This window comes from Bacillus thuringiensis, from assembly GCF_001182785.1.
In the GTDB taxonomy this organism is placed as follows: domain Bacteria; phylum Bacillota; class Bacilli; order Bacillales; family Bacillaceae_G; genus Bacillus_A; species Bacillus_A thuringiensis_S.
In genome coordinates, this window is sequence record NZ_CP012099.1 from 1,029,535 (window position 1) to 1,144,877 (window position 115,343).

A 115,343-nucleotide genomic window follows, 5' to 3' on the forward strand; every position below is an offset into this window, starting at 1 on the left:
GAATTTGATGACTTCAGGGAAGTGGCTTGTTATGTATTACGCCTTCTTATAGTGTCATTATTTCACACTATTTGCAATTGTACTTGCGATGTTTTGTAAATTTTCCATAGTGTATTCATTTTGGTGTGATTTCCAAACAGCACCGAAACCATCTTTTTCACCGTAGCGTGGAATTAAATGAAGGTGGAAGTGGAACACAGTTTGTCCAGCTTTTTCACCGTTATTGTTAAGTAGGTTAAAGCCAACTGGATTAAACTCTGCTTTAATCGCATTTGAGATTTTTGGAACGACAGAAAAAATGTGTGATGCGATTTCTGGCGTTAACGCAAAAATGTCTTGTTTGTGAACTTTCGGAATAACAAGAGTATGTCCTTTTGTTACTTGACTAATATCTAAAAATGCAAGCACATGTTCATCTTCGTATACTTTTGAGCAAGGGATTTGCCCGTCAATGATTTTACAAAAAATACAATTGTCTGCTGTATGATTCATTGATCTCATCCTTTCAAATATCCTTAGCCGTATTTTACCATAATTACATAAGAGAACAAACACGAAAAACAGGAAGCTGACTCAGCTTCCTGTTTTCTGAAGAGGGATTGAAAAAGCATTATCGTAATTTACGTTTCGCAGACACCTCATTTATTTAAGAAATGCACGGTAAATCGGCTAAAGTTTCTGCCGTAGACACCCCATTTTCAAGTGAAATGAATTGCAATCTTTTTTTAAAATGAAATTGTTTATTTTTTAAAACAGTATATGCTCTTTCGGAGACACCCCGTTTCGAAAATGAAACAAATAATCTGGTTATGTGTAAATTTCATTGTCCAACATGGACACCCCATTTCATGATGACTTCACTATGTTGTTGTACTCATCAATTGGTGGTTGCTTTTTCAATGTGTTCCTTCTTCAATAATTATGATGTCCGCTTTCGGGAAAATATATGCTAATAAATTTAAATTTTTTTTTTGAGTACATGGATACTATGTAGTACAGCATAATTTTTGGTAAGATGAATATAGAATGAATACTAATGAAGAAAGTGGTGTCGTATGAGCGAGTTATTGCGTGTAGAAAATGTTACAGGAGGATATACGAAACGACCTGTATTAAAAGATGTTTCGTTCTCTGTTAATAAAGGCGAACTTGTCGGCTTAATCGGTTTAAATGGAGCTGGTAAAAGTACGACGATTAAACATATTATCGGTTTAATGGAACCGAAAAAAGGAACTGTCACAATTAATGGGAAAACAATTCGTGATGATATGACAGCGTACCGTTCTAGCTTTTCATTCATTCCAGAAACGCCGGTATTATATGATGAATTAACGTTAGAAGAGCATTTGAAATTAACAGCGATGGCGTACGGCGTTGATGAAAAACAATATGAAGAACGTGTAGGACAACTATTACATGAATTTCGCATGAAAAATCGTTTAAAATGGTTTCCATCTCATTTCTCAAAAGGGATGAAACAAAAAGTAATGATTATGAGCGCGTTTTTAGTTGAGCCATCTCTTTACATAGTAGACGAACCTTTCGTTGGATTAGATCCGTTAGCAATTCAATCTCTTCTTCAAATGATGGATCAAATGAAAAAGAGTGGAGCCGGTATTTTAATGAGCACACATATTTTAGCGACGGCAGAGCGTTATTGTGATTCGTTCATTATTCTGCATCAAGGTGAAGTAAGAGCGAAGGGAACATTAGCTGAACTGCAATCACAGTTTAATATGCCAGGTGCAACGTTAGATGATATTTACATCGCGCTAACAAAGGAAGAAGATTATGAATAGCGCAGCGTTATGGAAAGAACGATTTCGTCACTTTCTAAACGAAGTTCGTACATATAGTAAATACGTATTTAATGATCATTTGAAATTTATTTTCGTGTTCATCATCGGTGCGGGAGCGTATTATTACCAGCAATGGTTACAAACGTTAACATCTTCCTTTCCAACTGCGCTCGTAATGGCAGTATTAATTGGACTCGTGTTAACAGCTGGATCCATTCAAACGTTATTAAAAGAAGCGGATCTCGTTTACTTACTGCCAGTTGAAGAAAAGTTAAAACCTTACTTCACCAAGGCATTTCTTTTTACATTTATGATTCAGTTATACATAATCGCAATCGTAGCAGCTGCGCTTGCTCCGTTATACTTCCAACAAATGAAGCAAACAGGTGCTGGATACATTTGGATCGTCCTCGCATTTGTCATTGTAAAAGCGTGGAATTTATTTGTAGCGTGGGAAAAGTCATTTTTAACAGATCAAAATATACAAAGGGCTGATTGGTTTATTCGTTTTATCTTAAACGGTTTATTTGTATATTTCCTTGTAGAACGTACTTCAGTTCTTTTCATTGGCGGAATCGTTCTGCTCATGGTGTTATATCTTGCTATCATGCATCAAATGGTAAAAGGAAAGCCGCTAAACTGGGAGTATTTAATTTCTGAAGAAGGTAAGAAAATGATGCTGCTGTACCGAATTGCGAATATGTTCGTTGATGTACCAGCATTAAAAGAAAGAGTATCTCGCCGAAAATGGCTGGATTTCATTCTGTCGATAATCGGCGAAAAGCGTACATATTTATACTTATATACGAGAACGTTTTTAAGATCAGGTAACTATTTTGGATTATATGTGCGTCTGCTCGCTCTTGGAGGAGTTATTCTTTACTTCATTCCATTTTTATATGGACGATTTATCGTAAGTTTTATCTTCCTATACTTAATCGGCTATCAGCTATTAACTTTATGGAAACATCACCGCATGAAAATTTGGCTTGATTTGTATCCAGTAAAGGTAGATGAAAAGAAGAAAGATTTTCTTACTTTATTAAATGCGATTCTAATCATCGGGAGCGTAATCTTTACAGTTATATTTGCACTAGCAACGAAAGATTTCATGATGACAGGAATTTTACTTGTCGTAAGCATATTATTTAGTATCGGTTTCGTTTACCAATACGGGGCGAAGCGCATTGAGCGTTTAAATTGAAAGGAATGAACCTATGATTACATACGAAGAGAAGGTTATAAAAGAATTGGAGCAGTGGAAAGCTACATTCATGAAAGATTCTTCTATGATGACACGGTTCTCCAAAAAAGTGCAGACGAAAGTGCAACAGCTCATTCCGGCGAAAGTACAAAAAGTGCTAACAGAGACGATCCGGATGATGGTACAAACAATTAGCGCCGGGTCAAACTTTATAAAGCCGAAGCTAAAAGAGACGACATGGTCACTGCAAAGACGTGACGATGAAGTTCGTAAAAAAATGGATGAGTACAAAAAAATAGCAGCGGCAGAAGGAGCAGGGACGGGAGCTGGTGGTATTCTCCTCGGTCTTGCTGACTTTCCGCTTTTACTCGGCATTAAAATTAAATTTTTATTCGATGCAGCAACATTGTACGGATTTGATACGAGCGACAAAGAAGAGCGCCTTTTTATCCTTCACGTTTTCCAGCTTGCCTTTTCAAGTGACGACCACCGAAAAGAAATATGGAAAGCAATCGAAACATGGGATACAGAAGAAGAAAATCATATGGACTGGGAAAAGTTCCAAACAGAGTACCGAGACTATATCGATTTAGCAAAAATGCTTCAGCTCGTACCCATAATCGGTGCCCCGGTCGGCGCGTATGCGAACTATCAATTATTGCAAAGACTTGGGGAAGTAACGATGAATTGTTATCGTATGCGGTTGCTGAATAGGGATTAAAAAGAAGGCGTCCTACATGTGTAATGTAGGACGCCTTTTCTTAGAAGCTAAGTCCGATATAGCTAACTCCAACTATAATCAATACGATAAAAAGTACAATGATTAATGAAAATCCGCTCTTGCCAGCTTGTCCCGCTTCACCGCCGCCATTACCACCAAGTCCCATATGATATCCTCCTTATTGTTATATGTTGTTTTTACTTTATAACTTTCTTTGTTTTCCAATAAATACCTTCTATAGTGCTAACTAAATTGAAAATCATTTCGTTTTGTTTTATAATTTACTTACCGACCGGTAAGTAAAAATAAGTGAGGTACAGTATGACGAAGAATTTACAAACATCGCAGAACATTGTAGAGGCATCATTTAAACTTATGGCAGAACACGGCATTGAGAAGATGAGTCTTTCCATGATTGCGAAAGAGGTAGGTATTTCAAAACCGGCTATTTACTATCATTTTTCTTCTAAAGAAGCGTTAGTTGATTTTTTATTTGAAGAAATTTTTTCTGGGTATCATTTCGTGAATTATTTCGATAAAGAGCAATATACGAAAGAAAACTTTGCAGAAAAGTTAATTTCAGATGGTTTACATATGCTCTCTGAGTATGAAGGGCAAGAAGGAATACTACGCGTTATCAATGAATTTATCGTAACTGCATCGCGAAATGAAAAGTACCAGAAACGTTTATTTGAAATACAAGAGGATTTCTTACATGGTTTCCACGATTTATTGAAGAAAGGCGCGAGACTGGGCGTTGTGTCACAACATGAAACGGAAGAAAATGCTCATACGCTAGCACTCGTGATCGATAATATGAGCAACTATATGCTCATGGGATTCCAGTTAAAGTATAAAGAAATTTGGATTCGAAATGTGAAAAACGTAATGAAGGAGGAGTAAAAATGAAAATGCAAAAAAACTGGTGGCTCGGTTTTCTTGGATTTATTGGGGTTTATAAAATACCAGGTATGATTGAAGCTTTTCAAGCGGATGGAAGTTGGATGAAGTTAATCGGTTTCATTTGGTTACTTTGGTTCGGATATTTTATTCCAGAGAAGAAAGAAGATTAAATTTCAATTTTCTGTAAAGTTATGTAAAATGTAGATTAAGAGTATTCATATATTAGATTACTAGATTTGGAGTGGTTACATGGATCCATTGAAAAATGAAATTCACCCTGACATGGTCAAGGTGTGGAAAGTTCGTGCTGTAATTGAAGAAGGGATCGGTATACTCGTCATTTTAGCTTACCTTTTCCTTATGATAAAGTTTGATTGGTGGGCGTGGATTTTGTATGTGATGATTGGGCTAACAGTTGTGTTCGCACCATTTTCGTACTTCTTATTCCCGAAACTACGTCAACGTTATTACAGCTACCAACTAAATGAGGAAGAGCTTGAAATTCAGCATGGTCTTTTTGTCGTAAAGCGCGTATTAGTACCGATGATTCGTGTACAGCACGTAACGATTGAACAAGGTCCGATTATGAGAAAATATGGCTTAGCAGAATTACACATTTCAACGGCAGCAACTTCTCACAGCATCCCAGGCTTAACGATGTATGAAGCAGAAATGTTGAAAACGAAAATCGCAGAATTAGCGAAAGTGAGTGATGAGGATGTATAAGAGGCAGCATCCAATCACGATGTTATTAGAATTAAAAATAACAGATTTTATACCACTCATTATTTTCATGTTCAGCTTAAACGGAAAATTTCCGTTTTGGTATTTAATTCCCGCAGGATTTGGTTTACTCACCGTTTTTTCAGCATTTGAAAAATGGTATTACACAACATATTGGGTTGAAAATAACGTATTACATGTGAAAAAAGGTCTCTTCGTGAAAAAGGAGAGCTACTTAAATAAAGAACGTGTTCAAACGATTAATACAAGTTCTAACGTGCTCTATCAAATGCTCGGTTTGAAAAAAATTCAGATTGAAACAGCTGGTGGGGGCGATGAAGCAGAAGTTAGCTTAGCTGGTATTACGGCAGAAGAAGCGGCGGAGCTTATTGCTTTGCTAAATGAGCCAACTCCAGAAGTGAAAGCAGAAGGAACGTTAGACGAAGCAACAGAAAATACAGTAGAAAAAGAAATTGTTACAGAAGAAAAACAAGCGACAGAGTATAAATTAACTTGGAAAGAGATTTTATTAGCATCTGTTACATCTGGTCAATTTGGACTATTATTCTCTTTAATCTTTTTCGTCTATCACCAAGTAGATGAGTACATTCCGAAATGGATAGAGAATGGCGTAAAGTCGTATGTAATGGAACATGATATATATGGCTGGATTTTCATGGTAGCTATTTTGCTCGTTCTTTCGTGGGTTATATCTACAATTGGCTACGCGTTAAAACATGGTAACTTCACAGTAAATCGAAAAAATGATGAAGTCCGTATTTCGCAAGGGTTACTGGAAAGAAAAGAACTCGTACTAAAATTGCACCGTATTCAAGGTATTACGATAAAAGAAAGCATTTTACGCCAACCATTCGGTTATTGTGCTGTGCAAGTAGAAGTAATTCAAAGTAAGGGAATGGATGACGAAAAAGAAAAAGTTACACTGCATCCAATTATTCGAAAAGATCGCGTGCAACAGTTACTCACACATTTACAGTTACCATATGAACTGAATACAAACATTATTTCATTACCAAAAGCAGCATTGCGCCGCTATCTCATTGATAGTTTCATTTTCTTCGCAATGCTAGCAATCCCGCTTACTGGAATAAGTATATACTCTGAAAAGCACTTCATCATGTGGGCATTAATTCCGCTCGCGATCCTCATCTTTACACTTGGATACGCAACATTTAAAACAAATGGTTACAGTGTTAACGGAGAACAAATTACACTTGTCTATCGTAGCGTCGGAAAATATACAGGACTTATTAGAAGAAGACATGTCCAATCAATGGAGAAGACACAATCATATTTCCAGCGCCGAGCGGATTTATGTACGTATAAGTTTTCTAGTGCATCATCTAGTTATAAAATAGAGCATACGAGAGTAGAAGACGCGGAGAGAATGCAGGATTGGTATAAGAAGAGAATGAGTGAGGAATAATTTGAGAAAGCTTGCCTAGTCTGAAGGGCAAGCTTTTTTGTTATAGGGAAAAGAGTCGTTTAATCCATATATTAGTACAACTACAGCAAACATGTATCAATACGCATGAAAAAAGGTAATATGCTTCTGTTTTGGGGAATATGTGGAATTTTTGATGTAAATGGTATACAAAAATACAAATAGTATTAGGAGGTTATATATGATAAGTCAGTTGAAAAGAGAAGCACTTGATGCATTAAAAGGAAGATGGGGATTAGCGGTAGGGGCAACTTTATTAATTGGAATCCTTATTGGAGCTGTTGAAATGCTAACAACAGGTATTTTCTCGATATTTTGGGGTTGGGAAGAGGCAAGTGATTCACTTACAGTAAGTATTATTGTAATGCTTGTTATTGGTCCATTAACAATAGGTGCCTATTATCTTGTTTTAAATGCAATTCGTGGGACTGATGCTCGCATTGGTCATATATTTAGATGGTTTAGCGATGGAAGTAAGTTGATGAAGTCGTTTTTAACATATTTACTAATGTATGTATACTTGACTCTATGGACATTACTTCTTATTATTCCAGGTATTATTAAATCATTTTCTTATTCTATGACATATTTTATTTTGAATGATCATCCAGAATATACAGCGAATCAAGCGATTACTGAGAGTCGTCATATGATGAATGGACATAAAATGGATTATTTTTTACTATGCTTAAGTTTCTTAGGCTGGTTCATATTAAGTATTCTTACTATAGGAATCGGTTTCTTATGGTTAGCACCTTATTTCTACGCGACATCAGCCGCATTTTATGAAGAGATTTCAAAAGAATATTATAAAAAAGAAGGCACTACTTTCTAATAAAACACATAAACCATCTGTTCCCTATATTCTTTAGGGGGTAGGTGGTTTTCTTTTTTGAGGACTTTGTCTAAAAAATAGGTAAGATTATTTTTAGGAAAAATAAAAGGAGCAACATAAATGAAATATACTTGTCCATGTTGCGTATATAAAGTGAAACTTTAATCAGTGGGGATTTTGTTCATTCCCCACTGATTATTAGTTCTCACCAATCGGGCATTTATGGGCAGCCCGCCTCCCGCCTAACTCCTTTGTTTTAGCTGAATTTTGAGGTGGGGGTCTTACTGTCCGGCAAATAGCGGGATAAAGTAATAAGAAGGACTAAATCGGTAAATTTTATTAATGGATATATTAGGAATGAATATGAAAGTATAGATGTATAGTCAATGTTGTGTATTTGATGTTATCATATTGAATGATATGGAAATTTTTAATAGAATAAGTAACTAAAAATTCAAAGGTAATGAAGCTTTTGTTGTATAAAGAAAATACTTAGTAGTAATCAACAATATTAAAAATAAGATTCGTATTTATATAAATTTAGTAGAAATGGGGTTTTAAAAAGGAATGAGTATCAGCATAACGCGGCAAAAGATTTTGGCGGCCGCTTCTCAAATTGTGCAATGTAAAGGGGTTGCTAAATTAACCTTAGAAGCAGTGGCAAAAGAGGCGGGTGTAAGTAAAGGTGGATTATTGTATCACTTTGCAAATAAAGAAGCTTTAATAGAAGGTATGATAGTCAGAGGGATAGAGGATTATGAGGGCGCTATTTACAATAAAGTAGCGGAAGACTCAGAGAGGAAAGGGAGATGGGTTCGCTCTTTTGTAGAGGAAAGATTAAGTAATGAGAGAAGAACAGAAGAGTTGTCTAGTAGTATGATGGCAGCATTCATGTTAAAACCTGAATTACTTGAGCCATTACAACAATCATTTCAGCAACTGCAAAAGAATATAGAAAACGATGAGATAGATTCAGTATGTGCAACAATTATTAGATTAGCAGCAGATGGATTATGGTATTCGGAATATTTAGGGGTTGGCAGACTAAGCCCCGAGTTAAGAGAAAAAGTGATTCAAGCTCTTATTGTTAATTCGTATAAATAGAATATACGAACTATATAATGTGAAAACAATTCACCATTACTTATTTAATGTAGTGGTGAATTGTTTTTTTTATTAGAAAAATAGAACAATTTTATAGAGTATTGAATTATAACCGTCTAGACGGTATAGTAATATTTGGTTTAAGAGGAAAATGAAACAAAAAAAGAATAAAAGATATTTTTAGCACACTATTCGAAAGGATAGGCCGCAAAGCTTAGAGTCTACGGTAATACATATTGGTTACTAAGATCGTCTGGTTGCACATTTTTGATGCAACCGGACGGTCTTTTTTTGTTATATAAATATAAAAAAATAGGAGGGAACTATGCAAATGAAAAGTACTAAAAGGCATATTTCAATGGTTTCATTAGTTTTTCTAGTATTATTTTCAGTGCTGAATGTGTGGGCTCCAGTTATTCAAGCTGCTGTGATGAAAAGTCCAGTGGACGAAATTAATATTTCTCGTACTGATGGCACGACATCTGAACCGTATCAAGCCTCAGATGGTATGAAAGTAGAAGTGAAGTGGTCAGCTAAAGAAAAAATAAAAAGTGGAGATCAATTCACAATTGATATGCCAAAAGAGTTTCGAAAAGACCTTATGAATATGAGTTTTCCTTTAAAAGATGCTGAAGGAAAAACAGTTGGTACATGTGAGATGAAAAAGGGTCTATTAACATGTACTATGGGTGATTACGTAGAAGGAAAGAATAACATTAAAGGTTCTTTATTCGTAGAATTCTACTTTGGTCTAGAAGCATATGATGGTGTTAAAGAAATTCCATTAGAATTTAACGTTGATGGTCAAATCGTCAATAAAGAAGTAAGTGTAAATAATACGACAGAGAGACCGAAGCCACAGCCCAATACGGAAAATTTATTGAAATGGGGTTCTTATAATCAAGAAAATCCTTCAATTGCTGATTGGCTTGTATATGTAAATGCAACCGGAACAGAAATGCAAGATCTTAAATTAACAGATACATTAGGACCTGGGCATGAGTTAATTACAGACAGCGTAGTATTAGAAGAGGCTGTATTTGAAGATGGTTATGCACCAACAAATATTAAGCCAGCAGATTTATCTAACATTAAAATTAATGCAACAAAGACTGGATTTACAATTGAATTTCCAGACAGTTCAAAAGGCTATATTTTAAGATATAAAACAAAGGTTACAAATCCTGCTGCAAAGCCTCATAAAAATACTGTGAAATTAGAAGGTAAAAATATTAAAACTGAAGAAAAAGTAGGACAAGTATTTGTAAGTGGTGGGGGAGGATCCGGTTCAGGTGACAATAATCCACCTAGCATTGAAAAAAATATAGTTGATGAGAATGGCAAGCTTGTAGAGAATGAGCAGTTAACACAAATGGATCAAGTTATTCAATACCAAGTTGGTACACATATACCGAACGATCCTCCTAAATACACATCTATGGTAATTAGTGATGATTTAGAAGATGTTTTAGAAGTATTAGAGGCAAAGGTGTATGATCAAAATGGCCAAGATATTACTTCTAAAGGAACGTTAAATATAGATAAACAAAGAAGTGAAGTAACATTTACATTTGGTGAGAGTTTTGACTATAAGTCATATGAAGACCAGATAATTAACCTTAGTATTAAGGCGAAAATTAAAAATAATGCAGACTTATCTTCTTACGTAGATAAGAAGATTCCTAATAAAGCAGAATTACATTTTGATGATAAAACATTAACATCAAAAGAAGTAACCATTACGCCGCCTGAAGCTCCAAAAGACGGTACAGTATCAATTCATAAAATAGATGCTGAGAATCCGAACAAAGGGCTAAAAGGTGCCGAATTTGAAGTTCGAAATAGTGCAAATGAAGTTGTTGCAAAACTGAAAACGGACGAAAAAGGTTTTTCAGTACCTCAAACTTTAGCTCCTGGGACGTATAAAGTTTATGAAACAGTAGCGCCAGAAGGATATCAAAAATTAACAAGCCCAGTAGAGGTTACACTTCAAGCTGGAGAAACAAAAACAATTGAAATTAAAAACACTATGCAAAAGGGTCAAATTGAAGTAAAGAAAATTGATTCGGAAAATGGTGAAAAACCATTAGCAAATGCAGAGTTTGATATAGTAAAAGACAGTGTAGTAGTCGAACATATTGTTACAGATAAAGATGGTAAGGCAATCTCTAAACCGTTAGCACCAGGAAAATATATTTTAAAAGAAACAAAAGCACCTGAAGGATACCAATTAAAAGAAACAGAGTTCGAAGTAAATGTAACAGGGGACGGCATATTCCCAATACAAGTGGAAAATGCGATGGTAGACAAAGGTAATGTAGAAATTACAAAAGTGGACAAAGAAAACGGGGCAGTATTAGCCGGTGTCGAATTTGAAGTCCAAGATGAGAAAGATGGCGTAGTAAGAAAAGTAGTAACAGATAAAGATGGAAAAGCAAACGTTTCAGATCTATCAGTAGGAAAGTACAAATTAGTAGAGACGAAAAGCTTACCAGGTTATAAAAAGCTAACAGAACCAGTACCATTTGAAATAAAAAAAGGTATGACAAAAGCTTTAGCAATAAAAGTAGAAAATGAGCAGTTAGACAAAGGTTCAGTAGAAATTACAAAAATAGATAAAGATAGTCAAAAAGTATTAGAGGGCGTAGTCTTCGAAGTGCAAGATGAGCAAGGAAAAGTAGTAACAGAAGTAAAAACAGATAAAGATGGTAAAGCAAAAATCTCTGATTTATCAGTAGGAAAGTACAAATTAGTAGAGACGAAAAGCTTACCTGGCTACAAAAAGCTAACAGATTCAGTATCATTCGAAATTACAAAAGGTATGACAACAGTCCTATCATTGAAAGTAGAAAATGAACAGTTAGATAAAGGTCCAGTAGAAATTACAAAAGTAGATAAAGATAACAAAAAAGCATTAAAAGGTGTAGTCTTTGAAGTGCAAGATGAAGCTGGAACAGTAGTAAAGGAAGTAAAGACAGATAAAGATGGTAAAGCAAAAATCTCAGATCTATCAGTAGGAAAGTACAAATTAGTAGAGAAAGAAAGTTTACCAGGCTATAAGAAACTAACAGATCCAGTATTATTTGAAATCAAAAAAGGCATGACTGAAGTTCTATCATTAAAAATAGAAAATGAAATGGTAGATACGGGAAATGTAGAGATAACAAAGATAGATAAAGATAATAAAGCACCGTTAGCGGGAGTAACATTCATCGTCCAAGATGAAAAGGGTAATGAAGTTACAAAAGTAACGACAGATAAAGATGGAAAAGCAAATGTTTCAGATTTACCTGTAGGAAAGTATGAATTAGTAGAGGTAGAAAGTTTACCTGGTTATAAAAAGCTAGAAAAACCAGTATCATTTGAAATCAAAAAAGGCATGACCGAGGTTCTATCATTAAAAGTAGAAAATGAAATGGTGGATACAGGGAATGTAGAGATAACAAAAATAGATAAAGATAGTAAAGCTCCATTAGAAAATGTTGTATTTGAAGTACGTGATTCAAAAGGAAAAGTAGTTGCGAAAGTAACGACGGATAAAGAAGGAAAAGCAAACGTTTCAGATTTACCTATTGGGAAGTATGAGTTGGTGGAAGTAGAAACACCGGCAGGATACAAACCACTAGAAAAGCCAATTTCATTCGAAATTGAAAAGGGTAGAGTAACAGCGCTAAAGCTAACAGTAGAAAATGAATTAGTGGATACAGGAAATGTAGAAATTACAAAAGTAGATAAAGAAAATAAAGATGCTTTAGCTGATGCAGTATTTGAGATTCAAGATGCAGCAGGACAAGTAGTCGCTAAAATAACGACAGATAAAAAAGGACAAGCACAAGTTACTAATTTATCAGTCGGCACATACAAGTTAGTAGAAGTAAAGGCACCAAAAGGGTATAAACAATTAGTAGATCCGATTACTTTCCAAATTGAAAAAGGCATGACAAAATCTCTTGCTTTAACAGTAGAAAACGAAATGTTAGACAAGGGAAATGTAGAAATCACAAAAGTAGATAAAGATAGTCAAAAAGTATTAGAAGGCGTAGTCTTCGAAGTACAAGACGACAAAGGCAAAGTAGTAACAGAAGTAACGACAGATAAAGAAGGAAAAGCAACAATTTCCGATTTATCAGTAGGAAAATACAAATTAGTAGAGAAAGAAAGCTTACCAGGTTACAAAAAGCTAACAGAACCAGTATCATTCGAAATCAAAAAAGGTATGACGAAAGTTTTATCATTGAAAGTAGAGAACGAACTGTTAGATAAAGGTTCAGTAGAAATTACAAAAGTGGACAAAGAAAGTGGCGCAGTATTAGCGGGCGTAACATTCGAAGTGCAAGATGAAAAAGATAAAGTAGTAACAAAAGTAAAAACAGATAAAGAAGGAAAAGCAACAATTTCAGATTTATCAGTAGGAAAATATAAGCTAGTAGAGGTAGAGAGCTTACCAGGATATAAAAAACTAGCGAAACCAGTATCGTTTGAAATTAAAAAAGGCATGACAGAAGTCTTATCACTAAAAGTAGAGAATGAACAGTTAGATAAAGGTTCAGTAGAAATTACAAAAGTGGACAAAGACAGCCAGAAGGCATTAGAAGGCGTAACATTCGAAGTGCAAGATGAAAAAGGAAAAGTAGTAACGAAAGTAAAAACAGATAAAGAAGGAAAAGCGAAAATTTCAGATCTATCTGTAGGAAATTACAAACTAGTAGAAGTAGAAAGCTTACCAGGCTACAAAAAGCTAACAGAGCCAGTATCATTCGAAATTAAAAAGGGTATGACAGAAGTCTTATCATTAAAAGTAGAGAATGAACTAGTAGATAAAGGTTCAGTAGAAATCACAAAAGTAGATAAAGATAGTCAAAAAGTATTAGAAGGTGTAGTCTTCGAAGTACAAGATGAGCAAGGCAAAGTAGTAACGGAAGTAAAAACAGATAAAAATGGTAAAGCAAAAATCTCAGACTTATCTGTAGGAAAGTACAAATTAGTAGAGAAAGAAAGCTTACCAGGTTACAAAAAATTAACGGAACCAGTATCGTTTGAAATCAAAAAAGGAATGACAGAAGTTCTATCATTAAAAATAGAAAATGAAATGGTAGATACGGGAAATGTAGAAATTACAAAAATAGATAAAGATAATAAGGCACCGTTAGCAGGTGTAGTCTTTGAAGTTCAAGACGACAAAGGCAAGGTAGTAACGAAAGTAACGACAGATAAAGCTGGAAAAGCAACAGTTTCAGATTTATCAGTAGGAAAGTACAAGCTAGTAGAAGTAGATAGTTTACCAGGCTACAAAAAATTAGAAAAGCCTGTACCATTTGAAATTAAAAAAGGTATGACAAAATCTTTAACGTTCACTGTAGAAAATGAAATGGTAGATACGGGGAATGTAGAAATCACAAAAATAGATAAAGACAGTAAAGCTCCATTAGAAAATGTTGTATTTGAAGTACGTGACTCAAAAGGAAAAGTAGTTGCGAAAGTAACAACGGATAAAGAAGGAAAAGCAAACGTTTCAAATTTATCTATTGGAAAGTATGAGTTAGTAGAAGTAGAAACACCGGCAGGATACAAGCCACTAGAAAAGCCAGTTTCATTCGGAATTGAAAAAGGTAGAGTTACAGCATTACAATTGACTGTAGAAAATGAATTAGTGGATGTAGGAAATATAGAAATTACAAAAGTAGATAAAGAAAATAAAGATGCTTTAGCTGATGCAGTCTTTGAAATTCAAGATGCAGCAGGACAAGTAGTCGCTAAAATAACGACAGATAAAAAAGGACAAGCACAAGTTACTAATTTATCAGTTGGCACATACAAGTTAGTAGAAGTAAAAGCACCAAAAGGATATAAGCAATTGGTAGATCCGATTACTTTCCAAATTGAAAAAGGCATGACAAAATCTCTTGCTTTAACAGTAGAAAATGAAATGTTAGACAAGGGAAATGTAGAAGTAACAAAAGTAGATAAAGATAGCCAAAAAGTATTAGAAGGCGTAGTCTTCGAAGTACAAGATGAGCAAGGCAAAGTAGTAACAGAAGTAACGACAGATAAAGAAGGAAAAGCAAACGTTTCAGATCTATCAGTAGGAAAATACAAATTAGTAGAGACGAAGAGCTTACCAGGTTACAAGAAGTTAACGGAACCAGTATCATTCGAAATTAAAAAAGGTATGACGAAAGTCTTATCATTGAAAGTAGAGAATGAACAGTTAGACAAAGGTTCAGTGGAGATTACAAAAATGGCTGCTGAAAGCAAGGAAGTCTTATCAGGAGCTGTGTTTGAAGTTCATGATGAAAAGGGAAAAGTAGTAGTGAAAGTAACAACAGATAAAGATGGGAAGGCAAAAATCGCAGATCTATCTGTAGGTAACTACACACTAGTAGAAGTAGAAGCACCAAAAGGATATGAAAAATTAACTAATCCAATTCCATTTGAAATTACAAATGGAATGATAAATGCAGTTCAATTAGAAGTATTAAACAAATTGAATCATTTAGCACCACCAGGTCCAGAAACACCAGATCCAGAAAAACCTGGAACACCAGATCCAGAAAAACCTGGAACACCGAATCCAGAAAAACCTGGAACACCAGATCCAGAAAAACCTGGAACACCGAATCCAGAGAAACCTGGAACACCAGATCCAGAAAAGCCTGGAACACCACATCCAGAAAAACCTGGAACACCGAATCCAGAGAAACCTGGAACACCAAATCCAGAAAAACCTGGAACACCAGATCCAGAAAAACCTGGAACACCAGATCCAGAAAAGCCTGGAACACCGAATTCAGAAAAACCGGAAAAAGAATTACCGAAGACAGGGCAGAAAATGCCTGTGGAACCATATATGGGAGCACTTCTTGTAATGATGAGTTTTGGATTATTCGTATTAGGTAGAAAACAGCAGAGATAATAAAAGTGAAAAGGTATCCTCAAAGTATTTGAGGATACCTTTTTTAGCATAAAAAAAGCATCTAGCAAAAGAACTAGATGCAAATAAAAACACATGGGAAGACAAAATTCTTCCCGTTTCCCGTATGTAATTATATCAAAAAAATTATAAAAAACTAGCTATATTTAAAATATAATTTTAAAAAAAGTTATATACATAAATAATTGCAATACTCGCAGTTTTATCTTCCTGAAAAAGTTATTTCTTTAGTTCCGAATATTAAGACTAATGTTGATAAATCTTCAGATAATTAGAAATAATGTCCAAAAGGATATATAATATTGCTTAAGAAATAGTTTTAATGGATTACATATATTTCATTTGGTGTATTAATTGAATATCATAATTTTTAATTTTATTAAGCAAGAATCTCGGTTACTTATTGCATTTCTAACATAGGGTGAGAAAGAAAAATACAATAGTGTGGAGGTTTTTATAATGACGTTTGTTCTTAGTAAAATGAGTGGCTTTAGCATAGAAGAAAAGGTACATGAATTTGAATCTAAAGGGTTTCTTGAAATCTCAAATGAAATCTTTTTACAAGAGGAAGAGAATCATAGTTTATTAACACAAGCACAGTTAGATTATTATAATTTGGAAGATGATGCGTACGGTGAATGCCGTGCTAGATCTTATTCAAGGTATATAAAGTATGTTGATTCACCAGATTATATTTTAGATAATAGTAATGATTACTTCCAATCTAAAGAATATAACTATGATGATGGCGGGAAAGTTAGACAGTTCAATAGCATAAATGATAGCTTTTTATGTAATCCTTTAATTCAAAATATCGTGCGTTTCGATACTGAGTTTGCATTTAAAACAAATATAATAGATAAAAGTAAAGATTTAATTATAGGCTTACATCAAGTAAGATATAAAGCTACTAAAGAAAGACCATCTTTTAGTTCACCTATTTGGTTACATAAAGATGATGAACCAGTAGTATTTTTACACCTTATGAATTTAAGTAATACAGCTATCGGCGGAGATAATTTAATAGCTAATTCTCCTCGGGAAATTAATCAGTTTATAAGTTTGAAGGAGCCTTTAGAAACTTTAGTATTTGGACAAAAGGTCTTCCATGCCGTAACGCCACTTGGAACAGAATGTAGTACGGAGGCTTTTCGTGATATTTTATTAGTAACATTTTCTTATAAGGAGACAAAATGAGAGAGAATAAAATAATTATGATTTCTGGAGCCAATAGCGGTATAGGTCATGCTTGTATAAAATACTTTTTAGAAAAATCATTTCATGTAATAGCTCTTGATATTAATAATAATAACTTAATAGATTATATGAAAACAGATATGCCTTTGAAAGTAGTGCAAATTGATTTAAGTAATAGCGAAGCGATTCATAATCTTTTTACTCAATTAGATTTAGAAAAGCTTTCTCCTGATATATTAATAAATGCAGCTGGTATTCGAGAGATAACACCTGTTTTACATTTATCCGATGATATGTTTAAAAAAGTAATTGATGTAAATTTAGTAGCACCATTTATCCTTTCTAGGGAAGTAGCTAAGCGATGGTGTGAATCGAAAATAAAAGGTTGTATTGTGAATATAGCATCGGTTTCTGGATTAATGGCTGAACCAGAGCGAGCTGCTTATGTGGCATCAAAGCATGCCTTAATCGGATTGACTAAACAGATGGCTATGGAATTTGGGAAGCAAAATATAAGAGTAAATAGCATTTCTCCCGGTGTTATTAGAACTGAACTTACAGAAGAATACTTTAGTAATAAAGCATTGATGTCTATGATAAAAAGTAATCAATCTTTAGATACTTGGGGGTTGCCGCAGGATATTGTTTCATGTATTGAGTACTTGATTTCTGATCAGGCCCGCTTTATTACTGGTTCTAATTTTGTAATTGATGGTGGTTGGACTGCTGGGAAAAACTTGTAGTTGAGTGTTTTTGAGGAAAAGCACCTGTCCTTTTTTAGGCTGGTGTTTTTCTCACTATAAACAGATTTTTTTATTGGAGGGGGATTAATTTGCTTCAAAAAAGTTTTAAGCAAGAGAAAACGGTACCGGCCTTAAAGATGATAGCATCAATGGTTATCTTTGGATCAGTTGGATTTTTTTCTGTTCAAACAAACTTACCTTCGTTTGAATTAGTGTTTGTAAGGTGTATTTTTGCGACAATATTTTTAAGTGTATGCTGGTTGCTTACAGGGCAATATAAACAAGATAAATGGGAACGAAAAGAAGTTATTCAAGTTTTAATATGTGGGTTTTTCTTAGTATTTAATTGGGTTTTCTTATTTAAAGCCTTTGAAAATATGTCAGTTACAATTGCTATCTCAGTTTATCATCTTGCACCAGTAATTGTACTGTTAATTGGAAGTATCGTCTTTAAAGAAAAATTAACATTAATATCTATCATTTCAATAGTTGTGTGTTTTGTGGGAGCTTTATTAATTGCTGGTATCGATGGAAGCTTCTCTTTCGGTTCATTAATGTCTTCAGGTATGATATGGGGATTTCTTGCAGCTCTCTTTTATGCATTTACAACTTTATTTGGTAAAGGGATTAACAAAATGAGTGCGTATGCAATGACATTTTTACAAACATTCTTGGGGATATTTCTTTTAATACCATTTATAGATTTAGATGCTTTTAGTGGCCTCACTCAAAGTAATTGGACATATATTATAGCTACTGGTTTTATTCACACAGGGATAGTGTATTATCTGTTTTTTGATAGTTTACGCCATTTGTCTACAAAAACAATCTCAATATTAGTTTTTTTAGATCCGGCAGTGGCAATATTATTAGATACTGTACTTACTGGATTCCGTCCAACTTTAATGCAAATAACAGGAATTCTATTTATTTTTATTGGCATGACTTTAACATTAAAAAAATCTAAAGATAAAAAACTGAGCCAAAAAGAAAAGCGAATTGAAAGCGATGCTAGTATATCTCAACAATAATGAAATATATTGTGTATAAAACGATAAACCTTGCATGAATCATGCAGGGTTTATTTGGTCTAATATAATTCATATTTATAATATATGTTTTTTAACATGCTTTTGATTCACTTATATTTATTTGAGTATAAATTTACAAAAATGTATATAAAACCTTATTTTTTGATAATATATAAGTAATAAATTCATAGAATTGGAGTGATGAGATGCAGCCGTTAGAAAGGGAGATTCATTCTAATATGCTGAAAGTGTGGAGGATTCACGCTTTAATTGGGGCGGCAGTTATACTAACAGTCGTAATTGCGTATTTCTTTTTTATGATTAACTTTAACTGGTGGGGCTGGTTGTTTGGACTATTAGTAACAGGAGCCATTATATTTATTCCACTTGATTATTTTGTATTTCCAAATTTACGTCAGCGCTATTATAGTTACAGATTAAATGAAGAAGAGATTGAGATTCAAAAGGGAATGTTCGTTGTAAAACGCGTACTTATTCCGATAATCCGTGTGCAGCACGTAACGATTGAGCAAGGGCCGATTATGAGAAAGTATAATTTAGCAGAATTACACATTTCAACAGCCGCAACTTCTCATAGTATCCCAGGTTTAACGAAAGAAGAAGCAGAACAGCTGAAAAGACAAATTGGAGAACTTGCGAAAGTGAGTGATGAGGATGTATAAGAGGCAACATCCGATCACGATATTGTTAGGTATTAGGGTTGCGAGTTTGTTGCCACTTATTATTCTTGTTTTATTTAAACCTGATGAACAAGTGGAACCTTGGTATTTATTTTATCTTTTCCTTCTGGTTGTTTTATTCATCATGGCTATTTTTTCAGCAATTAAATGGTATTTTAAAGTGTACTGGATTGAGAATAATATTTTACATATAAAGCACGGTGTTTTTGTAAAGAAGGAAAGCTATTTAAATAAAGAGCGTGTACAAAATATTAGTACATCTTCTAACGCCATTTATCAAATGCTCGGACTTATGAAGCTAAATATAGAAGTAGCAGGCGGCAGTAGTGAGCCAGAAGTGATGTTGGCTGGTATTAAAGAAGACGAGGCAAAACATTTAATCTCTTTATTACATAAGAAAGAAACTACTGTAAAAGAAGAAATAGAAGAGGAAGAAAGCAAGACGGTTTATCAGTTAACAACGAAAGAGGTTTTAGCCGCAGCGATTACATCTGGTCGGTTCGGACTAGTGTTCTCTGGACTAGTACTTCTTTACACAAAGTTTGATTTTGTTCTTCCTGAAGGATTCACAAGTAAAGTAGAAGCGTATGTGATGGGAAACGGTGTTTATAAACTAATTGTAATTGCATTAATTTTAATGGTAATTTCATGGATTATTTCCACGGCTGGATATGTGTTGAAATATGCAAACTTTAAAATTGAGCGAAAAGGGGAAGAGATTCGTATCGTTCAAGGATTATTTGAAAAGAAAGAGTTTGTCTTAAAATTGCACCGCATTCAAGCGATTACTGTAAAAGAAGGTATGCTTCGCCAGCCGTTTGGTTATTGTGCTGTTGAAGTGGAAGCAATTCAAAGTATTGGAGCAGCAAGTAACGAAGTAATGTTGCATCCATTTATGAAGAAAAAAGATGTACAGCACCTGCTCACATATTTAGAGTTACCTTATGAAATCGAAGCGGAGATCGTTCACTTACCAAAAACAGCGTTGCATCGTTATTTCATTATGGGCTGGTCAATAAGTATCATACTCACAGTTCTAATTGCCAGCGTGAGTATATATTTTAAACAATATATTGCGTTGTTTGTTATTTTACCGTTATTTATCGTGTTTTCGTTACTTGCGTATGCTAGATATAAAAGTGGCGGTTATGAATTAAGAGAAAATCAACTAACGGTTGTATATCGTAATTTTTCGAAATATACAGGAATAATGCGAAGAAGACATGTTCAAGTAGTAGGTTATGATCAATCGTATTTTCAAAGAAAAGATGAATTATGTACAACTCTTGTAGCGGTAGCCGGGCGCGGTTATGAAGTAAAGCATATGAGAAAAAAAGATTCACTTCGTATATATAATTGGTACAAAGAAAAAGGAAACACCGATGTGTAGTGGTGTTTCCTTTTTGTTATTAAATGGATATCTTTAGTCGAATCGTTGATATATTTCAAGATGTGATAGATATATTCGAAAAATCGTTGATATATTTCAAGATGTGATAGATATATTCGAAAAATCGTTAATATATTTCAAGATGTGATAGATATATTCGAAAAATCGTTGATATATTTCAAGATGTGATAGATATATTCGAAAAATCGTTGATATATTTCAAGATGTGATAGATATATTCGAAAAATCGTTGATATATTTCAAGATGTGATAGATATATTTGAAAAATCGTTGATATATTCAAAGATGTGATAGATATATTCGAAAAATCGTTAATATAATTTCACGTACTGATAGTGTTGTATTACTTTTTAATTAAACTAACACATCAAAAGTAGTCACGAACGAAGGACGAGAGAAAATACTCTTTTGCTGTTCAGCATGTGGATGCGCCTGTGCTTGTCCTTCTGCTTGTGCAGGGCGTTTTTTATGAGCGTTTTCGAATGAACGTGATTCTGTCCAGTCTTTAAAGTTTTGCTCTGTTTCCCACATTGTTAAGATGACATATGTATCGTTACTTAATGGGCGTAGAACACGGATCGCTTGGAATCCTGGTTCGTTTTCAATAAGACCTGCGCGGTTTTTAAAGCGGTTTTCAAATACTGGGCGACCTTCGTCTGTGACAGAAATGTTGTTACAGACGATATAGCCAGGTTGTCCTTTAAATTCACCGACAGCATCTAGTACGTCATACTGAAGTGAGCCTTCTACAGATTCTTCTGTATTTTCTTTATAAAACATATTTTTCTCATCATTTTTTGCAGTGAAATGTGATTGTTCTAGAGGTGTTTCGTATGAAATAATAGCCTTCATTTTAATGCCCCCTTAATAGTTTGTTTCTATTATATCAACTCTCTTAAAAAACTTCGAAGATTATATACATAAAGATACTTCTTTTTCAAATAATAAATGTACCATCATTTGGAAAGAAGGACGATGTATGAAGAAAGTAAAGTGGACTTTATTAGGCGGCGTCGCAACGTTTGTAGTAGCAATTGTACTCTATAAACTTATCGTGTTAGCTGGTGGCTATATGATGGATGAAAAGCAGCTCGTTTTCCACTCTTCATCACGTATTGTTGACCAGAAAGGAAAAGAAATTACGAAATTATACGTAGAAAACAGGGAACTCGTACCAGTCGAGCAAATTCCGAAGTATGTGCAGCAAGCGTTTGTTGCGGTGGAAGATTCTCGTTTTTATGAACATCAAGGAATTGATTATCCGTCTATATTCCGTGCTCTTTATAAAGATACGTTAGCTGGAGAAAAGATAGAGGGCGGTAGTACCATTACGCAGCAACTCGCTAAAAATGTCTTTTTAACTCGTGAAAAAACATTTACGCGCAAATTGAAGGAAGTCGCAATTTCTCTTCAATTAGAGCAAAAATATACGAAGCAACAAATTCTTGAAATGTATATGAATCATATTTATTTTGGTCATGGGGCTTACGGTATTCAAGCGGCAGCAAAGTTGTATTTTAATAAAAATGTTGAGGATTTAACAGTAGAGGAAGGGGCAATGCTTGCAGGTCTTCCGAAGTCACCAAACGGATATTCACCGTACTACTCTGCAGAGAAGAGTAAGGAACGCCGCGATCTCGTGTTGTCACTTATGCATAAACAAGGCTATTTGACTGCAGAAGAAAGTGTTCGTTATCAAGGGAAGACAATTGCTCTATATAAAAACTTAGATGAGAATGAGCTTGCATATATGCCGTATATTGATATGGTCATAGATGAAGCAGCGCGTTTATACGGGTTATCTCATCAAGAGGTACTCCGAGGGGGATATACGTTTGTCGTACCAATGGATGAAAAAATTCAAAAGGTAGCGTATAACCAGTTTCAAGATGCAAGGAATTTCCCTGGGAAAGAAGAGGGGGCGCAAGGTGCATTTTTATTAATGGATAATCGTACGGGAGGGATTAAAGCGGCGATTGGGGGAAGAAAGTACGTCCCGAGAGGATTTAATCGTGTTTTTGCCAAAAGGCAGCCTGGATCTGTTTTAAAACCACTTATCGTTTATGCACCAGCACTAGAAACGAGAAAGTATAATCCGTATTCTTTATTAACAAATGAAAGAAATTCTTTTGAAGGGTATGAACCTCGAAATTATAATCATGAGTATTCAAAAGAAATGACGATGTATGATGCGATTTTAGAGTCGGCAAACGTACCGGCAGTTTCTCTATTAAATGAGTTAGGGGTAGAAGAAGGAAAGCAATATTTAGAAAAAGGAAATGTCCATATTGCAGATGCTGGTTTAAGTACAGCGCTTGGGGGATTAAAAAATGGCGTTTCAACATTTGATCTTGTAAAAATGTATCGTTCATTTTTAGCAAATGGAAATATTATTGAGCCGCACGTTATTGATAAAGTATTAAATAGACACGGTGCAATCATTGGGGAATCGCCAAAAGTAGAGACGAAAATCTTCTCGAAGCAGACAGCATGGTATATGACGAAAATGTTAGAAGGAGTTGTGAAGGAAGGAACAGCGAGAGTTGGTGTATATAACGGTGCGTTAGCTGGGAAAACAGGTACAACTTCATTGCCAAATGACGATAAGGGAGCAAGAGATATGTGGTTCGTCGGCTATACACCGAACTTAGTAGGCGCTGTTTGGATTGGTTATGACCGTACGGATAAGGAGCATCAATTGCAAGGAGAAAGTGCATCTGCGACAAAATTATTTAAGAAAATTTTAACGAAGGCTAATGTAGAGCATAAAGAGAAGTTTATGAAACCTGAAGGTGTGGAAACAATCGGTTCTCCAATTCGGCTACGAAGAATTGAAGATGTAAAAATGAAACTATCATTTAGTCCTTTCGGTTTATTTAAAACAAAATTAAGCTGGACGCCACTTCCAGATAACAGAATTATGTACCGAATCTATAGAGTGGAGAACGGAATTCATACGCATGTTAGCACTGTAAACGGTGCTGGAGAATATGAGGAAAAGTTCGTTAACATATTTTCAAAACCGAGCTTTTACGTTGTACCATATAATACACAAACGAATCGCGAAGGAGAAAAGTCAAAAGTAGCTAAACCATAGTTTTTCTCTGTGTTATAATAAGAATGTTGTGAAAATAGTAAGCGTTTTTACGAATGTTTGTGTCAATTTAATGAACAACGTACATAATATTATGCATTTTGTTTTTACAAGCTGTATAGTAAAAAAAGATAAATATCGAACGTATTCGAAGCATTGGTAAGGAAGGGAGCAAGGGTCTTGGTAAGAACTATAAATGAGACATTTTTAAAAGCATGTAGGGGGGAACGTACCGATTATGTACCAGCATGGTATATGCGTCAAGCAGGTCGTTCACAGCCGGAATATAGAAAGATTAAAGAAAAGTATTCTTTATTTGAAATTACACACAATCCAGAGTTATGTGCTTACGTTACAAAATTGCCGGTTGATCAATATAACGTAGATGCAGCAATTCTTTATAAAGATATTATGTCACCACTACCTGCAATTGGTGTGGATGTAGAAATTAAATCAGGTATTGGCCCAGTTATTGATAATCCAATCCGTTCTTTACAAGACGTAGAAAAACTAGGGGAAATCAATCCAGAAGATGACGTACCGTACATACTAGATACAATTCGTTTATTAACGACAGAAATGTTAGACGTACCGTTAATCGGTTTTTCAGGAGCTCCATTTACATTAGCGAGCTATATGATTGAAGGCGGTCCATCTCGTAACTACCATAATACGAAAGCGTTCATGTATGCAGAGCCAAAAGCTTGGTTCGCTTTAATGGATAAACTAGCAGATATGGTTATTACATATTTAAAGGCGCAAATTAATGCAGGAGCAAAAGCAGTTCAAATTTTCGATTCTTGGGTTGGAACAGTAAATGTAGCAGATTATCGCGTATTTATTAAACCAGCAATGGAGCGTATTTTTGCAGAAGTTCGTAAGATGGGTGTACCGATGATTATGCACGGCGTAGGAGCTGCACACTTAGTGAATGAGTGGCACGACTTACCGCTTGATGTAGTCGGCTTAGACTGGCGCTTACCGATTGAGGAAGCACGTGCACGTGGCGTTCATAAGGCGGTCCAAGGTAATATGGACCCTTCATTCTTACTTGCGCCATGGTCTGTTATTGAAGAACATGTAAAAGGTATTTTAGATCAAGGGATGAAACAGCCGGGTTATATCTTTAACTTAGGTCACGGTGTATTCCCAGAAGTAAATCCAGATACATTAAAACGTTTAACTACATTTATTCATGAATACTCTAAAGGGCAGTTAGCGAAGTAAAGGAGAATTGCTGTATGAAAAAGAAAATTGGTTTGCTTGTAATGGCATACGGAACGCCATATAAAGAAGAAGATATTGAACGTTACTATACACATATTCGTAGAGGAAGAAAGCCAAGTCCTGAAATGCTGGAAGATTTAACAGAGCGTTACCGTGCAATTGGTGGTATTTCTCCTTTAGCTACTATTACATTAGAGCAAGCTAAGAAGTTAGAGAAGCGTTTAAATGAAGTGCAAGATGAAGTAGAGTACCATATGTATCTTGGCTTAAAACATATCGAACCGTTTATTGAAGATGCGGTGAAAGATATGCATAACGACGGAATACAAGATGCAATCGCACTTGTTCTTGCACCTCACTATTCTACGTTTAGCGTGAAATCATACGTTGGACGAGCACAAGAAGAAGCTGAGAAACTTGGAAACTTAACAATTCACGGCATTGATAGCTGGTATAAAGAGCCGAAATTCATCCAGTACTGGGTTGATGCAGTGAAAGGTATATATAACGGCATGTCAGACGCAGAGCGTGAAAAAGCAGTACTAATCGTATCTGCACACAGCCTACCAGAGAAAATTATTGCAATGGGCGATCCATATCCAGATCAATTAAATGAAACAGCTGATTACATCGCGCGTGGCGCTGAAGTAGCAAACTATGCGGTAGGCTGGCAAAGTGCAGGAAACACACCAGATCCTTGGATTGGTCCAGATGTACAAGATTTAACGAGAGAACTAAATGAAAAGCACGGTTATACTTCATTCGTATATGCACCAGTTGGATTTGTTGCGGAACATTTAGAAGTTTTATATGACAATGACTTTGAGTGTAAAGTTGTAACAGATGAAATTGGCGCGAAATATTATCGTCCAGAAATGCCAAATGCATCGGACGCATTTATTGATTGCTTAACAGATGTTGTATTAAAGAAAAAAGAATCTGTACTGTAAGAAGAAAGGGGGAGCCTGCTTGAGGAAAAAAGTTGTGATCGTCGGCGGAGGCATCACTGGATTAACAGCAATGTATAACTTACAAAAAAATATTCATGAAAAAAACTTGCCGATTGATACATTACTTATAGAAGCATCGGGTAAACTTGGCGGAAAAATTCAAACCGTTCGAAAAGATGGATTTACAATTGAACGCGGACCGGATTCTTTCTTAGCACGAAAAGAAAGTGCAGCTAGATTAGCGCGAGAATTAGGTCTTGGCGATGAACTTGTAAATAATCAAGCCGGTCAATCATTTATCCTCGTAAACAATCGGTTACATAAAATGCCGAGTGGATCAATGATGGGAATTCCAACGCAAATTACGCCGTTTCTATTTTCCGGGCTGTTCTCCCCAATTGGTAAATTAAGAGCTGGTTTTGATTTATTAATGCCGAGGTCAAAGCCAGTATCTGACCAATCACTCGGACAATTTTTCAGACATCGCCTCGGAAACGAAGTGGTTGAAAACTTAATAGAACCGTTACTATCGGGTATTTATGCAGGGGATATTGATGAAATGAGCTTAATGTCAACATTCCCGCAAATGTACCAGCTTGAGCAGAAACATCGCAGTATTTCACTCGGTATGCGTACGCTCGCTCCGAAAGAAGAGAAAGCTGAACCGAAAAAAGGAATCTTCCAAACAGTGAAAACAGGTTTAGAATCTATCGTAGAATCTCTCGAAGCAAAGATGCATGAAGGTACGATAATAAAGGGAACTCGCATTGAAAAAGTTGCAAAACAGGGTGATGGTTATACGATTACTCTTAGTAACGGAAAAGAAATAGAAGCGGACGCCATCGTAGTGGCAACTTCGCATAAAGTATTGCCGTCCATGTTTGCTCAGTACAAGCAGTTTCGTTTCTTCCGTAACATTCCAGCCACATCCGTTGCCAATGTCGCACTTGCTTTCCCAAAGTCCGCAATCCAGCGCGATATTAATGGTACAGGATTTGTCGTATCACGAAATAGTGATTACACGATTACAGCATGTACGTGGACGCATAAAAAATGGCCACATACAACGCCAGAAGGAAAGACACTCCTTCGTTGCTACGTCGGGCGTGCTGGTGATGAAGCGGTTGTAGAACAAACTGAAGAAGAACTCGTTCAGCTCGTACTAGAAGATTTACGAAAGACGATGGATATTACAGAGGATCCAGAGTTTACAATCGTAAGTCGATGGAAAGAAGCGATGCCTCAATATACTGTAGGCCATAACGAGCGAATGAAAAAGCTCACAACATTTATGGGGAAAGAGTTGCCAGGGGTATACTTAGCAGGTAGTTCCTATGCTGGTGCTGGACTTCCAGATTGTATTAATCAAGGTGAGTTGGCAGCGAAACGTGTGCTGGCACATATTGAAAAAATAGTAGAATGTGAACGAGAAGCTTTAAATGTATAAAAAACTCCTACTTCATTAATGAAGTGGGAGTTTTTTATTGGAAAATAGGTGTTTTGTACTGTCCATATTCCACCTGTTTTTAACGTAAGTAATTTTTTGGTTTAAACTTATAGCTGAGATTAATTTTTTGTAAAATTTGTCGAAATATAGTTCTATATAACGAATCATTTGTTATGATAGAAATGCTGAGAAAATATGAAATAGGGAGAGGAAAATGGCTGTGAAGAAATTGTTAAGCGTCTTTTTATCATTTTTGCTATTGCTTTCATTTACTGGAACTTTAGCGCAAGCAGAAGAAAATGCTTCTATGTCAGTAGAAAAAGCAATTCAAGTATTTAAGCAGCAAGGGAAAACGAAGGGGATTGTGGAAGGATATATTGTTGGATATACGCAAAGTTCTTCTAAATATACGAAGGATCCAGCTAAGTTTGATGATACAAACGTAGCAATTGCAGATTCGCCAAACGAAACGAATCCAGACAAAATCATGCCCGTTCAGTTGCCAAAAGGTGATGTGAGAACGGCAGTGAATGTAAAAGATCATCCTGAAAATATCGGGAAGAAAGTTAGTTTGACTGGGACTCTTGAATTATATTTTAGTAACCCAGGTCTAAAATCAGTAACAGCTTATAAGTTTCAAGGTGAAGGACAAAATCGTGTTAGCGATGTAGTAGCTTCGCCGAACGGCGGAGAAGTTGCTAAAGGAACAGCGGTAACATTAACGACGAATACAGAAGGCGCAACAATCTACTATACGTTAGATGGCTCTAATCCTACTAATAAAAGTGTTCGTTATAATGGACAAATTATAGTGAGTGACAATAGTGTAGTGAAAGCAATCGCGGAAAAAGAAGGGCTTACTTCTTCAGCAATTTCGACATTTTCATTTATTATCGTAAATAATGAACAGGTTCGTATTCATGACATTCAAGGAAAATCACATATGTCTCCTTACAACGGGAAGAAAGTAAACAATGTGGAAGGCGTTGTCACAGCGCTTGATAAAAACGGCTTTTATATAGAAGATAATCAGCCGGATAATGATCCAGCTACTTCAGAAGGTATTTACGTATATAAAAAAGATGCGAATGTAGCAGTAGGAGATCTAATTCAAGTTGATGGAGTAGTAGAAGAATATGTTGGACCAGGATATGCAGAGCGATTTGAAACAGACTTAACGACGACAGAAATTAAGGCGAGTCGCGTTGCTGTAATCGCAAAAGATCAATCTTTGCCGGCATCGATTGTACTTGGGGAAAACGGTGTGAAAATCCCGGACCAGATTATTGATAATGATGCATTTGGTTTATTTGATCCAAATGAAGATGCAATCGACTTCTATGAAAGTATAGAAGGTATGCGTGTTACGATGCCAACACCAAAAATTATTACACCTCAGAAAAACGGAAATTTATATGTAACAGTAAAAAATGGTGGAGATAAAATAGTAACACAATATGGCACACCTCTATTAGATGAAAATCAATTAAACCCAGAGCGTCTTTCTGTAAAAGTACCTCGCGATTATGTAGCAAAAGTAGGAGATACTTTCACTGGAGATATAACAGGGGTAGTAGGATATGATTACGGTTCTTTCCGTATTTCGCCAATAACAGAATTGCCAGCTGTAGTGGATGGTGGATTTAAGCAAGTAGGGGCAAATATTCAGCCACGTCTTGATAAGTTAACGGTTGCTACATATAACATTGAAAACTTCTCAGCGAATAAAAAAGAAACAACAGATGAAAAGGTAAAAGCGTTAGCGTATTCTATTAAATACAACTTAAAAATGCCAGATATTATCGGTGTAGAGGAAATGCAAGATAATAACGGATCAATTAATGACGGTACAACAGATGCGTCATTAAGCGCAAAACGTATCATTGATGCAGTTCTAGAAATTCGTGGACCAAAGTATGAGTATGTAGAAATCGCTCCAAACAATAATCAAGATGGAGGAGCACCAGGAGCGAATATTCGCGTCGGCTTCTTCTATAATCCATCACGCGTGAAATTAGCGACGGTACCGAAGTTACTTGATAAAAATGTTGTTCGTATTGGGGACGAAAATCCATTATTTGAAAGTACACGTAAACCGTTAGCGGCAGAATTTACGTTCCAAGGACAAAACATTGTTGTCGTTGCAAATCACTTAAACTCAAAACTAGGAGATGCAACGCCATTTGGAAAAGTGCAGCCGCTCGTATTAAAAAGTGAAGATAAACGAATTCAGTTAGCACAAGAAGTAAATCATTTCGTGCAAGGAATTCAGAAAAAGAATACGAATGCACCAGTTGTTGTGTTAGGTGATATGAACGATTTCGAATTCTCTAAACCACTAAAAACACTAGAGGGAACAATCTTAAAAGATATGTTAAACACAGTGCCGAAAGAGAATCGTTACACTTACATTCACGAAGGAAATGCACAAGTGTTAGATCATATTTTAGTAACAAACAACATCGCACCGCACACAATTGTAGATCCAGTGCACTTAAACTCAAACATAATGAAAGAGCACGGACGTGTAAGCGACCATGACCCAGTACTTGCTCAAATTGATTTGAAGAAAGCTTCTTAAAGAAAGGAACGCTTAGGTGACTAAGCGTTCCTTTTTTGCATCGTTATAGAATAGTATAAAGAGATGATTCCTTTTTTTGTAATCTAATGATAAAATTGATTGAAAATTTAGTTTTTTGAAAGGGGGACATCAATGCAGTTACAAATAAATGGAAAGTTAATGAATCAGCTTGCAATTTTTTTTAGTACGATCGTCATGCTTCAGTTTGTAGCTGATGTAACAGGACTTACAAGCAATCTAGATATTACGTATAACTTAATTAATATAACAGCTTCTTATATAACATTTAGTTTGGCGGTTATTTTTACTTTAATAGGTGCAAGAAGAGAATTAAGTAAATATGCAATTATTTTATTATGTTCAGTGGTAGGTATTAAAGCAATTTATTTTGTGGTGTTCGTTATCTTATGGGGATTGGCAGGTACACCGTAAAGGGGAGGATGATTATATGAGTAATGATAATAAGAGCGTAATTCTCTATGTTAACTTAGGGGATTACGCTCTTATTATCATTTAGTCTGAAATTGTTTGAAACGCTTTTCTACACCGCTCTCTTCTTTGCAGTCTTCTTTTATATTTTTTTCTATCCCGCTTTACTCCTTGTATATACATAAGTAAGCTAACGAAAAGGAAGAAAGCACATTGCGTCATTAAAATATATGGTGACATGCCTTGCAATGGCTGTTTCGGATCATATAAATGAAAAGGTGCTCCGCCTATTGAAGGAAGTATTGTATTTAGCAGGACGTAAGGAATGGAGGCGGCTGCAAATGGAAAGAGAATTGCCATATAGTCTTTTTGTGACCATACAGATGCAGCAAGTCCTAAAAGGGCCATTAAACCTGCAAATAAAAAATTAATTCCGATATATACAGCAATGTAAGTGAGAGGCGCATCAAAATATAGGTTTGCAAACATTCCATCAGCATTTATGATGCCTGAACCAACCGTAGGTGTTCCGTCTGGAATGGTTAATTTGCAAAATAATAACGATAAGATGAATGGAAGTGTATAAAGAAATCCTCCGCAAAAAAACGTAACGATATATTTCGCTACTGAATAAGGAAATATAGAAATCCCCTTACTCACAAACGGTTTAAAACCATCGGACTTATCCGAATTGTAACTTGTACTAAAGGGGAAACTCGCAATAACTGGCATTAATAATAAATAAACATCCATTTCATTGTCGCGAAATCCAATCCATTTTAAATCTGTTGATATAGGACCATTTGCTGCGTTTCCTAAATAACGAATTACATAATAATAGTGATAAATGCAAATAAGAACGAATCCACTAAGCATCATAATGAAAGAAATACGACTACAAAAAGCTTGCTTTATATTTAAACGAAGTGCACGCATCATGACTGAAAAAGCCTCCACTGTTTTGATAAACTTGTCTATTTTCTATATTACTATTAATTGTAAAGATTTTCTTGTTTTTTTATTTGATTATTTGAAAAAGAGGAATTTTGTTGTTGTGAAGTAAGGTTTAGCTGAAATTAATTTTTCTAAAATATGGTTGACAATTAAGTATTACATTTGTAATCTTAAGTATAGATTACAAATGTAATACTTAGGAGTGAAACATACGATGACAAATCAATTACCTAAAATATCTGAAGCGGAATTAGAAATTATGAAAGTACTTTGGTCGAGTTCTCCACAAACAGCGAATGAAATTATAGAAGAACTGGAAGATGCAATGGACTGGAAACCGAAAACAATCCGCACATTAATTAATCGATTAGTACAAAAGGAAGCCGTTTCTTACCATCAAGATAAAGGGCGAATGTATGCTTATTATCCGTTAGTATCACAAGATAATTATTTGCAAGTGGAAACGAAATCTTTACTAAAGCGTTTTTGCGGTGCAGCGTTTAAACCATTACTTGTTAATTTCTTAAAAGAGGAGAGATTATCTTCAGAAGATATTAATGAATTAAAACGCATTTTAGATGAGAAGACAGAGGAGAATAAGAGGAAGGATCGATAAAAATGATAAACACGCTTATAAATGTATACCTTCCTCATTTTTTTGATTGGCTTATAGAAACTTCACTTATGGCTAGCATATTAGTTGGATTTATTTTATGCATAAAAGTTCTATTTAGAAATAAATTAACACCCCGGTGGCAATATATGTTGTGGATCGTATTAATGATAAGACTCCTTTTACCATGGTCGCCAGATAGCTCTTATAGCATTTACTCATTACTTTCCTATAGTTCTAGTGTATCGGAAGTTATTCCAAAAAATATGCCGGCTACTGAGAATATAGTGAACATAGAAAGCGACCGTAAAGTGGAATTGGAATCAAATCCTAAAATGGTGACAAAAACTAGCGAACCGGAAGTAGAAGTCAGTTCGGAAAAACAGACTACATTTTCTTTATACAAACTTGCTTTGTATGTGTGGCTAGCTGGGGTAATCATATTAGCAGCTATCACGTTTCTTACAAATAGACGGTTATATTCGTACATAAAGAAACAACCGGATATTACGGATGAACAGGTCATTACAGTGTTTGATCGCTGTAAGCAGTCTATGAAAGTGAAGAAGGCAGTTTCCTTACGTTTAGCAGGAAAAATTGCAAGTCCAACTGTGTTTAGTTTCTTCCGCCCAAAAGTATTACTATCAAAAAAACATATGAAAGTATTAAATGAGCAACAATTACAATATGTCTTTTACCATGAGTTAGCTCATATTAAGAGAAACGACGTAGCTGTAAATTGGATTATGTACAGTTTAATCCTATTAAATTGGTTCAATCCAATTCTTTGGTACGCCTATTTTTGTATGCGAGAAGATCAAGAATTAGCCTGTGATGCATATGCACTTACTTTTATAGATAAAGAGGAACAAATTGCATACGGTCATACAATTATTACCCTTCTAGAACACTATTCCTATCAAGTGCCAAGCCTAGCAAATTTAAGTAGAAATAAACGAACACTAAAAAGGAGAATCATTATGATTAAAAAATTCCAAAAGAAATCGTATCGTCTTTCTTTACTTGGAGTTATTGTCATAGTTGCTATAGCAGGCGGATTTTTATTAAATGCAAAGATAACTGAGGGAGATGAAAGACAGGAAGAAAAGGTTGTAGAAAAAAAGCAATCTAAAGCAGCTTTTGAAAAAGCGATAGAAACAGTATATGGTACACCAGAGAATGCAAGTAGAGAATGGGGTATGTCAATAAAGTCATATAAAAGGGATACAGATTTTTTGTATTTGGCAGAAAAGAATTTTACAAAAGAAGAATTTGAGCAGTATGTTCAATTATTTAAAGAAGCTAAAGAAATTCATAAAAAAGCAATGGTTAATAAAAAAGTACCTGAGAATTATGATAGAGATACAAAGGAATTTAAACGTGAACGTTTGAATAAAGCTGATCAAGAAAGATTAGCTAGTATTGAGAAGAAATTAGTTCCACTTTCGGAAAGGGTGGAGAAGTCTTTAACATATACTATAGAAGAAGCGAAAGAACATGTACCGTATCAAATTAAGCAGCCGACTTATATACCTGAAGGTTATGAATTAAAGAGGGAATGGGCTGACTCATATTTTGGAAGAGATGTAGAATTAGTTGTTAAATCAGAATATGCAAATGGAAAATATGGTTTTACAATTTACCAATCAAGGATTTATGCAGGTGGTAATAAGGATCCACTTCACTACATGATGCCTGGAGAAGAGAATCTAGAAAGTTATAATTTAGACGGGAAAGGAATGGTCTATAATAAATCTTCTCATGGAGAGGGTAAGTTAAAAGGGCTCAAAATGTTTGTACCAGAACAAGGAAAGAATAGTGAGTATCAGATTGTCATAGTGAATGATATTTTTACAAGAGATACAAAGATATACGAAGAGATAATTGATGATGAGCTAACTAAGAAAGAAATGGAGAAAATATTACTTTCTATGTCAAAATAATAGACAGTGTTCTTAAACTTTTAGTTTTAAGAACACTGTCTATTTTATTAAATTTCTAGTGGGATCTAGCCAGCAATTATTATGAATATATTCTAGCTTTCCATACAAGTATACTTTTTGATACACTATGGACAGTATGATATAACTTGACTGAAATCTTTTATACTGGAAATAATAAAAAGAGAACTTGTATAGAATGTAAGCGTGTGGTAATATCAAAGATGTACTGATTGACTATATTATCCAATCGGTCATTTTTGGAGGTGACAATGTGGCGATAGATCGAAAACGTTCTATTATTGAAGCTGCAACAAAGTCTTTTTCAGCGTTCGGTTATAAAGCAACAACGATGGATCAAGTAGCGAAGTTAGCGAATGTAGGAAAAGGAACGATTTATACTTTTTTCAAAAATAAAGAAGAGCTATTTGGTGAAATTATTTCTAATTTAATTACAGAAATGAAGCAAGTTGCAGAAAGCGCAATTCGTTCAGATGTTTCATTTTTTGAAAATGTACATAGAGCATTATATAGCATCTTGGAATTTAGAAAAGAACATCAGCTCATGATTAAATTAATTCAAGAAGAGCGCGATATGGGAACGAAAGAAGTACAAGAAGTTATGCAACAAGTTGATGTGGAAATCGTTTCTGTTATTCAATCGTATTTAAAGATTGCGATTGAAAAAGGTGAAATTAGCAAATGTGATCCAGAAATTACAGCATTTATTATGCTTCGTCTATATGTATCACTTATTTTTGATTGGGAAAAAAATCACGAACCGCTAGAAAAAGAAAAAATTGCAGAGTTATTTGAACTTTATTTACTAAAAGGATTGTCAAACTAAGATAATCCTTTTAATTTTATAAAAAATGACCAATTGAACAATATGGTCATATATTTAAGTTAAGGGGGGATATAGAAAAACTATAATCAAAATGAGGAAAAGTTGCATAGTAATAAATTCAGGGATAAGGCATATGTATGAACAAGTATAGCCTTTTTGTTTGGGTGAAAATGACTAAATGAACGTTTTGGTCATTTTATAAAAGGGGGAGAAATTATGAAAGGGAATCAGTTACTTCGTAAAGAGTTCACGGAAATTATAAAAAGTAAAAAAATATTAATTCCAATTATCGCGGTTTTATTTGTACCGATTTTATATGCAGGGATGTTTTTGTGGGCCTTTTGGGACCCGTATAAACAGTTAGATGACTTACCCGTTGCAGTAGTCAATTTAGATAAAGGCGCACTATTTGATGGAAAACCAATTGAGATTGGAAAAGGGCTCGTTGATAATTTAAAAGATAATAAAAGTTTTAAATGGGAGTTCGTAAGTGAAAAAGAAGCAAAGAAAGGAATGGAAGGTAGAAAGTATTACATGTTAGTGCGCATTCCAGATGACTTCTCAAGTAACGCTACAACGTTATTAAAAGACAATCCAAAGCGATTAAACTTAGAATACATTCCAAACGAAAGTTTAAACTTCTTATCTTCACAAATTGGCGGAACAGCCATTGAAAAGATTAAAACTGAAGTATCCAGCACGTTAACGAAAACATATGCAGAGAAAATGTTTGATTCTATTAAAGACGTCTCAAAAGGATTAGCAGATGGAGCGGAAGGGGCAAATGAACTACATGACGGATCAAGTGAATTGCATGATGGTTCAAGTAAAGTGACGGATGGCCTTCATACACTTCAAGGGAAATCTGGGGAGATGAAGGATGGAGTTGAGAAACTATTTGATGGATCTGGGAAAGTGACAGCAGGTTTAAATACGTTAAATAGCAAAACCGGTGAAATGCAAATAGGTATCGGGAAATTAGTAGATGGATCAGGAAAAGTAACAGATGGTTTACATGTATTAAATAGCAATGCAGGTATCGGAAAATTAGTAGATGGGTCAGGAAAAGTAACAGCAGGTTTAAATACATTAAATAGCAAAACGGGTGAATTGCGTGATGGATCTGAGAAAGTGACCGGTGGCTTGAACAAATTAGTAAGTAAATCCGGTGATTTAAAAACAGGAACAACTAATCTATCAAATGGTATGGGAAAACTTGTTGAAGGGCGAAGTCAATTAGAAAAAGGGTCTCAAGAAATTCAAAAGGGATTGCAAGATTTAAATAGTAACGTACAAAAGTCTGCTGCAGCCTTAGAGGAAATGCAGTCGAAAGTTCCTTCTATATTGAATACAGTAAATGAAAAAATAGATGCGGCTGGGGCGAATATAAATCAGTTAAATGAACTTACGCAATCAACAGTAGGAGATGCTAAAACTGCAGCACAAGATGTAGTAAATTTACAAAAGCAAATTGAAAGTTTACCAAAAGAATATCAAGAGCAGTTACAACCGTTCATAACAAGTGCTGTAAAAAGTACAGCGACAGTTCAGCAAAAGGCTGCCGGAGTAGCAGGTGGAACAAATAAACTAAATGAAGAAGTAAAACAATTAAAGGGCGAAATACATCAAACAACAAATGGATTGCAAAATAAATTACCAAATCCAGCAGGGATGAAAGCTCTGGCAGATGGTGTTGAGAAACTAACGAACGCACAAAATGAATTTGTTAGTAAGTTTCATGGATTTGGTGAGGGATTAGATAATGCAAAAATAGGTGCTGATAAATTAAAAGATGGATCAGTTCAATTAATTGATGGAGTAACGCAATTACAAAGCGGCTCTGGAAAAGTAACAGATGGATTAGGTCAATTATTTGCAGGAGTAAATCAATTAGCAGATGGCTCAAGCCAAGTAACAGGTGGTTTAGGAACATTATCTGCAGGAGTAAATCAATTAACGGATGGCTCAAGCCAAGTAACAGGCGGTTTAGGTACATTATCTGTAGGAGCAAATCAAATGGCAGGTGGAGTAAATCAATTAGCAGATGGCTCCGGTCAAGTAACAACAGGCTTAGGCACATTATCAACTGGCTCAACCCAGCTAATCGATGGCGTTAATAAACTAGCAGACGGATCAGGAAAAGTAACTGATGGACTAGTGAAAGTAAACGATGGTTCAAGTGAACTTGCAGAGAAACTTGGCGAAGGAGCAGAAAAAACTGGTGAAGTAAAAGGGACGGATAAAACGTATGATATGTTTGCAAGTCCTGTAAAAGTGAAGACGGAGAAAATGGCGGAAGTTCCAAACTACGGAACTGGATTTACGCCGTATTTCCTATCACTCGGTTTATTCGTTGGGGCATTACTATTATCAATCGTATATCCATTACGTGATACAGTCGGCGTTCCGAAATCAGGGTTTAGTTGGTTTATTAGTAAGTTCGGCGTACTACTATCAGTTGGTATTATTCAAGCGATAGTAGCAGATGTTATATTACTGTTCGGATTAGGTGTAGAAGTAAAAAGTATTCCGTACTTCATACTCTTTAGTATCATTACAAGTTTAGCGTTTATTGCATTAATTCAATGTTTAGTAACAGCATTCGGTGATGCAGGCCGTTTTATCGCCATCATCACATTAATTATGCAGCTTACAACAAGTGCTGGAACATTCCCGTTAGAGTTGATTCCGAAGTTTTTACAACCATTCAATGCTTGGTTACCGATGACATATTCTGTATCAGGACTGAAAGCAGTCGTATCAAGCGGAGACTTTAATTTCATGTGGCAAAACGTAGGGGTGCTCATGATTTTCATTGTTGTATTATCACTTGGAACAATTGCATCCTTAACTTGGATGCACAAACGACAATTTAGAAATATTGCTGAAAATCAATCGGTTGAAGCGTAAATAAGGAACATAAAAAAGGTACCGAAATGGTGCCTTTTTTATTGGTCTTTTTTTATCACGCTATTTGTGGGCAGTAAGGCTCCCACCTCAAAATTTGGCTAGAGAAAAGAAGTTGGGTGGGAGATAGACTGCCAATAAACGCCTGATTAGTGTGGGCTAATAATCAGTGAGGCTGAACAAAACACCTACTGATTAAAGTTTCACTTTATAGGCTGAGAAATTTCATTTGTTTTTCTATTTTTACGGAAGAAGTATATAGCAATACTTATAAGGATAATTGTAGCTACAATCCAAACAAATGGACCATATTTTTCAGCAAAAGTATATAGTTTCATGTTGCTGGAAATGTCCTCTTTTGTTTTTCCTATTAGAATTTCAGAGCCACTATAACCTTCAAGTGTATCTCCTTTTTTTATGCCAAAAATAAGAACGTCTGATTTGTTTTCTATTCCGGTGTATCGGTATCCTTTACCTTTAATTGTTAATTGGGTATCATCCTTTTTTAGTGAATAGTCTTCGGCAGAAATATCTTTGCCTGACAGTGTAATTGGTTCCATTGAGAAGCGGATTTCTTTTAATGCAGGAAGATTCTCATTGTTTAGTAAGAGTTGCTTTGCAATATGCTGCTCAGTATTAATGTTTATCCAATTTGCTTTTCGTCGTTTATATGTATTAATTTCAAGGAGTGCGAATTCTTTATTTTGAAGTTTTTCCTCTGTAATAGGTTGCGCGGTAGTTAATGTTCCTTTTAATAAAATCACACCGTCTTTTGCAGATTGAAAGGAAGTGGTTTCCTTTGTTTTCTTTAATGTATTGATAGTCCCTTTATAATCCTCTTTTCCTAAAAGAACAGCTCCTGTATGTACGGTTAAAATAAGATATAGGATGCTGAATACGATAATAGCTTTTTTCACTATTTCCCCTCCAAAGTATGTATAATTAAATTATAACATAATTTACCATAATAAATTTATTAATTTGAATAAAAAGTTACAGACGTAAAAGTAATAAATACATTAAGAGAAGTGTAGATGAGAGGAGTAAAAATGAAAAAGAAATACAGTTGTAAGAAAGTTGTACAACTGTACTTAAAGTGGATAAAATATTTTCTTCATAATGTAATGGTTGTTTTGTATCCCTTTTTCTCCTTAATTTCATCATATTTCATGTATAGCTAAATAAAAGGACAGGAATTACAACAATTTACAGAGAAACATAGAGTAGAGGGGCTGGTATGATGAAAGGAAATCTTACTTATTATTTTGTCTTAAATCCGCTAATCATCTTTCTTGTTTACGCCCTTTCACCTATCTTGTTTCATAAAGAAAAATATATAAATATGAAAGATGCACTAGGAATACTTGTAGTTTACTATGTGCTAATTAGTGGGTATTACTTTATGGATGTTATTAGTAAAAGAATGAAGAAAAACGGTAAAGACAAATAAAGAGTTTTAGTACATAAAAATCGATGGAGGACAACAAAATGACTGAAAGTGAAATGAAATTTAGGGATACGACCATTCGTAACTTTTTTGATAAAGAGGACCGTCTAAAATCGATTCCAGGTCAAAAGAAGAAAAAACTAGTATTGTTAGAGTATTTAATTAGCAAGTTAAATGCGGAGAATCAGTATACGGAAAAAGAAATCAATGCATTCATCAAACAATATCATGACGATTTTTGTACGATTAGACGCGAGTTTATTGTGCAGGGGTTTATGGACAGAGAGGATAATATGTACCGTATAAATGGGAGAGAAGTGTGGACGAAGTGGGAGGAGCTATGAGTGTAATGAGGAAGGGGGATTTTCTTGCAAGCTAGTAGTCTTATACATGAAGAGATTTCAGGGAAACCATCAATTTTGGGGATGTTTACTTCACCAACACTGCAATTCAAAAGGATGAAGAATCAAAGAAATATATTTTTACCACTCGCTCTTTTAATAGTATTCATTATAGTTTCAAGTGCGTTAATGTCTTGGAATACTTCAAACAATCCTGCGCTTAGTATGTTTCATAATAAAACAGGATTTACTGTTCCAAAATACATAACTTTCTTTACTACATTTGGGATTTCCGCAATTAGTGGAATCGTAGCTTTATTTTTTGCGCCTATATTCTATAAAAATATTATGATTTTTTTCGGGGTTGATATTAACTATAAGGAAACGTTCCCGATAATTATTTATGCTTCATTTGTATTGCGATTAGGGATGATTTTAAACGGATTAATTGCACTGTCTCTAAGTGGGTATGAGATATCTTATACAAGTTTAGGCGCGATAGCAACGGATAATATGGTTCTACATACAATCGCTCAAAGAATAGATATATTTAATATTTGGTATTACATTTTATTAGGTATAGGTTTAAAAACGATTACGAATTTAAATAGGGATAAACTTATTCCTTTTATTATTGTACTTTTTATTTTTACTAGTTTATTAGCAAGTATGGCTGGATTTATGCAGGAAATATCTAATCCATAAAGGTATTATGAGAAGCAGAACTATAAAAGGTGGATTGGATATAGACCAATCCACCTTTTATCATTTTTTACACTAAAACTTTTTTCTCCAATCTTTCTTTCTGACGTAAATGATGAGCAAAATGCATAGAAATAAGTTGGAACCATTCTGCTGCATGTAAGTAACCAAGCCCAGGATGTTCGACTTTACAATCACTTGGAATAGAAGAAAGTGTTGGCTCAATGTCTTTAACAACTGTAATTAATTCTAGAATACGTTTTTGTATTTCTTCTTTATTAGAGGGGTTTTCAGGTGTATATCCAGGATGATTTGGTACTTTGATTTGTATATTTGGGAAAGCACCAAGTTTATATACTTTTTCACCCATATCCGTTTTCTTGTTAGTTGCAGAAGGCACTTCAGTTCTACATTTCGCGATTGCATCTAACTGCATATATGTAGAGGCAATTAAATGATTGTACATTTGACCGAGAGACCATTCCTCAGCAGAAGATTTGATCTTAAATTGTTCTATCGAATATTTTTCTAATTCCTCCATGTAATACGTAGCTAATTCTTCAAATTTCTTCATAGTGTTAACTCCTTTTTATAAAAATGTATTTGTTAATACTTACTATAAAGGAGGGATACTGACAACATTATGTCAGTAGTGAAATTAAAGTTTTAACATTTTTTTTGCTTCATCATGGATTTTCTCAGAAAGAATTTTTGGCTCAAGTACTTGCACTTGGCTTCCCCAGCTCAATACCCATTGAAATACTTCGTCTATGTTTCTTGATTTCAACAAGACATGAAAGCCATTGTCTTTGTGCTCGTATGAATCTATAAAAAAGTAGCGAGATTCAATAATCTTATGTGCAATATGAGATGGGAATAATAAGCGAACCGTAACAGTACGATTGCTTTCGGGTTTGTAGTTTTGTAAAGAAAAGTCTTTCGGTTTTGTGAAGAATTCTTGTTCTTGCTGTAATGTATCCATACGATCTAAACGAAAATTACGTATTTGTTTTCGAAGTAAACAATGAGCAACGATGTACCAAATCCCTGAAATGTTGACTAAACCGTAAGGATGAACAGTCCGTTTTATTTTTGTAGTTTCTCTCGGTTTACGATAAGAAAAAGAGATAGCTTGTTCTTTTTGAATAGATTCTTGCAACAGGAGAAGTTGGTTTTCTAGTTTTTCTTGTTCAGGTTGTTTGTGTGAAAATATGGGAGAAAGGAAACGGAAGGTTCCTCGTAGTTCCCGGGCTTTCTGTTTTTGATCAGCAGGTAGGACAATTTCAAGTTTCTCTTTTGCCGATTGCGCATGTACAGAAAAAGAAGAAGTGAAAGTTTTCTCTATATAATCACCGCCTAGTAAAAGAGTAACAGCTTCTTCAGGTGTAAGTTGAATGGGAGGCAAAAAATAACCATCCATTAATGAATAACCGTGGCCGGGCATTGCGAAAAGTGGGACGCCAGATTCACTAAGTGCATCCATATCTCGATAAATGGTTCTTATACTTGTCTCAAATTTTTCAGCTAAGCTTTGTGCTGTAACAGTTTGTCTTCTTTGTAATTCAATTAATATAGCTAATAAACGATCTGTCCGATTCATGAAATATCTCCTTCAATTTTTATAAATATGCTTTCTATAAACTTCTAAAAGTATTATATATTCCCCTCCCATTAACAGACTTTTTCCTATGTATAATATTAATATAGTAAAATCATAACAACCGATATTGCAGTTTCCAATAATATACTATATAATCAATTTAAGAAAACGTTTTCATGCAAAGGGGGAGAATTTCGTGTCGACTATAGAGGACGTGGCGAAATTAGCGGGGTTATCAAGGACAACGGTTTCTAGGGTGATTAATAATCATCCATATGTTTCAGATGAGAAGAAAAAAAGGGTTCAATTAGCAATGAAGCATTTAGGCTTCGTTCCTAATTCTGCGGCGAGAAGGCTTCGTAAACAAAAAACGGAAACAATTGCGGTGCTAGTTCCAAGGATTACAAATCCTTTTTTCAGTAGATTTATTGAAGCAATCGAGATTGCAGCTTCTGAACATAAATATAAACTGATTATTTGTCAAACAAGATATTTACCAGAAAAAGAGATGGAGTATTTACAATTATTATCTACGAAACAAGTAGATGGGATTATTCTATGTTCACTAGAAAATCCGTGGGAAGATGTAGAGCCATACTTACAGCACGGTCCAATCGTGTTATGTAATGAATATATTGAGGAAGCAAATATTCCAACAGTGAAGTTTGATCATGCGCAAGGAGCATACATAGCTGCGAAGCATGTGTTAGATCAAGGGTATCGTAATCTTATTTTTTGCCGTGGTAACGAAACCAAATTAGTTAGCCAGCAGCGAAAAATGGGCTTTTTACGTGCAATAACTGAGAAGAGCCGCCAAGTAGAAGCGATTGATTTTCTTGAAAACGCTTTCTCTTGGGAGGATGGAAAACGAATATTCCATGAAGTATTAAAGGACAAAAAAAATCCTACCGCGATTTTGGCAGGAGGCGATGAGGTAGCAGCTGGAATTATCTCAGAGGCGAAGCACCATAACTTGAGCATTCCAGATGATCTCGCTGTTATCGGTTTTGATAATCAAATATTATCGCAGATTACAGAACCAGGTATTACGACAATTGAACAGCCAATTGATGAAATGGCCCGAAAAGTTGTCGACCTGATGATGGATAAAATCCATACGAAAAATTATCGAAAAAAAGAATTGTATGAGTTTGAACTGGAGCTCTTGGTGAAAGGTTCAACGATGAAGGATAAGATGTTATTAGCCTAGTAGACTATGTCTGCTAGGTTTTCTTACGTTCACAAACTACTATTCTTCGTGAACGCAGTCATCACATTTGTTATGGTATGCTTCGTGTTGCTCATCAATTTCTTTCCCACAGTGCGCACAAGTTTTCGTCGGTAAATTTCTGAAAAACTCCATTGGTTGATCGATCATGTCAATCCCTCCATTTCCATTTCTTACTATCATTGTATTAGTACAAAAAATAAAAGTCAACAACTGTTTTATAACAAAATTGAAAATTAATGAAAAAGTTTAGGAAATGGATTATAGTTAACAATGTAGGATGTAAGTAAAAAACTTTCTCAAGTACGGAGAAAAACTGCATTCCTACTCGGTTTTAGAAAGGATGGATACATATGAAAATGACTGTTGTCGGCTTTTGGGGCGGCTTTCCAGAAGCGGGAGAAGCAACGTCGGGGTATTTGTTTGAACACGATGGTTTTCGTTTACTTGTAGACTGTGGTAGTGGTGTACTAGCACAGCTTCAAAAATATATAACACCATCTGATATAGATGCAGTTGTACTTTCGCATTATCATCACGATCATGTTGCAGACATTGGGGTATTGCAATATGCGAGATTAATTACGAGTGCGATAACAAGGCAACTACCGGAATTACCAATATACGGTCATACGTTTGACGAGAATGGATTCCATTCTTTAACACATGAACCACATACGAAAGGAATCGCGTACAATCCAGAAGAAACACTTCAAGTTGGACCATTCTCGATTTCGTTCTTAAAAACTGTTCATCCTGTTACATGCTTTGCGATGCGTATTACAGCTGGAGATGATGCTGTAGTATACAGCGCTGATTCAAGTTATATTCCTGAATTCATTCCATTCACAAAAGATGCTGATCTTTTCATTTGTGAGTGTAATATGTATGCACATCAAGAGGCTGCAAAAGCAGGGCATATGAATAGTACAGAAGTAGCAAGTATTGCAAAAGATGCGAATGTAAAAGAACTTTTATTAACGCACTTACCGCATACAGGCAACCCATCTGATTTAGTAACAGAAGCAAAACAAATTTTCAGTGGCCATATTACGCTAGCGCATAGTGGCTACGTATGGAACTCATGAGGTGATACGATGTTATTTATTGATAATAAAGGAATTACAGATCCTAGAATAAACTTAGCGATTGAAGAATATTGTGTGAAGAATTTAGATATTAACGAAACATATTTACTGTTTTACATTAATGAGCCTTCGATTATCATTGGTAAAAACCAAAACACAGTAGAAGAAATTAATGCAGATTACGTAAAAGAAAAAGGTATTCATGTCGTTCGTCGTCTATCAGGCGGAGGCGCAGTATATCATGATTTAGGAAACTTAAACTTCAGCTTTATTACGAAAGATGATGGAGATAGTTTCAGTAACTTCAAAAAATTTACTGAGCCTGTAACGAAAGCGCTTGGTAAATTAGGCGTAAATGCAGAACTAAGTGGTCGTAACGACATTTTAGCTGAAGGTAGAAAAATTTCAGGTAACGCGCAGTTCTCAACGAAAGGTCGTATGTTCAGTCACGGTACGTTACTATTTGACTCTGAAATCGATCACGTCGTATCAGCGCTAAAAGTAAAAATGGATAAGATTCAATCAAAAGGAATTAAATCAATCCGTAGCCGCGTTGCGAACATTACAGAGTTTCTAAACGAAGAAATGACGACAGAAGAGTTCAGACAACTTCTTCTAGAAACAATTTTCGAAGGAGAAACAGAAATCCCAACGTACGAATTAACAGAACATGATTGGAAAGAGATCCACAAACTTTCTGAAGAACGTTACCAAAATTGGGATTGGAACTACGGAAAATCACCGAAGTTCAACTTACAACATTCACACCGCTTCCCAGTTGGACAAGTTGATGTTCGTCTTGAAGTGAAAAAAGGAACAGTAACAGAATGTAAAATTTACGGCGACTTCTTTGGTTCACTAGATGTTCATGATATTGAAGAGCGTCTAACAGGCATTCAGTTCGATAAAGATGCATTCACTGCAGCTTTAGAAGGCGTAGATATCGCACGCTACTTCGGTAACATTACAACAGAAGATTTCTTACATTTATTCTTCTAAAAATAAGGGAGGCTACCATAACGGGCAGCCTCTTTCTTTTTGCGTAGATTGTCAGGCTTTGTCGGTAAGTCGATATAACTGAAAAATCGCCGATATAAATTAAGTTGCGCTGATATATTTGGAGAATCGCCGATATAAACCGAGTTGCGCTGATATATTTGGAAAATCGCCGATATAAATCGAGCTGCGCTGATATAACTGAAAAATCGCTCATATAATTTCATTTACCACAAAACATAAAATCACAGGACATCTACCTCTTATAAAGGAATATATATATTCAAAAGGAGGCGGATTGATATGAAAAGGGTAATGTACGTTGTATTATTACTCAGCTTCGTCATCGGAATGACGGCGTGTAACAGTGAATCGCCCTCAAGTCGTACAATTTTGTCTATCGGAAAACCAGCGGAGGATAATGTTATATATTTTACGCATACAGATAACAAACGAAAGATACATGATATACAAGACATGTTTCAAAATAAGAAGTGGAAAAGAAATGAAACATTCAGCACTGTTAATAAAACGCCAGATGTCGTCTTATCAATAGATGAAAACAACAAAGGGTTACCGACGTTATATGTTACCGTGTATTTTCATGAAAATGGAGCGGACGCGATCAACTTGTTTGGAGAGCATACGACGTTAAATAAAGAGGAACTTAATAAACTTAGAGAAAAGATGAATGCATATTATCCTAAAATGATTTCTGGTCTAGTTTCATAAATTACTTGCAAACAAAATCCCCTTATTCTTCCAAAGTAAACTAAGAGTAGTTGATCTGTCTATATGCAGTTAATAGAATATCACTTGCCACTTTAATTTTCTTTTAATATAATTAATTTAGAATTTTTAAATATTCTAAATTTTATAAAGGTGGGGTTTTTGTGAATCTCGTTCAATCTTTGGCTGAAACGGCAAAAAAGAAGGGGGATAAACCGGCTTATATATTTATGGATCAGTCGGTCTCATATGACCAATTAAACAAAATGGTCACAAGGTTTTCTAGCAATTTAGCAGAAATGGGCATTGGAAAAGGGGACAATGTCGCATTAGTTGTTGGGAACTCGCCACATTTTTTGGTCGGTTTATACGGAACAATGAAAGCCGGAGCAACTGTTATTCCAGTTAATCCAATTTATACAGCAGACGAAATGCATTACATTTTACAAAATGGAGATGTAAAAACAATCATCGTACTCGACGTCCTTCTACCTGTTATACAATCTCTTACAACAAGACTTCCTTCATTAGAAAACATCATCATATGCGAAACCTCATCAGATTTTAACCATACAGAAACCGAAAAAATGAAAACGTTTACTAGTTTTGTGGGAGCTGGAGATTTACAATACGAAGGCCCTGAACTAGATGAAGAAGATGTAGCGGTTATCCTATACACTTCAGGTACAACTGGAAAACCGAAAGGCGCTATGTTAACACATAAAAATTTATATAGTAATGCGAATGATGTTGCGTCTTATTTACAATTTACTGCTGACGATCGCGTCGTTGCGGCACTGCCAATGTTCCATGTATTCTGTTTAACAGTTGCGGTAAATGCACCGATTGTGAACGGAGCAACGATTTTAATGTTACCGAAATTTAGTCCGAAAGAAGTATTCCGTATTTGTCGTACGTACGAACCAACGATCTTTGCTGGCGTACCGACGATGTACAATTATTTATATTTATTTGAAGAAGCAAGCGCAGAAGATGTGAAGACGCTTCGCCTTTGTATTTCCGGTGGTGCATCGATGCCTGTTGCTCTTCTGCAAAACTTTGAAAAACGTTTTAACGTTATTGTTTCAGAAGGATACGGTTTATCAGAGGCATCACCAGTTACTTGTTTCAACCCGCTAGATCGTCCTCGTAAACCAGGATCAATTGGCACAAATATTTGGCATGTAGAAAATAAAATTGTAAATGAACTTGGGGAAGAAGTACCTGTCGGCGCAGTCGGCGAATTAATCGTTCGCGGACCTAACGTTATGAAAGGATACTATAATGCACCAGAAGATACAGCTGCGACATTGAAAGACGGCTGGCTATATACAGGTGACTTAGCGAAAATGGATGAAGAAGGTTACTTCTATATCGTTGATCGTAAAAAAGATATCGTCCTAGTTGGCGGTTATAACGTATATCCTCGTGAAGTAGAAGAAGTATTATATACGCACGAATCAGTAGCGGAAGTTGTTGTAATCGGTGTTCCTGATGAAAACTTAGGAGAAGCTGTGCGGGCGTACGTCGTTTTGAAGCAAGCAAACGTAACAGAAGAAGAACTAATGCATTACTGTGCGTTACATTTAGCGAAATATAAAGTGCCGAAAAGCATTGAGTTTTTAATAGAATTGCCGAAGAATACGACGGGTAAATTGTTAAGAAGAGCATTGAGAGAGAAAGCGATGCAAGTATAATGGAGAAAGATATCCCCTTTGGGATATCTTTTGTTTTTTAGAATTGACTAAGCTATAAAACCATATATTTAAACCGTAATATAACTAATACGGGGGGATATATGTATGGAACAAAAGGAATTGCGCTTACGGAACGTACAATATTTGATTTGTGATATTATGGATGCAATGAATGTGGAGAGTGAAAAGAAGAATCTAGAAACATTGCAGAAAGTAATTGACCACCTTTCAGGGGCGATCGGGGATTTGGTAGATCCAGCCAGTACGTATTCAATCGATTATGTAGAGAGAAAAGTTCATACAGCACATTATTTATTGTTTAAAAATGATCGGAAAGCGTATTTATGTAGAAAATAAAAAAGAGATGTTTTATTATTTTCTTACATATTGATAATGATTATCATGTAGAGGGAGTTTGTATGAAAATCCGAAGAAATAAAAATAAATTCCAAGTTGACACATATGAATTACAGAATTAAAATGAAAAGAAATCGAATACAATACATTAGAAGCTAATCAGATAAACTGAAGGCGCACAATGTTCACATTTGTGAATATATTGTGTGCCTTTTTCTATTGTATAAACTAAGGGGGCTTAACGATGAAAAAGTGGGGTAAGGCAGCGTTTATAAAAAGTACAGGTGTTTTATTATCAGCAGTTGTACTTTTATCAGGGTGTGGTTCGGCAACATCCACTAGTAATTCTGAAGGAAGTGGGGATAAAAAAACAGTTGAGCTTTTAAATGTTTCTTATGATCCAACTAGGGAGTTATATCAAGATTTTAATAAAGATTTTGCGAAGTATTGGAAAGAGAAGCACGGGCAAACAGTAAATGTAAAACAATCACACGGGGGATCTGGAAGTCAGGCGCGTTCTGTTATTGATGGCTTAGAAGCAGACGTTGTTACACTAGCACTTGCTTATGATATTGATGCCATTAGCAAGAAAAAACAACTAGCAGAAGATTGGCAGAAGCGACTTGCGAATAATTCCACTCCATACACGTCAACAATTGTATTTCTTGTTCGAAAAGGAAACCCGAAAGGAATTAAAGACTGGGATGATTTAACGAAAAAAGGTGTGTCTGTCATTACACCAAATCCAAAAACATCAGGCGGAGCACGTTGGAACTATTTAGCGGCGTGGGGATACGCATTGAAAAAATATAATAATAGTGAAGATAAGGCGAAAGAGTTTGTTAGCCAAATTTATAAAAACGTAGAAGTATTAGATTCAGGAGCGCGCGGAGCAACGACAACATTTGTTGAAAAAGGAATTGGTGACGTATTAATCGCATGGGAAAATGAAGCGTTATTATCTCAAAAAGAGCTTGGAAAAGATAAATTTGAAATTGTAACCCCTTCTATTAGTGTACTTGCAGAACCACCAGTAGCGGTTGTAGATAAAGTCGTTGATAAAAAAGGAACGAAAAAAGTAGCAGAAGGGTATCTTGAATATTTGTACTCAGAAAAAGGACAGGAAATTGCGGCGAAAAACTTTTATCGTCCGCGTAATGAAAAAGTAGCAGAAAAATATGCATCCCAATTTCCGAAAGTTCAATTATTTACAGTAGATGAACTATTTGGTGGCTGGAAAAAAGCACAAGAAAAACATTTTAATGACGGCGGCGTATTCGATAAAATTTATCAAAAATAATGCGTACTACTAAAGGGGGATGAGGTGAAAGAGGATGAGGAAGAAGCGTGTTTTACCAGGGTTTGGATTATCGCTTGGATTTACAATGTTGTACATGAGCTTATTCGTACTTATACCACTTTCTATCGTATTTATTCAAACTTCACAGTTAGGTTGGAAGAAGTTCGCTGGGGTTATAACGAACGAGCGTGTGTTGCATTCCTATCAAGTTAGTTTTACAACTTCATTTGCAGCTGCTATTGTAAATGCCATTTTCGGTTTATTAATAGCTTGGGTGCTCGTACGCTACAAATTTCCAGGGAAACGACTATTAGACGGACTCATTGATTTACCGTTTGCACTTCCGACAGCTGTAGCTGGTATTACACTTACAACGCTTTATGCGGAAAATGGATGGATTGGGAAAATATTTAGTCTGTTTCACATAAAAGTAGCTTTTACACCACTCGGAATTATCGTTGCGCTTACTTTTATCGGTTTACCATTTGTCGTTCGAATGGTGCAACCAGTGCTGCAAAATATTGATAAAGAAGTAGAAGAGGCAGCTTCGAGTTTAGGTGCATCCCGCTTGCAAATATTTGTGAAAATCATTTTACCAGAGATCTTTCCCGCTCTTCTTGCAGGTTTTTCACTCGCATTTGCAAGAGCATTAGGAGAATACGGATCTGTCGTTTTCATCGCAGGTAATATGCCGATGAAAACAGAAATTGCACCACTGATGATTATGACGAAACTAGAACAATATGATTATGCGGGGGCAACAGCTGTAGCGACCGTGATGCTTATTATTTCTCTCCTTTTCCTTCTTCTTATTAATATGATTCAAAGCTGGAGTAGAAGGCATGAACTAAAAAGTGAATAGGAGGAGAGAAGATGGAACCAACAGTATTAGAAAAGAAAATAGTAAAAAGCGTATCAGCTAAAAAAGAATCTAAGCTTGTACCAGGCATATTAATTACGATTACAGTTTTATTTTTATCTCTCTTTCTATTACTGCCACTCATAACTATTTTTCTAAAAGCCTTTGAAAGAGGGATGGATGTATACATTGCCGCTATTACAGATCAAGAAGCATTTTCAGCAATTAGATTAACGCTTCTCGTTGCGTTAATCGTTGTGCCTCTTAATACGATATTTGGGGTAGCGGCCGCGTGGCTTATTACAAAGTTTCAGTTTAAAGGAAAACAAGTATTACTCTCTCTTATTGAACTACCGTTTGCTGTGTCACCAGTTATCGCAGGATTAGTATTCGTTTTACTTTTCACACCGAGGGGTGCTCTTGGCGAATGGTTACTTGAACATGGAGTGAAACTCATTTTCTCTGTACCAGGCATTATTATCGCAACAATCTTTGTAACCTTCCCGTTCGTTGCACGTGAATTAATTCCGATTATGCAGGTGCAAGGGAAAAGTGAAGAAGAGGCAGCTTTATCACTTGGCGCAAGTGGCTGGAAAATGTTTTGGCGCGTTACACTTCCAAATATAAAATGGGGTCTTTTATACGGCATGATTCTATGTAATGCCCGTGCTATCGGTGAGTTTGGAGCCGTTTCTGTCGTATCAGGTCACGTGCGTGGTATTACGAATACGATGCCGCTTCATATTGAAATTTTGTACAATGAATATCAATTTTCAGCAGCATTTGCAGTAGCGACGTTAATGTCATTAATTGCAGTGTTTACACTCGTTATAAAAAACTGGATTGAATGGCGAATGGAAAAACGCCAATAAGAGGGGGATTACGGTGAGTATTCAAATTCAAGGTGTATCAAAGCAATATGGTACATTTCAAGCACTAACAGACATTCATTTGGATATTCCAAAAGGTGAACTTGTTGCCTTATTAGGCCCGTCAGGTTCTGGGAAAACGACGTTATTACGCATTATTGCAGGATTAGAAGAAGCGGATGGAGGCTCTATTTCATTTGATGGGGAAGATTTAACAGACATTCACGTGAAAAACAGGCAAGTCGGTTTCGTCTTTCAGCACTATGCGCTCTTTAAACATATGAATGTATTTGAGAATGTCGCTTTCGGTTTAAAAGTAAGAAAGAAAAGCTTAAGACCGTCAGCAGAAGCGATAGAAGAAAAGGTAACAGAATTATTAAAGCTCGTAAAAATGGATGGCTTTGCTAAACGTTATCCAGCGCAATTATCTGGTGGACAACGTCAACGTATTGCACTAGCCCGGGCACTTGCAGTCGAACCGAAAATTTTATTACTCGATGAACCGTTCGGTGCACTCGATGCAAAGGTGAGAAAAGAATTACGAAGATGGCTCCGGAAATTACATGACGAATTTCAAATTACGAGCGTATTCGTAACGCATGATCAGGAGGAAGCATTAGACGTTGCAGACCGCATCGTTGTAATGAATGAAGGCTGCATTGAACAAATGGGAACACCGGAAGAAGTATATGAAAACCCAGCAAGTCCGTTTGTATATGACTTTTTAGGAAATGTAAATTTATTTCACGGCCGCGTTCATAAAGGAAAGCTAAATGTAGGATCAATCGAACTAGAAGCGCCAGAGCATAAGCACGTTTCCAACGTAGACGGAATAGCCTACGTAAGGCCGCATGACTTATCAATCTCTCGTACGAAACAAAGCATAGATGCAATCCCGGCAAAAGTATCTTATTCTCACGCAGTCGGAAATGTCGTATATGTAGAATTAAAACGAGACGGAACAGATGAATATTTAGAAGCAGAAATTACGAAAGAACAGTTCAAGCAGCTGAACATTCAAGCGGGTGATTTCGTATACGTACAGCCGAAAGAAGTGAAAGTGTTTATTCCGGAGGATTTTGTAATTTAAGAGTGTTCACTCTTAAATTACAAAATCTATTAATAAGAAAAGGTCTCCTAAAAGATATTTTAGGAGACCTTTTCTTTGTTTATCGTAATAACTTTTTCTCATATGGAATGTAGTCGGAAGTTTGTATATATAATAGCGGAGCGTGTTCAAACAACTATTTGATACGAGTAGTAATGAAGATATTCTTCCTACGTTCTTACATAAAATTTTTAATTTTGGATATTTGTATCATATGTTTCTGCGACAAACACAAAGTCTACATGCTCTTTATCAATAAAAATACTTGTTTTAGATGGAAGACCTGTTATGGTAGAAACAATATCAACCTCAACAAGGTCAAATCCTACACGATAAGCATCTTCAATTTCAATTCCACCAGTTAGAAAATGCAATCCATCCCCAAATGACTTAAATACAAATACATTTTCTTTCAAACTTTTATTATCCATTTCAATCCATTCTTCGTTAATATAAATCTTAAATGTCGTGCACTTTGGAACACACTCGATGTGATGTATCCCTTTATAACTATTAAGCGAAAACATATAGGTATGAGTTTCTTTAAAGTTAATATCTATCCCGTATTTAAAAGCAAAAGTTTTATATACCATCTCATAAAACAATGGCATTACAATATCATCCCATGCGTCATAGGCAAAAGCATGAATTGGTATTAGATGAGGATATAAACTTACAATCGCTTTTTGAAAATTAAGTAAGATGGTTGTATCTGTAATTTCTTTTAAAGAATCATCTATTTCATGATCATAATCTTTCGAAATTCTGTTATCAATCATATGACAAACTCCTTACATAGTCTTCTATATACTACGTTTTTCCGCATCATCAGTTACGTTCCTTCTTCAACTAAATTGCAAGTTTAACCGATGATTCCAAAAGGCCCTTGTCTTATTTTATCAATCGTTAAATGGGGTGGGGATACTACAAGCATTAATGAGATAAGAAATCGTCTTTTCTTTTTTATGATAGATTTATTTATCTTTAAACTTCAATTGTAAATTATCGTTATGATCATAATGGAAACACAACAGAGAAATCTGTCATGTTTGGTGGGAAAACACAAACACACAAATATGAATATGATGTAGATAATAAAAATACAGTGTATATCGACGCGTTAAACCGTCGTATTGAAAACATGTACGATGAAAATGCAAACAAGATTAAAACGAAAATGCCAAACGGTTCTATTTTAGAGTCTGTATATGATACAGCAGATCGCGTCGTTGGCGAAAAGCACAACGGAAAAGATTCATTTACATTTGAACGTGATCAAAATGGACAAGTTACGAAAGTGAAAGATCTTGTCAACGGCGTAGAACGCACGAAAACATACGACAAGGCTGACCGTTTCACAAGCGCAACGGATAGCCGAGGCGGAAAAGTTGACTGGGCATATCACGATAAAGCAAACAGTAAGACAGAAAAACTAAAAGAACAAACAGTAACGCAAGGCGGATACACAAATAAAGTATCGTATGACTACAACACGCTAGATCAAAACATTCGTGTGACGGATGGTTCGCAAACGTATCGATTTGATTACGATGATCAAGGAAATGTTCGTACGTATACAGCTGGAAATGGTTCAGGTTCTACTTTCAACTATGACCATGCGAACAAGATTAAAGATTTAGTAGTAGGTACATCAAATAGCATTCTACTTTCGGAACGCTATGAATATGACCAATCAGGCAACCGCACGAAGATTAAACATGAAGGTGCAGGCGGAAAAGTAACAGAAACAAACTTTGTATACGACCCGATTAACCAATTATTAAATGAAGCACTACCAAACGGAACAACTAAATCATACACATATGATGGATTTGGAAACCGTACAAGTGTGAAAGTTATAGAGAATGGAAAAGAAACAAAGTCTATAGCAGCAACATTCAATGAAGGAAATCAACTTGTAAAATTCGGAAATGAATCGTTAACGTATGATGCGAATGGCAATCGTACATCAGACGGAAAGTACAAGTATACATGGAATGAAAATGACCAAATTGTAGCGATTACAAAACAAGGTGAGAGCAATGCATTCGCAACTTATAAATACGATGAAAATAATCGTCGTATTGAAAAGAGCGTAAATGGTCAAGTAACACGTTACTTCTATGATGGAGATAGTATTAATCCGTTATATGAGACGGATGGTAGTGGAAATGTTCTTCGTCAATATGTATACTCAACAAGTGGCGCGCGTCTAGCGATGAAAGCAAAAGGACAAACGTTATACTATCACTACAACCCTCGTGGTGATGTCGTTGCGATGACGGATCAAAATAGAGAAGTTGTAGCAACGTATGAATATGATGCATGGGGTAACGTATTAAAAAGTGACGCAAAAGGTATCGCCGCAGACAATCCATTCGGATATGCCGGATACATGTATGATAAAGAAATTGGCATGTATTATCTGATTGCGCGTTATTATAATCCAGATCATGGAGTGTTCTTATCAGTGGATCCTGATCCGGGTGATGAAGATGATCCGGTTACAATGAATGGGTATACGTATGGTGATAATAATCCCGGTGATGATGGTGGATCCGGATGGGCATAAAGCATGGAAAAAGAAAGCAAAACGTATTTGGTATGCAACAAAGGCTGGCGCGAAAGCTGGTGGGAAAGCGTGGGTTGATAGTTATCTGAGTATTGGAAAAGGGTTGGCTTTGGGCGCAGGGTATTTTTATGGGTATGCTACAGGTAAACAGAATTATATAAATAAAAATAAGCCGGTCTATAACAAAGCATATGTAAATAAAGCTGCTAGAAAAGCAGGTTTAAAAGTAGGTCTCAAAGCATTTTGGGGCTTTGGATTAATAGAAGATGCTTATGTTTTTGGTTCGGCAGCATACAAAGGGTATAAAAAAGCATATAAAAACTATCGCTAAAATAATAAAAAATTCAGAAAGTGATCTTGGTGAATATGATGATGAATTTTAATAGTGTAGAGAATTTATTTTCGATACTTTTAAAGTATCCAGTACGTATAATTTTAATATGTATTGGAATAGGCTGGATTTTTAAATGTATCAAACAAGGTTACTTATTTTCAGCCGTACTTATGTTAACGATACTTACACTACTTTTTATTGTTACATTTACAAACATATTAGGGTCTGTTTTAAATGGTATTCCTCTTGCTATACAATATGGTGGTGTAGTATTTTTGGTAATACTATCATGTGTTATATTTGATTATGAATCTTCTCGTCAGTAAACTACTCACAACTTATCGTTCTTGCAGACTGTTTTCTATGTATGTGTGTTGGGATAGCCAGTGGGATTTTATAAAAGAAAAGGGGAAGATAATTAGTAAAATGGAGATGGAAATACATTTATTGGTATTTTTGCTGAAAAAGAGACGTTATAGGGTGGTAACGATTTTAGTAGTAAGTCTAATATATAATCATAACAGCCTTTACTCCATATAGGGCGTTCTTGATTAATAAAATTAATTTATTAATCAGAATATCTTTGATAATTATTGGCTGTTGTTTTTGAAAAAGAAAAGTAAATTCAGTGTATCTCAAAATCTAAACAAATAGTTTGATTTTGAGATACACTTTTTTATTTTAAATAAACAGAAAACCTTATGTGTACTGCTGATGCTATGGGAAATAAACTTATACAATTCGGAAACGAATCTTTAACTTATGATGCGAATGGCAATCGTACATCTGATTGAAAATATAAGTATACATGGAACGAAGATGACCAAATTGTAGCGATCACAAAACAAGGTGAAAGCAATGTATTCGTGGGGTAACGCATTAAAGAGTGACGAAAAAGGTATCGCAGCAGATAATCCATTTGGATATGCGGGATACATGTATGATAAAGAAATTGGCATGTATTATCTGATTGCACGTTATTACAATCCAGACCATGGTGTGTCCTTATCGGTGAATCCTGATCCAGTGACGCAAAATGGATATACGTATGCAGATAATAGTTCGGTTATGATGGTAGATCCAGATGGTCATTTAGCGTGGTTTGTTCCAGTAGCTAAGCTTGCTGTAAAGCAGCCATTAAAGTACAAATATAAGAAAACAGTAGCAGGTCAAATCACTGAATATACTTAAATATGCTATAAATCAATCAATCAATTGGTCGTAATGGTATAGGAGTATCATCTAAGGCCATTTTAAATGCCGTTAAAACTGGCGAAAAAGTTATACAAAGTGGTGGTAGAACTAAATCTACTAGTAAACAGGCTGTAGTAGTTTTAAATAAAAAAGGTAAAGTAATTACAACTTTTGCTAAAGGTTCAAAATACATAAGGAAAGGAAAAATAAGGTTGTTTAAATTAAATAAAGAGATGCAGATTTTATTGAAACAGACATTAGAATCACAAAATAAACATTTACTATGGTTAAATGTTTATGAAGACTTAAGTATGATAGAAACTGAAAAAATAAATTGAGAGATATTATAGTAGATGAATTAATGGAAAAAGGTTTTGATGAACGAGACAATATAAACGATTTGGGAAGAGCATTAGAAGAGCTAATTGATATCTTAGGAAACTTAATACCCTAGAAAATGTTAAGCTGTATTGCAAAGTTTTTAGCAGATGGAAAGTTACGTTAATTACAGAATGAAAGATTATATAACTTTTAACAATGCGCTTAATACGAGTGTAGCTATGATTAGAGAGTTTTGCATGTGTAGAATAACTCCAAAAATATAAGGATATATTCTGAGGGCGTATGATTATATATTATATTTATTGATTCGAATATTTAAAAGGAGGGGAAACATGGGGGAAATAATAGGGATTATTCTGATTATAGGTGGTATGATTCCATTAATTTATGCAATGATACAAATCTATCGGCAATGGAAAGAAAAAGGACCTTCTTTTGCTCTTAAATCAATAATTTTCCTAGCCGTAAGCATTTTGCTAGATACTGCAACAACTATTATATTGTGTATGGTAACAGTATTCATTGGTATTTGTTTAATCATCTACACATAATAAGTTCAAGAAGGCTAATTTATTGATTGTTACTAATTGGAGGGATTGGATGAACTTCATTTTATATGGATCTAAACATACAGTTTTAGCTTCCGTTTTTGACTCATTTCAAGGTAGGGAAAAAGAGTTTAATTGGCTTATAACAGACATGGAGATTGTCGCACATCAGGAAGAGAAACTTATCCGAGATTATCCTAAAATGTCGCATCCAATAGTTTGGATAGCAGGTGAAGATCTTTCAAATATCGTAAATAAATATAATCCTCAATTTATTTGGGGCGTACTATCTGCGTTTGATAAATCTATAAACATTGATATTAATAATTTGCTTGTAGAGCCCTATGCAAATGGAAACGAAGGACTCTGGGTACCAAGTCCAAATATCCAGCACCCTCAAGCAAAACTTGAAATTGTTTGTTGGGATTCCAGTTTGATGTTGTTATTAAGTAACGATATAAATATTGATGATAAATTTAGAAATTACTTTAAAGAAGCTAGGGATTTAAATGCCTATAATTCGGAATTTTGATTTTAATGGAGACAACATTAATCCGTTATACGAAACAGATATGAAAAAGGGAACGGTATGCGTACTCTACAAGTAGCGTATTATAAGGTGAAAAGCGGATTCTCTATGAGGAGAATTAGATTATTATTGATTTATAAAAACAATTAGGAATAATAAACTTAATATTATTAAATGAGAATAGGATGGGAATAAATATAACTTTGAGAGAAAAGAAGGTGTATTATGGAGTTTACATTCGAAAAGGTTCAACGTATTGAAGATGCAAATATATATCGTGTTAGTAATGTAACTGATATTTATGAAACAGATTTATTTGATGATTATAATCGTAATGTTGATAATTTAAGTTTACTTGTTCAAGAGAGGATTAATCAGTTTATTGTACATAATGAAGAATTTGAAGATTGGACATGTACTTGTTCTAAAGAAATGTTCTTAATTTATGAGGATATTGTAGAGATGCAAAAGGAATTGAATAAACTGGGTGAAGAGTTTGGTGGATATACAGACGGTTGGGGTGCATTTGTGTAATAGTGAATTTATTTATCGTGATAAAATAAATTAGATGGAGTAAAGAAACAATTTATGGAAAGAAGGGCTTATATAAGTTCTTCTTTCTTTGTATATATTAAGATATCTTAGTGGTAGAAAGGTATATGATATGTGGGCGGGGGGATACCGGTAAAAGCCCGATTGGTAAGGACTAATTAAAGTTTCACTTTATATAGGTTTTGAGAGAGTAAGATATATTGTTTGTAGCGGAGATCTTGAAGGAAGGGAGCGTGTGATAATTGGCAATGACGGATGAACAATTCGAAAATTATCTTGATATGTGTTATGACAAATTAGAAAGTAAACAGCAAAAATTCATTTCGGATTATAATATCGATAACTTTGATGAGTATTGGTATGATCAAGATCAATGTATATTACAGTTTAAAAAAATGGTCAAGTGTTACTTGAATTTAGTGTTGTTTTTATAGGGTCCTGGTCTGGAAAGAGTAACAGTTGGATGTGGTCTTGGGCTAATGAGAATGTGGCTGATTATACAAGAAGTAAGTCTAACTGTTTGAAAGATTTACAAAAGATTACAGGAAGTGAGGTTTTTATAAATCCATTTTTTGAATGCGATCAAGAAATGGCGTATGAGCTAGCAGCCTTTGCCATTGAATATTTAGATGCAGAAGGAGTGTATATAGCACCAGGTGAGAGAAGTGATGTATTTATGGCTGTTATGTCACCGTGTGCGTTGTGAGTAGAGCATATTAAAAATATAGATAAGGTAGAATGAAAAAGGAGTACAGTTTAATAAATTAATAAAAGGTATCATAGGTCCCCGATGCATGGTGATAAATTTAAAGGAGTGAATTATATTGCTTGAAGTAAAGTTTTACGATTGGAAAAAAAAACGTCCTAAAAAACATTATTTGCTTGTACATGAAATTAGGATTTTTGAGTTGATTTTCGCAAAGAAAGTTAGCGAGTTTGAGATGGGATTAAAAGAAATTGAGAAAGTTACTGTTTATTGTTTAGCTAAGGAGCACAATGATGTTTCATATAAAGTGAATAGGGCATCGGGTGAAATTAGTATACTGGTTCCTTATGATTTTATGAATTTCTTAACACTGGAATCAGTTGAAGAGAAATACAAAGAGTTTTGCAAATTAGTACGCCAATATGTTGTCCCTGGACTTGAAGAAAACTCTACTCTTTCATCATCTATTGTTAAAGGGTATATAGAGGAGACTTTAGAAGAGATTGTGAAGCAAAACTATGAAGGGATATTTTTAGTTGGGAAGACACCTAAGAAAAGCCCAAGCCGTAAGAAGATAGCCATATTAAAAGGAATTCATCGTGTTAAAGGTTTCCAGCTACGATGTGAAGTGTATGATGAAAAGGGATTAAAGATTCGAGATCAATTATTGGTGGAAGAGGTAGGGAATGAAATGGTGTATGCAAGATTTTTGGGTACATTAAAATGGGAAAGTGAAAATCTAATAGTAGTTCAATCTAAATCCAGTAGTTGGAAAGAAGAAATCTATCTTTAATAACAAGGTTGTATAGTAGAAGGAGGGTTGTAGAGCATAAATGAATTTTTTTCGAAAAAATAAATTAAGTGACATTCAGAAAAAATACTATGAACATTTTGGAGAGCCTAGTCAGATTCTTGAATATACCTGGGGTGAAAGAGGAGCTAAAAGAGTAGAATTAGATAATACCGCTCTAAAAAAAGGAATGCTATACGTTTTAGAATTCCCGAAAAATGAAGATAGGCCAGTATGGACATATGTAACATTAGGGATGTCAGCTGAATATATGACTAATGGTGCTAAAGGAGAATTAATTTGGTTAAATACAAATCAAAATGATGAAATAATTGATTTGCTTGCTGGATTAGCACATTATCCATTTATAGATGAAACCTCGTTTGATTATGGGGATACAATTTCTAATGCGGATGCTAAATCTGATTTTTCAATGAATGTGCTTTTAGTAAGCCCGGCAGTTATTGAGGCAGGAGAGTCTCCAGAGCTAATGGAGTTTTTTGAAGAAAAAGAGCTTGATTTATTTTGGTTATTGCCTATTCATCAAGAAGAGAAAGAGTATATGTTGGAACAGGGAGATATTAGTGCGCTCTTTGACCTTTGGCTGGAAAAAGAGATTGATACAGAAACTTTCTGTGATCCACATCGTCTATCAACGGTTTGAGGAGTGGGCTGCTTTTGATGAAAGTAAAAGAGATAACAGATAACGGCTACACATGTGAAGATATATATCGAATGGGTGGGTGAAATCATGCATGATTTGTTAAGAGATGCAATTTATCGAGGGGACATTGGAAATGCGATAGCCCATGCAAATAAAATAAGTATTGAGGAATTGGAGGATTTTTTAATAGAATGGTCTTTTAATGAACCGAATATTATTGTATACACTTTCTTGACTAGTTATTTAGAGAGTCGCAATGATGTTAGATTACATGCACTAGCATCAGATATTTTATGTCATCCACTCTGTCATTTAGAGGGGGCATATGTAGCTGCTTTTTATCATGCAAAGAAGTGTATCGAATTGGAGCCTAATGATATGCAATATAGGGAGTTTTTATTGTTTTTTGCTAATGTTCCAGATGATATTTTTGAAGAAAAAGCAGCTATGAATTGGGCAAAAGAAATATTAAAAAATGACCCAAATAATGAAGTAGCTAAAAATTATATAAAAGAGAATTCGTGAAAAATGGATGTCTAAAAAGAAGAGCTGACGTAGGTTCTTCTTTCTTTATAGATTATGATCCAATGCATTAACGTTTTAAACGCAACATTCAGTGATGGGAAGCAGCTTGTATCGATTGTAAAAGTATAAGTAAAAAGAAGGTTTCCAAGAGTGGCAGAAAGTAGATTATTATTGATTCATTGGAGTATAGGGAGGTATAAATAATGGAATGTTTTCATGTAGGATGGAAGGATGATAATTTTATCAAAGTTGCTATAACTGACTTTTCAAGTGAAGGAGATAGTTATTTTGGTGGAGCTTATTTCAAAGGAGAATGCGAACTAGGTTGTACTGGTTTTAAAGTGAAAACGACATCATTTTATTTTGACAATAATGCTATATATCACTTTTACAAAGACCTTCAAAAAACATATACAGTTGGATCTGGAACAGTACATTTTAAATCAGAATCAAATGAGTTATCTTTAACTTGTCACTTGGATATTGATGCATCTTTCAAAATTTCAGTTAGATTTAAAGAGCTTGAAGGAGATAGCTCGCTAAGTTGTTATATATATGAATGCTACGAATGTATACCTACTATTAAAAGTCAGCTTACTTCCTTTTTGAATACTTTTAAATTTAACGGAAATGAGTCTTGAAGATTTTCTGCCGTAACAATTTAGGAATGAAATTACGAGAATGAAAGTGTGTTACTTAATATATGAGGTGATAATCGTGAACGAACGTTTAAAGAGAATTGCAATGTTAAGAGAAAAGGTCGAGGAAAAGGCTACTAGAGAAAAGTTTTTAATGTTATGTCCGTCTATAAAAGAATTTGAGATTATTAGTGGGAAGAAAATTGCTTCATTAGTAAACTTTTTAATTGATGAAACACCGAATCCTATCAAAGTTATGAGTAAATTAAATGCTGAACAAGTTATCAATGAAATAAAAGAATTTGAACGTGAATTAACTAGTTTATTGTCTAAGAAGATTATTCTATGGTATGCACATGAAAATTGGGACTTTGGTGTGCAATTAGAATTAGAAGATTTCATGTTATATACAAAAGAAGTATTACATTTCATTGGATATGATGATGCTCAAAGAGGATTAATTTATTCTAGCCTTATTGTAGTAGATGCATCTATGAGAAGTGGCTTTACTTTTCTAAAGAATGAGTATGATCTTGAAATAGTACTATGGAAAGAAGGCTGAATGTATTAGAGTGTTTTGAAACAAATTGGATGAATGGTTGAATTTATTATTAGAAGAAGTGGTGCGTGGTTTAGTGTGATAGAAAGAAAAAGAGAGTCTTCAAGGGATATGTATAAGAGAGTAAAGGAGAGAAAATATGTCTTTTTATAAAGAGGAAATAGAAGGGGATAAATTGATTATAAGTGATGAAAGCATTGATATTTTAATGGATGCTTTTCAAGAGATTGAAAAGATATATAATGAAGGTCCTCGCAGATTACCACATATAAATGAGTTAGAGATTATGTTGAAAAATGCATTAGAAATGCAGAGTGATAGTTTTTCTTTAGAGGAACAAGAAATAGTAGATTGTAAGTTTAAATTAAAGAAACGTCGCAAAAAATCATTTAAGCCAGGGATAGTTTTTGCGATAAATCTTAAAAATATTAATAAGTATGGGTACGGAATGTTAGTGAAAGGACAAAATGTTACGAGGCCATATGATGGGGAAACATATGTAGAATATTTTTCTTTATTTACAGATGAAAAAATACGGATAAGCGAGTTTAAAAACTATTACAAGAATCAAAAAGAAGTATTATTTACGGCGTATACTGCCTGGTCTGGTTGGTTAGATGGTGATTGGAAAATTATTGGTGGATTACCAATGGAATTGTTTGATCCGGGGGAGTATAATCTTCCAGATTTTGTGTTTGAGAATAAGGATCAGGGGACTTATTTTGTGAGCCGAGGGAGAGCAGATGGTCCTTTAATCGATTTTGAAATGGTTAGTGAAGAAGAAGGTAAGAAAATTAAAAATCCTTCAGGGATAGCAGGACAATATGTTATAGAAGATTGGTTGGAAGAGAAATATAGCATTTTATAAAAAAGAATGTTTTTGTGTTGAAGAGATCGCGGATTTTACTTGTATTTGAAAGGAGTAATAATATGGATATTTATGAGTTGGCTAATGGTGTAGATTCAAAAGAAAAACTAGTAGAATTCCTGTTTTATTTTCAAAAAGATTTCAAAGAAAATAAAGATGAGTGGGAGAATATAACATTAGAAGATTATTTAAAATCAATGGAAGCATGGCTAAATGATTGTGATGGTGCTTTTCAAAATAAAGATGAAGAGATGCCTAAAAATATATCATGGAATTTCATAGCGACGGTATTACTCGCGGGATCTTATTATGAATAAGTAAAAAACGAAGAGTCTAAATAGTCCCTTCGTTTTTTTTACTTATTTTTTCTCTACCAATTTTTTATTCTTCCAATCTAGTGTGAACGATTTATTAAATGTTTTTTGATCAACGTCTTTTACGTTGTTTCCAACCCAGTTTGCAGTTCCGAATGTGAAGCCTGGACGAAGTTGGTAGTCGTCGGCGTGTTTTGTATAAGCGACTTGTAAGTTAGATTGATCTGTATTTTTTTCAGAGATAACAACAGCAATCATACCAGGAGAGAACCCGCTATTTGCTAATGCTGGAAGTTGATCCATCGGTATTAAATTACCTTTTGCATCAGATTCATATAGGTATGTGCGAGAGTACATGAACAGTTGGTTTCCATATAAAGAATGATAAGAATCACGTGTGTAAATACCCCAGTTTTGATTGTTATATCCGTTAAAGAATACGTTCCACTTTACGTTTTTGTTTGTTTGGTCAATTAAATTTGTTTTATAACTAGTTTGTTTATAGCTTACAGAGTCAGACCAAGTGACTTGACCAGTTGCACCAGCCTCACCGCTAGGGCCATTAGGCGTTACAGAAGCTTTAACAGAACCACCAAGTTGATAAGATACACTAGATGTTACAGTCGTTTCTTCTACAGCATTTGTAGGTGCTACGTTAAAGAAACGAGCGCTGTTATCTTGAAGGTTAAATGCAACATCATATTGTGAAGGATAACGTAATGTTGCACTAGCACCAGGGATTGGGTAGTTATCAATAGGTGCATCACTTATAGTAGGATTTGCTTTTAGAAAACTACCAGTCGTATTAATAACGGCAATCTGTTTATCTGCGCTTGGATCATCGATAAAAGTTACCTTTAAAGACATTGTCATATTATCAGCTTGATCATTATTAAATGTATTATAGCTCGTATGTGTTTTTGCGTTTTGTCCGATATCTGTTACAACTTGTGATGTTGTTTGAGCATAAGCAGCAGGTGTTGAAAGAGTTACAGCGCTACTAGCAAAAACAGCGGATAATGCTAAACATTTTAAGTATGTTTTAGAACGTTTCATACAATCACTTCCTTTTATCTTTGTCGATATATGTCGTATTGCATTTATATCGTAACATAAAAATAAAACGGAATAGATGTATATGCATAATTGCATAGGTGAGTTTTGAAGGATAAAGATAATAGAATTTCATCCAACACGTAAGACTCTAAAATGCCGATTACAGCCGTTCCTAAAAATTTTAAGACGATATGTTTATCGATGTTTTTATTGGGAAGATTGAAGTGCTTAATATTTACGTTATAAGTGCATAACAAGTTATAATAGAAGAAATCAATAAGGAGGCTGGCTGTGAAGAATCTTCGTTATCTCAATATATTTACCATATTAATTATATACACACTACTTATGTTTTACATCGGCTGGAACGGATGGGTTTGGCTTCATGCGGTATTTGGCTGGGAATCTTGGGGATATTATGCTTTCATAGTCGCATTTATTTCATATGCGTACATTCTCGTGCAAGTGTTTAAGTTTCTGCCATTTCTGCGAACGATAGGTTCGATTTGGTTTGCGGTTATACAATATGCACTTATGTTGTTGCCATTAGCTGATATTATGGTCTTTCTTTTACAGTTTTCAGTAGAGAAAGAAGCAGCAATTATTTGGACAGGGGCGGCTGTGATAGCTGCATTTATCTTTATCTTTGCGTACGGAGTATTTAATGCGTATAGTCCGGTAGTAAGAAAATACGAAGTGCACATACCGAAAAAGGTAGAGGGGCGTAAAAGTTTACGCATTGCGATGGCTTCTGATATGCATTTCGGTAAACTGTCTGGCGTTTCACATTTAAAAAGACTTGTTCGTCATGTAAATGAGATGGAACCTGATATTATTTTGCTGCCAGGTGATATTATCGATGATCATCCAGGTGTGTTCATTCAAAAGAATATGGGACCAATCATGAAACAAATGAAAGCACCATTAGGTGTATATGGCGTATTAGGGAACCATGAATACTACGGCAGAGCGGTTCCAGAGTTTTTACAAGAGATGGATAAGATTGATATTCGTATTCTTTTAGATGAAGTAATCACCATTGAAGATGATTTCTATCTCGTTGGAAGAAGAGATAAAACAGAGCGAGATCGCCAAAGCTTTGAAAAACTTATGAGTACAGTGGATAAATCGATGCCTGTTATCGCAATGGATCACCAGCCATTTGAGTTGAAACAAGCAGCAGATGCTGGTGTAGATTTATTATTATCCGGTCATACGCACCGCGGACAAATGGCGCCCAATCATATTGTAACGAGAAGAATGTACGAGCTAGACTGGGGATACGCACAAAAAGGCGCGTTCCACGCAATTGTTTCTTCTGGATTTGGATTTTGGGGACCACCGCTTAGACTTGGTAGTAGGTCGGAGATTGTGCAGGTAGAAGTTACGTTTGAATAAGGTTAAATAAAAGGGATTATACATATTAATCATGTATAATCCCTTTTATTTTTTATTTCTCAATCGCGCTCTTTACTTAAATATAATCTCAATTAGTTGTTGTGGATGTGCATTAATTAATCCATGAACAATAATAATTACCCATACCTTACGATAACGCGCCCACAAATATCCAAGGAATAGACCTACGATACCAAGGTTCACAATGACCGTAGCTGTATCAATATCCCAATGACCAGAGCCATGTAATGCGATATGCCAGCTTGCCCATAACAATGATGTAAGAAGAATAGCCGGCCAAGTACCTAGTAATAATTCCAAACGTGTTTGCAACCAAACTCTATAAAAAATCTCTTCAAGTACACTATTTATAAGAAACCCTACAAGTAAAATGGAGATTAAAATCGTGGGTTCCATTTTCATTGAAACAAATGGTGTAGAGAATATAGAAAAGAAGTTGAAGTAACCCCAGATTATAATGACAATAAGTGGTGTAAACTGATACCATCTAATATCCCCTGTTGATTTTACTTGCTTTGGTCGTTCTTTTTTATAAAACAAAAGCAGCATTAATGGAGTGAATAATAATAAAATAATTTTAAATATCATAAACCACAATTGTAATGCCATTCCTTCAAAGTTCGTGGTGAGAAGACAAATCGTGAAGAGGGAGCCACTTAAGAATAAGATAGCAGTTTGAATTATGATGCGCCTTGGTTCAAATTGTTGAAGGGGATTATAGTTTTTATGATGAAATGGTAGGAAACGGACAAGGAGTATACCGACAATAACAGGGATCCACTTGTACCAAAAAGGGATTGTGCCCTTATGATCCCCGCTGTAACGAATGTTCGTTTCTCCGATCCATATAAGCCAAAGAGATGAAAGTAAAATAATAAGCATAATGATACCGCCAATTAACTTCCCCGCTTTTGGAAAATAACTGTCCATAGTTATCCGACCTTTCATATTATAATTGTAAGTCAGTCTCTAATTGAATCTATTCGTTTCTTTTTTCTTTAATAAATATGTATGTATAAATCTATTAAAACAAAAAAGAGGGGGTGTGAAAATATTTTCTTTTTTATGATTGAACTTGATAAGAATAAGAGAACCTGCTTTTTTTATAAAAACAAAACATTTATATTCAAATTACAGAATAGTATATTTACGCTTCTTCAAAAAAGAGATAATATAAAAAGACTTTGCTTGAAAAGGGGGATTGTAAGTGATCATATCAGATGTACTATACGGAAAATTTGAAGTGGATGCAGTGCTAGAAGAATTATTTTTAAGTAAGCCTATGCAAAGACTAAAGGGAATTCATCAAGCAGGCGCAAGTTACTTAATGAACGAGAAATGGAATGTAACTCGTTTTGAGCATTCAGTGGGTGTTATGTTATTAGTGAAAAAACTAGGTGGTTCAGTAGAAGAACAGATTGCTGGTTTACTACATGACGTATCACATACTGCTTTTTCCCATGTGATTGATTACGTTTTTGATAATGAAGATGAAAGTTATCATGAAGAGATATTTAGTTCTGTTGTGAACAACTCAGAAATTCCAGCGATCCTTGCGAGGCATGGTTATAACTATGAAGATATTTTATTAGATGATTCGAAGTGGACGTTACTGGAAAGGTCAGCGCCCGAATTATGCGCAGATCGAGTGGATTATACGTTACGAGATATGTATACATATGGGTATATTTCTTTAGAAGAAGTTCACAGTTTTTTAGAGGATGTCATCGAAGTAGAGGGGAAAATGGTTCTTCAAAGTATCGAAATAGCTGAATGGTTTACAGAAACGTATTACAAAGAAGTAATCGATTTCTTGATGGAACCAATGAATATTTACGGAAATGATATGTTAGCAAAAACGTTAAAGGTAGCTCTTCATAAAAGGATTATTCATGCAGATGATTTTCTTCTTGAAGATGATGAGCTTATTTCGAAATTGCAGCAATGTAATGACCCCGAAGTAGAAGCTTTATTAAGCAAAGTTCATCCAAATGTAAAAGTAAAAGAAGATAGAAACGATTATGATTTACATCAGAAAAATAAAGTGCGTCTTATTGATCCGCCGTTACTTCGTGAAGAGGAAGTTATTCCAGCATCTGTTGTGTCAGAAAACATAAGACAGATGAGAGATATTGCTTATGAAAAAGCGGTGAGAGGGATGTATGTGAAATTGCTTTAAAAGAAAAAGGTGTCATCAATTATGATGACACCTTTTTCTTTTAAAGGGTTGTTCGTATAGAAATGTGTTACATTTTTACGATACTATTTCATTTTATCATAAAAATACCTTTTATGGTAAAAAATAAATTTTGTAAAGTTTTCCATTGATAATAATTTGTGAAAAAAGTACTAATTTTTAATGTATGAAAAATAATAAATATTTTTAATGGACGCTTTAGAATCTTTCGTTCTTTATATATAGATTTTTATATTTTTTAAGTTAATTTAAAGAATTTTGTCGTTTTTTGTTGTGATTATTATATTATGATACGTTTAATGTTCGGAATTAGACATTATAACAGAAAAATTTTTAAAAAACAGAATTGAATCATATTTTTTATTTTAATATAATATATTTGTTAATTAATAACATATTTGGGGTATGATTCTTTATTGCAGTGAGAATTCTTTTTTTATAGGGGGATTTACAAAATGGCTAAAACGGCGAAGTCTGAAATGATGAATGAATTAAAAGAAATAGTTTACAAATTCTTTCCAAAAAATATTATGAAAGAAGAAGAATTGTACGAAGAATCTAAAGAGCATAAACGATTTGTAGAGCTAAAAGAAACATTTATAGAAAACGAAAGTTCTCAAAAGGAAGTTTTGTCTTTAATCGAGTCAACATTTTGTGATTACCATGTATCAGATTGTACAGATTTAAACCTATATAATTGTTTAGAATATAACGTGTTGTTAAATGGAAGAGAACCGATGTTAAATGATGATATTGATTGGATACGAAAATCAAGAGGTGAGCGTCTGGATTTAGGAGTTTTTGTTAGCTTACTTGATAAATATTATTATTACTACGTATTAAAAACAACATATGATGAAGATGTAAGGGAATGGACTTTTGAAACAATCGATGTAGAAATGGATACCATTTGTGAATTTGAAAAACGAATGAATACAAAAGGATTTGTAAGAGTAGAGCGTGAGGTTGCTAGAACGGCAATATCTGATATTGAAACGGAATGTTTACGTATGGGAGAAGTTAACGTATTCCATGCTTTATTTACGGATTCGGTTAGTGAAATATAAAATGTATATGCAGTTTGTACTATGTTGAAAGAGTCGCTAAGAAAGTAGGATGTTACTAATTTCTTAGCGACTTTTTTATTAATTATCAAACCAATTCCAAATCTCAATATCTCCAAGAGTCGCATAACGTATGTGCGGGGAGTTTTGTAATTTTAATAACTCTTTCGATGGGCCAGTAATAACAATTCCGTATACTTTTACACCGTTATCCTTTACATATTGATAACGTTTATCTAAATTTAGTTCTTTCTCAGAAAGCGCTGCTATTTTGCTTACCGTTTTTTTATGGATAGAAAGGACGCGCATCATTTCGGTTACTTTGTCTTCTTGCGTTTTCTGCCCGTCAGTTTCATTATCGAGGAATCTTACATGTTCTGGAAATCCTATAGCTTCTCCGCCATGTAGGATATAGTCATCTACATTTTTTCTTTCTTGTCCTGTATCTAAAGCGTACCATACAGGAGTTGGAGGGAGTTCTTGTGCTTCAAATATGCTATATAAAAGCGGTTCTAATTCTTTTAAAGTGTAAGCTTTATCAAAAGAAATTGCTACTTCTGCAACGGTTCCATCATGTACTTTTGCAAGTGTATCCCATACTTTTTTTGATGAATCCTTTAAATAATCACCCTGCTCTGTTTTTGGGTGAACAAAGAAGAGTTTTGGTTGATAGAACGGATTCATCCAAGTTCGCTTCGTAACATCTACAGATGATAAGAAGCTTTTTGTTTCTATTGTACCGAGGGGCATTTCTTTTTTACCGACGGTTCGTACTAAATCAAATTGGCTATTCGTACGGAAAAAAGCTTCTACACTTGTTCCGCCCCCCATAACACGGCTATTTGGGATCGTTGCTTCAAGTGCAAGCGAAGGAACCTCTCTAATTTCTTCTAGCCTTTTATCATTATTAGCTTGAAAATAAAAGGCTGATAATACCCCGCCGATTATATAGATAACGATGCAAATTGATAATATAAAACCAAACGTTTGTAAACGATGTTTCCACTTAATCCTCCAAAAAGGAACTTTAAGATCTTTTGGAGGTAACTTTTTCTTAATTGGTTCTGTTTTTGTTAACAGCTCATCTAAGTAAGCTTCACACTCTTCACATGACTCAATATGACTTTCTAACAGTTCTTGTTCATCATGCGTGAGCGTTCCATTTTCATACTTCTTCCATAGTTTTTTAAATTCTGTACACCCCATCCGTATCACTCCTTTATGCTTTTCATTTCTTTTCGTCCCCTGTGTAATTCAATTTTCACTTTCGCTAATGAGAGACCGGTCATTTCTGCTATTTCTTTATACGAGAATACGTAGTAATCTCGTAGTAGTAGGACATTTCGTCTTTCGAGCGGAAGAGAAGATAAACTTTCTAACCAACTAGCGATCTCAAATTTTACGAAATATTCATGTTCTGTACTCGGCACGTTTGGTAAATGGAATTCTTCCACTGTAGTTGTTTTATATTTTTTTTCTTTACGATACCAATCGATAAAGGCATTGTAGGCAATTGTAAATAACCACGGCCTAATTTCTTCTCCTTTATAATAGTCAATATGGACGAGCATTCGGTAAAATGTTTCTTGCATGAGATCTTCCGCATAGTGGGAATCTCCGGTTAGGGAGAGAAGATAGCGAAATAAATCTTGCATATGCTCTGAGTAAATTTCTTCTAATAATTGTTTACGTTTCACTACATTTCCCTCCCTTCATACATAACAACGAAATACATATAAAAAAGTTACAATTTTTTATGGAATTATAGTAAAAAACGTCAAGAATTGGATTGCGTTCTCTTTTATCATAATACATATAAGGCGGGTGAACAGAGATGGAAAGCTATGAAACACAAATTCAAAGGTCAATTGATTATATTGAGGAAGATGTAATGGAAAAACAAACGCTGCGTAATTTAGCTCGCATTGCAGGTTTTTCTGAGTCGCATTTTCATCGTGTATTTCAGGCATTAGTAGGTGATACAGTAATGGAGTATGTTCGAAAGAGGAGGTTAGCCCGGGCAGCTTATCAACTTTCTCATACGGATGAAAAAGTTATTGATATCGCGTTTGAACATGGCTTTCAATCTCACGAAACGTTCACGAGAGCCTTTAAAAAATTATTTCAAATGACACCGAGTGAATATCGAAAACAAGAAATCGAAACACCGATGTATTACCGAGTGAATGTAAAGCAAAGAAAATTAAATCCGTATTTAGGAGGCATACAAATGGAATATCGTATTGTAAATAAACCAGAATTTTTAGTGGCGGGTTATGAACTGAAGACGACAAGTAAAGAAGGGAAAAACCATCAAGACATTCCAGTATTTTGGCAAGAATATTTACAAAAAGATCTTGGAACGACGATTCCGAATCGTAAAGATACGAGTCAATGGGTAGAGCTTGGATTATGTACTGATTTTAATTTAGAAACAGGGGACTTCACTTATATTATCGGAATGGAAGTTACAGACTTTGAAAATGTACCAAATGAAATTGCGAAGCGTACTTTCCCGGCAGCAACATATGCAGTATTTACAACGCCGAAAGTTCCTCATGAAGAAATGGTATCGTCTATTCACCAAACTTGGAATGCAGTATTCTCAGAATGGTTCCCGCATTCAGGCTATGAACATTGCGGCGTTACAGAGTTTGAACTGTACGATGAGCGTTGCCACGAAGATAAGAGTGAGTTCGCCCAAGTAGAGCTTTGGATACCGGTGAAGAAAAAATAATAGGGTAAGAGCGAATCATTGGGAGATGGTTCGCTTTTTCATGAAGGGGGAAATAGGAAAATGTTCAAAAAACTAGAATGTGTATCTATACATACGAAAGATATAGAAAGATCAGTTTCTTTTTACCCCGCATTAACGGGCAGTAAGATCCCCACCTCAAAATTCAGCGAAAGCAAAGAAGTTAGGGGGGATCAACTGCCCGTAAAAGCCCCACTGATTATTAGTTGAACTTTATAAGTGGATTGTTAAATTTGTATTGTTTTATCTGTAATACATATGAAAATGGTAAAATAAAATAGCAATTAAATATTGCGGGTGGAAGGTTATACCCTTTCTTCATTTGGTGAAGAAAGGAGGTGTAATCTTATGGAATTTCTTTTGCAAATTTTGTTGGAAATTACAAAAACTATAGCTAGAGAAGGTATAGTTTTTGGATTTACGAAATTAACGGCAAAAAAGCGCAAAAAGAAGACCACCCGTCTGCCTGCGAAGCGTGGGAAGTCTTCTAAGCGCAAATAAGCTTTAGTTGCAACCTTCCACCTTGCGGTAATTAGTTGCAGTGACGGGGTGTTGGAAGCGCCTCGTCTACTTCATTTTATGCAAAACTTAGTTAGTTTATACTTCTATTTATAGTATAACAGTTTAGAAATGTATTTGTTAATAGTTTTATTTTTACTTTTACTTTGTATAGTAGGAAAGTAGGTTAGTATTGTCGGTTTTTGTCGGTAAGTCGATATATCTAGAAAATCGCTGATATAATTCGAGTTGCGCTGATATATTCAAAAAATCGCTGATATAATTTCATATACCGCTAAAACACCTCAAAAAAACGATCCACATAATTTCAATTACCGCAAAATTCTTCTAGAAAAGAAAAAAAGACGCCACATAGCGTCTTTCCTACGAACGAAACGGAAACACAAGGATAATCGTTGTTCCTTTTCCGAGTGCACTATCAACGGAAATTGTCCCGTTATGAGCATGAACGAGCTGTTTTGTAATGGCTAGGCCAAGTCCAGTTCCGATGTTGCTTTCTTCTGTGTTTGTTCCGCGGTAATATCGTTCAAATAGAAGTTCTTTCGTTTTTTCATCCATTCCTTTTCCGTCATCTGAAATGGAGAGTGTAAAAGAATTAGCGTTTTGTGATAATTTTACGATGACAGTAGTTGTTTCGTTATTATGTTTTACAGCATTTACGAGTAAGTTTTCGATAATACGCTGGAACCATTTTTCTTCAATGAAATATTGAATTTTATTTGAGCTCGGTACGAATTCAATATTTTGATTTTGAAGTGTTGGATTATTAATAAATTGCAATAATACTTTTTGGACGAACTGATTGATTTCAACGTTTACGTGTTGGGCAGGAAGGCTGTTATTTTTTAATTGATACGTTAAGCTTAAATCATCAATTAATGTCGTCATATATTGAGATTTCTCTTTCATAACACTACCAAATTGCTGAATATCACGATCAGTCCAGTTATATTGATTCGATTCGAGTAATAATGCGTAGCCATATATAGAGCTAAGTGGTGTTTTTAAATCATGCGTTAGACCGGTAATCCATTCTTCTCGTGTTTGCTGAAGTACTTGCCTCATCGCATCGTTTTTTTTGAGTGTAATAGAAAGGTGTTCTAGTGAACTTGTTACATCTCTAAACAAACGGAATGACCATTTTTCTTTACCAGATCGCCGGAACCTGACAGGTTTTCCTTTTTTACTGATAGGTTCTTCATACTTTCCGCCAGCGATATTTTTAAGCCAGCGCATCGCATGTAATAACGGTTTCCCGAATTTATTACCATACCAAATAGAAAGAATGACTAAATAAACAAATACGATAAGAAGGATTAATCCGCATCCGATGAGAAACTTCTTAGTAAATACATCTTCAATTTCGTCATCTGGATAGTAGTGCTCATTTTTCGCAGTTACAACGAGTAGGTTGCCACTATTTGTATCGTAAAAGCTAGATGTGTTTTCTTTATGATTCCACGGTTCTTTTTCATTAAGGGCAATTTGTATTGCTGAAAATGGTTTTTTCTTTCCAGTTGGATAGGCAAAAACCTCTTCACCATTTTGATTAAATATTTGAAGTGCTGCTTTTTCTTTAGACAGTAACTGTTTTTCTTGATCTGTTAATGTGAACGAATCCATAGTTAAAGAGGAGTGCTCCTTTTGAATTGCTGTCAGTAACGCATTGCTTTTTAACATACCACCATAAATAACAAGTACTTTCTTTTCTTCTACTTCAATTTCCCAATATGTAAATTTATAATTACTTTCGATATGATGTTGTATATATGCGACTAAAGATGTCTTCGTATAAGCATTCGGAACATCATTTGGTGTATTAAAGTGGTAGAGGATTTTTCCGTTTTCATCTACAACTTGGAGCCAATCATTTTTCTCCTTTATTAAATCTTGCACTTCAGATTGTAACGAAATATGCCCATCTTCTGAAGAGATGTATCTTGAAATTGTAAAACTATCAGAATCTGGAATATTAGGTTCGTATAAAGTACTAGTAAGAAGAAAAATTAAATAAGTAAAAGCAGCAACTACAGCGATAAGTAATGTAACTAAAACAAAAACGTGTTGCATGATAAATTGAATAATAAGTCGTTTATTAAAATTCATATCGTCACCCTACTTTGTAACGAACTTATAACCAAGCCCGCGAACAGTTTTTATATATTCTGGTTTACTTGGATCGTGTTCAATTTTTTCACGTAGTTTTCGAATGTGGACCATAACAGTGTTGTCATCGCCATTATAGGCAGGTGCTCCCCAAACTTTTTCGTATATTTCCTCTTTCGAAAATACGTAGTTCGGATTCTCGCAAAAGAAGAGTAGTAGTTGAAAGAGTTGAGCGGAACATTCGACAATGTGCCCATCCACTGTCAGTTCTGCAGAGTGTTGATCAATTTCAAATCTTTCAAATGAAATAGAGTGTGATTTTTGTTCGTGCGGTACTGCTTGTTTCATATGTCTCCGAAGCTGTGCTTTCATACGTGCTACTACTTCTAATGGATTAAAGGGCTTCGTAATATAATCATCCGCACCGTATGAAAATCCAGATATTTTGTCTAAATCAGATGCTTTTGCTGATAGGAAGAAAATTGGACAATCTGTTTGTTGGCGAATGATTGGACAAATATCAAAACCAGATTGTCCAGGAAGCATTACATCTAAAATAATTAAATCGTAATTGTTTTGCTTAGTTAGTGATAAAGCTATTTCAGCTGATGTTGCAGTTGTAATATGAGAAAAACCTTCTTTTTCAAGAATGGTAGTTAGTAATTGTAAAATTGCTGTTTCATCATCAACAAGTAAAATATTTGCTTGGTACATAAAAATCCCTCCTAATTTTCTCGAATATCATATCATCATTTTGTAACTTATGGAATTTTTAAGGAAATTTTAAGGTTTTCTTTCGCAAAAAATTAAGAATCAAATGATATGATAAAAGTAACATAGGGGAGGAGATGAGTGTGAATCCGTTTCAAGTGATGCGAGCTAGATATTTTTTAATTGTATTTGCACTATTAATTTTAATAGCGAGAAGTAGTGGCGATTTGCTAACAAGTATATTTCATATACAAAATTCTTCTTTTATAAATATCTTTATATTCTATATCCTTCCGATGGTATGGATTTTTTATGAGTATAGAAAGCATCGCATTTCATTTTCATTGTTTGTTAATAAAAATGAAACATTTAACTTGGTGCAAGTTTTATACATTACGGTTATGTTGTGCATGTTTAGTTACGGGTATCTTATTTTGTATATGTATAGTTTTGCATGGATTACACCGGACTTTATTATGAATGCATTGCATGAACCGATTATAGATAGTACTGGCGGATATGTATATCAAGTCATTAGGATCGTATTCATCGCACCAATTATCGGGGAGTTTGTTTTTCGCGGATTTTTACTTCAACGTTTTGCAACAAAATGGGGAACGAGCATAGCGACCATCGTGGTAGCAATATTGTTTGCGTTGTTACATGTTGATTTCCTCGGTGCAGCCATATTCAGCATCGTATTATCAATCGTATATATTCGTACGAAAAGTTTACTCATGCCAATTGCAATACATATGTTAAACAATGCATTTGTAATGGGTGCGTCTTTTTTAATAAGTAGAGAAAAAATTATGAGTTTTGCCGATTTCTCAAATTATACGACATTCTTTCCTGGACTTATTATTTTTATAACAGGATTAAACTTAGTACTTATCTTTTTATTTGTTAATCGTAAATATTGGAGTAAAGAAGTGCCAGTTATATATGCAGAGCAGGAAAAGAGCTTTTCAGATATAGTGGGGAGTAAATGAGATGAAGAAGATGGTTGAAAAAATATTAAAAGAGATTATAGATGCTACGTCTATTACAGATATGTGTGATAAAAGCGTTTGTCATTGGCTTCAACCTGTAGTAGATACGATTGTGTTTCCAGAGTATTACTTATTTTCTAGTACTCATTTAAAAGAAAATATTATTTCTCTTCTTATTGTGTTCGGGGTTTTACTAATATTTGGTCTAATTGTAGAAGAAATGATGAAGCGCATCTTCAGAAAGAATGAAGAGAAGTATATGTGGATTCATAAAGTATTCGAGAAAGTAATGGTGGCTTTCCTTTTGTTTTATGGTATAAAAACAATCATTTACTTTATAGCTTTAAAACATCATTAATTCGAAATTTGAAAGGGATGTATAAAATTATATGAATGAAACGATATCATCAAATAAGTTTTTTTATTTGATTTTACTTAGTCTAGTGTTAATAACGACAGTGAATGTTATTTTACGCTGGGAGGAAGCTTATTTTTTCATGTATTTAGCGCTCCATTTGTTGGGGATTTTATGTATAAGTGGTGGAGTCGTTACTGAAAAAAAGAATGAAGAAAGCGTTAACTATATGTGTGTGATCGGTCTTGTTTTACTTTTAGCTGTACAAGGTATTATGAAATATAGTTCTTTCTCTTTACAAGATTTTAGTTTATTAATAGATGTACTTCCTTAAAGAGGCTTTTTATGTTATCTAAAAAGCAAGTAGGGTACGTTTTGGTTTGCAAGTGCGATCCTTATTCCGGATTGTGAACCGAAGAAAGTGTTTAAAGATAGGTAAAACTCTTCTTATGTAGAAGAGTTTTTTTATGTAAATAAAAGGATTTCGAGCAATTCACATAATAAGCTTGTTCTAATTTAGCGTGTACGAACTTACAATAATAATAGACAGGCAGCATAGAGGAGGGAATAGCGTGAGGAAGGTTATTGGTTGGTCGCTTTTTTTGTACGTTGGATTTGCGTTACTTATATATTGGTATTTATTTGGATGGAATCATGAACTTATTCCGGACATGTATAAAGGAACAAGTGCAGATCCAGAAACGTTTATGAGTGCGAGAGAGCTTACGCTAAGCCAAGATTATTCGCGCGTGAAAAATTTACTATACTTTTTAGCGACGCCTCTTGAATGGATTATTTTATTGTTTGTACTTGTGCTAGGTATTTCAAGAAAGTTTGAGAAATGGTCGAAGGAAACGACTAAAATAAGTGTCTTGCAAGTTGCGATTTATTTCTTTTATTTATCATTACTGACAACAGTGCTTGCCTTACCGATGCAATGGATTGGCCGGAAAGTGTCCGTTGATTACGGCATTTCAACGCAAAGCACACAAAGCTGGATTAAAGATCATGTTATCGGTTTTTGGGAAAGTTATGCGACTATGTTAATTGTAGTGACCGTTCTATTATGGCTTATCCGTAAATTTCCGAAGAGATGGTGGCTAGCAGGGTGGGCGCTCTCTGTTCCATTTACAATCTTTTTAACATTCATACAGCCTGTCGTTATTGATCCGCTTTATAACGACTTCTCGACGCTGAAAAATAAAGAATTAGAAACGAAAATTTTAGCGATAGCAGACAAAGCGGACATTCCTGCTAAGCACGTATATGAAGTAAATATGTCAGAAAAAACGAATGCATTAAATGCTTACGTAACAGGAATTGGCCCTAACGCCCGTATTGTAATGTGGGATACAACGCTTAAGCAGTTAAAAGATAGAGAGATTTTATTTATCATGGCCCATGAAATGGGACATTATGTTATGAAGCATATATACTTTGGCGTTGCCAGTTATGTATTGCTATCGTTTATAGGTATGTTTTTAATTAGTCGTATTATAAATATGTGTATTCGCAAATGGGGAGATACATTGCAAATTTCAAAAGTAGCATGTTTCTCCATTTTACCTTTATTTTTCTTAATTTCTTCTGTACTTTCTTTTGCAGCACAACCAGCAACAAACTACGTTTCACGTATAGAAGAAAGAGCGGCAGATCAATATGCTTTAAATATGACGAAGGACGGGAAATCTGGTGTGAAAACTTTTCAATATTTATCAAAAACAAGTTTAAGCCAAGTAAATCCGCCTGCGTTAGTGAAGTTTTTCTTATACACGCACCCACCAATTTTTGAAAGAATTCATACGTTTGAACAATATGAGAAACAAAGAAAAAAGGAGTAGCTATTATGCTACTTTTTTTTATAGGAATATAAGTTTTATATTGGGAATATTTATCATTGCTTTTTATTGTGATTTTGTAAATAATAAGCTATAAAATTCTAAAAATCTATATATAAAGGAATAAAGGTGAAAAAATGTATTTTTTACAAAATTTAAAAGTGAAATATAAATTATTATCGCTTATTTCATTAGCAGTTTTAGGTATGGTAATTATGAGCAGTGTAGCAATTAATTCCATTAATCAGATTAAGCACGATACAGAGGTTGTAGTAGATGATTATCAATATTCTGCAATTTTATTAGAAGGAATGCTTCGTACACAAAATTCACTAGAATATAACTTACTAGAATTAATTACGGCGTCCCAAAATGAAGTGGCAAATAAAGAGGGGATAATTGATAATATTGAAAAGGATCTTAAAAAATATGATTCTTTATTAAAAGAATATGATGATGGCGTTAATTTAAGTAAGCAAGAGGATGAATTGTTTCAAAAGATGAAGAAATCTTTGCCAAGTTATAAAGATACATATAAAAAATTGTTTGAAAAGGCGAAGGCAACAAACGAGCCACAAATGGTAAATGAATTTCAGAAGGAATTAAAACCGAAGGGAATAGAGTTGGCTGGTTATGCAGTGGATCTAGAATCGTATGTTTCAAACTTAGCTGATCAAGTGTTTAAAGATTCTCAAAAAATGATTGATCGATCCGTTATTACCTTTATCATTCTTGTAGTAGTTACTACAATCGTTATATGTATAGTAAGTTATATTATTAGCAAGCTTATAGTTGCTCCTTTACAAACGGTTAGTCGTATGATGGAAAGTGCGAAAGAAGGAGATTTAACCGTACATGGTGATTATACTGCTAAGGATGAATTAGGTGTATTAGTAAGTAATTTTAACGAGATGATTGCAGGGCTAAGAACAAATATGCAAGAAGTAGAGAATAATATTCAGCTTTTATTCCAACATGCAGACGGAGTAGCATCTGCATCAGAAGTATCTAGTAGTGCAGCGAAGAAAATCACTATGGATATTGAAGAAGTTGCAAATGGTGCAGAGAGTCAAATGCAAGCAATGGAACAAACTGCGGGTGCGATGGAAGAGTTGACACAAGGAATGCAGAGTATAGTCAATACATCATCCTCTGTAAATGAATTGTCTGCTCAATCAGCATTAGATGCAGAGAATGGTAACAAATTAATGAAACAAATGATTCAACAGATGGATACAATCCAAAATTCGGTACATAGTGGTGTTAAACAAGTAGAGACTATGAAAGAACAATCAGAAGAAATTGTTAAAATCATTGATGTTATGCAAGGCATTACCTCTCAGATTAACTTATTAGCATTAAACGCCGCAATTGAGGCTGCGCGTGCTGGAGAAAGTGGTAGAGGATTTGCAATTGTGGCAGATGAAGTGCGGAAATTAGCAGAACAATCTAGTGATTCTGCAAAACAAATTGAGAATCTTATTACTCAAGTTATGGGAACAACGAACCATACAGTAGATATGATGGGGAAAGTAGATAATGAGGTACAGGCAGGTACACAAGTAGTAATGCATACAGAAAAAGTATTTGGAACAATTACAGAAAAAGTACAGCAAGTATCTGAGCAAATTCAAACGGTATCTATGTCTACAGATGAAATTGCAGCGAGTAGTGAGGAAATCTCGGCTTCTGCAGAAGACATGGCTCAAATTTCCCAAAGATCATCTGATCGAACTGATAGGGTAAAAGAGTCTATTCAACAGCAAGAAAAATCTGTTCAAGAGATTTCGGTTTCAATTGAACATATGCATAGCGCAGCAGGAAAATTAAAACAAATAGTTGCCCAATTTACTCTTCAAAAGTAGTAGCATATTTGAGTGTTAATAAATATAAAAAAAGCATCCTCTTTTAATAAAAAAGGATGCTTTTTTTATTACTACTATTCGTAGATTTCCGGCATTTTCAAGGCGATGATTACAGCTACAGGACTTATACATACTAGATTTGTATATTACTTGTTTTTTGACAGTTTAAGAGGTTTATCGACGAGAATTATTTCTGTATTAGTGTTTTTAGATCCTGCTGTTGCCAAACTATTAGACCGGATTTAGATGCAAGTAATAGGGATTATCCTTATATTTGTAGGGATGGCACTAACTTTTCGCAAGGGAAGAGAAGGCGAGTTATCAGTGAAGGGGAATGCTACCTCTGAAATATAGATCATGAATATAGTAACCGTCATTAGGTATCTCCTTTACGCGCCAATAAAGGGAAGTTGTAAAGTGAAAAGGAGTTTATAAAGAAATTGTAGAATGTTTTAGTATATAACACCTTAGATGTGACAACTTCCTTTTTGAAAAAGAAAGAAGGAGGCATAAAGCAGAAAGGTAGTAGAAATATTTCTTCTAGAAGATTTGCATTTTATCTTACATTCACCAAAAAAGAGTACTCCTGAAACAATGAAATTCATTTTATTTGAATGAAATAGGGAGAGAGGACAATGAAGAAAAAAATATTGGGTGTAATGATGATTGCGACAATGGCAGGAGGTATATTTGCAGGGACGAATGTGACGCCTGTAAAAGCGGAAGAGTATCCACAAATGATTGTGTTTGAAGATGTTCCATACGGATTTTGGGCATATGACGCTATTATGGATTTAGCATATCATAAAATTATATTAGGGTATGGAAACGGGAAGTATGGTGTTGGCGATCTTATAACACGTGAACAAGTAGCTGGGACTATTTACAGAACACTTGAGATAAAAGAAGAAGGGCCAGTAGCGAATCCATATAAAGATGTTTCTGATAGTACAACAACTTTTAAAAAGGAAATTTTGGCGTTAACAAAACGTGGTGTTTTTACAGGGGATGGCCAAGGGGATTTTAGGCCGAAAGCACCAATCTCTAGAGCGGAAATGGCTGTCATTTTAAAACGAGCATTTAATTTTGAAACGAAACAAAAACATACATTTAAAGATATTCCAAAAGGTCACTGGGCAGAAGATGCAATTAGTGCGTTACAATCTAATAATGTTGTGAGAGGAACTGGGAATGGCATGTATGAATTAAATCGCCCTGTACCTAGAGAACAATATGCTCAGTTTATTAATAATGCGATTATTAATTATCATTTAAAAGAGGATTGGAAGTAGAGTGAAATATGAAAGCACAAATAGAAATATTTGTGCTTTTTTGTTTGTTTAAAAAAGAATTATTATTCGTATTTATGTATTTTTATGGTTATACACAAGCTTTATAATCAATCCGATGAAAAAGACATGATGTGTAATATGATTCACAAAACCGTCACGAAATGTGTCGGAAAATATATTGTCACTATACCATTTATTCTGTATATTTTTAAAAAAACATATACATATTGGGGAGATAATTTGATGAGCAAAAAATTATTAAAAACAGCTACAGCATTAACAATTATGGGTGGGGTGTTATTCTCAGCAGAGAGTAACAGTGTAAAAGCGGAAAGTGCACCGTTGCAAAAAACAAATACAATTGTATTTAAAGATGTACCAAAAGGACATTGGGCATATGAGGCAATTCATGAATTAGCGGAACAAGAAATTATTTTGGGATATGGCGATGGAATATTTGGTTTTGGGGATAATGTAACACGTGAGCAAGTTGCAGCTTTAATTTACCGTGTGTTTGATATGGAAGAACAAGATGAATATGAAAACCCATATGGAGATATCGATGAAAATTCAACAAGCTTTATCGAGGAGATATTGGCTTTAACGGAAATGGGAATTTTCCAGGGAGACGAGAATGGAAACTTTAGACCGAAGGCGACGTTAACGCGTGCGGAAATGGCACAAGTTCTTACGAATGCTTTTGACTTACAGGCGAAGGGATCTCATAACTTTAATGATGTTTCAGCAAATTCATGGGCAACGAACGCAATTAGTGCAGTACAAACAAATGGTATTACAATGGGAATCGGAGAAGGTAAATTCGGTCCGTCTATGAAGGTAACGAGAGAACAATACGCACAGTTTTTACATAGAGCAATATTGCATGATATGGAACAAGGGCAGTAATAAAGTTTAACTAGTCAAAGTGAAATTTAAAAATAATACAAAAAAGGTCGTTGTTGTATAACAGCGACCTTTTTTTGTATGAAATAAAGTGCGAAAGAATGGCGTTTTGAAAAAAATGAAATGAATTTTCAAAAAAAACTTCCTTTTCTGAAGATTTGTTATATAATATAAAACATGAAATCAAATCTGTTATAAAACAGTTTAAGAAGGGGATGCTAATATGTCGACGCAAACTTCACGGGTTACACTCGTTGGAGAAATGTTACCAGCGTACAACGAAATATTGACACCTGAGGTGCTTAGTTTTTTGAAGGAACTACATGAGAATTTTAATGAGCGCCGCATAGAACTTTTACAAAAACGTGTAGAAAAACAAAAGAGAATTGATGCAGGGGAGTTTCCGAAGTTTCTAGAAGAAACAAAACACATACGTGAAGCGGATTGGACAATTGCCAAGCTGCCAAAAGACTTAGAGGACCGACGCGTAGAGATTACTGGACCGGTAGATAGAAAGATGGTCATTAACGCTTTAAATTCAGGAGCGCATCTTTTTATGGCGGATTTTGAAGATTCGAATTCACCAACTTGGGAAAATGCAGTTGAAGGTCAAATCAACTTACGAGATGCAGTAAAGGGAACGATTTCACATGAAAATGATAAAGGGAAAGAATATAGATTAAATGAGAAAACAGCTGTACTCATTGTACGTCCAAGAGGATGGCATTTAGAGGAAAAGCATATGCAAGTTGATGGGGAAAATATATCGGGTAGCTTAGTAGATTTTGGCTTGTACTTTTTCCATAATGCGAAAGCTCTTTTAGCAAAAGGGAGCGGCCCATACTTTTACTTACCAAAAATGGAAAGTTATTTAGAAGCGAGATTATGGAATGATGTATTCGTATTTGCTCAAAAATATATCGGCATTCCAAATGGAACGATTAAAGCAACTGTGTTACTGGAAACGATTCACGCTTCGTTTGAAATGGATGAAATTTTGTATGAGCTAAAAGATCATTCTGCTGGCTTAAACTGCGGAAGATGGGATTATATTTTTAGCTTTTTAAAGAGTTTCCGTAATCATAATAAATTCTTACTACCAGATAGAGCGCAAGTTACGATGACGGCGCCATTTATGCGTTCGTATTCTTTGAAAGTAATTCAAACATGTCACCGTCGTAATGCACCAGCAATTGGAGGAATGGCGGCACAAATTCCGATTAAAAATAATCCAGAAGCAAATGAAGCAGCTTTTGAAAAAGTGCGTGCTGATAAGGAGCGCGAAGCTTTAGATGGTCATGACGGGACTTGGGTTGCCCACCCTGGACTTGTACCGGTTGCAATGGAAGTATTTAATCACATTATGAAAACACCGAATCAAATTTTTAGAAAACGTGAAGAAATATGTGTAACAGAAAACAATTTACTAGAGGTACCGATGGGAACGATTACAGAAGAGGGCCTTCGCATGAATATTAGCGTAGGTATTCAATATATTGCATCTTGGTTAAGCGGACGGGGAGCAGCACCCATTTATAACTTAATGGAAGATGCGGCAACTGCTGAAATTTCAAGAGCACAAGTATGGCAATGGATTCGTCATGAAGGTGGAAAACTAAATGATGGTCGTAATATTACGCTTGAATTAATGGAAGAGCTAAAAGAAGAAGAATTAGCAAAAATAGAAAGAGAGATTGGTAAGGAAGCCTTTAAGAAAGGGAGATTCCAAGAAGCGACAACGTTGTTTACAAATCTCGTTCGAAATGATGAATTCGTACCATTTTTAACATTACCGGGTTATGAAATTTTATAAAAAATGAAAAGGGGATGGAACAAATGAAAAACGAAAGAATCGAGAAATTACAAGAGAGCTGGGAATTAGATGAGCGTTGGAAAGGGATCACACGTCCATATTCGGCAGAAGATGTAATTCGCCTGCGCGGATCGATTGATATTGAACATACATTAGCGCGCCGCGGTGCTGAGAAGCTTTGGACATCGCTTCATACAGAAGACTATATTAACGCACTTGGCGCATTAACAGGAAACCAAGCGATGCAACAAGTGAAAGCTGGGTTAAAAGCGATTTACTTAAGTGGTTGGCAAGTAGCAGCTGATGCAAACCTTTCTGGACATATGTATCCAGACCAAAGTTTATATCCAGCGAACAGCGTACCTGCTGTAGTGAAACGAATTAATCAAACACTTCAACGTGCGGATCAAATTCAGCATATGGAAGGAGGCGATGATACAGACTATTTCGTACCGATTGTAGCAGATGCAGAAGCTGGATTTGGTGGACAATTAAACGTATTCGAACTGATGAAAGGTATGATTGAAGCAGGTGCATCAGGTGTGCATTTTGAAGATCAATTATCTTCAGAGAAAAAATGTGGCCATTTAGGCGGAAAAGTACTACTACCAACGCAAACAGCAGTACGCAATTTAATTTCTGCACGCCTTGCAGCAGATGTAATGGGAGTGCCGACAATTATCGTTGCAAGAACAGATGCAGATGCAGCTGATTTAATTACGAGCGATATCGATCCTGTTGATAAAGCATTTATTACAGGAGAAAGAACACCAGAAGGATTTTACCGTACGAATGCAGGTCTTGATCAAGCAATTGCGCGCGGTTTAGCGTATGCACCGTATGCAGACCTCGTTTGGTGTGAAACGTCGGAACCAAATTTAGAAGATGCAAAACGATTTGCGGACGCAATTCATAAGGAGCATCCGGGAAAGCTACTTGCTTACAACTGCTCTCCATCATTTAACTGGAAACAAAAACTAGATGAAAAAACAATTGCGAGCTTCCAAAAGGAAATCGCATCTTACGGTTATAAGTTCCAATTCGTAACGCTTGCTGGATTCCATTCATTAAATTACGGTATGTTTGAACTAGCACGTGGCTATAAAGAGCGCGGCATGGCAGCATACTCTGAACTACAACAAGCAGAATTCGCAGCTGAAAAACATGGCTACTCTGCAACACGTCATCAACGCGAAGTAGGAACAGGTTACTTTGATGAAGTTGCACAAGTAATTACAGGCGGAACTTCATCAACGACAGCGTTAAAAGGATCTACAGAAGAAGCACAGTTTACGAAATAAAAGGAAGGGCACCTTTTTGAAGGGTGCCCCTTGTTATTTTGTAATTGATGCGAGAGTAAAGGAAATTATACTAACTTACCGACACGAAATGACAATATCGTCATATGTTTATCAGATCCAATCCCCTCTATGCTCGCGAATAAACTTTATATCTTTTTCATAATGCTCTAGATGTCCTTCATCAATCATTCTTTGGAAGTTAATATCGCCCTCTTGAGCTTTTCTTTTCATATATGTACATAACCCTTCTAAACGAAGCAACACCATTCCTAAGTAATCTTCACCCATATTTTTACCATAGGATTGAACAAACAACTTCACTTTTTCTTTAATACGATCTGCATGTTGCGATGATTCATAATGAATGGCTTCACCAGATTCTGTATAATACACTCTACTTAAAGGCACACAAGTATAAAGTGTATAAGCGATATCCCATAGTCTTGGACCAGGAGCAGCAACATCGAAATCAATAATCCCTACTGGTTTCTCATTATTGAAAATAATGTTATATATGGCAAAATCATTGTGACATAAAACCTCAATGTTATTTGGCGTGTGATTCATCGGTTTCCAATCATCTAATAACGGAAAATCACTTACAGCATCATGGTAAAGGCGGAGCATCTTTGCGATTTCTTTTAATACATCATTAGATCGCATATATTCTTTTAAAGGATAATTGCCAGCTTCTCCTTCAATAAAGGATAAAATCTCTCTATCTTTTTCATCTACACCTAAAAACTTTGGAGCATAATGAAATCCTTTGTTTTCTAAGTGTTGTAATAGCTTATGGATCTTTGCGCTATCTGGCTTTAATTCTCGACGAACAGTATTTTCAGAACGATATACGTTCGAAACGTTTCCGCCTGTTAGCTTTTCTTCGTTATCGTAGTTTGACATGTGAAAATTCCCCCTATAATTAAAAAATCCAATTCCAAATAGTGAATAGACCAACAATGGCAGAAAAGAGAAGGCAAGCAAGGAATGCTAGACAGCCAAAAGGAACTAGCTTATCTTGCCATGTTTCTTTATACTCATAAATTAACTCCTCTGCTACTTTCTTCTGCACTGAAGATAAAGGTTGATCTTTATACAAACCTTTTAAATGGTTAGAATCGCCTTTAAACTTTAAAGCACGTGCAATATGATGAGGATTATTTCCCATTGATTTTTCAAATAATAAACATGATTCATGCATAATGTCTGTTTTATGTTTCTCTAGATACCAGTAACGTCCAGCCATTTCTGGATATTGTAATGTATAATAAATATCTCCGAGTTGTTTTCGAAGATGTAATTCATTTGGGTATGTAAAGATGAGGCCATGCAATCTATCTCTTGCTTTTCCAAGATTATTATTTTCAATATCCTCTTCGATTCTTTTTAATGTTTTTCTAGGAATTTTGTTGTTCATAAATTCCTCCTTATTTGGAATAGAGATAATTATATTTTATAAGAAATACTAAAAATTAGAAATTCCATTTTAGAAAAAGATTGTACATTTTATTTTAATGTGCTATGATGATGTCAGTTGAATAGTTAAATTAAGCAATCCATATGTTATCAAGTGCTGAAAACGAACGAGAAAAAGTATGTGAGAACTAGTTTATGTTTCGTATTTGATAATGTGTGGATTCTTTTTTTAGACAGGAAGACTAAAAAAATTAAATTTGTATTTTCTTAGGAGGAAATAATCATGGCAGTAACAGGACAAGTAAAATGGTTTAACAACGAAAAAGGCTTCGGTTTCATCGAAGTTCCAGGCGAAAACGACGTATTCGTACACTTCTCTGCAATCGAAACTGAAGGTTTCAAATCTCTAGAAGAAGGCCAAAAAGTTAGCTTCGAAATCGAAGAAGGTAACCGTGGACCTCAAGCTAAAAACGTAATCAAACTATAATTTTATAGTTGATGATGGAAAAAAGGATGGCTTATGCCATCCTTTTTTTGTTGTCTAGATATATGAGTGATAAGGACAAGGGGAAGGAAGAGGGGACGGGAGTAGGTATGATTGAAAAATATACAAGTGAAGTTGTACTTGATATATACGATTGAAGAGATAAAAGCATACGCGAAAATATATGAATATGAAGAAGAATAAAAGGCTTTCCAAAAAGGAAAGCCTTTTATTCTTCTTTCGCCACTTTTTTCTTCTCACGTTTTTTGCATTCGGGACATTTTGATTTACGAAACGGTTTGGCAAAGAATAGCAGAATAAAAAATAAACCGAATATAATACTAGCTGAGTTTTTCACGATAATGACGCTACTATTTTTCATTTGAATCGATGGTTGAATCTCTTTTTCTTCCATAGTGGCCCTCCGTATATTGGATTTACATTTTAATTATAGCAAAGTTAATTGTTGTAATGATGTGAAATGAAGAAGTGATTTCAAATATTTATAGTAGTATAAATGCTTTTTTGTGCATAATATTATCTTTTTATTATTATATACTTATTTTTAATTTAAAGAATGTTTGATAAATGATAAAATAATGTAAAATAGTGGAATGTACAGACCATTTCCTTTTCATAGGTGCTAAAATTATACATGCAGCTGCTAATATAAATGGAAAAAGGAGATAATAGAGTATGGAAAGTAAAGTGGAACGCTATGTTGAAAATTATGTTGTAACGAAAAATACGATGGCATTACTTCCTATTATTCTCAGTGAAAAGAAAATTGTTACGCGAGTCGTTGAAATGAATGATTCTTTTTTCGTATTTCAAAAACCTCTAGATATTATAGAAAGAAGTTGCCGAAAGCATGGCTCGAGTTTCTTAGGCAGAAAAGAAGGAACGAAAGAGTTAACTAATATCACACATAAAGCACCAATTGCGATTAGTCCTACAGATCAACTTTATTTTTTCCCTACCTATTCTTACTCTAGAAAAGAGTGCGCGTGGTTGTCTCATTTTTATATTGAAAGTAATAAAGAATTAAAAGATGGAAATCTTATTATTAGATTTATAAATGGCTTTGCTGTGAAATTAGAAATATCAAAAACTAGTTTTGAAAATCAACAAAATCGTACAGCGAAATTACGTACTGAATATGAAGATCGTAGGAAAAAACAAGGGAGCCCTTGTTTTAAAGAGATTGATAAAAAAGAGGAATCAACATTAAGACCCGCTTATGAGAAGGTGTATGTTGTTAGAGAAGATGAAGTGTAATATAGAAAAAGCTGCCTCTAGAATGTTGCTTTAAGCGACATTCTAGGACAGCTTTTTTGCTATTTAAATATTAATAAGTTTCTTCCTTACGGGCAGCATCCATCATAATGAAGATAGCTGATAAAATATGCAAAATCATTCCTACAAACGGAATCCATGCAAGGCAAGAAGTTACAATTCCTAGCACATTACCGTTAGCACTCATATTAGCTTTTTTAGCCAATACTAAAGTAACGATATGTAATACTAGCATGAAAAGAAGTGGTAACCAAAGTAAAGAAACAACAATAGTTCCTCCGAGTACAGGTATTCCCAGTAAAGCCTCTAAGGCACCAGTAACCCATTTTAATAATTTTACTGTGTCTTTCAAAGTATTTCCTCCTAAAAACATAAAATAAATATATTGCGATATTAAGTATAACGGATTTATGATGTTATTTTAATAAAAAATGTAAAAAATACTATTTTTTTATAGTTAAATAAATTATTTGCAATATACTATTTTTGAAGGGATATAAGAATATTGTTGGATAGGGTGTTATTAATATGTAATATCTTGTCAAATATTGATAGATTATCATAGCTAAATAATGAAGGAATTCTTATGAAAGATATGGAAACTTTAATAAATACATCTCCATATGTCGTATCTACCATTTCCTCTTTCATATAAGCGATGATACAGTAGGGATAGTATTTAGAGTAAAGGGGTAAAGTGTAGAATGGATTTTCAGACAATCAAAGAGTATTTTTCACCAGAAAATATGGATCATATTGTTGAGAGTTATAAAGCGTTCGGACCACTTCTTGGTATTGGTTTACCGATGATAGAGGCGTTGATTCCAGCATTACCGCTTATTGTATTTGTACTGGCGAATGCTGTTGCATTTGGCTTTTGGCTCGGTTTTCTTTATTCATGGCTTGGATCAGTAATGGGTGCCTTACTTGTCTTTTTCATCATCCGCCATTTTGGTCGCAGTCGTTTCTTTTCGTTTGTAAATAAGCATGAGAGAGTACGAAAAGCAATGGGGTGGATTGAAAGGAAAGGATTCGCACCGATTTTTGTTATATTTTGTTTTCCGTTTACACCGTCAGCGCTAATAAATGTTGTCGCTGGTTTATCCCGAATTAGTGTAAAACAGTTTGGGCTAGCGTTAGCATTCGGAAAGCTTGTGATGATTTTTATTTTAACGTATATCGGTCATGATTTAATGTCATTTATTCATAATCCAGTGAAATCAGTCATTGTAGCGATTGGTATTTTTATTTTATGGTATGTCGGTAAGAAAATTGAAGTAAAGTTAGAATTACAGTAAGAATAGTCTTCTTTATAAGTGTAGGCTTCATTATTAAAGGATAAGGGGAGAAGCAGATGAAGAAAACTTTGAAAAAAGAAGGCATAGAGTGGATACGAACAATTTTAATTGGTGTATTATTAGCTGTATTTTTTCGAACGTTTTTCTTTTCAACGTATGTTGTAGAGGGGAAGTCAATGATGCCGACCTTGCAAGATGGCAATATGCTCGTTGTAAATAAGGTGAGTTATCAAGTTGGGGACTTGAACAGATTTGACGTTGTGGTGTTTCATGCGAATAAAAAAGAGGACTATGTAAAGCGAATTATCGGTTTACCTGGAGATCATATTGAATATAGGCATGATAAATTATATATAAACGGACAATTTATTGATGAGCCGTATTTAGAGAAGTATAAGAAAGAGATAAATGGAAGGCAACTAACAGGCGATTTTAAATTAGAAGAGTTAACGAAAGAAAAGCTGGTGCCACCCGGGTTTATTTTTGTAGTAGGTGATAACCGGCTCGGGAGCTGGGATAGTAGGCACTTTGGCTTTGTAAAAGCTGATACAGTCGTCGGGAAAGTTGATTTGCGATATTGGCCAATTCAAGAGGTGCAAACGAATTTTTCAAAAGGTTGATATAATGAAGTAGAAGTATAGAAAAGACAAACAACTCAGTTTGTCTTTTTTCGTGTACTATAATACAATTATAGTAGCAAACTAACGTTCGTTATGTAAGTGAAAGGTGGGGTTACATGTCACTTCGATTTGTGATTGGTAGAGCGGGAAGTGGAAAAAGTACACTTTGTTTACGCGAAGTGCAAGAAGAGTTAAAACAGCGCCCGAGAGGGAAAACAATATTATATCTTGTGCCAGAACAGATGACATTCCAGACGCAGCAGGCGTTAATTGGAAGTGAGGATGTAAGAGGTTCTATTCGGGCACAAGTTTTTAGTTTTTCACGATTAGCGTGGAAGGTGCTGCAAGAAGTTGGCGGAGCAAGTCGTCTTCATATTGATGAAGCTGGTGTACATATGTTACTCCGTAAAATTGTAGAGTCTCGTAAAGATGGATTATCGGTGTTCCAAAAAGCAGCGGAGCAAAACGGTTTCTTTGAACATCTTGGCAGTATGATTGCAGAGTTTAAACGTTACAATGTAACGCCATCTAACGTATATGAAATGTGGCAACAATTAGATGCGCATAGTAGCAGTGCCGAACAAAAGTTACTAGCGAATAAAGTGTATGATTTACAGTTACTATATGATGATTTTGAGCGTGCTTTAATTGGAAAATACTTAGATTCAGAAGACTACCTGCAATTGCTAGTGGAAAAGCTTCCGCAGTCTGAATATGTAAATGGTGCGGAAATTTATATAGATGGATTTCATTCATTCTCCCCGCAAGAGTTAGAGATTTTAAGGCAGCTTATGATTTGTGGAGCGAGAGTGACGATCACGTTAACGATAGATGAAAAAACGTTAGCGCAGCCAGTAAATGAACTCGATTTATTTTATGAAACGACGTTAACGTATGAAAAAATAAAACAAGTAGCGCGTGAAGAGAAAATAGAAATTGAAAAAACAATTCCACTTATAGAACAGCCGCGTTTTCATTCTCCGGCATTAGCGCATTTAGAAGCTCATTATGAAGCGCGTCCGAATGAGAAATTTAACGGTGAAGCGAGTGTAACGATTAGTACAGCTGCGAATTTACGAGCGGAGGTAGAAGGTGTTGCTCGTGAAATTCGTAAACTTGTCGCGGATGAAAAATATCGTTATCGAGATATTGCAGTGCTTCTTCGTAATGGGGAAAGTTATTACGATGTGATGCGAACGTTATTTACAGATTATAATATCCCGCACTTCATCGATGAAAAACGCCCGATGTCACACCACCCATTAGTAGAATGTATTCGTTCTGCACTCGAGATTATTAGTGGGAATTGGCGTTATGATGCGGTGTTCCGTTGCGTGAAAACAGAGCTTTTATATCCATTAGACATAAGAAAAGAAGCGATGCGTGAAGAAATGGATGAATTTGAAAATTACTGTTTAGCGTACGGTGTACAAGGAAAGAGATGGACTGCTGAAGATCCATGGATGTATCGCCGTTATCGTTCTCTTGATGATACGAACGGGATGATTACAGACAGTGAACGTGAAATGGAAGAGAAAATAAATAGGCTACGTGACGTTGTAAGAACACCTGTTATTCGCATGCAAAAAAGGTTAAAGCGTGCAGGGACAGTTATGCAAATGTGTGAAGCAGTTTACTTGTTTTTAGAAGAACTGGATGTTCCGAAGAAACTAGAAGAATTACGTATACGTGCAGAAGAAAGTGGAGATTTCTTATTTGCGACAGATCATGAACAAGTATGGGAAGAAGTAATGAGCCTTCTTGATACATTTGTAGAGATGCTTGGGGAAGAGAAAATGTCTCTTTCTATGTTTACTGACGTTATGTCGACAGGTCTTGAGGCACTTCAATTTGCTAACATTCCGCCGTCATTAGACCAAGTGTTAATTGCTAATATTGATCACTCCAGGTTATCTGACGTGAAAGCAACGTTTATTATAGGTGTAAATGAGGGTGTCATTCCAGCAGCACCTATGGACGAAGGGATGCTTTCTGATGAGGAAAGAGAAGTTCTTGGTGCGGCAGGGATTGAATTAGCGCCAACGACAAGACAAACTTTGTTAGAAGAACAGTTCGTTATGTATCAAATGGTAACGAGAGCGTCTGAGAAGTTATACATTTCATGCCCGCTTGCAGATGAAGAAGGAAAGACGTTACTTGCGTCTAGCTTTATTAAGAAAATAAAAAGAATGTTCCCTAATGTGAAAGATTCATTTATTACGAATGACGTAAACGATTTATCACGTTCAGAACAAATTTCATATGTAGCAACGCCAGAAGTAACGTTATCTTACGTTATGCAGCAACTACAAACGTGGAAGCGATACGGATTTGAAGGGAATTTAGACTTTTGGTGGGACGTATATAATTTCTACGTAACTTCAGATGAATGGAAACAAAAAAGTAGCCGCGTCTTATCAAGTTTATTCTATCGAAATCGTGCGCAGAAACTAAGTACAGCAGTAAGTAGAGATTTATACGGAGATACAATTAAAGGAAGCGTCTCTCGTATGGAACTATTTAACCGTTGTGCATATGCTCATTTTGCGCAGCACGGTTTATCGCTTAGAGAGCGTGATATTTTCAAGCTTGATGCGCCAGACATAGGCGAATTATTCCATGCGGCATTAAAGAAAATTGCGGACAAGTTATTGCGTGAAAACCGCACTTGGGCGGATTTATCCATAAAAGAGTGTGAACATCTTTCTGTTTTAGTAATAGAAGAAATCGCACCGTTATTACAACGACAAATTTTATTAAGTTCAAACCGTCATTTCTATTTAAAACAAAAACTACAACAAATCATTTTCCGTACGTCAATCATTCTTCGTGAACATGCGAAGTCGAGCGGATTCGTACCAGTTGATTTAGAGGTGCCGTTCGGTATGGGTGGTACAGGATCGCTTCCGCCGATGGAATTCTCATTACCAAATGGTGTGAAGATGGAAGTTGTCGGCCGTATTGACCGTGTTGATAAGGCAGAAGATGAAAACGGGACGTTCTTACGTATTATTGATTATAAATCAAGTTCAAAAGCGTTAGATTTAACGGAAGTGTATTACGGATTAGCACTTCAAATGTTAACGTATTTAGACGTTGTTACTTCAAATGCACAGACGTGGATGAAAAAAGGCCACGCAGCATCACCAGCTGGTGTACTGTACTTCCATATTCATAACCCAATTGTTGAGATGAAAGGTGACGCATCTGAAGCTGAGATTGAAAAGGAAATATTAAAGAAATTTAAAATGAAAGGACTCGTACTAGGAGATGCTGACGTTGTTCGTTTAATGGATAACAAACTTTCAACAGGAAGTTCAGATATTATTTCTGCTGGCCTGAAAAAAGACGGTAGCTTTAGTGCGCGTTCAAGTATTGCAAGCGAGCAAGAGTTTAACGTACTACAGAAATATGTACACCATACGTTTGAAAATATCGGAAAAGACATTACAGAAGGTGTTATTGATATTGCTCCTTATAAAATGGGAAATAAAGCAGCATGTACGTTCTGTAACTTTAAATCTGTTTGTCAGTTTGATGAGTCACTTGAAGATAATCAGTTCCGATCGTTAAAAGATATGAAAGATAGTGAAGCGATGGAGAAAATAAGAGAGGAGGTTGGCGGAGAATGATAGAAAATTGGCCTAAAAAACCAGAAGGTAGTCAATGGACGGATGACCAGTGGAAAGCTGTTGTAGCGAACGGACGTGATATTTTAGTTGCGGCTGCAGCTGGGTCAGGTAAAACAGCAGTATTAGTTGAACGTATTATCAAGAAGATTATTAATGAAGAAAATCCAGTCGATGTCGACCGCCTGCTCGTTGTAACCTTTACGAATGCAGCAGCGCAAGAGATGAAAAACCGAATTGGGGAAGCGTTAGAAAAGGTATTAATTGATGAACCAGGATCTCAGCACGTAAGAAAGCAGCTGAGCCTATTAAATAAAGCTTCCATTTCAACAATTCATTCATTTTGTTTACAAGTCATTAGAGGATATTACTACATGCTTGATGTTGATCCTCGTTTCCGTATCGCGAATCAAACAGAAAATGAATTGTTAAAAGAAGAAGTGCTAGATGACATATTAGAAGAAGAGTACGGAATCGAAGATAATACAATCTTCTTTGAACTTGTTGATCGTTATACGAGTGACCGTAGTGATGATGACTTACAACGTATGATTTTAGCGCTTCATACAGAGTCAAGAGCGCATCCAAATCCGGGAAAATGGCTTGATAAATTAGTAGAAGCATATGACGTAGAAGGAAAGACTATTGAAGATTTAGTATATGCTTCTTACTTATTAGAAGATGTGAAATTCCAGCTTGAAACAGCGGAACAGCATATTCGTAAGGCAACTGAACTCGCAATGCTTCCTGACGGTCCTGCTCCTCGCGTTGAAACCCTGCAAGCAGATGTAGCTTTACTTGGAACGCTATCATCAGCTGCTCGTGAGTCGTGGACAAGATTGTATGAAGCGATGCAAAACGTATCGTGGCAAACATTAAAGCGTATTAAGAAAAGTGATTACAATGAAGATGTTGTAAAACAAGTAGACTCTCTTCGTAATAAAGCGAAAGATGAAGTAAAGAAATTACAAGAAGAGTTATTTAGCCGCAAACCTGAAAGTTTCTTACGAGATTTTCAAGATATGCACCCTGTATTAGAAAAGCTTGTTCAACTTGTAAAAGTATTTACAGAGCGTTTCCAAGCGATGAAGCGAGATAAAGGAATGGTCGATTTCACAGATTTAGAGCATTTCTGTTTACAAATTTTAAGTGAACAAAGTGAAAATGGTGAAATGAATCCTTCAGCAGTAGCGCTTCAATATCGTAATAAATTTGCTGAAGTGTTAGTCGATGAATATCAAGATACGAACTTTGTACAGGAATCCATTATTAAATTCGTAACGAAAGATTCTGAGAGTGAAGGAAACTTGTTCATGGTTGGTGATGTAAAGCAGTCGATTTATCGTTTCCGACTAGCCGAACCAGGACTATTCCTAGGAAAGTATAAACGCTTCACACAAGAAGGGTCGGGCGGCGGAATGAAGATTGACTTAGCGAAAAACTTCCGTAGTCGTCATGAAGTACTAGCAGGTACGAACTTTATTTTCAAACAAATTATGGGCGAAGAAGTTGGGGAGATTGACTACGATGCTGATGCTGAATTAAAGCTAGGTGCTAGCTATCCAGAAGGTGAAGATGTAGCGGCAGAGCTATTATGTATTCAGCAAACGGAAGAAGAAGTAATGGATGGAGAAGAAGGTGCAGAAGTCGAAAAAGCACAGCTAGAAGCTCGTCTTATGGCGCAGCGTATTAAAGCGATGGTTGATTCAGGTTATGAAGTGTATGATCGTAAAAATGATAGTATGCGCCCTGTACAATACCGTGATTTCGTTATTTTACTCCGCTCGATGCCGTGGGCGCCGCAAATTATGGAAGAGTTAAAATTGCAAGGAATTCCAGTATATGCTGACCTTGCGACTGGTTATTTTGAAGCGACAGAAGTAAATATTATGATGAACGTATTCCGCGTTATTGATAATCCGATGCAAGATATTCCGCTTGCAGCTGTACTTCGTTCACCGATTGTGGGACTAAATGATGAAGACCTTGCGACGCTTCGTGCTCATGGGAAGAAAGGGTCATTTTATGAAGTAATGAGCTCGTTCTTAAAAGGAGCACCGCTTGAAGAAGAGCAAGAACTTCATGATAAATTAGAGTGGTTTTATAATTTACTGCAAGGGTGGCGTGAATTTGCACGTCAACAATCACTTTCTGATTTAATTTGGAAAGTGTACGGTGAGACAGGTTATTACGACTTCGTTGGCGGTTTACCAGCAGGAAAGCAAAGACAGGCAAACTTACGCGTACTATATGACCGTGCAAGACAATATGAAGCAACATCATTTAGAGGGTTATTCCGCTTCTTGCGTTTTATTGAACGTATTTTAGAACGCGGTGATGATATGGGTACGGCGAGAGCCCTCGGTGAACAAGAAGACGTTGTTCGCATTATGACGATTCATAAAAGTAAAGGGCTAGAGTTCCCGGTCGTATTTGTAGCTGGACTCGGTCGTCGTTTTAATACACAAGACTTAATGAAGCGTTTCTTACTGCATAAAGATTTCGGTTTCGGTTCACAATTTATCGATCCGCGTAAACGAATTAAATATACGACATTATCGCAACTTGCAATTAAACGCAAAATGAAAATGGAATTAATCGCGGAAGAAATGCGTGTATTATATGTAGCGTTAACGCGTGCGAAAGAGAAGTTAATTTTAATCGGAACAGTTAAGGATGCAAATAAGGAAATGGAAAAATGGCTTGATGCGAGGGAACATAATGAATGGTTATTACCAGATCACATACGTGCCGGAGCGTCTTGTTATTTAGACTGGATTGCACCTTCATTATATAGACATCGTGATAGTGAAATGCTTCTTGAATTAGGACAAGGAAGTATTCCAAGTGAAATTTACGGGTATGACACTAGCTGGAAAGTAGAAGTTGTGGACGGTAATACGCTACTTGCACCAGAGCCAGTTCAAGAAGAGAAACAAGAATTGTTAGAAGCGCTTCGTGAGAAAAAGGCTGTTCCATTAGAAAGTGAACGGAAAGAAGAAGTGTATAACAGATTAATGTGGAAGTACGGATATGAGGATGCGACATCTCATCGTGCGAAGCAGTCTGTTACAGAAATAAAGAGAAATTATCAATCTGAAGAAGGTAGCGATAACGCCTTTATTAAAAAACTACGTGCACCAATTAAAACACGCCCGCGCTTTATGGAGAAAAAAGGGTTAACGTACGCAGAGCGTGGAACAGCAGTCCATGCCGTTATGCAGCATGTTGATTTGAAGAAGCCGATTACGGTTGAAGTTCTTCAAGAGCAAATTGCTGGAATGGTAAATAAGGAATTATTAACATTCGAGCAGGCGGAAGAAATAGCGATTGAAAAAGTAATTTCATTCTTTGACAGTGACTTAGGTAAAAGGGTATTAGCGGCAAAAAGTGTAGAGCGCGAAGTACCATTTACGATGATGCTTGCAGCAAAAGAAGCATATCAAGATTGGCAAGGGAAGAGTGAAGAAACGATTCTTGTCCAAGGGGTTATCGACTGCATGATTGAAGAGGAAGATGGCATTACGTTAATCGACTTCAAAACAGATACGATTGAAGGGAAATTCCCAGGCGGATTCGAACAAGCAAAACCAATTTTAGAAGATCGATATAAAGTGCAACTTTCGTTATATGCAAAAGCACTGGAGAAAAGCTTACAACATCCTGTGAAAGAGAAATGTTTATACTTCTTTGATGGGAATCACGTTGTAAATATTGAAGGATAGACAACAGAAAGGGGCTATAAAAAAATGACAACGTTAAGAACTTGTGAACAGGGACACGAGTACTATAAAAGTAGCGATTGTCCAACTTGCCCAACCTGTGAGAAAGAGAGAAAACCAAAAGAAGGTTTTCTCTCTCTTCTTTCAGCGCCAGCAAGAAGGGCATTAGAACACCGTGGAATTCAAACTGTAGAAGAACTCTCAAAATATAGTGAAAAAGAAATTTTAAAACTGCATGGTATGGGACCTGCGTCTTTGCCGAAGCTTAGACATGCTTTGGAGGAGAGCGGATTATCATTTAAATAAAATGAAATAGTGCCTCTTCACTACTTACTTGTTTATACTACTATTTGTGAACAGTAAAGCTCTTGATTATTAAAATTTCATTTTAATAATTTGAATTAGATAAAAGAAAAAAGTAGGAGAATATCTCCTACTTTTTTTACGCTGTTCCAATCTGATCTTGATCCGCCACATCAGAATCAAACGTATTTGTTGCACTAACACCGCTAAAAGTATTCACAACAAACCCAACATTGGAAGCTCCAGATCCGTTATAGGCTTTCGTGTTTTCTTTCGGAGACACGTTATAAAAATCTCCTAAGTTGAAAGAGCCGTTACTGTTTTGAACGACGAGATTTCCTACAACCGAAGGCATACCATCCACCTACTTTACTAAGCTTTTTAATTACTATATGAATTATTGTGCGGAAGGTTCATCCGTAATATATTGGCGGATTTGCATAATACGAGAGTTATTAAAAACATAATCAACATTTCCAATTTGAAAGCAACCAGAATTTAAAAGTGTCCGCAATTCAACATTATTAACTTCAATAAAAGGGCATTCATTTACAATGTTTAATTTTACATCTGTCGTTCGTTTTGGAATTGTAATGTGTTCATCTGTAAAGATTTCAAAAGCATCAAAGCGACCTTCTCCCCTTATATAACAAGGAATTTCACGGTGGACGGCAAGAGCTCTACTTTTTAATTCCATTTGGTTTGCATCTCCAACTTGAAATACGGCAGTAATCCCTAAAGAAATAATAGAAACATTTTGGACAATGGACACATGATGCAACATAATTTCTCAGTCTCCTTATTAACCTGGAGTAGGAGGGACATCTGTTACTAATGGTACAAATGGTCCCTCTGTAACAGTTTCGAATGGTGTATCGAGAATAGAAGATAGAATGAGGAGATTGGCATCTCCAATTAAAAAGAGTGCGGACGACGATACACCGTTCATTTTAATCTGTCCGACTTTTAACTCACGGTTTACAACGTTAAGGTTCATACATACTTACTCCTTTCGGAAATTTCCCGGTATGTGCTGAATAAAGGAGAGAAAGGCTTTGTCAATATCTTGTTTCATTGCCTGAATAATGATATCTCGTAAATAATCTGGATCTGTTGAAATACCTTCATATGATTGAACTTGTGATAAATAATAAGGGAGGCGATGCTCCATCTGTTTTTTTATGTCATCCACCATCATTTGTCGATACATTTCATCAAGCGGTGTTCTCTCTTCTTGTTCAAAATGTAGAATACGATTATATGCTTCTTCATCTAAGTATCGATGCATTTCTTGGAGGATACCTTGATAAAAGTCTGGGTTTGTTTCGGTTTCAGGATTTACCTTCAATGTTTCTGTATCCACTTGAAAATCTTCAATTTGTTGTCCTTTTGCTGAAAATGGATTTAAGCCAATATTTAAAGTACCATTTAAATTTTCGACTTTTAATTGATCGAATTTGTATTCCACTTTTCCTACAGAAGAGGAGGGGCGATTTTTTAATTCGTTAAGCTCTTCTTGGAGTTGGCGTACTTGATCTTCTAAATTCAGGATGGCTGCTTGTTGTGTTTGAAGAGCTTGTTGAAGTTGGTGTAAGTAAGTATATATATCTTGATTCATTTGTGAAACCTCCTTTTCAATAGGGAGGGTAAAAATATTCCTGCTATATATTTATGACAAGGATGTCTTAAGAAGAACTAGTTGATGGTTTGATAGAAATAATTTGTCCTTTTGCCTGTAATGGGCGAAGTGGCTCCGTAAATCCGCCCGTATTTGAAAATTTAGATAGGGCTTTAATACTTCCAGCAGTACCAATTTGGAATACAGAAGAGGTTGTGATGCTATCAATTTTAATACTGTTGATGATGATACTTTGGTTTACATACAAATTCAATGCAATCGCCTCCTTTAAGTTGAGCCAATTATCGCTTGATCGATTACATCTGAATCGTTGACAGTCGTTGCACTTTGATAATTGTAGACAGAAACGTTATCTCCAACGTTGAAAGAGCCGGCCCCGGCGAAAGCGCGTGAGTAACTAATAGGCCTAATCGCAAATACATCTCCGATATGAAAAATACCACTTGATCCAATATTGACGATGCGGATATGTCCGACCATAGCTGGCATACAAAACACCTTTCGTTTTTTAAATTTTCTTTTCTACTATTGTATGGGCGTTTCTAATAAAATGTGTGTTTTTTTGAAATAAAAGAAACACACGCGTTATTGCGCGTGTGTGTTGAACGTTTGAGTAGGGTGGAAATCCGTATGTACATGACAAATTACATTTAAGAGCCTGTCCAGTTCTTGGCTACAATCCACTGTTCTTTGAGAAGTCATTCCGTAGCGTTCAGCAAAATAGATCATTTTTTCACGTTTTTTTTCAATAGCTTGCTCAAACATTGAAATCGGCTCCATCTCTAAATGAAATTTTTAGTATATATGTAGTACATATTATACAAAAAATTCATAAAAAAGAAATGCCTTCGCTAAAAAAAGTAAAATTTCTACATTTTATGCTAAATAATGAATAAGTAACGAATAAGGTGCGAGAAGAATATTGTAAAAATTAGCGTGCATGAGAAGGTTTTTTTCTTGCGGATGCGAATACAATTAAAGGGCATGAGTTTTAGGATGGAGAGTGGAAATATTGCGTTTTGTAACGGCGAAGAAAGAAGAAAAGGTATTTGTAGGTATTGTGGATGAAGAAGAAGAAAAGGTATTACACTTAAGAGAAGCGCAAAGACAAAAAGGGGAAAAGGTTACAATCCCTATTACAATGTTAGAGTGTATTGAAAGAGGGACTGAATGCTTTGAGAAAGTATGTGAAATTGTAAATTGGGCAAAAGAGAACGGGGAAGCGGCGTATTATCCGTTAACAGAGGTGAAAATATTAGCGCCGATTCCAAGGCCAAGAAAGAATATTTTGTGCGTTGGAAAAAACTATCGTGAGCATGCGGTAGAAATGGGCGGAGTAGAGTCTATTCCAGAAAATATAATGATCTTTACGAAAGCACCAACAACAGTTATTGGCATAAATGAGCAAATTAATGGTCATCCTCACGCAACGGACGAACTAGATTACGAAGGAGAACTAGCTATCATTATTGGTAAGCGAGGGAAGCAAATTAAAAAAGAAAAAGCGCTTGAGCATGTTTTTGGTTATACGATTATAAATGATGTAACAGCTCGAGACATTCAAAGAAAACATAAACAGTTTTTCCTTGGGAAAAGCTTCGATACATTTTGCCCGATGGGACCGTATTTAATTCATAAATCGGTGGTTAATGCGCCGAATGAATTACACATTGAAACGGTAGTAAATGGAGAAGTAAGGCAAACTTCCAACACAAATAAAATGATTTTTTCGATAGAAGAAATTATTTCAACGATAAGCAAAGGAATGACTTTAGAACCAGGCGATATTATCGCAACAGGAACCCCGGCTGGTGTCGGAAAAGGTTTTACACCACCGAAGTTTTTACATGCTGGTGATGAAGTGGTCATTACAGTAGAAGGAATTGGTACTTTGCGAAATGTAGTGAAATAAAGAAAAGAGCTATCTTGTATAAAGATAGCTCTTTTCTATGGTCTCGGATTATAGAGGTAATCGATAACGGCAAAAGTGTAAAGACCAATGAATGCAAGTGTACAAATGCCAAATAATATAACCGCAAGTGCGCTTTTTTCTCGTCCAAAACCAATGATAGTAAGAATAACAGCAGTCCAAAATGATGCTTTCAGTAGTGTGAATGTAGTAGGAGTTGAGTAATGAAGCCATGTTGTGGAAAGTAGGAAGCTAAAGAATGTAACTAAAATAAAAGATGTAGCTAAATAGTTAATCTGTTTACCATATCTTAATAGCATATCGCACCTCCTTTATAATTCAAAAATACAGAAAATTACAATTTCATCTTAATATAAATGAATATAAAAAGAAAGAGGTTGTCCCAACATGTTGGACAACCTCTCTATTATTACGATAATACAGCTTTAATTTTTTGGAATGCCCACTCTAAATCTTCTTCAGAGATTACTAGAGGTGGTGCGATACGAATTACGTTTTCGTGTGTTTCTTTACATAGTAGCCCAGCTGCTTTTAGTTGTTCACAGTAAGGACGAGCTGGCTCGTTTAATTCGATACCGATGAATAAACCTTTACCGCGAACTTCAGTGATCATTGGGTTATCAATTTCTTTTAATTGCCCAACTAATTTTTCTCCTAATTGAAGAGAACGCTCTGTTAATTTTTCTTCTTCTAACACTTCAAGGGCTGCGATAGACACAGCACATGCAAGTGGGTTACCACCGAATGTAGAACCGTGAGAACCTGGCTCAAATACACCTAAAATGTCGCGGTTTGCTGCAACGCAAGAAATCGGGAACACACCGCCACCAAGTGCTTTACCAAGTATGTACATGTCAGGAGTTACATCGTCCCAGTCACAAGCGAATACTTTACCAGTACGGCCTAAGCCTGTTTGAATTTCATCTGCTACGAATAAAACGTTTTCTTTTTTACATACTTCAAGAGCTTCTTTTAAGTAACCAGCTGGTGGGATATTAATTCCTGCTTCACCTTGAATTGGCTCTAAAATGAATGCTGCTGTGTTTGGTGTAATTGCGGCTTTTAATGCTTCTAAATCACCGTAAGGAATTACAACGATGCCAGGAAGCATTGGACCGAATCCACGCTTGTACTCTTCGTTTGAAGACATAGAAACAGAACCCATTGTACGTCCGTGGAAGTTATCTTCACAAACGATGATTTCAGCACGGTTTGCTTCTACTTTCTTCACATCATAAGCCCAGCGACGAACTGTTTTAATTGCAGTTTCAACAGCTTCAGCACCTGTGTTCATTGGAAGTACCATTTCTTTATTAGTTAGTTTCGCAACTTTTTCGTACCAAGGACCTAATTGATCGCTATGGAAAGCACGAGAAGTTAACGTAACACGATTAGCTTGGTCAATTAAAGCGTTAATAATTTTCGGGTGACGATGACCTTGGTTTACTGCAGAATATGCACTTAATAAGTCCATATAGCGGTTTCCTTCAGGATCTTCTACCCAAACACCTTCTGCTTTAGAAATAACGATTGGAAGTGGGTGATAGTTATTTGCTCCGTATGTGTCTGTAAGTTCGATAATATCCTTAGTTTGAATCATGATTGTTCCCCCTTTTGTTATTACAAGAAGTTTGTAAATACTCTAAATATTATAGCATTTAAATGTAAAAAAGCGAAACATTTCCTGAAAATAAATGAACATGTTATCATATAGAGTGAAAAAGTGTGAAAAGAGGAGGTAAGGGATACGATGGTACATATGCATATTACAGCATGGGCGTTAGGTTTAATTTTATTCTTCGTTGCGTATTCACTTTATTCAGCAGGGAGAAAAGGTAAAGGTGTACATATGGGGCTTCGCCTAGTGTATATCTTCATTATTGTGACAGGCTTCATGTTGTACATGAGTATTGTAAAGACAGCAACAGGTAGCATGCACATGTGGTACGGCTTAAAAATGTTAGCTGGTATTTTAGTTATCGGTGGAATGGAAATGGTTCTTGTAAAAATGAGCAAAAACAAACCAACAGGGGCGGTTTGGGGCTTATTTATTGTTGCGTTAGTAGCGGTATTATACTTAGGACTAAAATTACCGCTTGGCTGGTACGTATTTAAATAAAAATAAAACCACCTTATAATCTCAAGTGTTTGGGAGATAAGGTGGTTTTTTATTTTAAGTTGCATCGATATGCAACTCTTCTCCGTTTACTTTCGTAAAACGAAACATATTTTTATTGGATGTAGTGTGACGGACGAAATGGTGCTGCAGTGTACAAATCATTTCTTCGTTATCAAATAGAAGAATGTTTACTCCTACGCGTGACTCCTCTTTCGGCAAGAAGGATAAATAATTATGACAATACATGCAATCATATAAAGAGTAGTGAAGTGATTGCAATGATTCGGTTAATAATGTGAAGACGGAGTCAGGTAATTCTTCGAGCCATTCATTATAGCTAAGAAGTAATTTTTTTCGAATACGTATCATTTCCCCGTTTTGCAGGTGGTGTTGTTCGTTGGCAATTTGTAATATATCTTGTTCATAGAAACGAGCTGGTAGCCAGTTGCTGTTATATAAAATCTCAAAACCATCTTCGGCAATATCTTCTAATAAAAATGCTTCATCATTTTCATCATCAAAGAATACCCATTCATTGTTTATATATTCTACATTACCGACTGTATGAGCGCGGGGCTGGTTATATAAAATATGGTTACGTTGTATCATACACGATTTCTCCTTTATGAAAAGTAGTTATTCCTGTTATAGACAGTTCGTGCATTCTTTATAACTAGACACATCTAGACATAGGTGGGCATACAATAAAACACGTTTTACTGAGTGAGAATGCTATTCCATATGTGGATAGTAGGTTATCGTCAAGTTTTTCATTTTTTGATCCGCACTCTTAGGGTGGGGATTACTGCACGTTCAAGAAAAGAAATAAGATGGAAGGATGATTTATATGTGCGGGATTACAGGATGGGTGGATTATAAACGCTCATTAGAAGGAGAAAGAGATGTCGTTACGAAAATGGCTGAGACGTTAGCGAAACGTGGTCCGGATGATAATAAAGTTTGGATTAAAGGCAATGTCGCATTTGGGCATAAACGATTAATCGTTGTTGACCCTGAGGGCGGGAAACAACCGATGACTTGTTTAAAAGATGAAACGAATTACGCCATTTGCTATAACGGTGAACTTTATAACACAGAAGACATTCGAAAGGAATTATTAAGAAGAGGATATACGTTCAAAGGTCATTCTGATACAGAAGTATTATTAGCTTCTTATATTGAATGGAAAGAAGAATGTGTCGATCATTTAAACGGTATATATGCGTTTGCTGTATGGGATGAACAGAAAGAACAAGTATTTATTGCGCGAGATCGACTAGGTGTAAAACCGCTATTTTATAAATATGATAGTGGGCGATTGCTATTTGGTTCAGAGTTAAAAGCGATACTGGCTCATCCAGATGTGAAGGCGGAAGTAACGTTAGAAGGGTTATCCGAAATATTCGGTCTTGGACCATCGAGGACACCTGGTCATGGTATTTATGCTGGTATAAAAGAATTACGTCCAGGTCATGCGATGACATTTTCAAAGAACGGTTTATGCATATGGAGATATTGGAATGTGGAAAGCAAAAAACATGAAGATTCCTTTGAAGAAACAGTAGAGAAAACACGCTTTTTATTACAAGATGCGATTACAAGGCAGCTTGTTTCTGATGTACCACTATGTACTTTTTTATCAGGTGGTGTAGATTCGAGCGCTATTACAGCTATTGCAGCGAAAGAATACGAGAGATCAGGAAAAGGGCAATTACACACATATTCTGTTGATTACGAAGATAATGACAAATACTTTAAAGCGAATGCGTTCCAGCCAAATTCAGATGCTCCGTTTATTAATTTAATGACTGAGACATTTCAAACAACCCATCATCGCTGCGTCATTTCGAATGAAAAATTAGCAGAGTATTTAACTGAAGCAGTACTCGTTCGGGATTTGCCTGGTATGGCAGATATCGATTCGTCATTATTATGGTTTTGTCGTGAAATTAAACAAGATTTTGTCGTCGGTTTATCTGGGGAATGTGCAGATGAAATATTTGGTGGATATCCGTGGTTTTATAGAGAAGATGATTTACAATCGAGTGCCTTTCCGTGGATGCGCTCTACAGAAGCACGTGAACAACTGCTAAAGAAAGAATGGAGAAATAAATTAAATTTACAACAATATGTACAAAGGCGCTATGAAGAGTCGATTCAAGAAGTTCCTATTTTAGAGGGAGAAAGTCCACTAGAAGCAAAAAGACGCCAATTATTTTATTTAAATATGGTATGGTTTATGACAACATTATTAGACAGAAAAGACCGCATGAGTATGGGGGCAAGTTTAGAAGTACGTGTTCCATTTGCAGATCATCGTCTTGTCGAATATGCGTGGAATATTCCTTGGGAAATGAAAATGTATAAAAACCGCGAAAAAGGTCTATTACGTAAAGCGTTAGAAGATGTACTTCCACATGACATCTTATATAGAAAGAAGAGTCCTTATCCGAAAACGCACAATCCACACTATACAAAAGCAGTAACAGTATGGCTTCAAAATCTATTAACGGATAAAGGTTCAATTTTACACGAATTGTTTGATAAAGAGCAGTTGAACGGATTAATTCAGTCTGGTGGCAGTGCATTTCAAACACCATGGTTTGGTCAATTGATGACTGGGCCACAGCTTTTAGCTCATTTAGCACAAATTCACGTTTGGTTTAAAGAATATGGGGTAAATATTAAGGAATAAGGGAAAAGCGGCTTACAATTATGTAAGTCGCTTTTTATTAAAGAAATTGTCATATAAAATTCGAAATCACCTTATAAATAATACTTAATTAGAATTATTATTTTGACGTACTTATTATTGCTTGTTATAATTGGAAACAAACGTTCTGAAAAGGATTCTCATTTATAAAATTGAGGTGTTATATAGATGACAAAGAAAAAAATAGGTTTACTCGTAATGGCGTATGGAACACCAGAATCATTAGACGATGTAGAGGCATATTATACACATATCCGTCACGGGCGTAAGCCGTCAGAAGAAGCGCTTGAAGATTTAATTGGGCGCTATAAAGCGATTGGTGGAATTTCGCCGCTTGCAAAAATTACGAAAGAGCAGGCGCATAAATTAACAGATTCAATGAATAACATATTTACAGAGTATGAATTTACTTGTTACTTAGGTTTAAAACATACTGCGCCATTTATAGAAGATGCTGTAGAGGAAATGAAGCGAGATGGAATTGAGCAGGCAATTAGTATTGTGTTAGCGCCGCATTATTCGACTTTTAGCATTAAAGCGTATAATGAGCGCGCAATTTGCCTATCAAAAGAAATAAAAGGTCCTGTTATTGAACCGATTGAGCAGTGGTACGACGAACCAAAATTTATTTCTTATTGGGCAGATCAAATAAAAGAGACGTTTACTAATATTATAAATAAAGAGAAAGCCGTCGTAATTTTTTCGGCGCATAGTTTGCCAGAAAAAATTATTGCAGCAGGAGACCCATATGTAGAGCAACTAAAGCACACTGCAGATTTAATTGCAGAAGCTGCAAATATTCAAAACTATACAATTGGTTGGCAAAGTGCTGGGAATACTCCAGATCCATGGATTGGTCCAGATGTGCAAGATTTAACGAAAGATTTATATGAAGAGCATGGGTATGAATCTTTCATATATTGTCCAGTTGGTTTTGTGGCGGAGCATTTAGAAGTTTTATATGACAACGATTATGAGTGTAAAGTTGTAACTGATGAATTAAATGCCAAATATTTTAGACCGAATATGCCAAATGCACAATCTGCATTTATCGACTGTTTGGCTGAAATTGTTTCCGAAAAAGTGAAGGAAATAGTTGACAAAGATTTAGTTTTGAATAATAATTAGTTTATAATAATTTTAAATAAATAATAATTACTATGAAAGAAAGAGGAGGATCCCCCTAGATGAATCCAAATAATCGCTTAACAACAAACCAAGGTGCTCCAGTTGGAGACAACCAAAATTCTCGTACAGCTGGTCGTCGTGGACCGGTATTATTAGAAGACTATCATTTAGTAGAAAAACTTGCGCACTTTGATCGTGAACGTATTCCGGAGCGTGTTGTGCATGCACGTGGTGCAGGTGCTCACGGTGTATTCGTAACGAGAAATAGTATGAAGCAATATACGAAAGCAGCATTTTTACAAAATGAAGGAACTGAAACGCCTGTATTTGTTCGTTTTTCAACGGTTATTCATGGTCAAGGTTCTCCTGAAACAGCACGTGACCCACGTGGGTTCGCTGTTAAATTTTATACAGAAGAAGGAAACTACGATATCGTAGGTAATCATTTACCAGTTTTCTTCATTCGTGATGCAATTAAATTCCCTGATATGGTTCATTCTTTAAAACCAGCACCGGATACAAATATTCAAACGCCAGATCGTTATTGGGATTTCATGACGTTAACTCCAGAATCTACACATATGATGACATGGGTATTTTCTGATTACGGTACACCAGCAAGCTATCGTGAAATGGAAGGTTTCGGCGTCCATTCATTTAAATGGATTAATGAAGAAGGTAAAATTGTTTACATTAAATACCACTGGAAACCACAACAAGATGTACGTAACTTAAATGCGAAAGAAGTGCAAGAAGTACAAGGGAAAGACTTCAACCATGCAACTCGTGACTTGTTCGATGCAATCGAAAAAGGAAGTCATCCGAAATGGGATTTACACGTACAAGTTATGCAATTAGATGAAATGGATTCTTTAGACTTTGATCCACTAGATCCAACGAAAGTATGGCCAGAAGATCGCTTCCCATTAATTGAAGTAGGGACGATGACGTTAAATCGTAACCCGAAAAACTTCTTCGCAGAAGTAGAGCAAGTGGCGTTCTCTCCAAGTGCAACTGTAAATGGTATTGAACCATCTGAAGATAAATTATTACAAGGTCGTTTATTCTCTTATCCAGATACACAGCGTTACCGTCTGGGGGCAAATTATTTACAAATTCCAGTAAACTGCCCGTACGCAGCTGTTAACAACCAACAACGTGATGGCGCGATGCAAATGAATCAAAATCCATCTACAATTAACTACGAACCGAGCCGTCATACTGAAAATCCAGTTGAAGATAAGGCTTACCGCGATTCAACTATGAAAGTAGAAGGTTATGTATCTCGTGAAAAAATCGAGAAACCAAATGACTTTAAACAAGCAGGTGAGCGTTACCGTTCATTCTCTAAAGAAGAGCAAGCTAACTTAATTGCAAACTTAACAAATGACTTAAAAGACGTAAATGAACGCACGAAATTACTAGCTGTTTGTAACTTCTTCCGTGCAGATCAAGAATACGGTATGCGTTTAGCGCAGGCATTAAATGTTGATATTACGCAATATGTAGGAAATGCTCCGAAATAAATAGGGAAAGACGACCGGGTTTCGGTCGTCTTTTTTGTATAAAGTTATGTGGGGTATTTTGCTTGTAAATTATGTCGGAATTTGTTTGTAAATCGATATGTTGTGTCGAACCGTTGATACATTGAAAGAAACAATCGATATATTTGAAAAATCGTTGATATATCCAAAAAACCGATGATATATTTACATTTATACTAGGTGGGGTATGTTGCCCCTAGTACGCAAAAAAGAGATGCAATCTATTACTAATAGATTGCATCTCTTTTTTAGTTTACTCGTTCTGCATGTTCATAAGCCTTCTCGCCATGCATCGAAATATCAAGTCCCATGTGTTCCTGGTGCTCATCAACCCGAACAGGGAGGAAGAAGTTAATCGCTTTAATAATGGCATACGTCATGATGATCGTGAATGCATATGTTGCACCGATCGCTATAAATTGTTTAAACAGTAAAGCGGAATTTCCGTAAAATAATCCGTTTGCACCATCTCCGTTTATGGTAGTAGTTGCAAATATTCCTGTTGCAATACCGCCCCAAGTTCCTCCGATGCCGTGGCATCCAAAGGCATCAAGTGTATCGTCATACCCGAATTTTGTTTTTAAGAAGAAAACGGCGCCAAAGCATAATATACCACCAATTGCTCCGATAAGAAGGGCGGAGAAAGGTGTAACGAACCCGCAAGCTGGTGTAATAGCGACTAGACCAGAAACAACTCCGCAAGCAGCTCCCATCGCGGTCGGTTTTGATTGGAAGAACCATTCAGAAAGCATCCAAGTTAGAGCGGAGGCAGCAGCGGCTATATTTGTATTAATAAATGCAGTTAAAGCTACGTCGTTTAAGGATAATGCGCTGCCGACGTTAAAACCGAACCAGCCAAACCATAATAAGCCTGCGCCTAACATTGTAAATGGCAAATGGTGAGGAGAAGAACCATTTATGTTTTTTCGTTTTCCAAGGAAAATAGCTAATACAAGACCAGCAACTCCGGAAGTGATGTGAACGACGTTTCCGCCAGCGAAGTCTAGTGCCCCAAGTTCCCTTAGCCACCCGCCGACGCCCCATACCCAATGAGCGACAGGATTGTAAACGATCGTTGTCCATAGAAGGATAAAAATAAGAAAGGCAGAAAATCGCATTCTTTCAGCGAATGCACCTGAAATTAAAGCTGGAGTTAAAATGGCGAACATGAGTTGAAACATCATGAATAAATTGTGAGGAATAGTAGATGAGTAGTCTGGATTTGGTGCGTAGGTAACTCCGTTTAGCCCGAACCAATCAAGTGTACCGATAATCCCGTGCCAATCTGGTCCGAATGATAAAGAATAGCCGATAACAATCCATTGAATCGAAACGATAGCCATTGCGCTATAACTATGCATCGTTGTACTGAGTACATTTTTGCTGCGAACCATACCTCCATAAAAAAGTGCCAATCCTGGTGTCATTAACATGACCATTACTGTCGTTACAAACATAAAAACCGTATCTCCCATATTCATGAGCTCTCCTCCTGTAATGTTAGAAAAAATAACATCGTTTTGTTATGTTTCATATCATATTCGAAATTAAACTAAAAATCAACTAAAAATTCAGAAAATTATATACATAATGTCAGAAAACCTAACATGTATTATTTTGTGAGGCTTGAAATCGACATATGCGTTTCATTCAGAAAATTGGTATAATATTCTTACAATTAAAAAACTTGGGGGATGCGTGTGGGAAAAATACGGACTAGGAAACTATTCATTTGTTTTTGCTTAGCTTTTGTTTTGTTTGTACCAATACATACTTTTGCAGACGAAAAAAGAGAGTGGCGAGACGAAGTTATCTATTCCATTATGATTGATCGCTTCAATAATGGAGAACCGAAAAATGACAAACAGTTAGAAGTTGGCAATTTGGAAGGGTATCAGGGTGGAGATATAAGAGGGATTATAAAAAGACTGGATTACATAAAAGAAATGGGTTTTACCGCTGTTATGCTTTCTCCGCTTTTTGAAAGTGGAACGTATGATGGGTTAGATGTGCGAAATTTTCAAAAGGTAAATGAACATTTCGGAACAGAAAATGATGTGAAAGAACTTATCCAAAAAGCGCACGCAAAAGGAATGAAAGTTGTACTTCAATTTCCACTTGGGGGAAACGAACAGCAAGTCATCGACGCGTTGAAATGGTGGGTCAAAGAAGTTGATTTAGATGGTAGTTATGTGATACATAGTGAAAAAAAATCGGATGCTTTTTGGGATGGCGTACAAAAAGACATGCAAGCAATAAAGAAAGATTTTCGTATTATGACAGAGGAAGATAGTGAGTATAACGAAAAAATAGTAGAATCGTTTTCTAAAGCGGATGTATCGGTGAAACCTTTATATGATGTGAGTAAAAAAGACGGGGAATCCATTATATTTTTAGATAACCAAGATACAAAAAGATATGCTCGTATTGCAAAAGAAAATATGTATTATCCGCCATCACGTTTAAAACTGGCGCTTACATATTTGTTAACATCACCTGGAATTCCGAATTTTTATTACGGAACTGAAATTGCATTAGATGGAGGAAGTGTACCCGATAATAGACGATTAATGGATTTCAAATCAGATGAAAAATTTATGCAGCACATAACAAAACTAGGTGAACTTAGACAAGCGAGACCGTCTTTACGACGCGGTACGTTTGAGCTACTGTATGATAAGAGCGGGATGAGTATACTAAAACGAAAATATAAAGATGAAGTAACTTTAGTAGCAATTAATAATACGAAAGAAACACAAAAAGTCTCCTTACCTGCAAGTGCGATTGGTGAAAAACAAGAGTTAAGAGGATTGTTAGAAGATGAAATTATAAGAGAAGAAAACGGAAAGTTTTATCTCGTTTTAAAGCGTGAAGAATCAAATGTGTATAAAGTTAACGGAGAAACAGGTGTGAATTGGTTATTTATCTCCTTAATCGTTGGGGTGAATGTATTATTTATTGCGTTTTTAATTGCAGTTAAAAGGAAACGTAGATGAGATGAGAAGTTACTCGCTCTATGTTCATGTCTTCTTATTGGATTTGTAAGTTTGTTCGGTGGGGCCAGGTTAGGGAGAAAGTCTTCTTCCTAGCCTGTTTTTGTGTCAATACGGATAGAGAAAGACCTTTGAAACAAACAATAATTGCAACTATATTAATTTTACATTACATTAAAAGTTAGAGAATACTCTTATACTAATACAGTGCTAAATAGTAGGTGGGAAAATGGAATTTTACGATTTGGGTATTACCATTAAAGAGCTTAGAATTAAAAAAAATATATCACAATCCGAATTATGTCATGGAATATGTTCGCAAAGTCAAATTAGCAAAATAGAAAAAGGTATGATTTATCCATCTAGTATATTGTTATATCAATTATCAGAAAGACTTGGTATTGACCCAAATAATATATTTGCATTAACTCAAAACAAAAAGTTAAAATATGTAGAAAATGTAAAATGTGTAATAAAAGATTGCTTAAAGCAAAAACAATATAAAGAACTTTATGAAATCGTGAAAAAAGAGAAAGATGAAAAAAATTTTCAGGCAAAAGAAGATAAACAATTTCTCCTATGGCATGAAGCAATTGCTGTATTTGAGGTGAACAAATCCATAAAAACTGCTTTAAATCTTTTAAATAATGCATTAAAACTAACTTTAACCAATGTTGATTTTTTATCAGAAAGAGAAATAGATATTATGCAGACAATGTCTATATTTTATGCGGAAAATAAAGAATATGATAAAAGTATTACTATATTAGGAAGATGTTTAACTAATTTTAATAAGTTAGATTTTCCGAGAGATAAAGCGATTAAATTAAAAATCATTTTTAATTTAGCGAAATGTTTAGGTATGACCTATCAATATGAAGAAGCGGTAAAATACATTGATAAGGGCATCAAATTAGCTATTAATCTAAATACTTTATACTTATTAGGTGAACTGTACTATTTAAAAGGATGTAATTTATTAAGATTTAAACAACAGGATGAAGAAGATATTGCAAATAACATGAAAAAAGCATTATTTATATTTGAACTAACAGAAAAAGAAAATCTGATAAAAGTGGTTAAAGAAAAATATTTTGAAAACCAAACTGAAAAAAGTCATTCATAATACATTTGAAAATCACTTGAGATATAATAAAACCTACAGGGGAAATCCCTGTAGGTTTTATACTTATAAACTTGCTTCTAAAATATTAGTGTTTAATATAAATTTTTGAATAAGAGTTTACTTAGTGTACTTTTTATTTTGAAGTCTGCATCTTTATTAACAATTTATGCTTCTTTTTAATTCCATCCAAATATTGTTAAAATTGAGATGGTTCAAGTCGGAGGAAGGCACTTTGAGGTGTCTTTTTTTTGACCTTTATCATTAACTATTTAATGTTTTTTAAATGATTACATGACATATTTTTTTTGTACCAAGCTTTGTTGATACAGTTAGACTTATCCGTTAGTGTATTCGTATTATTAGAACATCCTACAGTATTTAGGGAGAATGTGGCCAATAAAAACCATAATATTAATTTCTTCAAATAACCACTTCTAACTCTTTTTTAATTAACATTTTTTAAAATACTTATTAATTTTACATTACATTAAAGGTTGGGAAATATTCTTATACTCATAAATTGTTACGTTTTGGCGAGGAGAGGAATTATGAGTTATAGCAATTTTTAAGATGATTTTGGCCTAGGATGTAATTACTAAGAAAATTAATTCAAATCGAAGGGAAAACGTCTTAAGGTGTCTTTTCCTTATTTTCAATTTACTTAGCAATTTTTACCGCATATACCCTTTTTCTATGGTTTGTTCTTGTAATATTGTCTCTACAAGGCTAAAAAGAAAACTCCTCTAATTAAGAGGAGTTTTCTTTTTAGCGGTAGTTAATGAACTGTACGTCGATTGGTAAATCAGCGCTACGAACAGCTGCGATTACGGCTTGTAAGTCATCACGGCTTTTCGCTGTAACACGTACTTGATCGTCTTGTACTTGTGTTTTTACTTTTAATTTCATTTCTTTAATGATGTTGTTAATTTTTTTAGCGTTATCTTTATCGATACCTTGTTGAAGTGTTGCGCGTTGGCGAACAGTGTTGCCAGTTGCAGCTTCAACTTTTCCGTAATCTAAGTTCTTAATTGGAACGTTACGTTTTACAAGTTTAGAAATTAAAACGTCTTTTACTTGGTCTAATTTGAACTCGTCGTCAGAAGTTAAAACTAGTACTTCTTTTTCTAATTTAATATCACTTTTACTTCCTTTAAAGTCATATCGGTTTTGGATTTCTTTTAATGCGATATTAATTGCGTTTGTTACTTCAGGTAATTCTACTTTCGAAACGATGTCAAAAGAACTATCTTTTGCCATAGTTAGCACCTCCAAATAAATTTCTAATCTTGTTATGTACTGTACATACTAAAGTATAGCTGAAAACGAGTCTAGACTTAAGTGTTTTCATACTTATATTCATGTAACCTCACTTTATTATAGTGAATTTTGGGCAGTTGGACAAATACAGGAAAAATCATGTTATAATTAACTTTTGTTTGGAATGATAAAAAAGATAATTTTATATATATAGAAGGGAATTAAAAAATATGTATTTGCAAATAGGATCGATTGAACAGGTAACTGTTTTACGCGAAACGGAAATTGGATATATGGTTGGGAATGAAGAAGAAGAAATTTTCCTACATAAAAACGAAGTAGCTGGAGAAATTGAAGAAGGCGATACGATTGATGTATTCTTATACCTTGATCACCAAAATCGTATTTCAGCAACAATGAAGGAGCCAATTATTACAACGTATGATTGGAACTGGGTAAAGGTTGTAGAAGTCATTCCTAGTTTAGGTGTGTTTGTTGATATTGGTGTATCAAAAGATATACTAATTCCAGCTGATGAGTTCCCGATTTATATGCCAGTATGGCCAGAAGTAGGCGACGAATTATATTGTACGTTAAAATTAACGAATCGTGATCGTTTAATTGCTCTTCCGGCAAGGGACAGTGATATGCAAGAAATTATCGTAGATGCAACGCCATCTATGCGTAATAAAAACGTAAATGGACGTGTATATCGTTCGCTTCAAGT

Annotated in this window: 109 protein-coding genes, 6 pseudogenes and 1 riboswitch (1 of these 116 running past the window's edge); of the genes and pseudogenes, 83 read left to right on the plus strand and 32 right to left on the minus strand. The window is 35.2% G+C overall.

Going from position 1 to position 115,343, the window contains the following annotated elements; genetic code table 11:
- Positions 1 to 57 precede the first annotated feature (57 nt).
- Positions 58 to 492 carry an HIT family protein gene (locus AC241_RS05330; protein WP_016082593.1) on the minus strand — a complete coding sequence of 145 codons (435 nt, stop codon included), beginning with the start codon at positions 490 to 492 and terminating at the stop codon, positions 58 to 60.
- 563 nt (positions 493 to 1,055) lie between these two features.
- Between AC241_RS05330 and ecsA the strand changes: the two genes are divergently transcribed.
- The 3 genes from ecsA to ecsC are packed head-to-tail and all read left to right on the plus strand — an operon-like array spanning position 1,056 to position 3,724.
- Entirely contained in the window at positions 1,056 to 1,799 is a 744-nt protein-coding gene (gene ecsA, locus AC241_RS05335; RefSeq protein WP_001292597.1) for an ABC transporter ATP-binding protein EcsA, read from the plus strand.
- Positions 1,792 to 3,003 (plus strand): ABC transporter permease EcsB, encoded by a 1,212-nt coding sequence (ecsB, locus tag AC241_RS05340; RefSeq protein ID WP_029442071.1) that lies wholly within the window; start codon positions 1,792 to 1,794, stop codon positions 3,001 to 3,003. The genes ecsA and ecsB overlap by 8 nt, the downstream gene beginning before the upstream one ends.
- 13 nt (positions 3,004 to 3,016) lie before the next feature.
- Entirely contained in the window at positions 3,017 to 3,724 is a 708-nt protein-coding gene (gene ecsC, locus AC241_RS05345; RefSeq protein ID WP_016082591.1) for an ecs operon protein EcsC, read from the plus strand.
- Positions 3,725 to 3,764: 40 nt separating this feature from the next.
- Here the strand turns inward: ecsC and AC241_RS32625 are convergent, their stop codons facing one another.
- Positions 3,765 to 3,890: a YjcZ family sporulation protein gene (locus AC241_RS32625; protein ID WP_000522756.1), complete on the minus strand. Its 126-nt coding sequence runs from the start codon at positions 3,888 to 3,890 to the stop codon at positions 3,765 to 3,767.
- A gap of 155 nt (positions 3,891 to 4,045) precedes the next feature.
- Here AC241_RS32625 and AC241_RS05350 point away from each other — a divergent pair, with 155 nt between their 5' ends.
- The 12 genes from AC241_RS05350 to AC241_RS05405 all read left to right on the plus strand — a co-directional run bounded on the left by AC241_RS05350 (position 4,046) and on the right by AC241_RS05405 (position 20,747).
- A complete protein-coding gene (locus AC241_RS05350) occupies positions 4,046 to 4,627 on the plus strand; it encodes a TetR/AcrR family transcriptional regulator (RefSeq protein WP_050842787.1) in 582 nt (193 codons plus the stop codon).
- 2 nt (positions 4,628 to 4,629) lie between these two features.
- Complete coding sequence (locus AC241_RS34645; RefSeq protein ID WP_000783815.1) at positions 4,630 to 4,797, plus strand: hypothetical protein; 168 nt, start codon at positions 4,630 to 4,632, stop codon at positions 4,795 to 4,797.
- A gap of 79 nt (positions 4,798 to 4,876) precedes the next feature.
- Positions 4,877 to 5,353, plus strand: coding sequence for a PH domain-containing protein (locus AC241_RS05360; protein WP_000371358.1), 477 nt, complete (start codon positions 4,877 to 4,879; stop codon positions 5,351 to 5,353).
- Positions 5,346 to 6,797: a PH domain-containing protein gene (locus tag AC241_RS05365; RefSeq protein ID WP_050842789.1), complete on the plus strand. Its 1,452-nt coding sequence runs from the start codon at positions 5,346 to 5,348 to the stop codon at positions 6,795 to 6,797. The genes AC241_RS05360 and AC241_RS05365 overlap by 8 nt, the downstream gene beginning before the upstream one ends.
- 199 nt (positions 6,798 to 6,996) lie before the next feature.
- Positions 6,997 to 7,650 (plus strand): DUF975 family protein, encoded by a 654-nt coding sequence (locus AC241_RS05370; RefSeq protein WP_000625399.1) that lies wholly within the window; start codon positions 6,997 to 6,999, stop codon positions 7,648 to 7,650.
- Positions 7,651 to 8,217: 567 nt separating this feature from the next.
- The gene (locus tag AC241_RS05375; protein ID WP_029442074.1) at positions 8,218 to 8,754 is read left to right on the plus strand and encodes a TetR/AcrR family transcriptional regulator; all 537 of its coding nucleotides are present in this window, start codon (positions 8,218 to 8,220) and stop codon (positions 8,752 to 8,754) included.
- A gap of 172 nt (positions 8,755 to 8,926) precedes the next feature.
- Positions 8,927 to 9,019, plus strand: a riboswitch (cyclic di-GMP riboswitch).
- 60 nt (positions 9,020 to 9,079) lie between these two features.
- Entirely contained in the window at positions 9,080 to 15,667 is a 6,588-nt protein-coding gene (locus tag AC241_RS05380; RefSeq protein ID WP_050842791.1) for a SpaA isopeptide-forming pilin-related protein, read from the plus strand.
- Between the two features lie 477 nt (positions 15,668 to 16,144).
- A complete protein-coding gene (locus AC241_RS05385) occupies positions 16,145 to 16,882 on the plus strand; it encodes a 2OG-Fe dioxygenase family protein (RefSeq protein ID WP_016082583.1) in 738 nt (245 codons plus the stop codon).
- Positions 16,879 to 17,625 carry an SDR family NAD(P)-dependent oxidoreductase gene (locus AC241_RS05390; RefSeq protein WP_001208940.1) on the plus strand — a complete coding sequence of 249 codons (747 nt, stop codon included), beginning with the start codon at positions 16,879 to 16,881 and terminating at the stop codon, positions 17,623 to 17,625. The genes AC241_RS05385 and AC241_RS05390 overlap by 4 nt, the downstream gene beginning before the upstream one ends.
- A gap of 89 nt (positions 17,626 to 17,714) precedes the next feature.
- On the plus strand, positions 17,715 to 18,656 hold the full coding sequence (locus tag AC241_RS05395) for a DMT family transporter (RefSeq protein WP_000939632.1): 942 nt from the start codon (positions 17,715 to 17,717) through the stop codon (positions 18,654 to 18,656).
- Between the two features lie 206 nt (positions 18,657 to 18,862).
- Positions 18,863 to 19,339 carry a PH domain-containing protein gene (locus AC241_RS05400; protein WP_016082581.1) on the plus strand — a complete coding sequence of 159 codons (477 nt, stop codon included), beginning with the start codon at positions 18,863 to 18,865 and terminating at the stop codon, positions 19,337 to 19,339.
- Positions 19,332 to 20,747, plus strand: coding sequence for a PH domain-containing protein (locus AC241_RS05405; protein WP_050842793.1), 1,416 nt, complete (start codon positions 19,332 to 19,334; stop codon positions 20,745 to 20,747). The genes AC241_RS05400 and AC241_RS05405 overlap by 8 nt, the downstream gene beginning before the upstream one ends.
- 375 nt (positions 20,748 to 21,122) lie before the next feature.
- Here AC241_RS05405 and hmoB read toward each other — a convergent pair whose 3' ends face one another.
- Positions 21,123 to 21,620, minus strand: a complete 498-nt coding sequence (gene hmoB / locus AC241_RS05410; protein WP_000644094.1) for a heme-degrading monooxygenase HmoB — start codon at positions 21,618 to 21,620, stop codon at positions 21,123 to 21,125.
- A 127-nt stretch (positions 21,621 to 21,747) separates the two neighbouring features.
- Between hmoB and AC241_RS05415 the strand changes: the two genes are divergently transcribed.
- The 6 genes from AC241_RS05415 (at position 21,748) to AC241_RS05440 (ending at position 30,499) form a co-directional block, all read left to right on the plus strand.
- Positions 21,748 to 23,865 carry a transglycosylase domain-containing protein gene (locus AC241_RS05415; RefSeq protein WP_050842795.1) on the plus strand — a complete coding sequence of 706 codons (2,118 nt, stop codon included), beginning with the start codon at positions 21,748 to 21,750 and terminating at the stop codon, positions 23,863 to 23,865.
- A gap of 177 nt (positions 23,866 to 24,042) precedes the next feature.
- Positions 24,043 to 25,089: a uroporphyrinogen decarboxylase gene (hemE, locus tag AC241_RS05420; RefSeq protein ID WP_000252605.1), complete on the plus strand. Its 1,047-nt coding sequence runs from the start codon at positions 24,043 to 24,045 to the stop codon at positions 25,087 to 25,089.
- A gap of 14 nt (positions 25,090 to 25,103) precedes the next feature.
- The gene (gene hemH / locus AC241_RS05425) at positions 25,104 to 26,039 is read left to right on the plus strand and encodes a ferrochelatase (protein ID WP_000726775.1); all 936 of its coding nucleotides are present in this window, start codon (positions 25,104 to 25,106) and stop codon (positions 26,037 to 26,039) included.
- Positions 26,040 to 26,058: 19 nt separating this feature from the next.
- The gene (hemY, locus tag AC241_RS05430; protein ID WP_050842797.1) at positions 26,059 to 27,486 is read left to right on the plus strand and encodes a protoporphyrinogen oxidase; all 1,428 of its coding nucleotides are present in this window, start codon (positions 26,059 to 26,061) and stop codon (positions 27,484 to 27,486) included.
- Between the two features lie 214 nt (positions 27,487 to 27,700).
- Positions 27,701 to 30,067, plus strand: coding sequence for a DUF6359 domain-containing protein (locus tag AC241_RS05435; protein WP_050842799.1), 2,367 nt, complete (start codon positions 27,701 to 27,703; stop codon positions 30,065 to 30,067).
- A 132-nt stretch (positions 30,068 to 30,199) separates the two neighbouring features.
- A complete protein-coding gene (locus AC241_RS05440; RefSeq protein ID WP_016082574.1) occupies positions 30,200 to 30,499 on the plus strand; it encodes a hypothetical protein in 300 nt (99 codons plus the stop codon).
- Positions 30,500 to 30,580: 81 nt separating this feature from the next.
- Here the strand turns inward: AC241_RS05440 and AC241_RS05445 are convergent, their stop codons facing one another.
- Entirely contained in the window at positions 30,581 to 31,435 is an 855-nt protein-coding gene (locus tag AC241_RS05445; RefSeq protein WP_029442080.1) for a hypothetical protein, read from the minus strand.
- 229 nt (positions 31,436 to 31,664) lie between these two features.
- Between AC241_RS05445 and AC241_RS05450 the strand changes: the two genes are divergently transcribed.
- The 4 genes from AC241_RS05450 to AC241_RS05465 all read left to right on the plus strand — a co-directional run bounded on the left by AC241_RS05450 (position 31,665) and on the right by AC241_RS05465 (position 37,760).
- Positions 31,665 to 32,066 (plus strand): BlaI/MecI/CopY family transcriptional regulator, encoded by a 402-nt coding sequence (locus AC241_RS05450; RefSeq protein WP_043936581.1) that lies wholly within the window; start codon positions 31,665 to 31,667, stop codon positions 32,064 to 32,066.
- A gap of 2 nt (positions 32,067 to 32,068) precedes the next feature.
- The gene (locus tag AC241_RS05455) at positions 32,069 to 34,006 is read left to right on the plus strand and encodes a M56 family metallopeptidase (RefSeq protein ID WP_050842801.1); all 1,938 of its coding nucleotides are present in this window, start codon (positions 32,069 to 32,071) and stop codon (positions 34,004 to 34,006) included.
- A 271-nt stretch (positions 34,007 to 34,277) separates the two neighbouring features.
- Positions 34,278 to 34,850 carry a TetR/AcrR family transcriptional regulator gene (locus AC241_RS05460; protein WP_000963381.1) on the plus strand — a complete coding sequence of 191 codons (573 nt, stop codon included), beginning with the start codon at positions 34,278 to 34,280 and terminating at the stop codon, positions 34,848 to 34,850.
- A 216-nt stretch (positions 34,851 to 35,066) separates the two neighbouring features.
- Positions 35,067 to 37,760: a YhgE/Pip domain-containing protein gene (locus AC241_RS05465; RefSeq protein ID WP_050842803.1), complete on the plus strand. Its 2,694-nt coding sequence runs from the start codon at positions 35,067 to 35,069 to the stop codon at positions 37,758 to 37,760.
- A gap of 200 nt (positions 37,761 to 37,960) precedes the next feature.
- On the opposite strand, the gene AC241_RS05470 is transcribed toward AC241_RS05465, so the two are convergent.
- The gene (locus AC241_RS05470) at positions 37,961 to 38,674 is read right to left on the minus strand and encodes a hypothetical protein (protein WP_043936584.1); all 714 of its coding nucleotides are present in this window, start codon (positions 38,672 to 38,674) and stop codon (positions 37,961 to 37,963) included.
- Positions 38,675 to 38,994: 320 nt separating this feature from the next.
- On the opposite strand from AC241_RS05470, the gene AC241_RS05475 reads away from it, so the two are divergent.
- Genes AC241_RS05475 through yknW form a run of 3 tightly spaced genes read left to right on the plus strand, consistent with a single transcriptional unit; the run spans position 38,995 to position 40,250 of the window.
- Positions 38,995 to 39,207 carry a hypothetical protein gene (locus tag AC241_RS05475; protein WP_002182535.1) on the plus strand — a complete coding sequence of 71 codons (213 nt, stop codon included), beginning with the start codon at positions 38,995 to 38,997 and terminating at the stop codon, positions 39,205 to 39,207.
- Between the two features lie 38 nt (positions 39,208 to 39,245).
- Positions 39,246 to 39,548 (plus strand): DUF2087 domain-containing protein, encoded by a 303-nt coding sequence (locus AC241_RS05480; protein ID WP_043936585.1) that lies wholly within the window; start codon positions 39,246 to 39,248, stop codon positions 39,546 to 39,548.
- Between the two features lie 24 nt (positions 39,549 to 39,572).
- Complete coding sequence (gene yknW, locus AC241_RS05485) at positions 39,573 to 40,250, plus strand: YknW family membrane protein (RefSeq protein ID WP_043936586.1); 678 nt, start codon at positions 39,573 to 39,575, stop codon at positions 40,248 to 40,250.
- Between the two features lie 67 nt (positions 40,251 to 40,317).
- On the opposite strand, the gene AC241_RS05490 is transcribed toward yknW, so the two are convergent.
- Both AC241_RS05490 and AC241_RS05495 read right to left on the minus strand, forming a co-directional pair.
- The gene (locus tag AC241_RS05490) at positions 40,318 to 40,821 is read right to left on the minus strand and encodes a DinB family protein (protein ID WP_043936587.1); all 504 of its coding nucleotides are present in this window, start codon (positions 40,819 to 40,821) and stop codon (positions 40,318 to 40,320) included.
- Between the two features lie 84 nt (positions 40,822 to 40,905).
- On the minus strand, positions 40,906 to 41,847 hold the full coding sequence (locus AC241_RS05495) for a helix-turn-helix transcriptional regulator (protein WP_043936588.1): 942 nt from the start codon (positions 41,845 to 41,847) through the stop codon (positions 40,906 to 40,908).
- Between the two features lie 196 nt (positions 41,848 to 42,043).
- On the opposite strand from AC241_RS05495, the gene AC241_RS05500 reads away from it, so the two are divergent.
- On the plus strand, positions 42,044 to 43,057 hold the full coding sequence (locus AC241_RS05500; protein WP_016082566.1) for a LacI family DNA-binding transcriptional regulator: 1,014 nt from the start codon (positions 42,044 to 42,046) through the stop codon (positions 43,055 to 43,057).
- Positions 43,058 to 43,096: 39 nt separating this feature from the next.
- Here the strand turns inward: AC241_RS05500 and yhfH are convergent, their stop codons facing one another.
- Positions 43,097 to 43,225, minus strand: a complete 129-nt coding sequence (yhfH, locus tag AC241_RS05505; RefSeq protein ID WP_000567010.1) for a protein YhfH — start codon at positions 43,223 to 43,225, stop codon at positions 43,097 to 43,099.
- Positions 43,226 to 43,428: 203 nt separating this feature from the next.
- Here yhfH and AC241_RS05510 point away from each other — a divergent pair, with 203 nt between their 5' ends.
- The 9 genes from AC241_RS05510 to AC241_RS05555 all read left to right on the plus strand — a co-directional run bounded on the left by AC241_RS05510 (position 43,429) and on the right by AC241_RS05555 (position 52,060).
- Positions 43,429 to 44,163, plus strand: coding sequence for an MBL fold metallo-hydrolase (locus AC241_RS05510; RefSeq protein ID WP_050842805.1), 735 nt, complete (start codon positions 43,429 to 43,431; stop codon positions 44,161 to 44,163).
- 9 nt (positions 44,164 to 44,172) lie between these two features.
- Positions 44,173 to 45,162 carry a lipoate--protein ligase gene (locus tag AC241_RS05515; RefSeq protein ID WP_016082564.1) on the plus strand — a complete coding sequence of 330 codons (990 nt, stop codon included), beginning with the start codon at positions 44,173 to 44,175 and terminating at the stop codon, positions 45,160 to 45,162.
- 300 nt (positions 45,163 to 45,462) lie between these two features.
- Entirely contained in the window at positions 45,463 to 45,891 is a 429-nt protein-coding gene (locus tag AC241_RS05525; protein ID WP_050842809.1) for a hypothetical protein, read from the plus strand.
- Positions 45,892 to 46,052: 161 nt separating this feature from the next.
- Entirely contained in the window at positions 46,053 to 47,585 is a 1,533-nt protein-coding gene (locus tag AC241_RS05530) for a fatty acid--CoA ligase family protein (RefSeq protein WP_001055170.1), read from the plus strand.
- 105 nt (positions 47,586 to 47,690) lie between these two features.
- Positions 47,691 to 47,942 carry a hypothetical protein gene (locus tag AC241_RS05535; RefSeq protein ID WP_029442087.1) on the plus strand — a complete coding sequence of 84 codons (252 nt, stop codon included), beginning with the start codon at positions 47,691 to 47,693 and terminating at the stop codon, positions 47,940 to 47,942.
- Positions 47,943 to 48,186: 244 nt separating this feature from the next.
- Positions 48,187 to 49,242, plus strand: coding sequence for a sulfate ABC transporter substrate-binding protein (locus AC241_RS05540; RefSeq protein WP_050842811.1), 1,056 nt, complete (start codon positions 48,187 to 48,189; stop codon positions 49,240 to 49,242).
- A gap of 34 nt (positions 49,243 to 49,276) precedes the next feature.
- A complete protein-coding gene (gene cysT, locus AC241_RS05545; RefSeq protein WP_001227879.1) occupies positions 49,277 to 50,104 on the plus strand; it encodes a sulfate ABC transporter permease subunit CysT in 828 nt (275 codons plus the stop codon).
- 11 nt (positions 50,105 to 50,115) lie between these two features.
- A complete protein-coding gene (gene cysW, locus AC241_RS05550) occupies positions 50,116 to 50,973 on the plus strand; it encodes a sulfate ABC transporter permease subunit CysW (protein WP_050842813.1) in 858 nt (285 codons plus the stop codon).
- Positions 50,974 to 50,986: 13 nt separating this feature from the next.
- Positions 50,987 to 52,060 carry a sulfate/molybdate ABC transporter ATP-binding protein gene (locus tag AC241_RS05555; RefSeq protein ID WP_029442090.1) on the plus strand — a complete coding sequence of 358 codons (1,074 nt, stop codon included), beginning with the start codon at positions 50,987 to 50,989 and terminating at the stop codon, positions 52,058 to 52,060.
- A 209-nt stretch (positions 52,061 to 52,269) separates the two neighbouring features.
- Here AC241_RS05555 and AC241_RS05560 read toward each other — a convergent pair whose 3' ends face one another.
- Positions 52,270 to 52,857: a hypothetical protein gene (locus AC241_RS05560; RefSeq protein WP_000566764.1), complete on the minus strand. Its 588-nt coding sequence runs from the start codon at positions 52,855 to 52,857 to the stop codon at positions 52,270 to 52,272.
- 326 nt (positions 52,858 to 53,183) lie between these two features.
- Here AC241_RS05560 and AC241_RS05565 point away from each other — a divergent pair.
- The 13 genes and pseudogenes from AC241_RS05565 (at position 53,184) to AC241_RS05635 (ending at position 63,216) form a co-directional block, all read left to right on the plus strand.
- A pseudogene (locus AC241_RS05565) lies at positions 53,184 to 54,981 on the plus strand (RHS repeat domain-containing protein).
- Positions 54,982 to 55,706: 725 nt separating this feature from the next.
- Positions 55,707 to 56,094 (plus strand): annotated as a pseudogene (locus AC241_RS32650) (RHS repeat-associated core domain-containing protein); the annotation flags it as partial.
- A 758-nt stretch (positions 56,095 to 56,852) separates the two neighbouring features.
- Positions 56,853 to 57,071, plus strand: coding sequence for a hypothetical protein (locus AC241_RS05585; RefSeq protein WP_050842815.1), 219 nt, complete (start codon positions 56,853 to 56,855; stop codon positions 57,069 to 57,071).
- A gap of 49 nt (positions 57,072 to 57,120) precedes the next feature.
- Positions 57,121 to 57,600, plus strand: coding sequence for a hypothetical protein (locus tag AC241_RS05590; RefSeq protein WP_016082555.1), 480 nt, complete (start codon positions 57,121 to 57,123; stop codon positions 57,598 to 57,600).
- A 222-nt stretch (positions 57,601 to 57,822) separates the two neighbouring features.
- Entirely contained in the window at positions 57,823 to 58,131 is a 309-nt protein-coding gene (locus AC241_RS35670; RefSeq protein WP_050842816.1) for a ribonuclease E inhibitor RraB, read from the plus strand.
- Between the two features lie 260 nt (positions 58,132 to 58,391).
- Positions 58,392 to 58,855 (plus strand): annotated as a pseudogene (locus tag AC241_RS05600) (DUF6882 domain-containing protein).
- A gap of 118 nt (positions 58,856 to 58,973) precedes the next feature.
- A complete protein-coding gene (locus tag AC241_RS05605; protein WP_050842818.1) occupies positions 58,974 to 59,648 on the plus strand; it encodes a hypothetical protein in 675 nt (224 codons plus the stop codon).
- A gap of 40 nt (positions 59,649 to 59,688) precedes the next feature.
- Positions 59,689 to 60,309 (plus strand): suppressor of fused domain protein, encoded by a 621-nt coding sequence (locus AC241_RS05610; protein WP_050842820.1) that lies wholly within the window; start codon positions 59,689 to 59,691, stop codon positions 60,307 to 60,309.
- 87 nt (positions 60,310 to 60,396) lie between these two features.
- Positions 60,397 to 60,834, plus strand: a complete 438-nt coding sequence (locus AC241_RS05615) for a hypothetical protein (protein WP_016082536.1) — start codon at positions 60,397 to 60,399, stop codon at positions 60,832 to 60,834.
- Positions 60,835 to 61,037: 203 nt separating this feature from the next.
- Positions 61,038 to 61,475 carry a hypothetical protein gene (locus AC241_RS05620; protein ID WP_016082535.1) on the plus strand — a complete coding sequence of 146 codons (438 nt, stop codon included), beginning with the start codon at positions 61,038 to 61,040 and terminating at the stop codon, positions 61,473 to 61,475.
- A gap of 76 nt (positions 61,476 to 61,551) precedes the next feature.
- Positions 61,552 to 62,034, plus strand: a complete 483-nt coding sequence (locus AC241_RS05625) for a YxiF family protein (protein WP_029442098.1) — start codon at positions 61,552 to 61,554, stop codon at positions 62,032 to 62,034.
- 136 nt (positions 62,035 to 62,170) lie between these two features.
- Entirely contained in the window at positions 62,171 to 62,899 is a 729-nt protein-coding gene (locus AC241_RS05630; RefSeq protein ID WP_050842823.1) for an Imm26 family immunity protein, read from the plus strand.
- Between the two features lie 62 nt (positions 62,900 to 62,961).
- The gene (locus tag AC241_RS05635; protein ID WP_016082532.1) at positions 62,962 to 63,216 is read left to right on the plus strand and encodes a DUF7660 family protein; all 255 of its coding nucleotides are present in this window, start codon (positions 62,962 to 62,964) and stop codon (positions 63,214 to 63,216) included.
- Positions 63,217 to 63,258: 42 nt separating this feature from the next.
- On the opposite strand, the gene cytK2 is transcribed toward AC241_RS05635, so the two are convergent.
- Entirely contained in the window at positions 63,259 to 64,269 is a 1,011-nt protein-coding gene (cytK2, locus tag AC241_RS05640; protein WP_016082529.1) for a beta-channel forming cytolysin CytK2, read from the minus strand.
- Positions 64,270 to 64,313: 44 nt separating this feature from the next.
- Positions 64,314 to 64,526, minus strand: a complete 213-nt coding sequence (locus AC241_RS35855) for a hypothetical protein (RefSeq protein WP_050842825.1) — start codon at positions 64,524 to 64,526, stop codon at positions 64,314 to 64,316.
- Between the two features lie 34 nt (positions 64,527 to 64,560).
- On the opposite strand from AC241_RS35855, the gene AC241_RS05650 reads away from it, so the two are divergent.
- Positions 64,561 to 65,667, plus strand: coding sequence for a metallophosphoesterase (locus AC241_RS05650; protein ID WP_050842827.1), 1,107 nt, complete (start codon positions 64,561 to 64,563; stop codon positions 65,665 to 65,667).
- Positions 65,668 to 65,739: 72 nt separating this feature from the next.
- Here the strand turns inward: AC241_RS05650 and AC241_RS05655 are convergent, their stop codons facing one another.
- Positions 65,740 to 66,618: a CPBP family intramembrane glutamic endopeptidase gene (locus AC241_RS05655; RefSeq protein WP_029442103.1), complete on the minus strand. Its 879-nt coding sequence runs from the start codon at positions 66,616 to 66,618 to the stop codon at positions 65,740 to 65,742.
- A gap of 277 nt (positions 66,619 to 66,895) precedes the next feature.
- Here AC241_RS05655 and AC241_RS05660 point away from each other — a divergent pair, with 277 nt between their 5' ends.
- Both AC241_RS05660 and AC241_RS05665 read left to right on the plus strand, forming a co-directional pair.
- Positions 66,896 to 67,867, plus strand: coding sequence for an HD domain-containing protein (locus AC241_RS05660; protein ID WP_050842829.1), 972 nt, complete (start codon positions 66,896 to 66,898; stop codon positions 67,865 to 67,867).
- A 473-nt stretch (positions 67,868 to 68,340) separates the two neighbouring features.
- A complete protein-coding gene (locus AC241_RS05665; RefSeq protein ID WP_016082525.1) occupies positions 68,341 to 68,952 on the plus strand; it encodes a hypothetical protein in 612 nt (203 codons plus the stop codon).
- A gap of 78 nt (positions 68,953 to 69,030) precedes the next feature.
- On the opposite strand, the gene AC241_RS05670 is transcribed toward AC241_RS05665, so the two are convergent.
- Complete coding sequence (locus AC241_RS05670; RefSeq protein WP_029442105.1) at positions 69,031 to 70,155, minus strand: anti-sigma factor; 1,125 nt, start codon at positions 70,153 to 70,155, stop codon at positions 69,031 to 69,033.
- Positions 70,156 to 70,160: 5 nt separating this feature from the next.
- The gene (locus AC241_RS05675; RefSeq protein WP_050842830.1) at positions 70,161 to 70,646 is read right to left on the minus strand and encodes an RNA polymerase sigma factor; all 486 of its coding nucleotides are present in this window, start codon (positions 70,644 to 70,646) and stop codon (positions 70,161 to 70,163) included.
- Between the two features lie 137 nt (positions 70,647 to 70,783).
- Between AC241_RS05675 and AC241_RS05680 the strand changes: the two genes are divergently transcribed.
- The 3 genes and pseudogenes from AC241_RS05680 (at position 70,784) to AC241_RS34665 (ending at position 72,205) form a co-directional block, all read left to right on the plus strand.
- Positions 70,784 to 71,686 carry an AraC family transcriptional regulator gene (locus tag AC241_RS05680; protein WP_000446842.1) on the plus strand — a complete coding sequence of 301 codons (903 nt, stop codon included), beginning with the start codon at positions 70,784 to 70,786 and terminating at the stop codon, positions 71,684 to 71,686.
- A gap of 18 nt (positions 71,687 to 71,704) precedes the next feature.
- Positions 71,705 to 71,812, plus strand: a pseudogene (locus AC241_RS35115) (VOC family protein); the annotation flags it as partial.
- Between the two features lie 240 nt (positions 71,813 to 72,052).
- Positions 72,053 to 72,205: a hypothetical protein gene (locus AC241_RS34665; RefSeq protein ID WP_050842832.1), complete on the plus strand. Its 153-nt coding sequence runs from the start codon at positions 72,053 to 72,055 to the stop codon at positions 72,203 to 72,205.
- A gap of 381 nt (positions 72,206 to 72,586) precedes the next feature.
- Here the strand turns inward: AC241_RS34665 and AC241_RS05690 are convergent, their stop codons facing one another.
- Positions 72,587 to 74,329, minus strand: a complete 1,743-nt coding sequence (locus tag AC241_RS05690; RefSeq protein ID WP_050842834.1) for a sensor histidine kinase — start codon at positions 74,327 to 74,329, stop codon at positions 72,587 to 72,589.
- Positions 74,330 to 74,338: 9 nt separating this feature from the next.
- Positions 74,339 to 75,043: a response regulator transcription factor gene (locus AC241_RS05695; RefSeq protein WP_043936610.1), complete on the minus strand. Its 705-nt coding sequence runs from the start codon at positions 75,041 to 75,043 to the stop codon at positions 74,339 to 74,341.
- Between the two features lie 140 nt (positions 75,044 to 75,183).
- Here AC241_RS05695 and AC241_RS05700 point away from each other — a divergent pair, with 140 nt between their 5' ends.
- The 11 genes and pseudogenes from AC241_RS05700 to aceA all read left to right on the plus strand — a co-directional run bounded on the left by AC241_RS05700 (position 75,184) and on the right by aceA (position 85,399).
- Complete coding sequence (locus tag AC241_RS05700) at positions 75,184 to 76,032, plus strand: CPBP family intramembrane glutamic endopeptidase (RefSeq protein ID WP_029442110.1); 849 nt, start codon at positions 75,184 to 75,186, stop codon at positions 76,030 to 76,032.
- A gap of 1 nt (position 76,033) precedes the next feature.
- Positions 76,034 to 76,390, plus strand: coding sequence for a hypothetical protein (locus tag AC241_RS05705; protein ID WP_043936612.1), 357 nt, complete (start codon positions 76,034 to 76,036; stop codon positions 76,388 to 76,390).
- A gap of 31 nt (positions 76,391 to 76,421) precedes the next feature.
- Positions 76,422 to 76,721 (plus strand): DUF2101 family protein, encoded by a 300-nt coding sequence (locus AC241_RS05710; protein WP_001006050.1) that lies wholly within the window; start codon positions 76,422 to 76,424, stop codon positions 76,719 to 76,721.
- Positions 76,722 to 76,959: 238 nt separating this feature from the next.
- The gene (locus tag AC241_RS05715; protein ID WP_050842837.1) at positions 76,960 to 78,228 is read left to right on the plus strand and encodes a M48 family metallopeptidase; all 1,269 of its coding nucleotides are present in this window, start codon (positions 76,960 to 76,962) and stop codon (positions 78,226 to 78,228) included.
- Positions 78,229 to 78,362: 134 nt separating this feature from the next.
- Positions 78,363 to 79,142: pseudogene (locus tag AC241_RS36000) on the plus strand (MCP four helix bundle domain-containing protein); the annotation flags it as partial.
- 156 nt (positions 79,143 to 79,298) lie between these two features.
- Positions 79,299 to 80,090 carry a methyl-accepting chemotaxis protein gene (locus AC241_RS36005; RefSeq protein ID WP_413541764.1) on the plus strand — a complete coding sequence of 264 codons (792 nt, stop codon included), beginning with the start codon at positions 79,299 to 79,301 and terminating at the stop codon, positions 80,088 to 80,090.
- A 59-nt stretch (positions 80,091 to 80,149) separates the two neighbouring features.
- Positions 80,150 to 80,444 (plus strand): annotated as a pseudogene (locus AC241_RS35120) (EamA family transporter); the annotation flags it as partial.
- 281 nt (positions 80,445 to 80,725) lie between these two features.
- Positions 80,726 to 81,382, plus strand: coding sequence for an S-layer homology domain-containing protein (locus tag AC241_RS05725; protein WP_016082513.1), 657 nt, complete (start codon positions 80,726 to 80,728; stop codon positions 81,380 to 81,382).
- A gap of 138 nt (positions 81,383 to 81,520) precedes the next feature.
- Positions 81,521 to 82,288 (plus strand): S-layer homology domain-containing protein, encoded by a 768-nt coding sequence (locus tag AC241_RS05730; RefSeq protein WP_140163765.1) that lies wholly within the window; start codon positions 81,521 to 81,523, stop codon positions 82,286 to 82,288.
- 220 nt (positions 82,289 to 82,508) lie between these two features.
- Positions 82,509 to 84,098, plus strand: a complete 1,590-nt coding sequence (gene aceB / locus AC241_RS05735; protein WP_050842841.1) for a malate synthase A — start codon at positions 82,509 to 82,511, stop codon at positions 84,096 to 84,098.
- 23 nt (positions 84,099 to 84,121) lie between these two features.
- Positions 84,122 to 85,399, plus strand: a complete 1,278-nt coding sequence (gene aceA / locus AC241_RS05740) for an isocitrate lyase (protein ID WP_080990744.1) — start codon at positions 84,122 to 84,124, stop codon at positions 85,397 to 85,399.
- 111 nt (positions 85,400 to 85,510) lie between these two features.
- Here aceA and AC241_RS05745 read toward each other — a convergent pair whose 3' ends face one another.
- Positions 85,511 to 86,302: a phosphotransferase gene (locus AC241_RS05745; RefSeq protein ID WP_029442115.1), complete on the minus strand. Its 792-nt coding sequence runs from the start codon at positions 86,300 to 86,302 to the stop codon at positions 85,511 to 85,513.
- A gap of 19 nt (positions 86,303 to 86,321) precedes the next feature.
- Positions 86,322 to 86,816: a DUF6584 family protein gene (locus AC241_RS05750; protein WP_043936617.1), complete on the minus strand. Its 495-nt coding sequence runs from the start codon at positions 86,814 to 86,816 to the stop codon at positions 86,322 to 86,324.
- A gap of 282 nt (positions 86,817 to 87,098) precedes the next feature.
- Here AC241_RS05750 and cspA point away from each other — a divergent pair, with 282 nt between their 5' ends.
- Positions 87,099 to 87,302, plus strand: coding sequence for an RNA chaperone/antiterminator CspA (gene cspA / locus AC241_RS05755; protein WP_000301522.1), 204 nt, complete (start codon positions 87,099 to 87,101; stop codon positions 87,300 to 87,302).
- Between the two features lie 226 nt (positions 87,303 to 87,528).
- Here cspA and AC241_RS05760 read toward each other — a convergent pair whose 3' ends face one another.
- The gene (locus AC241_RS05760; RefSeq protein WP_016082506.1) at positions 87,529 to 87,714 is read right to left on the minus strand and encodes a hypothetical protein; all 186 of its coding nucleotides are present in this window, start codon (positions 87,712 to 87,714) and stop codon (positions 87,529 to 87,531) included.
- Between the two features lie 281 nt (positions 87,715 to 87,995).
- Between AC241_RS05760 and AC241_RS05765 the strand changes: the two genes are divergently transcribed.
- Entirely contained in the window at positions 87,996 to 88,577 is a 582-nt protein-coding gene (locus AC241_RS05765; protein WP_029442117.1) for a competence protein ComK, read from the plus strand.
- Between the two features lie 70 nt (positions 88,578 to 88,647).
- On the opposite strand, the gene AC241_RS05770 is transcribed toward AC241_RS05765, so the two are convergent.
- A complete protein-coding gene (locus tag AC241_RS05770; protein ID WP_000655757.1) occupies positions 88,648 to 88,947 on the minus strand; it encodes a hypothetical protein in 300 nt (99 codons plus the stop codon).
- Positions 88,948 to 89,299: 352 nt separating this feature from the next.
- Between AC241_RS05770 and AC241_RS05775 the strand changes: the two genes are divergently transcribed.
- From AC241_RS05775 to AC241_RS05795, 5 genes are all read left to right on the plus strand, one after another.
- Positions 89,300 to 89,893, plus strand: a complete 594-nt coding sequence (locus AC241_RS05775) for a TVP38/TMEM64 family protein (RefSeq protein WP_043936619.1) — start codon at positions 89,300 to 89,302, stop codon at positions 89,891 to 89,893.
- Between the two features lie 56 nt (positions 89,894 to 89,949).
- Positions 89,950 to 90,513 carry a signal peptidase I gene (gene lepB / locus AC241_RS05780; protein WP_016082503.1) on the plus strand — a complete coding sequence of 188 codons (564 nt, stop codon included), beginning with the start codon at positions 89,950 to 89,952 and terminating at the stop codon, positions 90,511 to 90,513.
- 116 nt (positions 90,514 to 90,629) lie between these two features.
- Positions 90,630 to 94,145: a helicase-exonuclease AddAB subunit AddB gene (gene addB, locus AC241_RS05785; RefSeq protein ID WP_043936620.1), complete on the plus strand. Its 3,516-nt coding sequence runs from the start codon at positions 90,630 to 90,632 to the stop codon at positions 94,143 to 94,145.
- Positions 94,142 to 97,867: a helicase-exonuclease AddAB subunit AddA gene (gene addA / locus AC241_RS05790; protein ID WP_029442119.1), complete on the plus strand. Its 3,726-nt coding sequence runs from the start codon at positions 94,142 to 94,144 to the stop codon at positions 97,865 to 97,867. Before addB ends, addA begins: the two co-directional genes overlap by 4 nt.
- Positions 97,868 to 97,891: 24 nt before the next feature.
- Entirely contained in the window at positions 97,892 to 98,170 is a 279-nt protein-coding gene (locus AC241_RS05795; RefSeq protein ID WP_016082500.1) for an RNA polymerase alpha subunit C-terminal domain-containing protein, read from the plus strand.
- 136 nt (positions 98,171 to 98,306) lie between these two features.
- Here AC241_RS05795 and gerPF read toward each other — a convergent pair whose 3' ends face one another.
- The 7 genes from gerPF to AC241_RS05830 form a co-directional block, all read right to left on the minus strand.
- Complete coding sequence (gerPF, locus tag AC241_RS05800) at positions 98,307 to 98,522, minus strand: spore germination protein GerPF (RefSeq protein WP_001141570.1); 216 nt, start codon at positions 98,520 to 98,522, stop codon at positions 98,307 to 98,309.
- Between the two features lie 42 nt (positions 98,523 to 98,564).
- Entirely contained in the window at positions 98,565 to 98,951 is a 387-nt protein-coding gene (locus AC241_RS05805; RefSeq protein WP_016082499.1) for a spore germination protein GerPE, read from the minus strand.
- A gap of 18 nt (positions 98,952 to 98,969) precedes the next feature.
- Positions 98,970 to 99,164 (minus strand): spore germination protein GerPD, encoded by a 195-nt coding sequence (gene gerPD, locus AC241_RS05810; RefSeq protein ID WP_001052807.1) that lies wholly within the window; start codon positions 99,162 to 99,164, stop codon positions 98,970 to 98,972.
- 6 nt (positions 99,165 to 99,170) lie between these two features.
- A complete protein-coding gene (gene gerPC, locus AC241_RS05815) occupies positions 99,171 to 99,785 on the minus strand; it encodes a spore germination protein GerPC (protein ID WP_001070761.1) in 615 nt (204 codons plus the stop codon).
- Between the two features lie 67 nt (positions 99,786 to 99,852).
- Entirely contained in the window at positions 99,853 to 100,059 is a 207-nt protein-coding gene (gerPB, locus tag AC241_RS05820) for a spore germination protein GerPB (RefSeq protein ID WP_001055456.1), read from the minus strand.
- 14 nt (positions 100,060 to 100,073) lie between these two features.
- Complete coding sequence (gerPA, locus tag AC241_RS05825) at positions 100,074 to 100,295, minus strand: spore germination protein GerPA (RefSeq protein WP_001111187.1); 222 nt, start codon at positions 100,293 to 100,295, stop codon at positions 100,074 to 100,076.
- Positions 100,296 to 100,391: 96 nt separating this feature from the next.
- Positions 100,392 to 100,571, minus strand: coding sequence for an aspartyl-phosphate phosphatase Spo0E family protein (locus AC241_RS05830; RefSeq protein WP_016082498.1), 180 nt, complete (start codon positions 100,569 to 100,571; stop codon positions 100,392 to 100,394).
- Positions 100,572 to 100,818: 247 nt separating this feature from the next.
- Here AC241_RS05830 and AC241_RS05835 point away from each other — a divergent pair, with 247 nt between their 5' ends.
- Positions 100,819 to 101,718 (plus strand): fumarylacetoacetate hydrolase family protein, encoded by a 900-nt coding sequence (locus AC241_RS05835; protein ID WP_029442121.1) that lies wholly within the window; start codon positions 100,819 to 100,821, stop codon positions 101,716 to 101,718.
- A 35-nt stretch (positions 101,719 to 101,753) separates the two neighbouring features.
- On the opposite strand, the gene AC241_RS05840 is transcribed toward AC241_RS05835, so the two are convergent.
- Together AC241_RS05840 and rocD are read right to left on the minus strand one after the other, a co-directional pair.
- Entirely contained in the window at positions 101,754 to 102,035 is a 282-nt protein-coding gene (locus AC241_RS05840; RefSeq protein WP_029442122.1) for a hypothetical protein, read from the minus strand.
- 110 nt (positions 102,036 to 102,145) lie between these two features.
- A complete protein-coding gene (rocD, locus tag AC241_RS05845; RefSeq protein ID WP_000616660.1) occupies positions 102,146 to 103,336 on the minus strand; it encodes an ornithine aminotransferase in 1,191 nt (396 codons plus the stop codon).
- 150 nt (positions 103,337 to 103,486) lie between these two features.
- Between rocD and AC241_RS05850 the strand changes: the two genes are divergently transcribed.
- On the plus strand, positions 103,487 to 103,855 hold the full coding sequence (locus tag AC241_RS05850; RefSeq protein ID WP_016082495.1) for a YisL family protein: 369 nt from the start codon (positions 103,487 to 103,489) through the stop codon (positions 103,853 to 103,855).
- A gap of 54 nt (positions 103,856 to 103,909) precedes the next feature.
- On the opposite strand, the gene AC241_RS05855 is transcribed toward AC241_RS05850, so the two are convergent.
- Positions 103,910 to 104,464 (minus strand): DUF2777 domain-containing protein, encoded by a 555-nt coding sequence (locus tag AC241_RS05855; RefSeq protein WP_016082494.1) that lies wholly within the window; start codon positions 104,462 to 104,464, stop codon positions 103,910 to 103,912.
- Positions 104,465 to 104,702: 238 nt separating this feature from the next.
- Here AC241_RS05855 and asnB point away from each other — a divergent pair, with 238 nt between their 5' ends.
- From asnB to katB, 3 genes are all read left to right on the plus strand, one after another.
- Complete coding sequence (gene asnB / locus AC241_RS05860) at positions 104,703 to 106,550, plus strand: asparagine synthase (glutamine-hydrolyzing) (RefSeq protein ID WP_050842845.1); 1,848 nt, start codon at positions 104,703 to 104,705, stop codon at positions 106,548 to 106,550.
- 186 nt (positions 106,551 to 106,736) lie between these two features.
- Entirely contained in the window at positions 106,737 to 107,696 is a 960-nt protein-coding gene (gene hemH, locus AC241_RS05865; RefSeq protein WP_043936622.1) for a ferrochelatase, read from the plus strand.
- A 59-nt stretch (positions 107,697 to 107,755) separates the two neighbouring features.
- Entirely contained in the window at positions 107,756 to 109,222 is a 1,467-nt protein-coding gene (gene katB, locus AC241_RS05870) for a catalase KatB (protein WP_050842847.1), read from the plus strand.
- A 266-nt stretch (positions 109,223 to 109,488) separates the two neighbouring features.
- Here katB and AC241_RS05875 read toward each other — a convergent pair whose 3' ends face one another.
- Positions 109,489 to 110,721 carry an ammonium transporter gene (locus AC241_RS05875; protein WP_050842849.1) on the minus strand — a complete coding sequence of 411 codons (1,233 nt, stop codon included), beginning with the start codon at positions 110,719 to 110,721 and terminating at the stop codon, positions 109,489 to 109,491.
- 219 nt (positions 110,722 to 110,940) lie between these two features.
- Here AC241_RS05875 and AC241_RS05880 point away from each other — a divergent pair, with 219 nt between their 5' ends.
- Together AC241_RS05880 and AC241_RS05885 are read left to right on the plus strand one after the other, a co-directional pair.
- On the plus strand, positions 110,941 to 112,236 hold the full coding sequence (locus tag AC241_RS05880) for an alpha-amylase family glycosyl hydrolase (RefSeq protein WP_103574446.1): 1,296 nt from the start codon (positions 110,941 to 110,943) through the stop codon (positions 112,234 to 112,236).
- Between the two features lie 226 nt (positions 112,237 to 112,462).
- A complete protein-coding gene (locus AC241_RS05885) occupies positions 112,463 to 113,359 on the plus strand; it encodes a helix-turn-helix domain-containing protein (RefSeq protein ID WP_050842854.1) in 897 nt (298 codons plus the stop codon).
- Positions 113,360 to 114,124: 765 nt separating this feature from the next.
- On the opposite strand, the gene AC241_RS05890 is transcribed toward AC241_RS05885, so the two are convergent.
- Complete coding sequence (locus tag AC241_RS05890; RefSeq protein WP_001040146.1) at positions 114,125 to 114,616, minus strand: YajQ family cyclic di-GMP-binding protein; 492 nt, start codon at positions 114,614 to 114,616, stop codon at positions 114,125 to 114,127.
- 230 nt (positions 114,617 to 114,846) lie between these two features.
- Here AC241_RS05890 and AC241_RS05895 point away from each other — a divergent pair, with 230 nt between their 5' ends.
- Positions 114,847 to 115,343: the 5' portion of a CvfB family protein gene (locus AC241_RS05895; RefSeq protein ID WP_000281261.1), read on the plus strand. It continues 358 nt past the right edge of the window; only the first 497 of its 855 coding nucleotides appear in the window; it begins with the start codon at positions 114,847 to 114,849; the stop codon falls past the right edge of the window.

What these genes read in the sequence shown, in the direction of transcription:
- AC241_RS05330 (WP_016082593.1), bottom strand. Translation starts at nt 492, where the DNA reads ATGAATCATACAGCAGACAATTGTATTTTTTGTAAAATCATTGACGGG.
- ecsA (WP_001292597.1), top strand. Translation starts at nt 1,056, where the DNA reads ATGAGCGAGTTATTGCGTGTAGAAAATGTTACAGGAGGATATACGAAA.
- ecsB (WP_029442071.1), top strand. Translation starts at nt 1,792, where the DNA reads ATGAATAGCGCAGCGTTATGGAAAGAACGATTTCGTCACTTTCTAAAC.
- ecsC (WP_016082591.1), top strand. Translation starts at nt 3,017, where the DNA reads ATGATTACATACGAAGAGAAGGTTATAAAAGAATTGGAGCAGTGGAAA.
- AC241_RS32625 (WP_000522756.1), bottom strand. Translation starts at nt 3,890, where the DNA reads ATGGGACTTGGTGGTAATGGCGGCGGTGAAGCGGGACAAGCTGGCAAG.
- AC241_RS05350 (WP_050842787.1), top strand. Translation starts at nt 4,046, where the DNA reads ATGACGAAGAATTTACAAACATCGCAGAACATTGTAGAGGCATCATTT.
- AC241_RS34645 (WP_000783815.1), top strand. Translation starts at nt 4,630, where the DNA reads ATGAAAATGCAAAAAAACTGGTGGCTCGGTTTTCTTGGATTTATTGGG.
- AC241_RS05360 (WP_000371358.1), top strand. Translation starts at nt 4,877, where the DNA reads ATGGATCCATTGAAAAATGAAATTCACCCTGACATGGTCAAGGTGTGG.
- AC241_RS05365 (WP_050842789.1), top strand. Translation starts at nt 5,346, where the DNA reads ATGTATAAGAGGCAGCATCCAATCACGATGTTATTAGAATTAAAAATA.
- AC241_RS05370 (WP_000625399.1), top strand. Translation starts at nt 6,997, where the DNA reads ATGATAAGTCAGTTGAAAAGAGAAGCACTTGATGCATTAAAAGGAAGA.
- AC241_RS05375 (WP_029442074.1), top strand. Translation starts at nt 8,218, where the DNA reads ATGAGTATCAGCATAACGCGGCAAAAGATTTTGGCGGCCGCTTCTCAA.
- AC241_RS05380 (WP_050842791.1), top strand. Translation starts at nt 9,080, where the DNA reads ATGCAAATGAAAAGTACTAAAAGGCATATTTCAATGGTTTCATTAGTT.
- AC241_RS05385 (WP_016082583.1), top strand. Translation starts at nt 16,145, where the DNA reads ATGACGTTTGTTCTTAGTAAAATGAGTGGCTTTAGCATAGAAGAAAAG.
- AC241_RS05390 (WP_001208940.1), top strand. Translation starts at nt 16,879, where the DNA reads ATGAGAGAGAATAAAATAATTATGATTTCTGGAGCCAATAGCGGTATA.
- AC241_RS05400 (WP_016082581.1), top strand. Translation starts at nt 18,863, where the DNA reads ATGCAGCCGTTAGAAAGGGAGATTCATTCTAATATGCTGAAAGTGTGG.
- AC241_RS05405 (WP_050842793.1), top strand. Translation starts at nt 19,332, where the DNA reads ATGTATAAGAGGCAACATCCGATCACGATATTGTTAGGTATTAGGGTT.
- hmoB (WP_000644094.1), bottom strand. Translation starts at nt 21,620, where the DNA reads ATGAAGGCTATTATTTCATACGAAACACCTCTAGAACAATCACATTTC.
- AC241_RS05415 (WP_050842795.1), top strand. Translation starts at nt 21,748, where the DNA reads ATGAAGAAAGTAAAGTGGACTTTATTAGGCGGCGTCGCAACGTTTGTA.
- hemH (WP_000726775.1), top strand. Translation starts at nt 25,104, where the DNA reads ATGAAAAAGAAAATTGGTTTGCTTGTAATGGCATACGGAACGCCATAT.
- AC241_RS05435 (WP_050842799.1), top strand. Translation starts at nt 27,701, where the DNA reads ATGGCTGTGAAGAAATTGTTAAGCGTCTTTTTATCATTTTTGCTATTG.
- AC241_RS05440 (WP_016082574.1), top strand. Translation starts at nt 30,200, where the DNA reads ATGCAGTTACAAATAAATGGAAAGTTAATGAATCAGCTTGCAATTTTT.
- AC241_RS05445 (WP_029442080.1), bottom strand. Translation starts at nt 31,435, where the DNA reads ATGATGCGTGCACTTCGTTTAAATATAAAGCAAGCTTTTTGTAGTCGT.
- AC241_RS05450 (WP_043936581.1), top strand. Translation starts at nt 31,665, where the DNA reads ATGACAAATCAATTACCTAAAATATCTGAAGCGGAATTAGAAATTATG.
- AC241_RS05455 (WP_050842801.1), top strand. Translation starts at nt 32,069, where the DNA reads ATGATAAACACGCTTATAAATGTATACCTTCCTCATTTTTTTGATTGG.
- AC241_RS05465 (WP_050842803.1), top strand. Translation starts at nt 35,067, where the DNA reads ATGAAAGGGAATCAGTTACTTCGTAAAGAGTTCACGGAAATTATAAAA.
- AC241_RS05475 (WP_002182535.1), top strand. Translation starts at nt 38,995, where the DNA reads ATGATGAAAGGAAATCTTACTTATTATTTTGTCTTAAATCCGCTAATC.
- AC241_RS05480 (WP_043936585.1), top strand. Translation starts at nt 39,246, where the DNA reads ATGACTGAAAGTGAAATGAAATTTAGGGATACGACCATTCGTAACTTT.
- AC241_RS05490 (WP_043936587.1), bottom strand. Translation starts at nt 40,821, where the DNA reads ATGAAGAAATTTGAAGAATTAGCTACGTATTACATGGAGGAATTAGAA.
- AC241_RS05495 (WP_043936588.1), bottom strand. Translation starts at nt 41,847, where the DNA reads ATGAATCGGACAGATCGTTTATTAGCTATATTAATTGAATTACAAAGA.
- yhfH (WP_000567010.1), bottom strand. Translation starts at nt 43,225, where the DNA reads ATGATCGATCAACCAATGGAGTTTTTCAGAAATTTACCGACGAAAACT.
- AC241_RS05510 (WP_050842805.1), top strand. Translation starts at nt 43,429, where the DNA reads ATGAAAATGACTGTTGTCGGCTTTTGGGGCGGCTTTCCAGAAGCGGGA.
- AC241_RS05515 (WP_016082564.1), top strand. Translation starts at nt 44,173, where the DNA reads ATGTTATTTATTGATAATAAAGGAATTACAGATCCTAGAATAAACTTA.
- AC241_RS05525 (WP_050842809.1), top strand. Translation starts at nt 45,463, where the DNA reads ATGAAAAGGGTAATGTACGTTGTATTATTACTCAGCTTCGTCATCGGA.
- AC241_RS05535 (WP_029442087.1), top strand. Translation starts at nt 47,691, where the DNA reads ATGGAACAAAAGGAATTGCGCTTACGGAACGTACAATATTTGATTTGT.
- AC241_RS05540 (WP_050842811.1), top strand. Translation starts at nt 48,187, where the DNA reads ATGAAAAAGTGGGGTAAGGCAGCGTTTATAAAAAGTACAGGTGTTTTA.
- cysT (WP_001227879.1), top strand. Translation starts at nt 49,277, where the DNA reads ATGAGGAAGAAGCGTGTTTTACCAGGGTTTGGATTATCGCTTGGATTT.
- cysW (WP_050842813.1), top strand. Translation starts at nt 50,116, where the DNA reads ATGGAACCAACAGTATTAGAAAAGAAAATAGTAAAAAGCGTATCAGCT.
- AC241_RS05560 (WP_000566764.1), bottom strand. Translation starts at nt 52,857, where the DNA reads ATGATTGATAACAGAATTTCGAAAGATTATGATCATGAAATAGATGAT.
- AC241_RS05585 (WP_050842815.1), top strand. Translation starts at nt 56,853, where the DNA reads ATGGGGGAAATAATAGGGATTATTCTGATTATAGGTGGTATGATTCCA.
- AC241_RS05590 (WP_016082555.1), top strand. Translation starts at nt 57,121, where the DNA reads ATGAACTTCATTTTATATGGATCTAAACATACAGTTTTAGCTTCCGTT.
- AC241_RS35670 (WP_050842816.1), top strand. Translation starts at nt 57,823, where the DNA reads ATGGAGTTTACATTCGAAAAGGTTCAACGTATTGAAGATGCAAATATA.
- AC241_RS05610 (WP_050842820.1), top strand. Translation starts at nt 59,689, where the DNA reads ATGAATTTTTTTCGAAAAAATAAATTAAGTGACATTCAGAAAAAATAC.
- AC241_RS05615 (WP_016082536.1), top strand. Translation starts at nt 60,397, where the DNA reads ATGCATGATTTGTTAAGAGATGCAATTTATCGAGGGGACATTGGAAAT.
- AC241_RS05620 (WP_016082535.1), top strand. Translation starts at nt 61,038, where the DNA reads ATGGAATGTTTTCATGTAGGATGGAAGGATGATAATTTTATCAAAGTT.
- AC241_RS05630 (WP_050842823.1), top strand. Translation starts at nt 62,171, where the DNA reads ATGTCTTTTTATAAAGAGGAAATAGAAGGGGATAAATTGATTATAAGT.
- AC241_RS05635 (WP_016082532.1), top strand. Translation starts at nt 62,962, where the DNA reads ATGGATATTTATGAGTTGGCTAATGGTGTAGATTCAAAAGAAAAACTA.
- cytK2 (WP_016082529.1), bottom strand. Translation starts at nt 64,269, where the DNA reads ATGAAACGTTCTAAAACATACTTAAAATGTTTAGCATTATCCGCTGTT.
- AC241_RS05655 (WP_029442103.1), bottom strand. Translation starts at nt 66,618, where the DNA reads ATGGACAGTTATTTTCCAAAAGCGGGGAAGTTAATTGGCGGTATCATT.
- AC241_RS05665 (WP_016082525.1), top strand. Translation starts at nt 68,341, where the DNA reads ATGGCTAAAACGGCGAAGTCTGAAATGATGAATGAATTAAAAGAAATA.
- AC241_RS05670 (WP_029442105.1), bottom strand. Translation starts at nt 70,155, where the DNA reads ATGGGGTGTACAGAATTTAAAAAACTATGGAAGAAGTATGAAAATGGA.
- AC241_RS05680 (WP_000446842.1), top strand. Translation starts at nt 70,784, where the DNA reads ATGGAAAGCTATGAAACACAAATTCAAAGGTCAATTGATTATATTGAG.
- AC241_RS34665 (WP_050842832.1), top strand. Translation starts at nt 72,053, where the DNA reads ATGGAATTTCTTTTGCAAATTTTGTTGGAAATTACAAAAACTATAGCT.
- AC241_RS05690 (WP_050842834.1), bottom strand. Translation starts at nt 74,329, where the DNA reads ATGAATTTTAATAAACGACTTATTATTCAATTTATCATGCAACACGTT.
- AC241_RS05695 (WP_043936610.1), bottom strand. Translation starts at nt 75,043, where the DNA reads ATGTACCAAGCAAATATTTTACTTGTTGATGATGAAACAGCAATTTTA.
- AC241_RS05705 (WP_043936612.1), top strand. Translation starts at nt 76,034, where the DNA reads ATGAAGAAGATGGTTGAAAAAATATTAAAAGAGATTATAGATGCTACG.
- AC241_RS05710 (WP_001006050.1), top strand. Translation starts at nt 76,422, where the DNA reads ATGAATGAAACGATATCATCAAATAAGTTTTTTTATTTGATTTTACTT.
- AC241_RS36005 (WP_413541764.1), top strand. Translation starts at nt 79,299, where the DNA reads ATGCAAGCAATGGAACAAACTGCGGGTGCGATGGAAGAGTTGACACAA.
- AC241_RS05725 (WP_016082513.1), top strand. Translation starts at nt 80,726, where the DNA reads ATGAAGAAAAAAATATTGGGTGTAATGATGATTGCGACAATGGCAGGA.
- AC241_RS05730 (WP_140163765.1), top strand. Translation starts at nt 81,521, where the DNA reads ATGATTCACAAAACCGTCACGAAATGTGTCGGAAAATATATTGTCACT.
- aceB (WP_050842841.1), top strand. Translation starts at nt 82,509, where the DNA reads ATGTCGACGCAAACTTCACGGGTTACACTCGTTGGAGAAATGTTACCA.
- aceA (WP_080990744.1), top strand. Translation starts at nt 84,122, where the DNA reads ATGAAAAACGAAAGAATCGAGAAATTACAAGAGAGCTGGGAATTAGAT.
- AC241_RS05745 (WP_029442115.1), bottom strand. Translation starts at nt 86,302, where the DNA reads ATGTCAAACTACGATAACGAAGAAAAGCTAACAGGCGGAAACGTTTCG.
- AC241_RS05750 (WP_043936617.1), bottom strand. Translation starts at nt 86,816, where the DNA reads ATGAACAACAAAATTCCTAGAAAAACATTAAAAAGAATCGAAGAGGAT.
- cspA (WP_000301522.1), top strand. Translation starts at nt 87,099, where the DNA reads ATGGCAGTAACAGGACAAGTAAAATGGTTTAACAACGAAAAAGGCTTC.
- AC241_RS05760 (WP_016082506.1), bottom strand. Translation starts at nt 87,714, where the DNA reads ATGGAAGAAAAAGAGATTCAACCATCGATTCAAATGAAAAATAGTAGC.
- AC241_RS05765 (WP_029442117.1), top strand. Translation starts at nt 87,996, where the DNA reads ATGGAAAGTAAAGTGGAACGCTATGTTGAAAATTATGTTGTAACGAAA.
- AC241_RS05775 (WP_043936619.1), top strand. Translation starts at nt 89,300, where the DNA reads ATGGATTTTCAGACAATCAAAGAGTATTTTTCACCAGAAAATATGGAT.
- lepB (WP_016082503.1), top strand. Translation starts at nt 89,950, where the DNA reads ATGAAGAAAACTTTGAAAAAAGAAGGCATAGAGTGGATACGAACAATT.
- addB (WP_043936620.1), top strand. Translation starts at nt 90,630, where the DNA reads ATGTCACTTCGATTTGTGATTGGTAGAGCGGGAAGTGGAAAAAGTACA.
- addA (WP_029442119.1), top strand. Translation starts at nt 94,142, where the DNA reads ATGATAGAAAATTGGCCTAAAAAACCAGAAGGTAGTCAATGGACGGAT.
- AC241_RS05795 (WP_016082500.1), top strand. Translation starts at nt 97,892, where the DNA reads ATGACAACGTTAAGAACTTGTGAACAGGGACACGAGTACTATAAAAGT.
- gerPF (WP_001141570.1), bottom strand. Translation starts at nt 98,522, where the DNA reads ATGCCTTCGGTTGTAGGAAATCTCGTCGTTCAAAACAGTAACGGCTCT.
- AC241_RS05805 (WP_016082499.1), bottom strand. Translation starts at nt 98,951, where the DNA reads ATGTTGCATCATGTGTCCATTGTCCAAAATGTTTCTATTATTTCTTTA.
- gerPD (WP_001052807.1), bottom strand. Translation starts at nt 99,164, where the DNA reads ATGAACCTTAACGTTGTAAACCGTGAGTTAAAAGTCGGACAGATTAAA.
- gerPC (WP_001070761.1), bottom strand. Translation starts at nt 99,785, where the DNA reads ATGAATCAAGATATATATACTTACTTACACCAACTTCAACAAGCTCTT.
- gerPA (WP_001111187.1), bottom strand. Translation starts at nt 100,295, where the DNA reads ATGCCAGCTATGGTCGGACATATCCGCATCGTCAATATTGGATCAAGT.
- AC241_RS05830 (WP_016082498.1), bottom strand. Translation starts at nt 100,571, where the DNA reads ATGTTTGAGCAAGCTATTGAAAAAAAACGTGAAAAAATGATCTATTTT.
- AC241_RS05840 (WP_029442122.1), bottom strand. Translation starts at nt 102,035, where the DNA reads ATGCTATTAAGATATGGTAAACAGATTAACTATTTAGCTACATCTTTT.
- rocD (WP_000616660.1), bottom strand. Translation starts at nt 103,336, where the DNA reads ATGATTCAAACTAAGGATATTATCGAACTTACAGACACATACGGAGCA.
- AC241_RS05850 (WP_016082495.1), top strand. Translation starts at nt 103,487, where the DNA reads ATGGTACATATGCATATTACAGCATGGGCGTTAGGTTTAATTTTATTC.
- AC241_RS05855 (WP_016082494.1), bottom strand. Translation starts at nt 104,464, where the DNA reads ATGATACAACGTAACCATATTTTATATAACCAGCCCCGCGCTCATACA.
- asnB (WP_050842845.1), top strand. Translation starts at nt 104,703, where the DNA reads ATGTGCGGGATTACAGGATGGGTGGATTATAAACGCTCATTAGAAGGA.
- hemH (WP_043936622.1), top strand. Translation starts at nt 106,737, where the DNA reads ATGACAAAGAAAAAAATAGGTTTACTCGTAATGGCGTATGGAACACCA.
- katB (WP_050842847.1), top strand. Translation starts at nt 107,756, where the DNA reads ATGAATCCAAATAATCGCTTAACAACAAACCAAGGTGCTCCAGTTGGA.
- AC241_RS05875 (WP_050842849.1), bottom strand. Translation starts at nt 110,721, where the DNA reads ATGAATATGGGAGATACGGTTTTTATGTTTGTAACGACAGTAATGGTC.
- AC241_RS05885 (WP_050842854.1), top strand. Translation starts at nt 112,463, where the DNA reads ATGGAATTTTACGATTTGGGTATTACCATTAAAGAGCTTAGAATTAAA.
- AC241_RS05890 (WP_001040146.1), bottom strand. Translation starts at nt 114,616, where the DNA reads ATGGCAAAAGATAGTTCTTTTGACATCGTTTCGAAAGTAGAATTACCT.